General features: G+C 72.0%; 90 protein-coding genes, 1 tRNA gene, 1 pseudogene and 1 riboswitch (1 of these 93 running past the window's edge). Of the genes and pseudogenes, 44 read left to right on the forward strand and 48 right to left on the reverse strand.

Translation table 11 applies throughout. The features are described from left to right. Positions 1 to 394 carry the 5' portion of a MarR family winged helix-turn-helix transcriptional regulator gene (locus tag ACZ63F_RS14965; RefSeq protein WP_469711198.1) on the reverse strand. 56 nt of this gene lie to the left of the window's left edge, so 394 of the gene's 450 nt are visible here — the first part of the coding sequence; its start codon is at positions 392 to 394; its stop codon lies beyond the left edge, outside the window. A 91-nt stretch (positions 395 to 485) separates the two neighbouring features. Between ACZ63F_RS14965 and ACZ63F_RS14970 the strand changes: the two genes are divergently transcribed. Together ACZ63F_RS14970 and ACZ63F_RS14975 are read left to right on the forward strand one after the other, a co-directional pair. Further along, complete coding sequence (locus ACZ63F_RS14970) at positions 486 to 1484, forward strand: NADP-dependent oxidoreductase (protein WP_388596802.1); 999 nt, start codon at positions 486 to 488, stop codon at positions 1482 to 1484. 95 nt (positions 1485 to 1579) lie between these two features. Further along, on the forward strand, positions 1580 to 1999 hold the full coding sequence (locus ACZ63F_RS14975) for an organic hydroperoxide resistance protein (protein ID WP_469711201.1): 420 nt from the start codon (positions 1580 to 1582) through the stop codon (positions 1997 to 1999). Positions 2000 to 2144: 145 nt separating this feature from the next. Here the strand turns inward: ACZ63F_RS14975 and ACZ63F_RS14980 are convergent, their stop codons facing one another. Then, positions 2145 to 3308, reverse strand: coding sequence for a serine hydrolase domain-containing protein (locus ACZ63F_RS14980; protein WP_469711204.1), 1164 nt, complete (start codon positions 3306 to 3308; stop codon positions 2145 to 2147). A 179-nt stretch (positions 3309 to 3487) separates the two neighbouring features. Between ACZ63F_RS14980 and ACZ63F_RS14985 the strand changes: the two genes are divergently transcribed. The 3 genes from ACZ63F_RS14985 (at position 3488) to ACZ63F_RS14995 (ending at position 5374) form a co-directional block, all read left to right on the forward strand. Beyond that, a complete protein-coding gene (locus ACZ63F_RS14985; protein ID WP_469711207.1) occupies positions 3488 to 3631 on the forward strand; it encodes a hypothetical protein in 144 nt (47 codons plus the stop codon). A gap of 93 nt (positions 3632 to 3724) precedes the next feature. Further along, positions 3725 to 4342 (forward strand): hypothetical protein, encoded by a 618-nt coding sequence (locus ACZ63F_RS14990; RefSeq protein WP_469711209.1) that lies wholly within the window; start codon positions 3725 to 3727, stop codon positions 4340 to 4342. Positions 4343 to 4585: 243 nt separating this feature from the next. Then, on the forward strand, positions 4586 to 5374 hold the full coding sequence (locus ACZ63F_RS14995; protein WP_469711211.1) for an EI24 domain-containing protein: 789 nt from the start codon (positions 4586 to 4588) through the stop codon (positions 5372 to 5374). On the opposite strand, the gene ACZ63F_RS15000 is transcribed toward ACZ63F_RS14995, so the two are convergent. From ACZ63F_RS15000 to ACZ63F_RS15010, 3 genes are all read right to left on the reverse strand, one after another. Beyond that, positions 5364 to 6647, reverse strand: a complete 1284-nt coding sequence (locus tag ACZ63F_RS15000) for a pyroglutamyl-peptidase I (protein ID WP_469711213.1) — start codon at positions 6645 to 6647, stop codon at positions 5364 to 5366. The two genes, ACZ63F_RS14995 and ACZ63F_RS15000, sit on opposite strands and share 11 nt — an antisense overlap. A gap of 260 nt (positions 6648 to 6907) precedes the next feature. Further along, positions 6908 to 7882, reverse strand: coding sequence for an aldose epimerase family protein (locus ACZ63F_RS15005; RefSeq protein ID WP_469711215.1), 975 nt, complete (start codon positions 7880 to 7882; stop codon positions 6908 to 6910). Positions 7883 to 7904: 22 nt separating this feature from the next. Then, positions 7905 to 8807, reverse strand: a complete 903-nt coding sequence (locus tag ACZ63F_RS15010) for an SGNH/GDSL hydrolase family protein (RefSeq protein ID WP_469711217.1) — start codon at positions 8805 to 8807, stop codon at positions 7905 to 7907. A 253-nt stretch (positions 8808 to 9060) separates the two neighbouring features. Here ACZ63F_RS15010 and ACZ63F_RS15015 point away from each other — a divergent pair, with 253 nt between their 5' ends. After that, complete coding sequence (locus ACZ63F_RS15015) at positions 9061 to 9555, forward strand: DUF3145 domain-containing protein (RefSeq protein WP_093503479.1); 495 nt, start codon at positions 9061 to 9063, stop codon at positions 9553 to 9555. Positions 9556 to 9754: 199 nt separating this feature from the next. On the opposite strand, the gene fabF is transcribed toward ACZ63F_RS15015, so the two are convergent. From fabF to fasR, 5 genes are all read right to left on the reverse strand, one after another. Further along, the gene (fabF, locus tag ACZ63F_RS15020; protein ID WP_469711221.1) at positions 9755 to 11017 is read right to left on the reverse strand and encodes a beta-ketoacyl-ACP synthase II; all 1263 of its coding nucleotides are present in this window, start codon (positions 11015 to 11017) and stop codon (positions 9755 to 9757) included. Positions 11018 to 11102: 85 nt separating this feature from the next. Further along, positions 11103 to 11351 (reverse strand): acyl carrier protein, encoded by a 249-nt coding sequence (locus ACZ63F_RS15025; RefSeq protein ID WP_046425089.1) that lies wholly within the window; start codon positions 11349 to 11351, stop codon positions 11103 to 11105. Positions 11352 to 11440: 89 nt separating this feature from the next. Then, positions 11441 to 12472, reverse strand: coding sequence for a beta-ketoacyl-ACP synthase 3 (locus tag ACZ63F_RS15030; protein ID WP_469711223.1), 1032 nt, complete (start codon positions 12470 to 12472; stop codon positions 11441 to 11443). A gap of 17 nt (positions 12473 to 12489) precedes the next feature. After that, positions 12490 to 13410: an ACP S-malonyltransferase gene (locus ACZ63F_RS15035; RefSeq protein WP_469711226.1), complete on the reverse strand. Its 921-nt coding sequence runs from the start codon at positions 13408 to 13410 to the stop codon at positions 12490 to 12492. A gap of 89 nt (positions 13411 to 13499) precedes the next feature. Beyond that, positions 13500 to 14705 (reverse strand): fatty acid biosynthesis transcriptional regulator FasR, encoded by a 1206-nt coding sequence (gene fasR, locus ACZ63F_RS15040; protein WP_469711229.1) that lies wholly within the window; start codon positions 14703 to 14705, stop codon positions 13500 to 13502. Between the two features lie 73 nt (positions 14706 to 14778). On the opposite strand from fasR, the gene ACZ63F_RS15045 reads away from it, so the two are divergent. Then, a complete protein-coding gene (locus tag ACZ63F_RS15045; protein WP_469711398.1) occupies positions 14779 to 15450 on the forward strand; it encodes a pirin family protein in 672 nt (223 codons plus the stop codon). Positions 15451 to 15537: 87 nt separating this feature from the next. Here the strand turns inward: ACZ63F_RS15045 and ACZ63F_RS15050 are convergent, their stop codons facing one another. Together ACZ63F_RS15050 and ACZ63F_RS15055 are read right to left on the reverse strand one after the other, a co-directional pair. Beyond that, on the reverse strand, positions 15538 to 16362 hold the full coding sequence (locus tag ACZ63F_RS15050; protein WP_469711232.1) for a serine hydrolase domain-containing protein: 825 nt from the start codon (positions 16360 to 16362) through the stop codon (positions 15538 to 15540). Between the two features lie 18 nt (positions 16363 to 16380). After that, positions 16381 to 16851, reverse strand: a complete 471-nt coding sequence (locus tag ACZ63F_RS15055) for a GNAT family N-acetyltransferase (RefSeq protein ID WP_469711235.1) — start codon at positions 16849 to 16851, stop codon at positions 16381 to 16383. 97 nt (positions 16852 to 16948) lie between these two features. Between ACZ63F_RS15055 and ACZ63F_RS15060 the strand changes: the two genes are divergently transcribed. Beyond that, a complete protein-coding gene (locus tag ACZ63F_RS15060) occupies positions 16949 to 17416 on the forward strand; it encodes a MerR family transcriptional regulator (protein ID WP_469711237.1) in 468 nt (155 codons plus the stop codon). A gap of 82 nt (positions 17417 to 17498) precedes the next feature. Here the strand turns inward: ACZ63F_RS15060 and ACZ63F_RS15065 are convergent, their stop codons facing one another. The 3 genes from ACZ63F_RS15065 to ACZ63F_RS15075 all read right to left on the reverse strand — a co-directional run bounded on the left by ACZ63F_RS15065 (position 17499) and on the right by ACZ63F_RS15075 (position 20365). Then, on the reverse strand, positions 17499 to 18350 hold the full coding sequence (locus ACZ63F_RS15065) for a DUF4429 domain-containing protein (protein WP_469711239.1): 852 nt from the start codon (positions 18348 to 18350) through the stop codon (positions 17499 to 17501). Between the two features lie 67 nt (positions 18351 to 18417). Continuing rightward, complete coding sequence (locus tag ACZ63F_RS15070) at positions 18418 to 19635, reverse strand: alpha/beta hydrolase (protein ID WP_469711241.1); 1218 nt, start codon at positions 19633 to 19635, stop codon at positions 18418 to 18420. 103 nt (positions 19636 to 19738) lie between these two features. Next, positions 19739 to 20365 (reverse strand): TetR family transcriptional regulator, encoded by a 627-nt coding sequence (locus tag ACZ63F_RS15075; RefSeq protein WP_469711244.1) that lies wholly within the window; start codon positions 20363 to 20365, stop codon positions 19739 to 19741. Between the two features lie 66 nt (positions 20366 to 20431). Here ACZ63F_RS15075 and ACZ63F_RS15080 point away from each other — a divergent pair, with 66 nt between their 5' ends. Together ACZ63F_RS15080 and ACZ63F_RS15085 are read left to right on the forward strand one after the other, a co-directional pair. After that, entirely contained in the window at positions 20432 to 22051 is a 1620-nt protein-coding gene (locus ACZ63F_RS15080) for an MFS transporter (protein WP_469711246.1), read from the forward strand. Between the two features lie 250 nt (positions 22052 to 22301). Further along, positions 22302 to 22631: a small hydrophobic protein gene (locus ACZ63F_RS15085; RefSeq protein ID WP_469711248.1), complete on the forward strand. Its 330-nt coding sequence runs from the start codon at positions 22302 to 22304 to the stop codon at positions 22629 to 22631. Between the two features lie 184 nt (positions 22632 to 22815). On the opposite strand, the gene ACZ63F_RS15090 is transcribed toward ACZ63F_RS15085, so the two are convergent. Together ACZ63F_RS15090 and aceE are read right to left on the reverse strand one after the other, a co-directional pair. After that, complete coding sequence (locus tag ACZ63F_RS15090; RefSeq protein WP_469711251.1) at positions 22816 to 23661, reverse strand: potassium channel family protein; 846 nt, start codon at positions 23659 to 23661, stop codon at positions 22816 to 22818. 114 nt (positions 23662 to 23775) lie between these two features. Then, entirely contained in the window at positions 23776 to 26523 is a 2748-nt protein-coding gene (aceE, locus tag ACZ63F_RS15095; protein ID WP_469711254.1) for a pyruvate dehydrogenase (acetyl-transferring), homodimeric type, read from the reverse strand. A 432-nt stretch (positions 26524 to 26955) separates the two neighbouring features. Here aceE and ACZ63F_RS15100 point away from each other — a divergent pair, with 432 nt between their 5' ends. From ACZ63F_RS15100 to ACZ63F_RS15125, 6 genes are all read left to right on the forward strand, one after another. Then, the gene (locus ACZ63F_RS15100) at positions 26956 to 27393 is read left to right on the forward strand and encodes a DUF3052 domain-containing protein (protein WP_207921612.1); all 438 of its coding nucleotides are present in this window, start codon (positions 26956 to 26958) and stop codon (positions 27391 to 27393) included. Positions 27394 to 27510: 117 nt separating this feature from the next. Beyond that, positions 27511 to 27969, forward strand: coding sequence for a peroxiredoxin (locus ACZ63F_RS15105; protein WP_352353310.1), 459 nt, complete (start codon positions 27511 to 27513; stop codon positions 27967 to 27969). 161 nt (positions 27970 to 28130) lie between these two features. After that, the gene (locus ACZ63F_RS15110; RefSeq protein WP_093503512.1) at positions 28131 to 28706 is read left to right on the forward strand and encodes a TerD family protein; all 576 of its coding nucleotides are present in this window, start codon (positions 28131 to 28133) and stop codon (positions 28704 to 28706) included. Between the two features lie 118 nt (positions 28707 to 28824). Beyond that, a complete protein-coding gene (locus tag ACZ63F_RS15115; RefSeq protein WP_093503514.1) occupies positions 28825 to 29400 on the forward strand; it encodes a TerD family protein in 576 nt (191 codons plus the stop codon). Positions 29401 to 29529: 129 nt separating this feature from the next. Further along, positions 29530 to 30675 (forward strand): DUF475 domain-containing protein, encoded by a 1146-nt coding sequence (locus ACZ63F_RS15120; protein WP_469711258.1) that lies wholly within the window; start codon positions 29530 to 29532, stop codon positions 30673 to 30675. Positions 30676 to 30794: 119 nt separating this feature from the next. Next, entirely contained in the window at positions 30795 to 31529 is a 735-nt protein-coding gene (locus ACZ63F_RS15125) for a TerD family protein (protein WP_093503518.1), read from the forward strand. Between the two features lie 119 nt (positions 31530 to 31648). On the opposite strand, the gene ACZ63F_RS15130 is transcribed toward ACZ63F_RS15125, so the two are convergent. After that, positions 31649 to 32434, reverse strand: coding sequence for a TerD family protein (locus ACZ63F_RS15130; protein WP_469711261.1), 786 nt, complete (start codon positions 32432 to 32434; stop codon positions 31649 to 31651). A 176-nt stretch (positions 32435 to 32610) separates the two neighbouring features. Here ACZ63F_RS15130 and ACZ63F_RS15135 point away from each other — a divergent pair, with 176 nt between their 5' ends. Together ACZ63F_RS15135 and ACZ63F_RS15140 are read left to right on the forward strand one after the other, a co-directional pair. Continuing rightward, positions 32611 to 33783 (forward strand): HpcH/HpaI aldolase/citrate lyase family protein, encoded by a 1173-nt coding sequence (locus ACZ63F_RS15135; RefSeq protein WP_351954793.1) that lies wholly within the window; start codon positions 32611 to 32613, stop codon positions 33781 to 33783. 29 nt (positions 33784 to 33812) lie between these two features. Next, positions 33813 to 36380 (forward strand): phosphoribosyltransferase, encoded by a 2568-nt coding sequence (locus ACZ63F_RS15140; RefSeq protein WP_469711264.1) that lies wholly within the window; start codon positions 33813 to 33815, stop codon positions 36378 to 36380. 808 nt (positions 36381 to 37188) lie between these two features. Here ACZ63F_RS15140 and ACZ63F_RS15145 read toward each other — a convergent pair. Then, the gene (locus tag ACZ63F_RS15145) at positions 37189 to 37413 is read right to left on the reverse strand and encodes an FmdB family zinc ribbon protein (protein ID WP_469711266.1); all 225 of its coding nucleotides are present in this window, start codon (positions 37411 to 37413) and stop codon (positions 37189 to 37191) included. A 657-nt stretch (positions 37414 to 38070) separates the two neighbouring features. On the opposite strand from ACZ63F_RS15145, the gene ACZ63F_RS15150 reads away from it, so the two are divergent. The 3 genes from ACZ63F_RS15150 to ACZ63F_RS15160 all read left to right on the forward strand — a co-directional run bounded on the left by ACZ63F_RS15150 (position 38071) and on the right by ACZ63F_RS15160 (position 42835). After that, on the forward strand, positions 38071 to 40164 hold the full coding sequence (locus tag ACZ63F_RS15150) for a transglycosylase domain-containing protein (protein WP_469711400.1): 2094 nt from the start codon (positions 38071 to 38073) through the stop codon (positions 40162 to 40164). A 136-nt stretch (positions 40165 to 40300) separates the two neighbouring features. Next, the gene (locus ACZ63F_RS15155) at positions 40301 to 41515 is read left to right on the forward strand and encodes a polysaccharide deacetylase family protein (protein ID WP_469711402.1); all 1215 of its coding nucleotides are present in this window, start codon (positions 40301 to 40303) and stop codon (positions 41513 to 41515) included. Positions 41516 to 41662: 147 nt separating this feature from the next. Continuing rightward, positions 41663 to 42835 (forward strand): amidase domain-containing protein, encoded by a 1173-nt coding sequence (locus tag ACZ63F_RS15160; RefSeq protein ID WP_469711269.1) that lies wholly within the window; start codon positions 41663 to 41665, stop codon positions 42833 to 42835. Here ACZ63F_RS15160 and ACZ63F_RS15165 read toward each other — a convergent pair. Both ACZ63F_RS15165 and ACZ63F_RS15170 read right to left on the reverse strand, forming a co-directional pair. Next, positions 42823 to 43365 (reverse strand): DUF4383 domain-containing protein, encoded by a 543-nt coding sequence (locus ACZ63F_RS15165; RefSeq protein WP_469711270.1) that lies wholly within the window; start codon positions 43363 to 43365, stop codon positions 42823 to 42825. The two genes, ACZ63F_RS15160 and ACZ63F_RS15165, sit on opposite strands and share 13 nt — an antisense overlap. Positions 43366 to 43479: 114 nt before the next feature. Further along, entirely contained in the window at positions 43480 to 44871 is a 1392-nt protein-coding gene (locus tag ACZ63F_RS15170; RefSeq protein ID WP_469711271.1) for a hypothetical protein, read from the reverse strand. 212 nt (positions 44872 to 45083) lie between these two features. Between ACZ63F_RS15170 and ACZ63F_RS15175 the strand changes: the two genes are divergently transcribed. Continuing rightward, positions 45084 to 45155 (forward strand) — tRNA-Val (locus ACZ63F_RS15175). A 48-nt stretch (positions 45156 to 45203) separates the two neighbouring features. Here the strand turns inward: ACZ63F_RS15175 and ACZ63F_RS15180 are convergent. Further along, a complete protein-coding gene (locus tag ACZ63F_RS15180; protein ID WP_352353292.1) occupies positions 45204 to 45533 on the reverse strand; it encodes a hypothetical protein in 330 nt (109 codons plus the stop codon). 85 nt (positions 45534 to 45618) lie between these two features. Continuing rightward, positions 45619 to 45906, reverse strand: a complete 288-nt coding sequence (locus ACZ63F_RS15185) for a hypothetical protein (protein ID WP_469711274.1) — start codon at positions 45904 to 45906, stop codon at positions 45619 to 45621. 144 nt (positions 45907 to 46050) lie between these two features. Between ACZ63F_RS15185 and ACZ63F_RS15190 the strand changes: the two genes are divergently transcribed. Next, the gene (locus ACZ63F_RS15190; RefSeq protein ID WP_469711276.1) at positions 46051 to 46698 is read left to right on the forward strand and encodes a methyltransferase family protein; all 648 of its coding nucleotides are present in this window, start codon (positions 46051 to 46053) and stop codon (positions 46696 to 46698) included. Positions 46699 to 46716: 18 nt separating this feature from the next. Here the strand turns inward: ACZ63F_RS15190 and ACZ63F_RS15195 are convergent, their stop codons facing one another. After that, the gene (locus ACZ63F_RS15195) at positions 46717 to 46869 is read right to left on the reverse strand and encodes a hypothetical protein (RefSeq protein WP_469711279.1); all 153 of its coding nucleotides are present in this window, start codon (positions 46867 to 46869) and stop codon (positions 46717 to 46719) included. An 81-nt stretch (positions 46870 to 46950) separates the two neighbouring features. Between ACZ63F_RS15195 and ACZ63F_RS15200 the strand changes: the two genes are divergently transcribed. Continuing rightward, positions 46951 to 47526: a phosphoribosylanthranilate isomerase gene (locus tag ACZ63F_RS15200; RefSeq protein WP_469711281.1), complete on the forward strand. Its 576-nt coding sequence runs from the start codon at positions 46951 to 46953 to the stop codon at positions 47524 to 47526. Here ACZ63F_RS15200 and ACZ63F_RS15205 read toward each other — a convergent pair. Beyond that, on the reverse strand, positions 47523 to 48443 hold the full coding sequence (locus ACZ63F_RS15205; RefSeq protein WP_469711282.1) for a ketopantoate reductase family protein: 921 nt from the start codon (positions 48441 to 48443) through the stop codon (positions 47523 to 47525). The genes ACZ63F_RS15200 and ACZ63F_RS15205 overlap by 4 nt on opposite strands. A gap of 90 nt (positions 48444 to 48533) precedes the next feature. Here ACZ63F_RS15205 and ACZ63F_RS15210 point away from each other — a divergent pair, with 90 nt between their 5' ends. Then, entirely contained in the window at positions 48534 to 48767 is a 234-nt protein-coding gene (locus tag ACZ63F_RS15210; RefSeq protein WP_351954779.1) for a DUF2277 domain-containing protein, read from the forward strand. A gap of 33 nt (positions 48768 to 48800) precedes the next feature. On the opposite strand, the gene ACZ63F_RS15215 is transcribed toward ACZ63F_RS15210, so the two are convergent. The 4 genes from ACZ63F_RS15215 to ACZ63F_RS15230 form a co-directional block, all read right to left on the reverse strand. Next, on the reverse strand, positions 48801 to 49406 hold the full coding sequence (locus ACZ63F_RS15215; RefSeq protein WP_469711405.1) for a DedA family protein: 606 nt from the start codon (positions 49404 to 49406) through the stop codon (positions 48801 to 48803). 185 nt (positions 49407 to 49591) lie between these two features. Next, positions 49592 to 51526, reverse strand: coding sequence for an FAD/NAD(P)-binding protein (locus ACZ63F_RS15220; protein WP_469711407.1), 1935 nt, complete (start codon positions 51524 to 51526; stop codon positions 49592 to 49594). A gap of 279 nt (positions 51527 to 51805) precedes the next feature. Beyond that, a complete protein-coding gene (locus ACZ63F_RS15225; protein ID WP_469711286.1) occupies positions 51806 to 53431 on the reverse strand; it encodes an alkaline phosphatase D family protein in 1626 nt (541 codons plus the stop codon). A gap of 151 nt (positions 53432 to 53582) precedes the next feature. Continuing rightward, entirely contained in the window at positions 53583 to 54227 is a 645-nt protein-coding gene (locus ACZ63F_RS15230; RefSeq protein WP_093503550.1) for an HNH endonuclease family protein, read from the reverse strand. Between the two features lie 422 nt (positions 54228 to 54649). On the opposite strand from ACZ63F_RS15230, the gene ACZ63F_RS15235 reads away from it, so the two are divergent. Together ACZ63F_RS15235 and ACZ63F_RS15240 are read left to right on the forward strand one after the other, a co-directional pair. After that, complete coding sequence (locus tag ACZ63F_RS15235; RefSeq protein ID WP_469711288.1) at positions 54650 to 55231, forward strand: TMEM165/GDT1 family protein; 582 nt, start codon at positions 54650 to 54652, stop codon at positions 55229 to 55231. Positions 55232 to 55418: 187 nt separating this feature from the next. Further along, positions 55419 to 56081: an HAD-IA family hydrolase gene (locus ACZ63F_RS15240; RefSeq protein ID WP_469711291.1), complete on the forward strand. Its 663-nt coding sequence runs from the start codon at positions 55419 to 55421 to the stop codon at positions 56079 to 56081. 799 nt (positions 56082 to 56880) lie between these two features. Here the strand turns inward: ACZ63F_RS15240 and ACZ63F_RS15245 are convergent. Then, on the reverse strand, positions 56881 to 57783 hold the full coding sequence (locus ACZ63F_RS15245; RefSeq protein WP_469711292.1) for a peptidoglycan-binding domain-containing protein: 903 nt from the start codon (positions 57781 to 57783) through the stop codon (positions 56881 to 56883). A gap of 160 nt (positions 57784 to 57943) precedes the next feature. Between ACZ63F_RS15245 and ACZ63F_RS15250 the strand changes: the two genes are divergently transcribed. Next, positions 57944 to 59980: an MDR family MFS transporter gene (locus ACZ63F_RS15250; protein ID WP_469711294.1), complete on the forward strand. Its 2037-nt coding sequence runs from the start codon at positions 57944 to 57946 to the stop codon at positions 59978 to 59980. Here ACZ63F_RS15250 and ACZ63F_RS15255 read toward each other — a convergent pair. Further along, positions 59973 to 60470 carry a GNAT family N-acetyltransferase gene (locus ACZ63F_RS15255; protein WP_351954771.1) on the reverse strand — a complete coding sequence of 166 codons (498 nt, stop codon included), beginning with the start codon at positions 60468 to 60470 and terminating at the stop codon, positions 59973 to 59975. The two genes, ACZ63F_RS15250 and ACZ63F_RS15255, sit on opposite strands and share 8 nt — an antisense overlap. 150 nt (positions 60471 to 60620) lie before the next feature. Here ACZ63F_RS15255 and ACZ63F_RS15260 point away from each other — a divergent pair, with 150 nt between their 5' ends. Continuing rightward, positions 60621 to 61268, forward strand: coding sequence for a hypothetical protein (locus ACZ63F_RS15260; RefSeq protein WP_469711298.1), 648 nt, complete (start codon positions 60621 to 60623; stop codon positions 61266 to 61268). Between the two features lie 5 nt (positions 61269 to 61273). Continuing rightward, a complete protein-coding gene (locus ACZ63F_RS15265; protein WP_469711300.1) occupies positions 61274 to 61807 on the forward strand; it encodes a hypothetical protein in 534 nt (177 codons plus the stop codon). Positions 61808 to 61834: 27 nt separating this feature from the next. Here ACZ63F_RS15265 and ACZ63F_RS15270 read toward each other — a convergent pair whose 3' ends face one another. Then, positions 61835 to 62278, reverse strand: coding sequence for a DnaJ family domain-containing protein (locus tag ACZ63F_RS15270; protein WP_469711303.1), 444 nt, complete (start codon positions 62276 to 62278; stop codon positions 61835 to 61837). Between the two features lie 91 nt (positions 62279 to 62369). Here ACZ63F_RS15270 and ACZ63F_RS15275 point away from each other — a divergent pair, with 91 nt between their 5' ends. Beyond that, positions 62370 to 62759: a hypothetical protein gene (locus tag ACZ63F_RS15275; protein ID WP_382732996.1), complete on the forward strand. Its 390-nt coding sequence runs from the start codon at positions 62370 to 62372 to the stop codon at positions 62757 to 62759. A gap of 28 nt (positions 62760 to 62787) precedes the next feature. Here the strand turns inward: ACZ63F_RS15275 and ACZ63F_RS15280 are convergent, their stop codons facing one another. Next, complete coding sequence (locus ACZ63F_RS15280; protein WP_469711305.1) at positions 62788 to 63459, reverse strand: O-methyltransferase; 672 nt, start codon at positions 63457 to 63459, stop codon at positions 62788 to 62790. A 364-nt stretch (positions 63460 to 63823) separates the two neighbouring features. Next, entirely contained in the window at positions 63824 to 65206 is a 1383-nt protein-coding gene (locus ACZ63F_RS15285) for an MFS transporter (RefSeq protein WP_469711307.1), read from the reverse strand. A 373-nt stretch (positions 65207 to 65579) separates the two neighbouring features. Between ACZ63F_RS15285 and ACZ63F_RS15290 the strand changes: the two genes are divergently transcribed. Continuing rightward, positions 65580 to 67631, forward strand: coding sequence for a bifunctional glycosyltransferase 87/phosphatase PAP2 family protein (locus ACZ63F_RS15290; protein ID WP_469711310.1), 2052 nt, complete (start codon positions 65580 to 65582; stop codon positions 67629 to 67631). A 123-nt stretch (positions 67632 to 67754) separates the two neighbouring features. On the opposite strand, the gene ACZ63F_RS15295 is transcribed toward ACZ63F_RS15290, so the two are convergent. Then, positions 67755 to 68924: a steroid 3-ketoacyl-CoA thiolase gene (locus ACZ63F_RS15295; RefSeq protein WP_469711312.1), complete on the reverse strand. Its 1170-nt coding sequence runs from the start codon at positions 68922 to 68924 to the stop codon at positions 67755 to 67757. A gap of 287 nt (positions 68925 to 69211) precedes the next feature. On the opposite strand from ACZ63F_RS15295, the gene ACZ63F_RS15300 reads away from it, so the two are divergent. Then, complete coding sequence (locus ACZ63F_RS15300) at positions 69212 to 70447, forward strand: cytochrome P450 (RefSeq protein WP_469711315.1); 1236 nt, start codon at positions 69212 to 69214, stop codon at positions 70445 to 70447. Positions 70448 to 70723: 276 nt separating this feature from the next. Here ACZ63F_RS15300 and ACZ63F_RS15305 read toward each other — a convergent pair whose 3' ends face one another. The 6 genes from ACZ63F_RS15305 to ACZ63F_RS15330 form a co-directional block, all read right to left on the reverse strand. After that, positions 70724 to 71137, reverse strand: coding sequence for an aggregation-promoting factor C-terminal-like domain-containing protein (locus tag ACZ63F_RS15305; protein ID WP_351954760.1), 414 nt, complete (start codon positions 71135 to 71137; stop codon positions 70724 to 70726). A gap of 337 nt (positions 71138 to 71474) precedes the next feature. Next, the gene (locus tag ACZ63F_RS15310; protein WP_351954759.1) at positions 71475 to 72320 is read right to left on the reverse strand and encodes an ECF transporter S component; all 846 of its coding nucleotides are present in this window, start codon (positions 72318 to 72320) and stop codon (positions 71475 to 71477) included. Continuing rightward, positions 72317 to 73927 carry an ABC transporter ATP-binding protein gene (locus ACZ63F_RS15315; RefSeq protein ID WP_469711318.1) on the reverse strand — a complete coding sequence of 537 codons (1611 nt, stop codon included), beginning with the start codon at positions 73925 to 73927 and terminating at the stop codon, positions 72317 to 72319. The genes ACZ63F_RS15310 and ACZ63F_RS15315 overlap by 4 nt, the downstream gene beginning before the upstream one ends. Beyond that, entirely contained in the window at positions 73924 to 75015 is a 1092-nt protein-coding gene (locus ACZ63F_RS15320) for an energy-coupling factor transporter transmembrane component T (protein WP_469711321.1), read from the reverse strand. Before ACZ63F_RS15320 ends, ACZ63F_RS15315 begins: the two co-directional genes overlap by 4 nt. A gap of 445 nt (positions 75016 to 75460) precedes the next feature. Then, the gene (locus ACZ63F_RS15325; protein ID WP_469711324.1) at positions 75461 to 76111 is read right to left on the reverse strand and encodes an SCO2322 family protein; all 651 of its coding nucleotides are present in this window, start codon (positions 76109 to 76111) and stop codon (positions 75461 to 75463) included. Beyond that, complete coding sequence (locus ACZ63F_RS15330; protein ID WP_469711327.1) at positions 76108 to 77343, reverse strand: prenyltransferase/squalene oxidase repeat-containing protein; 1236 nt, start codon at positions 77341 to 77343, stop codon at positions 76108 to 76110. The genes ACZ63F_RS15325 and ACZ63F_RS15330 overlap by 4 nt, the downstream gene beginning before the upstream one ends. Before the next feature lie 114 nt (positions 77344 to 77457). Continuing rightward, positions 77458 to 77598, reverse strand: a riboswitch (cobalamin riboswitch). A 37-nt stretch (positions 77599 to 77635) separates the two neighbouring features. Here ACZ63F_RS15330 and ACZ63F_RS15335 point away from each other — a divergent pair. Next, positions 77636 to 78286 carry a phosphotransferase family protein gene (locus ACZ63F_RS15335; protein WP_469711329.1) on the forward strand — a complete coding sequence of 217 codons (651 nt, stop codon included), beginning with the start codon at positions 77636 to 77638 and terminating at the stop codon, positions 78284 to 78286. Positions 78287 to 78346: 60 nt separating this feature from the next. On the opposite strand, the gene ACZ63F_RS15340 is transcribed toward ACZ63F_RS15335, so the two are convergent. Beyond that, a complete protein-coding gene (locus ACZ63F_RS15340) occupies positions 78347 to 78727 on the reverse strand; it encodes an antibiotic biosynthesis monooxygenase family protein (protein WP_469711330.1) in 381 nt (126 codons plus the stop codon). A gap of 131 nt (positions 78728 to 78858) precedes the next feature. Beyond that, positions 78859 to 79899 (reverse strand): hypothetical protein, encoded by a 1041-nt coding sequence (locus ACZ63F_RS15345; protein ID WP_469711333.1) that lies wholly within the window; start codon positions 79897 to 79899, stop codon positions 78859 to 78861. A gap of 266 nt (positions 79900 to 80165) precedes the next feature. On the opposite strand from ACZ63F_RS15345, the gene ACZ63F_RS15350 reads away from it, so the two are divergent. Beyond that, a complete protein-coding gene (locus tag ACZ63F_RS15350) occupies positions 80166 to 80747 on the forward strand; it encodes a helix-turn-helix domain-containing protein (protein WP_352353656.1) in 582 nt (193 codons plus the stop codon). 18 nt (positions 80748 to 80765) lie between these two features. On the opposite strand, the gene ACZ63F_RS15355 is transcribed toward ACZ63F_RS15350, so the two are convergent. Then, the gene (locus ACZ63F_RS15355) at positions 80766 to 81242 is read right to left on the reverse strand and encodes a nuclear transport factor 2 family protein (protein ID WP_469711337.1); all 477 of its coding nucleotides are present in this window, start codon (positions 81240 to 81242) and stop codon (positions 80766 to 80768) included. A gap of 40 nt (positions 81243 to 81282) precedes the next feature. Continuing rightward, positions 81283 to 82389: an MBL fold metallo-hydrolase gene (locus tag ACZ63F_RS15360; protein ID WP_469711339.1), complete on the reverse strand. Its 1107-nt coding sequence runs from the start codon at positions 82387 to 82389 to the stop codon at positions 81283 to 81285. Positions 82390 to 82539: 150 nt separating this feature from the next. On the opposite strand from ACZ63F_RS15360, the gene ACZ63F_RS15365 reads away from it, so the two are divergent. The 4 genes from ACZ63F_RS15365 (at position 82540) to ACZ63F_RS15380 (ending at position 87059) form a co-directional block, all read left to right on the forward strand. Next, positions 82540 to 83112, forward strand: a complete 573-nt coding sequence (locus tag ACZ63F_RS15365; protein ID WP_469711341.1) for a GNAT family N-acetyltransferase — start codon at positions 82540 to 82542, stop codon at positions 83110 to 83112. After that, complete coding sequence (locus ACZ63F_RS15370) at positions 83109 to 85286, forward strand: S9 family peptidase (RefSeq protein ID WP_469711344.1); 2178 nt, start codon at positions 83109 to 83111, stop codon at positions 85284 to 85286. Before ACZ63F_RS15365 ends, ACZ63F_RS15370 begins: the two co-directional genes overlap by 4 nt. A gap of 72 nt (positions 85287 to 85358) precedes the next feature. Then, on the forward strand, positions 85359 to 86816 hold the full coding sequence (locus ACZ63F_RS15375) for an aldehyde dehydrogenase (protein WP_469711346.1): 1458 nt from the start codon (positions 85359 to 85361) through the stop codon (positions 86814 to 86816). A gap of 9 nt (positions 86817 to 86825) precedes the next feature. Continuing rightward, the gene (locus ACZ63F_RS15380) at positions 86826 to 87059 is read left to right on the forward strand and encodes a ferredoxin (RefSeq protein ID WP_351954746.1); all 234 of its coding nucleotides are present in this window, start codon (positions 86826 to 86828) and stop codon (positions 87057 to 87059) included. Here ACZ63F_RS15380 and ACZ63F_RS15385 read toward each other — a convergent pair. Both ACZ63F_RS15385 and ACZ63F_RS15390 read right to left on the reverse strand, forming a co-directional pair. Continuing rightward, the gene (locus ACZ63F_RS15385; RefSeq protein WP_469711349.1) at positions 87056 to 87685 is read right to left on the reverse strand and encodes a maltokinase N-terminal cap-like domain-containing protein; all 630 of its coding nucleotides are present in this window, start codon (positions 87683 to 87685) and stop codon (positions 87056 to 87058) included. The two genes, ACZ63F_RS15380 and ACZ63F_RS15385, sit on opposite strands and share 4 nt — an antisense overlap. A 341-nt stretch (positions 87686 to 88026) precedes the next feature. Then, the gene (locus tag ACZ63F_RS15390) at positions 88027 to 88656 is read right to left on the reverse strand and encodes a TetR family transcriptional regulator (protein WP_469711351.1); all 630 of its coding nucleotides are present in this window, start codon (positions 88654 to 88656) and stop codon (positions 88027 to 88029) included. A gap of 220 nt (positions 88657 to 88876) precedes the next feature. On the opposite strand from ACZ63F_RS15390, the gene ACZ63F_RS15395 reads away from it, so the two are divergent. Genes ACZ63F_RS15395 through ACZ63F_RS15405 form a run of 3 tightly spaced genes read left to right on the forward strand, consistent with a single transcriptional unit; the run spans position 88877 to position 92099 of the window. Beyond that, the gene (locus ACZ63F_RS15395) at positions 88877 to 90286 is read left to right on the forward strand and encodes a glycosyltransferase family 4 protein (protein WP_457694024.1); all 1410 of its coding nucleotides are present in this window, start codon (positions 88877 to 88879) and stop codon (positions 90284 to 90286) included. After that, positions 90280 to 91032: a class I SAM-dependent methyltransferase gene (locus ACZ63F_RS15400; RefSeq protein WP_469711354.1), complete on the forward strand. Its 753-nt coding sequence runs from the start codon at positions 90280 to 90282 to the stop codon at positions 91030 to 91032. The genes ACZ63F_RS15395 and ACZ63F_RS15400 overlap by 7 nt, the downstream gene beginning before the upstream one ends. Further along, entirely contained in the window at positions 91029 to 92099 is a 1071-nt protein-coding gene (locus ACZ63F_RS15405; protein WP_469711356.1) for a prenyltransferase/squalene oxidase repeat-containing protein, read from the forward strand. Before ACZ63F_RS15400 ends, ACZ63F_RS15405 begins: the two co-directional genes overlap by 4 nt. A gap of 109 nt (positions 92100 to 92208) precedes the next feature. Here ACZ63F_RS15405 and ACZ63F_RS15410 read toward each other — a convergent pair whose 3' ends face one another. After that, entirely contained in the window at positions 92209 to 92496 is a 288-nt protein-coding gene (locus ACZ63F_RS15410; RefSeq protein ID WP_234543389.1) for a hypothetical protein, read from the reverse strand. 136 nt (positions 92497 to 92632) lie between these two features. On the opposite strand from ACZ63F_RS15410, the gene ACZ63F_RS15415 reads away from it, so the two are divergent. Then, positions 92633 to 93196 carry a hypothetical protein gene (locus ACZ63F_RS15415; protein WP_352353675.1) on the forward strand — a complete coding sequence of 188 codons (564 nt, stop codon included), beginning with the start codon at positions 92633 to 92635 and terminating at the stop codon, positions 93194 to 93196. Between the two features lie 341 nt (positions 93197 to 93537). Continuing rightward, positions 93538 to 94520: pseudogene (locus ACZ63F_RS15420) on the forward strand (transposase); the annotation flags it as partial.

Here is a 94520-nt window from a genome sequence, read left to right on the forward strand (position 1 = left end):
AAAGCCCCGCCAGCGGCTCCCGCGCGAAGCGCAGCCCCTCGCGCAGGTCACGGGCGACCCGGCGCCCCTCGTCCGTCGCCGCGGCCAGCTTCACCCGGCGGTCGGCCGGGTCGGGCCGCCGCTCCACGAGCCCGCGCGCCTCGAGGCGGTCCACGATCCCCGTCACGTTGGACGGTTCGCACTTCAGCTTCTGCGCCAGCTTCCGCATCGGCAGCGGCTCCAGCGAGAGCAGGCTGAGCAGCCGGGCCTGCGCCCCGGTGAGCGTGTGCTCGCCCGCCGCCTCCTCGTAGTCCGCGTAGAAACGGGCCACGACGTCCCCGATGAGCTCGACGACCTCCAGGGTCAGGGCGTCGGGGCGGCGGGTCGGCGCGGGAGTGGACCGTGTGGACGACATGCGGTCCAGGGTACCGCGTTACTTGACATCCTGAAATATTCAGGAGCATGGTTGTTTCAGGTACTGAAGTAATTTAGGAAAGGCGCATGTCATGATCAACCGCGAGTGGCACCTGCTGAGCCGTCCCGTCGGCTGGCCGAAGCCGGAGGACTTCGCCCTGGTCGAGGCGGAGGTCCCGACGCCGGGCGAGGGGCAGGTGCTCGTGCGGAACAAGTACCTCTCGGTCGACCCGTACATGCGCGGCCGGATGAGTGCCGCGAAGTCTTACGTCGCCCCGTTCGAGCTGGGCAAGGTCATGCAGGGCGGCGCGGTCGGCGAGGTCGTCGAGTCGAACGCCGAGGGCATCGCGGCCGGCGACCACGTGCTGCACTTCTTCGGCTGGCGTGAGTACGCGGTCGTGGACGCGAAGAACGCCGTCAAGGTCGACGCCGGCGCCGCCCCCCTGTCGACGTACCTCGGCGTCCTCGGTATGACCGGCCTCACCGCCTACGCGGGCCTGCTGCGCACCGCCTCCTTCAAGGAGGGCGACTCGGTCTTCGTCTCCGGCGCGGCCGGCGCGGTCGGCAGCCAGGTCGGCCAGATCGCCAAGCTCAAGGGCGCCTCACGGGTGATCGGCTCGGCCGGCTCCGACGAGAAGGTGAAGCTGCTGGTCGAGGAGTACGGCTTCGACGCGGCCTTCAACTACAAGAACGGCCCGGTCGCCGAGCAGCTGCGCGCCGCCGCGCCCGACGGCGTGGACGTCTACTTCGACAACGTCGGCGGCGACCACCTGGAGGCGGCCATCGGCCAGCTCAACCGGGACGGACGGATCGCGGTCTGCGGCATGATCTCCGTCTACAACAGCACCGAGCCGGTCCCCGGCCCGAAGAACCTGGCCCGCCTCATCCAGACCCGCGGCCGGATCGAGGGCTTCCTGGTCGGCGACCACTACGACCTGCAGCCGCAGTTCGTCGCCGAGGTCGGCCCGTGGGTGGCCTCCGGGCAGCTGAAGTATCGCGAGACGGTCGTCGAGGGCATCGAGAACAACGTGGAGGCGTTCCTCGGGGTCCTGCGCGGCGACAACACCGGAAAGATGATCGTCAAGCTGTAGGTCTGTCTGTGGTTTCCGGCATGCGGTAACTTCTTTCCGAAACCGTCGTCGATCGTGGGCGCGAGTCGCGGCGGACCGAGGAGAGAAGAAACCGCATGCCCATTCAGCAGTCCGACGTCCTCTACACCGCCGTCGCCACCGCCGAGAACGGCCGCGACGGCCGGGTCGCCACCGACGACGGCCGGCTCGACGTCGTCGTCAACCCGCCCAAGGAACTGGGCGGCAGCGGGGCCGGGACCAACCCGGAGCAGCTGTTCGCCGCCGGGTACAGCGCGTGCTTCCAGGGGGCGCTGGCGGTCGTCGCCCGGCAGGCCGGGGTCGACGTGTCCGGGTCCCGGGTGACCGCCAAGGTGGGGCTCGGGAAGAACGAGGAGGGGTTCGGGATCATCGTCGAGATCTCGGCGGAGATTCCGGGCGTCGCCAAGGAGGTTGCCCATGAGCTCGTGGAGAAGGCGCACGGGGTCTGCCCGTACTCGAAGGCGACGCGCGGGAACATCGCCGTGACGCTGGCCTGACCGTCGTCGTTGCGCTGTGTGCGGAGACCGCACCCTTGGACGTGGGGTGCGGTCTCTCGTCGTGCCGGGTGCGGATTCGATGCCGGGTGCGGGTGCGGGTGCGGGTGCGGGTGCGTTGTGGTTGCTCGCGCAGTTCCTCGCGCCCCTAAAGGGGCGCGTTCAGCGCCGCCTCGTGCACCGCCCGCGCCAGGCGGTCGTTCTCCGGGGCCGCTCCGCCCGGGAACGCGAACCGGCGACGGGTGTAGCCGTAGGCGACCCCGCTGCGCGGGTCCGCGAACGCCTGGGAGCCCGCTGCCCCGCTGTGGCCGATGGTGCCCGCGCCGAGGAACGGGTGCCAGGTGTCCGCCGTCGCCTGGAAGCCCAGGCCGTACGACCTGTGCGTCCGGGTCACCAGGTCGTAGCCGACCGAGTGGAACTGGCCGAACTCCGCCACCGTGTCCTCCTTCAGCAGCGCGGCCTTGCCGTCGACCTCGCTGAGCAGCGCCGCGTACATCCCGGCCAGGCCGCGCGCGGACGCCACCCCGCCGAAGGAGGCGGGGCCCTTGGCGCGGACCAGCCGGTCGTTCGGGAGGGCCGCCAGGTCCGTCGGCTCGGCGGTGTGCTCGTTGAAGGCGATCCCCCCGAGGGTGTGCGGGCCGGACGGGACGGAGTCGAGCAGGGCCTGCTGCTCGGGCGTGGGCCGCATCGGCAGGGTCGTGCGGAAACGCGGCTCGTGCGCGGCCGGCAGACCCAGGAAGAACCCGAGGCCGTACGGCGCCCGGACCCGCTCCTCGTAGACGTCCTGCAGGGTACGGCCGGTCGCGCGCCGTACCACCTCGCCGGTGAGCGCCCCGATGACCAGGGCGTGGTAGCCGAAGGCCGTGCCAGGGCGCCAGAACGGCCGCTGGTCGGCCAGCCGTTCGGCCATCGCGCGGTCGTCGGCCAGCTCCTTCGGGCCGAACCCGGTGTCGGTGCCCACCAGGCCCGCCCGGTGCGCCAGCAGGTCCCGCAGGGTCAGCGTGCCCTTGCCCTCCGCGCCGAACTCCGGCCAGTAGTAGGTGACTTTACGGTCCAGCTCCAGCGTGCCGTCCTGCACCAGCATCGCCACCACCAGGTGCGCCGCCCCCTTGGTGGACGAGAACACGCCGTACAGACAGTCCCCGTCGGCCCCCTCGCCCGCCCACAGGTCGACGACCCGCCTGCCGTGGACGTACGCGCACAACTGACCCTCGTAGTCGGCCGGTCCGCCGGCGACGAAGGCGGCGAACTCCTCGCGCACCGCCTCGAAGCCCTCCGCGACCGTGCCCTGGACGGTGATCTCCTGCGTCATCCGTTCTCCTCAACCGAGCCGCCGGGGCAGCTCCCACTGTGAACAACGCCCTACCCACCTGGGCGACCTACCCCTTCCTGCGATCGGTACGGCGAGATGTACCTGTTCGACTCAACCGGGGCATGCTGAGGGCGGACACACCGCGGACAGACCCCACAGCGGCGGGAGGGCCCCGGCTCATGGCGACGATTCCCTCACTTCCCGGCAGGGCGGACGTGCTGCGCATGGCCCGCAGCACCACCGACATCACCGGCCAGCTCCTGGACACCGCCCAGAACCTCACGAGGATCGCGGTCAACACCCTGGACCCGCGCGAGGGCTAGGCCCCCGAACTCCTGCGCGTCCTGCGCCGGACGACCGCGGAGCTGGCCGAGGCCAGTGCCGCACCGGGGGCGCAGGAGGCCTTCTACCGCGTCGTGGAGACCCTCACGCGGCTCGGCACCAGCGGCGCCCCGCTGGCCGTGCACCCGGTGGCGGAGCCGCTCCTGACGGCCCTCAGGGACAGTCTGCTGCCGCTGCTGGACGCGGTGGAGCCGGCCGTGGAGGAGTTCGCGGCGGCGCTCCGCGAACTGACCGAGGCGCTGCCCCCGCTGCTGCCGGCGGCCGCGGGCGGGGCGGCCGGCGTCCTGCTGGCCCTCACCCCGCTGCTGCGCACCTCGGCCGAGACCCTCCGGGACTCCGCCCCCGAACTCCACCGCATCGCCGACGCCGTCACCTCGGCCGTGGCCCCGCTGCTGCCCCTCCAGATGGCCCTCGCCGAGCGCGTGACCGCGGCGGGCGCGGGCGTGGTCCGGGCCGTGCTGCCGCCGCTGGCCGACCTGACCGAGGCGGCGGCGAAGACGGCCCGGGCGGCGGGCCCGGCCCTCATCGCCGCCGAGGAACTCGCCGTGACCGGGCTCGAACACCTCCAGCCCCTCCTGCTGGCCTCCGCGGCCGGCGCGGGCCGGGTGGCCCGGGCGACGGCGGTACGCGTGTCGGCGGCGGTCAGCCCGGCGGCGGACCGGGGGGTGGTGGTGGCGGTGACCCCCGCGTGAGCGCTCCGCCGGGTCGGCCGACGTCCGCGCCGTCGTTTCGCCTGCAACGCCGTCGGGGCTGGTCGCGCAAGTTCCTCCCCCGGCCTTCGGCCGGGGGTACCCCCAGCGCCCCTTCGGGGGCGCTGTCCGGGATGGGTCGTTGTTTGTCCGGGGCGTTCGTCGTGGCTGGTCGCGCAGTTCCTCGCGCCCCTTCGGGGCGCTGCGCCCACGGGGCGTTGTTCGGGGGCCGGTAAAGTTTTGGCCATGCGTGATCTCGGGGTGGGGTTCGGTTATCTTCTCAAGGGCCAGCGGTGGGTCGGGCGGCACGGACGGCAGTTCGGGTTCGGTCTGCTGCCCGGTCTGATCACCCTGGTTCTCTACGCGGCGGCCCTGGTCGCCCTCGCGATATGGGGAGCGGACTTCGTCGCCTGGGCCACCCCGTTCGCCGACGACTGGTCCAGCCCCTGGCTCGGCCTCTTCCGCGGCTTCCTCACCGCCGTCCTGTTCGCCCTCGGTCTCCTCGGCGCCGTGCTCACCTTCACCGCCGTGACCCTGCTGGTCGGCCAGCCGTTCTACGAGAGCCTCTCCGAGAAGGTCGACGCCGACGTCTCGCCCGACGGCACCGCGCCCGAGTCCGGGCTGCCGTTCTGGCGCGAGCTGTGGATCTCCGCCCGGGACAGCCTGCGCATCCTGGTCCGGGCCGGCCTGTGGGGCGTGCTGCTGTTCGCCCTCGGCTTTTTGCCCTTCGTCGGGCAGACCGTCGTGCCGGTCATCGGCTTCTTCGTGACCGGCTTCTTCCTCACCGAGGAACTCACCGCCGTCGCCCTCCAGCGCCGGGGCGTCGACCTGCGCGCCCGGCTCGCCCTGCTGCGGTCCCGGAAGACCCTGGTGTGGGGCTTCGGCACCCCGCTGGGTCTCGCCTTCCTGGTCCCGTTCGTCGCGGTGTTCCTGATGCCGGGCGCGGTCGCCGGTGCCACCCTCCTCGCCCGCGACCTGCTGGGCGAGGAGACGGCCGAGGAGGACGAGCGGACCGGCGAACCCGTCAGTCCCTGAACGAGGCGTCCGCCGCCACGGTCACGATCGCCCGTACCTGGTCGATGATGTCCACCCGGTTGCGCACGAACTCCGGGTCCGTCACCTGCGTCGTGTTCCCGGCACCGAACTGCAGCACCGGCGTGTGCACATGCCCGCCGGGCAGCGTGCCGTGCAGCCCGAGCCGGTCGCGCAGCAGCGTGGCCCGGTAGGCGATCTCGTTGGACAGGTAGTCCCCGCCGCCCCCGGCCCGCGCGGTGGACCCGGCGGTGGGCCCGTCCGCCCGTACGACGGGATCGGTCGCGCCCGCGGGTATCTCGGTCACCTCGGTGTGGTCGTACACCGGGAACCGGCCCGTGTCCGCCGCCGTGATCGCCGCGTACGGGAGCGTGGTGGTCGTCCACTGCGGCTGCGAGGCCGGGTCGGCGACCGGGACGGTCCCGGTCCGGCTCACGTTCTCGTTGTCCGGGAACCCGCCCCGCCAGGCGCCGTTCGTCCGCTCCACGTCGAACCGCCCGACCCGCCCCTGGCTCACGGTCGTGAACAGGTCCACCTCCGGCAGGTACGGCCGCAGCGTCCGCTCCACGGTCCCGGCCGCGAAGTCGTCCCACCGCACCGGGAACACCGCCGTCTCCACCCGCGCGGGCCCCTCGCCGGTCTCGATCACGGTCCCGTCGAGGGCCAGCGCGCTCGCCCCGGACGGGTTGGAGATCCTGATGTCCCGGTCCAGCGTGAACGGGTCGAACCCGGTGACGAGGATCCGCCGGAGGCCCTTGCCGGGGTACCGGATGTCCGTCTGCCCACGCGAGGTCCGCTCCAGCAGGTCCAGCAGCGCGGCCCGCTGCCGCTCGCCGAGCGCGAACCCCGGCGCCCAGGTGCGCACCTGGCGCGTCATCCCGAGCCGCGCCCAGTACAGCGGCCGGTCGTCGTCGCGGCTAAGGCCCACCCGTCGCCCACCACCACCCTTATGAGGAAGCGCTTCGCGCCTTGCTGATTCGGCGGGCCCGCGGCCCTGCGCGCGGTCCACGGCCCGCCGCCACAGCGCCGCCCCCTGCCGTGCCACGGCCCGCCGGGCCTGCGCGTAGGAGTGCGTGTGCTCCAGCGCACGGGCGAACCCGGGGGCCACGGTGTCGAACCCGGACCTGCGGAGTATCTCCTGCGGCACGGGCTGGTCGAGCCGCTGTTCCTCGACGGTGGGGGAGGGCGTGGTGGTGGCGTGCGCGGCGGTGGGGACGAGCGCTCCGGCCAGCAGCACGATGCCGAGGACGCCGATCCGAACACGTGGGGAAGTCAAAGGGGTTGGCCTTCCGTCGCAGTGGGGTGCGTGGTGCCGGTCGGGCGCAGTATCGCGGGTGGGCCGCGATGTGGTCTACACCATGAGCCCCCGACGAGCCCGCGGGCGTTTGTGAAGGGTTCGTACGAGATCGCTGCGACGCGCCCGATGACCGGCCGACTTCTCACAGCCGCGGCTAAGGTCGGAGCCGGGACGAGTCCCCCTTGAGCAGCCCCGGTCCGGGACCTGACCCCTGGACCGGGGCTTGCGCGCTCCGGAGCTCAGTCCCGGACGCCGAAGCCGTACACCGTCTCCGAGCGGTAGGTCCGGCCCGGGTCCAGCCGGGTGCTCGGGAAGTCGGGGCGGTTGGGGGAGTCCGGGAAGTGCTGGGTCTCCAGGGCGACACCGTCGCCGGGGGCGAAGGGGCCGGTCAGGTGCTCGGCCGTGTAGAGCTGGATGCCCGGCTCGGTGGTGGCCACGGTGAGGGTGCGGCCGGACGCCGGGTCGTACAGCTCGGCGATCTCCACCGGAGTCCGGGTCACCCCCTTGTCGAGGACGAGGTTGTGGTCGTAGCCGGAGCCGACCTTGCGGGCCGTACGGAAGTCGAACCGGGTGCCGGAGACGTCGGCCTGCTCCCCGGTCGGGATCAGGTCCCCGTCCACGGGGGTGTAGCGCGAGGCCGCGATCCGCAGCTCGTGGCCACCCGCGTGCCCGGAGCCGGCCAGGTTGAAGTAGCTGTGGTTGGTGAGGTTCACGACGGTCGGCGCGTCGGTGACCGCCTCGTAGGAGATGTGCAGCGCCCCCGACTCGTCCAGCGTGTACGTCGCGGTGACCGTCAGCCGCCCCGGGAACCCCTCCTCCCCGTGCGGGCTCACCCGGGTCAGCCGCACCCCGTGCTCGACGGCGGTCGCCTCCCACACCCGCTTGTCGAAACCGCGGGCGCCGCCGTGCAGGGAGTTGGGCGCGTTGTTCGGCTCCAGGGCGTAGGTCACGCCGTCCAGCGGGAAGCGGGCGTGCGCGATCCGGTTGGCGTACCGGCCGACCAGGGCACCGAAGTAGGGCCCCGGGTTCTCCAGGTAGCCGTCCAGGCCGGTGAACCCCAGCACCACGTCCGCGGTCCGCCCGTCCCGGTCCGGCACCTCGGCAGACTGCACGATCCCGCCGTACGACAGCACCCGCACCCGGGTCCCCGCGCGCTCCAGTGTCCAGCGGTGCACCTTGGTGCCGTCGGAAAGTGTGCCGAAAAGTTCGCTCATGGGGAAACCCTAAGCCAAGGGTCTAGTCCACCGGATCCTTGGCGGTGATGGCCCGGTAGGCGATCGCGGCCAGCTTCGACTGGCCGTCGGTGCTCGGATGGAACCAGTCCCAGTGACTGAGCTGACCGGTCCCGAACCGGTACGCGTACACCGCCCCGCCGTCGAACCGGCACCGCCGGTCCTTGGCGCAGACCTCCCGCAGCACCTTGTTGTAGTCCTCGACCCGCTGCTGCACCTTGTCCCGGCGCAGGGTCGCCGCGCTGGTCAGGTTGTCCGCGTCGGAGAGCATGGACGGGCAGATGCCCAGCTTCCACACCTGCTTGCCCAGCGGGTTGGTCCGCCCCTCGGACCACAGCCGCTTCAGGTTCGGCACGCTCGCCACGTACACCTGCGTCCTCGGCAGCGTCCTGCGCAGGGTGGCCATCGCGTCCTCGAACTCGCTGCGGAAGTCGGCCACCGAGGTCATCGCCCGCACCGACGTGCGGCACGCGTCGTTCGCCCCCACCATCACCGTCACCAACTGGGGCCTGCGCACCGCCGCGTCGGCCATCTGCCCCGGAAGGTCGGCCATCCGGGCGCCGGTCTCCGCGTAGTTCCAGCTGTGGTCGGCCGCCTGCGCCCGCCCCAGCAGCCGTACCGCGAGGCTGTCCACCTGCTCGCTGGTACCGGTCGCCCAGGACACCTCGGGGCAGTCCGAGAGGACCGTGCAGGCGTCGAAGCCGCGGGTGATGGAGTCGCCGACGGCCGCGATCGAGGCCGGGCTGCGGTCCCACACCTGCACGGCCCGGGAGGCCCGCGTCCTCTCGCTCTTCGTCGCGGCGGAGGAACCGCCCAGCACACCGCACCCGGCCACCCCCAGCACGGCGGTGACGGCGACGGCGCCTGCCAGGGCACGCGAACGCCGACGTCGTCGCTGCTTGCGCATACCCCTTCGGTCCTCTCCGTCCGCCCGATCGTCCCCGTCCATAACAACGCACGGGAGTTCCCGCCCCGCGCCCTGCAACGGACCACCCCCGTACAAGCGTCCCCCTGGGTGAATGGCGGGGGTTTCCTGGCTGTGGGACCGACGGTACGTCACACTCCTTGCGCCACCGCACGGTAGCCTCGCCATCAACGCGGCGGTCGTGTCACTGCCGCCGGCCAGCCAGCAAGATGTCCCGCTCAGCCCGGAGGTTCCGGTGACGACACGTGGAGTTCTGTACGTGCACTCCGCGCCCCGCGCGCTGTGCCCGCACGTCGAGTGGGCCGTCGCCGGGGTGCTCGGCACGCGCGTCAACCTCGACTGGATCCGCCAGCCGGCCGCACCCGGCACCTGGCGCTCCGAGTTCTCCTGGCAGGGCGAGGTCGGCACGGCCTCCAAACTGGCGTCCGCGCTGCGCGGCTGGCACCTGCTCCGCTTCGAGGTCACGGCCGAGCCCTGCGCGAAGGCCGAGGGCGAGCGCTACAGCTGCACCCCCGACCTCGGCATCTTCCACGCGGTCACCGGAATCCACGGCGACATCCTCATCCCCGAGGACCGCCTGCGGGCCGCCCTGACCCGCTCACAGCGCGGTGAGACGGCCCTGGAGGCCGAGATCGCCAAACTCCTCGGCAAGCCCTGGGACGACGAACTGGAGCCGTTCCGCTACGCGGGCGAGGGCGCGCCGGTCCGCTGGCTCCACCAGGTGGTCTGAGCCGCCGTGTCATCTGCGGCGCCGTCGTGGCTGGTCGCGCAGTTCCCCGCGCCCCTAAAAGACCAGGGGCGAGCGCCCCTTTAGGAGCGCGGGGAACTGCGCGACCAGCCCCCACCGGGCGGTCAGCCGACAACGAAACGCACTGTGGCCCGGACTCCGTCCAACGGAGTCCGGGCCACAAGGCTCAGCGCAGCGTCTCTCACACGGTCCTGAACGCCAGTACGACGTTGTGGCCGCCGAAGCCGAAGGAGTCGTTCAGCGCGGCGATCCTGCCCTCGGGCAGCTGCCGCGCCTCGCCCCGCACCACGTCCGCGTTGACCTCGGGGTCGAGGTCGTCGAGGTTGATGGTCGGCGGAGCCGTCCGGTTCACCAGCGCCAGGATCGACGCGACGGTCTCGATACCGCCGGCACCACCCAGCAGGTGACCGGTCATCGACTTGGTCGCGGAGATCGCCATGTGGTCGACGTCGTCGCCGAACACCTTCCGCAGCGCCTTGATCTCGGCCACGTCACCCTGCGGCGTCGACGTCGCGTGCGCGTTGACGTGCACGATCTCGGCCGGCTTCAGATCCGTGTTGTCGAGCAGGTTCTGCAGCGCGTGCGCGATCCCGTTGCCCGACGGCTCCGGCTGCGTGATGTGGTGCGCGTCGGCCGAGATGCCCTGGCCGACCGCCTCCGCGTAGATCCGCGCCCCGCGCGCCTTCGCGTGTTCCTCGGACTCCAGGACGATCACGCCCGCGCCCTCGCCGAGGACGAAGCCGTCACGGCCGGAGTCGTAGGGACGCGACGCACCCTCGGGGTCGTCGTTGTTCTTGGACATCGCCATCATGTTGCCGAACGCGACGATGGGCAGCGGGTGGATCGCCGCCTCGGTGCCGCCGGCCACGACGACGTCCGCACGGCCGGTGCGGATCATCTCGATGGCGTACCCGATGGCCTCGGCGCCGGAGGCGCAGGCCGACACGGGCGTGTGCACACCGGCCCGCGCACCCAGCTCGATACCGACGTTGGCGGCCGGCGAGTTGGGCATCAGCATCGGCACGGTGTGCGGGGAGACACGGCGTACGCCCTTCTCCTTGAGCACGTCGTACTGGTCGAGCAGGGTCGTGACACCGCCGATGCCGGAGGCGATGACGGCGCCGACCCGGTCGGGGTTGGCGGACGCGTCCTCACCGGCCTTGGCGGTGAAACCGGCGTCCTTCCAGGCCTCCTTGGCGGCGATCAGCGCGAACTGCGCGGACCGGTCCAGCTTGCGGGCCTGCGGGCGGGGGATGATCTCGCCCGGTTCGACGGCGATCTGCGCCGCGATACGGACGGGCAGCTCGGCCGCCCAGTCCTGCTCCAGGAGGCTGACGCCGGACTTGCCGGCGACCAGGGCCTCCCAGAACGAAGCTGCGTCGCCACCCAGCGGTGTGGTTGCGCCGATACCGGTGACGACCACGGTGCGATTGGTCGGGCTCACGGGAATTCTTTCTCCAACGGATACGGGATTCGACGGCGCCACCGCCGGGTGGCGGGGCATTGCAGCCGGAGGCTAGTTAACTGCCTCAGGCCTGGTGCTTGAGGATGTAGTCGGTCGCGTCGCCGACGGTCTTGAGGTTCTTGACGTCCTCGTCCGGGATCTTGACGTCGAAGCGCTCCTCGGCGGCGACGACGACCTCGACCATGGACAGCGAGTCGACGTCCAGGTCGTCGGTGAAGGACTTGTCCAGCTGGACGTCCTCAACCGGGATGCCGGCGATCTCGTTCACGATCTCGGCGAGACCTTCGACGATCTCTTCCTGAGTGGCGGCCATGTCAGGCGCTCCTTCTTAGATGTTCCAGACGGTTGCTGCGGTACTGCGGACGGCGACCCGTTCCGGATGCATGATCCGGCACGGAGTGCCTAGGGGAGGGTAACGACAGTGGCGGCGTAGACGAGACCCGCCCCGAACCCGATGACGAGTGCGGTGTCGCCGCTCTTCGCCTCACCGGTCGCCAGGAGCCGCTCCATCGCGAGCGGGATCGAGGCGGCCGAGGTGTTGCCGGTGGTGCGGATGTCACGGGCGACCGTGACGTGCTCCGGCAGCTTGAGAGTCTTCACCATCGAGTCGATGATCCGCACATTGGCCTGGTGCGGGATGAAGACGTCCAGGTCGTCCGCGCTGATCCCGGCCGCGTCCAGCGCCTGCTGAGCGACCTTCGCCATCTCGAACACGGCCCAGCGGAACACCGCCTGGCCCTCCTGCGTGATCGCCGGGAACTTGATGTTGCCCTGGCTGTCGACCGGCAGCCCGGACCTGTCACCGAAGTGGAAACGGTCCCAGGGGATGGTCTGCTTGATGGTCTCCGACTTGTCGCCCTCGGAGCCCCACACCGTCGGGCCGATCGCCGGCTCCTGCGAGGGACCCACCACGACCGCGCCCGCGCCGTCGCCGAACAGGAAGGCGGTGGCCCGGTCCTCCAGGTCGGTGAGGTCGCTGAGCCGCTCCACGCCGATGACTAGCACGTACTCGGCGGAACCCTCCACCACCATGCCCTTGGCGAGCGTGAGGCCGTAGCCGAAGCCCGCGCAGCCCGCCGAGATGTCGAAGGCGGCGGCCTTGTTCGTGCCCAGCCGGTCGGCGATCTCGGTCGCGACGGCCGGGGTCTGGCTGAAGTGCGAGACGGTCGAGACGACCACGGCGCCGATCTGCTCGGCGTCGATGCCCGCGTCCGCGATCGCCTTGCCGGAGGCCTCGATCGACATCGCGGCGACCGTCTCCTCGGGGCCCGCCCAGTGGCGGGTCTCGATGCCGGAGCGCGACCGGATCCACTCGTCGGAGGAGTCGATCGTCTCCAGGATCACCTCGTTGGGCACCACACGGGTCGGGCGGTAGCCGCCGACACCGAGGATGCGCGCGTACGGAGCACCCTTGCTGGGCTTGATCTTCGACATCGCAATGGGCTCCTGATTCAGCTGTGCTCGGCGATGAGCTCGCGGGCCGCGTCGAGGTCGTCGGGGGTCTTCAGGGCCAGCGTCCGCACGCCGGGCAGGGCGCGCTTGGCCAGGCCGGTCAGGGTGCCGCCGGGGCACACCTCCAGGAGGGCGGTGACGCCGAGCTCCTTGAAGGTCTCCATGCACAGGTCCCAGCGGACCGGGTTGGCGACCTGGCCGACCAGGCGCTCCACGATCTCGGCGCCGGACGCGACGGCCCGGCCGTCCTTGTTGGAGACGTAGGTGAACTTCGGGTCCAGCGGCGCGAGTTCCGCGGCCGCCTCGGCCAGCTTCTCGACGGCGGGGCCCATGTGGTGCGTGTGGAAGGCGCCGGCGACCTTGAGGGCGACGACCTTGCGGACGCCCTCGGGCTTGTCCTCGTTCAGCGCGGCGAGCTGCTCCAGGGTGCCGGCCGCGACGATCTGACCCGCACCGTTGATGTTCGCCGGGGTCAGGCCGAGCTTCGCCAGGTGCGCCACGGAGACCTCCGGGTCGCCGCCGAGCAGCGCCGACATGCCGGTCTCGGTGATCGCGGCGGCCTCGGCCATCGCCAGGCCGCGCTTGCGCACGAGGGCCAGCGCGGCGGTCTCGTCCAGGACGCCCGCGAAGGCGGCGGCGGTGATCTCACCGACGCTGTGCCCGGCGACCGCGCCCGGCGCGATGCCGGCGATGTCACCGAGTGCCGCGCCGGAGACGAGTCCGGCGGCGACGAGCAGCGGCTGTGCGATCGCGGTGTCCCGGATCTCGTCCGCGTCGGCGTGCGTGCCGTAGTGCACCAGGTCGAGACCGATGGCGTCCGACCAGGCACGCAGACGGTCCTCGACACCGGGAAGGTCGAGCCAGGGGGTCAGGAAGCCAGGGGTCTGGGCGCCCTGGCCGGGAGCGACGAGTACGAGCACTCTCACACTCTCTCTTGGGGACGGCCACGGCCGCCCGTGGGGACAGGGACGAAGAACACGAGGGGGTTTTGTGGGCCCCCGACAAAATCCTATGACTGGGGATCTCCATCGACCAGACGCCCCAGGATCAGCGCGATCCGCAGTGTGAAGGCGGATCGTACATCGGACGGTGACCATCCGGTGACGTCAGTCACACGTCGGAGCCGGTAGCGCACGGTGTTCGGGTGAACGAAGAGCATCCGGGCCGCACCCTCCAGGCTGCTCGCCTGCTCCAGATATACGCTCAGTGTTTCCAGCAGAGCCGAACCGGCTTCTTCCAGCGGTCTGTAGATCTCCTCCACCAACTGCTCGCGCGCGCTCGGATCGCCCGCGATGGCGCGCTCCGGAAGCAGATCGTCCGCCAGCACCGGCCGCGGCGCGTCCTGCCAGGCGGAACAGGCCTTGAGCCCGGCGGCGGCGGCCTGCGCGGACCGGGTGGCCGCCAGCAGGTCGGGCACCACCGGCCCGGCGACGACCGGCCCCGCGGCGTACGGCCCGATCAGCGACTTGGCCACGGCCAGCGGATTGTCGTTGCCGCCCGCGATGACGACGAGGCGGTCCCCGAGCACCCCGGTCAGCACCTGGAGCTTGGCGTGCCGGGAGGCCCGCCGGATCGCCTCGACGGTCAGCTCGCTGTCCCCGTCCGGCGCGGTCCCGAGCACGACGCACACGTTGTCGGGCGAGTTCCACCCGAGCGCCGCGGCCCTGCTGACGGCCCCCTCGTCGGCCTCCCCGCTCAGCACGGCGTTGACGACCAGCGACTCCAGCCGCGCGTCCCAGGCACCGCGTGCCTCGGCGGCCTGCGCGTACACCTGGGCGGTGGCGAAGGCGATCTCACGGGCGTACACGAGCAGCGCCTCGCGCAGCACGCTCTCGTCGCCGGGTGCCGCGACCTCGTCGATCGCGCTCTCCATGACCTCGATGGTGGTCCGCACCATCTCCACGGTCTGCCGCAGCGTGATCGCCCGGGTCAGCTCCCGCGGCGCGGTCCCGAACACGTCCGTCGAGATCGCCTGCGGGGCGTCCGGGTGCCGGAACCACTCGGTGAAGGCCGCGATGCCCGCCTGGGCGACGAGCCCGATCCAGGAGCGGTTCTCCGGGGGCATGGCCCGGTACCACGGCAGGGTCTCGTCCATCCGCGCGATGGCCTGGGCGGCGAGGCTGCCGGACGACTTCTCCAGCCGCTTGAGGGTCGCGGAGTGCGAATGGACCGGATGAGCCGAGGGGTCGGACTTGCGCGTTACGGGTTCGGGCACGGGGACAAGACTGCCTTATCCGGACGGGAGCCTGCGCCGCCGGGTGCCGACTGCGGTCTACGGTGGTCCCGTGATGGACGTCAGGCGCGCCGCGGAGCGCTACCCGGGAGGCGACCCGGCGACCGGCATCGAGTCCCGGCACGCCTTCTCCTTCGGCCCGCACTACGACCCCGGCAACCTCCGCTTCGGAGCGGTCATCGCCTGCAACGAGGAGCGGCTGGCGCCGGGCGCCGGCTTCGACGAGCATCCGCACAGCCACACCGAGATCGTGACGTGGGTGGTCGAGGGCGAGCTCACGCACCGCGACTCGGCGGGCCACGAGACGGTGGTGCGCCCCGGCGACGTCCAGCGCCTCAGCTCGGCGGGGGGCGTCCGCCACGTGGAGCGCAACGACGGCCCCGGCCCGCTGACCTTCGTCCAGATGTGGCTGGCCCCGGCACGCCCAGGCGGCGACCCCTTCTACGACATCGTCCGCGGCATCGCCGACTCCACCCCGTACGCGGTCCCGGAGGCCGCCGCGATGCTGCACGTCCGCCGGCTGGGGGCGGGGGAGCGGACGGCGGTACCGGACGGGGCGTACGTGTACGTGCACGTGGTGCGGGGGGACGTGCGGGTGGACGGGGCGGAGCTGGGGCCGGGGGACTCCGCCCGGATCACCGACGCGAAGGACGTGGAGGTGTCGGGGATCACGGAGGCAGAGCTGTTGCTGTGGGAAATGGCTGCGGGCCACGTGTCAGCTCCATAGCTGCGGCAGGCGTGCCGCAGGGCGGCACGGGTGGGCGCAGCGGCACCCGGCCGGCCGCCGGTAAGCGTCCCCCCGTCCCGGCCGGCCTCAGCCCCGCAGCTCCGCCAGCACCGCGTCCGTGAAGGCCGGCCACGCCTCGACCGCCCAGGGCCCGAACGCCCTGTCCGTGAGGGCGACACACGCGAGCCCCGCATCGGGGTCGACCCACAGGAATGTGCCCGCCTGCCCGAAGTGGCCGAACGTCCGGGGCGAAGACGAAGTCCCCGTCCAGTGCGGCGACTTGGAGTCGCGGATCTCGAAGCCCAGTCCCCAGTCGTTCGGGTTCTGGTGGCCGTACCCCGGCAGGACGCCCTTCGTCCCGGGGTACTGCACGGTCAGCGTCGCCTCCGCCACCGTCCGCGGATCCAGCAGCCGCGGCGCCTGCAGCTCGGCCGCGAAGCGGAGCAGGTCGGAGACCGAGGACACGCCGTCCTTCGCAGGGGAGCCCTCCAGCGATGTCGCCGTCATGCCCAGCGGCTCCAGCACCGCCTGCCGGGCGTACTCGGCGAACGGCATCTCCGTCGCCTTGGCGACATGCTCCCCGAGCACCTCGAACCCGGCGTTCGAGTACAGCCGCCGCTCCCCGGGCGGCGCCGTGACCCGGTGCTCGTCGAAGGCCAGCCCCGAGGTGTGCGCGAGCAGATGCCGTACCGTCGCCCCCTCCGGCCCCGCCGGCTCGTCGAGCTCGACCGCCCCCTCCTCGTACGCGACGAGCACCGCGTACGCCGCGACCGGCTTGGTGACGGACGCCAGCGGGAAGCGGTGCCCGGCCGGCCCGTGGGTTCCGAGGACCGTCCCGTCGGCGCGTACGACACCCGCCGCGGCGGTGGGGACGGGCCAGTTCTCGATCGACGCGAGGCTGTTCAAGGACATGCCCCGACCCTAAGCGGCTCAGAGCCGCAGCATCATCGTGGGGTCCGGCTTGTGGACGAAGCCGAGCGCGGCGTAGAGCGGCTCGGCCTCCGCGGACGCGGTCAGCATGACCTGACCCGCACCCCGCTCACGGAACCAGGCCAGCAGTTCCTCCATGCACGCGCGCGCGTACCCGCGCCGGCGGGCGTCCGGGTCGGTCGCCACGCTGAAGACGTACCCGGAGCGGCCGTGCGGGTTGCCCGCCTTGCCGATCCGGTAGTCGACGGTCCCGGCCACCAGCGCCGCCAGCGCCCCCGGCCGGTCCGGGTGGTCGACGACGAACGCGGCGAAGTCCCCGTCCGGCTCGCCCAGCCGCTCCGCCAGCGCGGGCCGCGCCTCGGCGTGCCATCCCGTGGAGCTGTCCCCGCCGGGCAGCGCGTCGATCATGACCTGGCGCAGGCGCAGCACTTCCGCGGCGTCCTCGGCCGTGGCACGGCGTACGAGACTCATGCCCCGCACGCTAGTCACCGCGGGGGCCGCCCGTCGCGGGTATTTATTACCGGGTTCCGCTTGCTTCGAGTCCACTCGAAGGTCATAGCGTGGGCGCATGACGGTGATGCACACTACGACCGCGGCCCCCACCCAGCAGCCCGACCGCGCGCCCGCCGACATCTGTTCCGCCCCGCCCCGGCGGCACCCGCGACCCGAGGGCCAGGACCGCTACACGATCAGCGAGGTCGTCGCCTTCACCGGCCTGACCGCCCACACCCTGCGCTGGTACGAGCGGATCGGCCTGATGTCCAGCATCGACCGCTCCCACACCGGCCAGCGCCGGTACAGCAACCGCGACCTGGACTGGCTCGACTTCGTGACCAAGCTCCGCCTGACCGGCATGCCGGTGGCCGACATGGTCCGCTACGCGGAACTGGTGAGGGAGGGCGAGACGACCTACCCCGAGCGCCGCGAGCTCCTGGAGCAGACGAGAAGAGACGTCCTGGCCCGCATCGCCGAACTGCACGACACCTTGTCGGTCCTGGACCGGAAGATCAGTTTCTACGAGACGGGCGGCCACTGAAAACGCCCCTCGCCATGGCGCCCCGTAAGGGGCGCGAGGAACTGCGCGACCAGCCCCCACGCACTCGCACCCGAAAGAATCGCTAGAGCTCCGCCAGCAACTCCGCCTTCTTCGCGGCGAACTCCTCATCGGTCACCAGCCCCGCCTGATGCAGCTCCCCCAGGTGACGGATCCGCTCCGCGATGTCCGCGGGGTCCCGCCGCCCCGCCGGCACCGGCACCGCGGCGGCCCCCTTGGCCCGCAGGGCCTCCAGCACCGCCGCCGCGAACGGCAACGACTCGTGCACCGGCCCGTATCCCAGCCCGAACACCACGGTCGCCGGATCCTGGTCGGGCGGAACCGTCGGCTTCGCCCCCGCGAGGTCCCGCCGCAGCAGCCGCAGGTGTCCCTCGAAGACCTCGGGCGAGCGCCACTCCACGTCCCCGAGGTCGGCGACGGCGAAGCTCTGGTCGCCGGCCTTCCACTTCGCCGTGGACGCACCCGTCCACGACCACCGGAAGTGCACGGCACTGCCGTCGAAGCTCGCCTTCCCGTCGTAGGCCTTGAACTGCCGGGGCCCCTCGGGCGCGGCGACCAGAAACCTTTCGGCCGGTCCGGAGGCGGTGAGCAGCGGCCGCAGCTCGTCGGCGTAGTACTCGGCGAGGGTCGCCCGCTCCGCCGGGACCACCAGGCGGTAGGGGTCGCTGCCGTCCTTCAGCTGCCCGGCCGCCGCCTCGAGGAGGGGATCGGCGCCGGGGCGCGGCTCGGCCTTCAGTACGACGGTGCCCCGCTTCCCGGGCGTGAGGGTCACGCCGGCCAGCGCGGCCAGCGGTACCCGGCGTTCGCCCAGGCTCTGGAAGAGCTTGGGTGTTCGAATCCCCCGTTCGTAGCGGATGAGCATGGAGTCGGACTCGAACTCCCAGGCGGCATGAAATCCGGCCAGTACGTCACCCATGCGGCTCATCGTATGCGGCACGTGCTTCCCCGTCCCATCCCCGCGCATACCGCACTTCCTGCTGTCTCTACGCGCGTCCGGCCATCGACGTGCCGGACAAACCCGCCCGGCACCCGTCATCGTCGTGGGCGCAGGTCACCGCGCCGTATGCGCCGACCCCGACGTCCGCGAGGTTGCGCAGGCTGTCCGTGCCCGGCTCGAAGTAGCCGGCGTGTCCCTTCGCGTCGTGCGCCGACAGCACCCGGGCGCCGAACGCGGAGGAGACGGGGTCGGCGCCGTGGCCGAGTCCGCCGAGCTCCAGATAGGGGACGTCCTGGATCCAGTCGGTCGCGTCCCGCATCGCCCACACCCGGGCCGAGGTGCCCAGGTGGGAGGCGTTCTCGACGCGCATCCCGGGGCTCGCGGCCACCGCTATGTCGGCCACCCGGTCCGGCATGGTGTGCGCGGCGACCCCGCAGACCACCGAGCCGTAGCTGTGACAGAACATCGACACCGGTGCGTCCCCGGGCAGCGCGCGCAGCAGCGCGTTGAGGCGTACGGCGCCCTGCTCGGCGGCCATCCCGGTGGCGGCGTCCACGCCGAGGCCGTCGGGTGCGGTGTAGTCGGCCCAGGCGATCACTGCCGTACGGGTCGACGGGCTCGCCGTGCGCTCCGCCCCGTACAGCGCCTTGGCCATGCCGACCGGGGCGGTGTACTGCCGGTTCGTCTTCTGGAAGGTGAGCAGGTCGGTGTCGACGCCGGGGACGACGACGGAGATCCGCTCGGCCTTCGTGAGGTCGCCGAACACCTCGGCGACCCGGCCGCCGCCGTCCGGGTCGAAGGCGAGGATCTGCCGGCCGTTCGCCATCAACGCCTCGTAGCGGTGCATGCGACGGCCGGCGTCCTGTTGGCCGGCCGTGCTGAGCCGTGGGTCGTGCATGCGTTTCTTCTCAACGGCGCGCTGCTGGCCGAGGGCGATGTCGTTGGCGTGGTAGCGCAGTTCGACCGGGGCGCCGTTCATGTTGCCCACGGCGAGCGGGTACCGGTGCACGAGCCGGTCGCGCTCCTGCGCGGTGAGCGAGGTGAAGAACCGGGTGAGGAGCGCGGGCGACGCCTCCGGGTCCGGCAGGTGCAGGCCGTGGACGCTGCCGCGCTCCCACTTGGCGAGGGAGGTCTGCAGGGCGGTGGTCTCGCGGTGCGTGCGCAGGGCGGTCCAGCCGGTGGTCGCGAGCATCACGAACACGACGGCCAGGGCAAGCAGTGCGCGCCAGACGTTGAGGGGCGGGGAGGTGTCGAAGGAAGTCACTGGGAGGACACACTAGGAGAACGAAGGGGTCTCGCGTTAACTGAGTGACGGTTATCACGTTTTGGCAAACGTGAGGCCTGTCTCAGGCGAGTGTGACGGGGCGTCAGCCCTCTCGCCAGTTCCCGGTGAGCGCCGGTCCCACCTGATCGAGGTACGAGGCGGTGAGTTCGCGGATCGCCGTGATGCTGAAGTCGGCGCCGACCGACCAGTGCCGCTCGGTGACCCTGATGACCGCGCCGAACACGGCGACCACGAGCCGGGGCCGGGGATCGGTGTCCGGGTCGACGCCCTCCCGCCCGGCGACGATCCGCGCGATCTCCTCCTCCGTCTCCGCCTGGCGCCGCAGATGGGCGGCGAACAGGGTCGGGGTCGCCTCGATCATCTTGTACGTGCGCAGGAACAGCTCGACCGGCACGTACCGCTCGATGGCCTCCTCGATGGTGTCCCAGCTGTCCATGACCGACCGGCGCAGCGCCTCCAGCGGGGGCTCCTCGGGCGGGCGGCGGCGCACCGCCTCGGCGTAGTGCTCCTCGGTCAGCCGCGGCACGAAGAAGGCCACGTCCTCCTTGCTCGCGAAGTAACGGAAGAAGGTCCGCTGCGAGACGTCGACGGCCGCCGCGATCTCGTCCACGGTGGTGTGCTCGTAGCCCTGGGTCACGAACAGTTCCAGTGCGGACCGCAGCAGCATGTCCCGGGTGCGCTGTTTCTTGCGTTCGCGCAGGGTTTCCATGTCTGACAGTTACTGACTAGTGAATTTGTTTGTCAACTGTCAGTGGCTGTCACTAGCCTCGAACGCATGACTAGTCAGACCACGATCGACACGGCGGGGTCGGGGGACAAGGCACCAGCAGCCCTGCCGGAACAGCCGCCGGCCTCCGGCCTGCGCGGCCACCCCTGGTTCACCCTGATCACCGTCGCCGTCGGGGTCATGATGGTCGCCCTCGACGGCACCATCGTGGCCATCGCCAACCCCGCGATCCAGAAGGACCTCGGCGCCACCTTCGCCCAGGTCCAGTGGATCACCAACGGCTACTTCCTGGCCCTCGCGGTCTCCCTGATCACCGCGGGCAAGCTCGGCGACCGCTTCGGCCACCGGCAGACGTTCCTGATCGGCGTCGTCGGCTTCGCCGCGGCCTCCGGGGCCATCGGCCTCTCCGACAGCATCGGCCTCGTCGTCACCTTCCGCGTCTTCCAGGGCCTGTTCGGCGCGCTGCTGATGCCGGCCGCGCTCGGCCTGCTGCGGGCCACCTTCCCCGCCGAGAAGCTCAACATGGCGATCGGCATCTGGGGCATGGTCATCGGCGCCTCCACCGCCGGCGGCCCGATCCTCGGCGGCGTGCTGGTCCAGCACGTCAGCTGGCAGTCGGTGTTCTTCATCAACGTGCCGGTCGGCGCCACCGCCCTGATCCTCGGCGTGGTCATGCTGCTCGACCACCGCGCGGAGAACGCGCCGCGCTCCTTCGACCTGCCCGGCATCGCCCTGCTCTCCGGCGCCATGTTCTGCCTGGTCTGGGCACTCATCAAGGCGCCGAGCTGGGGCTGGGGCGACGGCAGGACGTGGACGTTCATCGCGGTGTCGGTGCTGGGCTTCGCCCTCTTCTCCTTCTGGGAGACGCGGGTCAAGGAGCCGCTGATCCCGCTCGGCCTGTTCCGCTCGGTCCCGCTCTCGGCGGGCGTCGTGCTCATGGTCCTGATGGCCATCGCCTTCATGGGCGGCCTGTTCTTCGTGACCTTCTACCTGCAGAACGTGCACGGGATGGACCCGGTCGACGCCGGCCTCCACCTCCTCCCGCTCACCGGCATGATGATCGTCGGCTCCCCGCTGGCCGGCGCCGCGATCACCAAGCTCGGCCCGCGCATCCCGCTGGCCGGCGGCATGGCGGCCACCGCGATCGCCATGTACGGCATGTCCACGCTGAAGGCGGACACCGGCAGCGCGCTCATGTCCCTCTGGTTCGCGCTGCTCGGCCTCGGCCTCGCGCCGGTCATGGTCGGCGCCACCGAGGTCATCGTGGGCAACGCGCCGATGGAGCTGTCCGGCGTGGCAGGCGGTCTCCAGCAGGCCGCGATGCAGATCGGCGGCAGCCTCGGCACGGCCGTGCTCGGCGCCGTGATGGCCTCCAAGGTCGACAGCGACCTGCCGGGCAACTGGGCCGGCGCGGGCCTGCCGAAGCTGACCGACGCGCAGTTGGCGCAGGCCTCGGAAGCCGTCCAGGTCGGTGTCGCGCCGGTCGCCAAGGGCACGCCCGCGGAGATCGCCGCGAAGATCTCCGGCGTCGCCCATGACACGTTCATCTCCGGCATGAGCCTCGCCTCGCTCGTCGCGGCCGGGGTGGCGGCGGTCGCGATCCTGGTCGCGCTGTTCACCAAGCGCGGCGAGAACGCGGGCGCCGAGGCGGGCGTGGGCCACATCTAGCGCAACGCGCCGGGCCGATATGTCCGGTTTCTGGGAGCGAAGTTCGCCTATCAGGGTGACTCCGCTAAAGATTCCTCGCTCTTGGCACGCGCCGCAGGTCACAGTGGGTCAAGTCCTCCGCAGGGCATGGGGGGACGGGCTGGCCGCGGCGCGCTGCTGGAGGGGGGCAGCGCGCGGGCAGGTCTGCGGGCGCGGAACAGGGGTACCCGGTCATCAACCCGAACAGGTCACAAAGGCCGAGGAGTTGATGATGGCAGGCTTCGGGCAACGAACCCGCGGGTACCCCCGTTCACGTGGCGCCGCAGGCCCACGATGGGGGTCCCCCCGCTCGAGCGCAGCCGAGAGTGGGGGAGGGCTGGACCGCGACACGCTGGGCATCGTCGGCACGATCTGTGCCGTCGCCGGCTTCTTCACGCTGGGCATCGTGCTGGGGCCTGTGGCGCTGGTGTGCGGCTGGTTGTCGATGGGCCGGGCATGGAACCCGAAGAGTTCCATACCGGCGCTGGTGGCAGTGGTACTGGGCGCGATCGACACGCTGCTGGCGCTGCTGTGGCTGGCCGGCGCCGGCGTATCGCTCTAGCGCGCGGGCCGGTGGGGGCTGGCCGCGCAGTTCCTCCCCCAGCCTTAGGCCGGGGGTACCGTCAGCGCCCCTTACGGGGCGCTGCACTCGCGCCGGCCTCCCAGCCTGCGGGCAGCCGCGCCGGCCTCCCAGCCTGCGGGCAGCCGCGCCGGCCTCCCAGCCTGCGGGCAGCCGCGTCAGCTTCTTAGCTGCGGGCAGTCGTGCCTCCCCCAGAGCCCGAAAGGCCTGGGGGGACCCCCAGGCGGCTCGGGTGGGCGCAGCGGCAACCGGCCAGCGCCGGTGAGCGGCGCCCGTCCCCAGCCCCCACCCCCTCGCTCAGGGCGGCGACCTCCGCCCTGAGCGCCCGCACTTCCTCGGTCAGCATCCCGATCGCCTCCGTCTGCCGCCGCTCCTCCACGTCGTCCTGCTCGAACCGCGCGATGAACCAGGTCGCGATGTTCGCCGTCACCACACCGAGCAGGGCGATCCCGGAGAGCATGAGGCCCACCGCGATCATCCGGCCCAGCCCGGTCGTCGGCGCGTGGTCGCCGTACCCCACCGTCGTCATCGTCGTGAACGACCACCACAGGGCGTCACCCAGCGTCCGGATGTTCCCGTTCGGCGAGTCGCGTTCCACCGACAGGACGGCCAGCGAGCCGAACATGAGCAGGCCGATCACCGCGCCCACGACGTACGTCGTCAGCCGGATCTGGGAGGCCATCCGGGCCCGCCGCCCCACCAGCATCAGCGTCGCCACCAGCCGCAGCAGCCGCAGCGGCTGGAGCAGCGGCAGCACCACCGCGCAGAGGTCTATCCAGTGCGTCCGCACGAACTCCTTGCGGCGGGGCACGAGGGCGAGCCGTATCAGGTAGTCCACGGCGAAGCAGCCCCACACCACCCATTCCGCCACCGTGCACACGGCGGTGAGGGCATGCCCGGCGGAACCGTCCACGATCGGCAGCGCGTAGGCGACGGCGAAGGCCACCGCGAGCGCCAGCAACGGCCGTTGGGTCGCCTGCTCCCAACGGGCCTGTGCCGACTGTCGTTCCATGGAGGCATCGTAGGCATCATCCGCGCCCCGAAGGGGCGCGAGGAACTGCGCGACCGGCCCCCACCGGACCCGCAGCTCCCCACAGTCCGCAACGGCCGAGGCCGAGCGCAGCGGCTACGCGTCGCCGCCCGCCGCCCCCGGGTGCGCCGCCGTCACGTCCAGCAGCTGGTACCGGTCGATGGCCTGCTTGAGCACCGAGCGGTCGAGCTTCCCCTCGCGGGCCAGTTCGGTCAGCACCGCGACCACGATCGACTGCGCGTCGATGTGGAAGAACCGGCGCGCCGCGCCCCGCGTGTCGGCGAAGCCGAACCCGTCGGCGCCCAGCGACTGGTAGGTGCCCGGCACCCAGCGCGCGATCTGGTCCGGAACCGACCGCATCCAGTCGGAAACGGCCACGAACGGACCCTCGGCGCCGCTCAGCTTCTGCGTCACCCACGGCACCCGCTGCTCCTCCTCCGGGTGCAGCAGGTTGTGCTCCTCGCAGGCCACGGCCTCGCGCCGCAGCTCGTTCCAGGAGGTGGCGGACCAGACGTCCGCCTTCACGTTCCAGTCCTCGGCGAGGATCTTCTGGGCCTCGATCGCCCACGGGACCGCCACGCCCGACGCCATGATCTGCGCCGGGACCGTGCCCGCCGTGCCCGCGCTGATCCGGTGGACGCCCTTGAGGATGCCCTCGACGTCGACGTCGGCCGGCTCGGCCGGGTGCTGGATGGGCTCGTTGTAGACGGTCAGGTAGTAGAAGACGTCCTCGCCGTGCGGGTGCTCCGCGTCGCCGCCGTACATGCGGCGCAGGCCGTCCTTGACGATGTGCGCGATCTCGTACGCGTACGCCGGGTCGTAGGCCACGCACCCCGGGTTGGTCGAGGCCAGCAGCTGGGAGTGGCCGTCGGCGTGCTGGAGGCCCTCACCGGTCAGGGTCGTACGGCCGGCGGTCGCGCCCAGGACGAAACCCCGCGCAAGCTGGTCGGCCATCTGCCAGAACTGGTCGCCGGTGCGCTGGAAACCGAACATCGAGTAGAAGACGTAGACCGGGATGAGCGGCTCGCCGTGCGTGGCGTAGGCGGAACCGGCCGCGATCAGCGAGGCCGTGCAGCCCGCCTCCGAGATGCCGTCGTGCAGCATCTGGCCGGTCGGGGACTCCTTGTACGCGAGCAGCAGGTCGCGGTCCACCGCCTCGTACTGCTGGCCGAGCGGGTTGTAGATCTTCGCGCTCGGGAAGAAGGAGTCCATGCCGAAGGTGCGGTACTCGTCCGGCGCGATCAGCACGAAGCGGCGGCCGAGCTCCTTGTCCCGCATGAGGTCCTTGAGCAGTCGTACGAACGCCATCGTCGTGGCGATCGACTGCTGGCCGGTGCCCTTCTTCACGGTCGCGTACGTCTTGTCGTCCGGGAGCGCGAGCGGCTTGGAGCGTACGACGCGGGTCGGCACGTAGCCGCCGAGGCCCTTGCGCCGGTCGTGCATGTACTGGATCTCCTCCGAGTTCCGGCCCGGGTGGTAGTACGGCGGCAGGCCGGACTCCAGCTCCCGGTCGGAGATCGGCAGGTGCAGGCGGTCCCGGAAGCCCTTGAGGTCGGCGACCGTCAGCTTCTTCATCTGGTGCGTGGCGTTGCGGCCCTCGAAGTTCGGGCCCAGCGTCCAGCCCTTGATCGTCTTGGCCAGGATGACCGTGGGCTGGCCCTTGTGCTCCGTGGCCGCCTTGAACGCCGCGTAGATCTTGCGGTGGTCGTGGCCGCCGCGGCCCAGGTGCAGGATCTGGTCGTCGGTCATGTGCTCGACCATGGCGCGCAGCCGCTGGTCGTCGCCGAAGAAGTGGTCGCGGATGTACGCGCCGGACTCGGTGGCGTAGGTCTGGAACTGACCGTCGGGGGTCGTGTTCATCTTGTTGACCAGGACGCCGTCGCGGTCCTGGGCGAGCAGCGGGTCCCAGGTGCGGTCCCAGACCAGCTTGATCACGTTCCAGCCGGCGCCCCGGAAGACCGACTCCAGCTCCTGGATGATCTTGCCGTTGCCGCGCACCGGGCCGTCGAGCCGCTGCAGGTTGCAGTTGACGACGAAGGTCAGGTTGTCCAGACCCTCGCGGGCGGCGATGGAGAGCTGGCCGAGCGACTCCGGCTCGTCCATCTCGCCGTCGCCGAGGAACGCCCAGACGTGCGACTTGGAGGTGTCGGCGATCCCGCGCGCGTGCATGTAGCGGTTCATCCGCGCCTGGTAGATCGCGCCGATCGGGCCGAGGCCCATCGACACCGTCGGAAACTCCCAGAAGTCCGGCATCGAGCGCGGGTGCGGGTAGCTGGAGAGGCCGTCCGGGTACTTCGACTTCTCCTGGCGGAAGCCGTCCAGCTGGGCCTCGCTGAGCCGGTCGAGCAGGAACGCGCGCGCGTAGATGCCGGGGGAGGCGTGCCCCTGGAAGAAGACCTGGTCGCCGCCGAGGCCGTCGTCCTTGCCGCGGAAGAAGTGGTTGAAGCCGACGTCGTAGAGGGAGGCCGAGGAGGCGAAGGTGGCGATGTGGCCGCCGACGCCGATGCCCGGACGCTGGGCGCGGGAGACCATCACCGCGGCGTTCCAGCGGGTCGCGTTCAGGACCTTGCGCTCGATCTCCTCGTTGCCCGGGAAGAACGGCTCGGCCCGGGTCGGGATCGTGTTGACGTAGTCCGTGCTGCGCATCTCGGGCACCGCGACGCGCCGCTCGCGGGCGCGCTCGATCAGGCGGAGCATCAGATAACGGGCCCGCTCCCGGCCGCGCTCGTCCACCGCGGCGTCGAGCGAGTCGAGCCACTCCTGGGTTTCCTCGGGATCGAAGTCAGGAACCTGACTCGGAAGGCCGCCAATGATGATCGGGTTGCGATCGGATCCGGAAGCCACGCTGTTCCTTACCTGTCAGAGGGCCACTGATTCCCTGTTTTTTTTCGGTTTTCACTGTTCCCTGCGCTTGGCCTGCACCGCTGTCCATCGTCCACCCGGGGGCAGCGCACGTCATCTCTACCGCGAGGTAACTCGGGACCGGCCAAAACGCAACGATACGCCCGGGGTGTGACGCGCTTGGCAAACTCGTTCGACCGCCGTATGTGAGGATGATTCCGAAAGGCACATAGCGGGCAAAAGGGAGTGGTGTGTGTCACGCCTGTCCGCGATACGGTGCCGGGAGTTGCGGCGACACGGCCGGGATCGTCACCGTTTCGGCGGTCTGGACGGCCGGGTACTTGCGCGATCCGTCCCGCCCGTGTGGACTACGGCCAATGCTTCGCGCACGCGCGTGGCTGAGTTCATCACCAAGACATGATCAGGAGGCAACCCGTGAGCGCGACCGCGGACCACGCGGAGGAGCGGACCACCCCTGCCGTCAGGCTGGGGTTCCAGCCAGACCAGGTGGTCCAGGAGATCGGCTACGACGACGACGTCGACCAGGAGCTCCGCGAGTCCATCGAAGAGACCATCGGCAACGAGCTGATGGACGAGGACTACGACGACGTGGCAGACGCCGTGGTGCTCTGGTTCCGTGAGGATGACGGCGACCTGACGGACGCGCTGGTCGATGCCCTCGGCTTCCTCGAGGAAGGTGGCTCGATCCTGCTGCTGACGCCGAAGACCGGCCGCGACGGCTACGTCGAGCCGAGCGACATCGGCGAGGCGGTCACGACCGCCGGCCTCTCGCAGACCAAGAGCGTCAGCGTCGGCAAGGACTGGAACGGAAGCCGGCTGAACACGCCGAAGGCTGCCGCCAAGAAGCGCTGAGCCCCGCCGGTGGACGGACCGGGCGCCGGTCCGTCCACCGGCCTGCCGTGATCGCCGCGCGGGTGCCGCCGCATAGGGTGTCCACACCCGAACAGCCCCTGACGATGGGATGCAGCGATGGCGATCCAGGTCGGCGACAAGGCGCCCGACTTCGAGCTCAAGGACAACCACGGCCGGGCCGTGAAGCTGTCCGACTTCCGCGGTGAGAAGAACGTGGTGCTGCTCTTCTACCCGTTCGCCTTCACGGGCGTGTGCACCGGTGAGCTGTGCGAGCTGCGCGACAACCTGCCGAAGTTCGAGGACCGCGACACCCAGCTGCTCGCGGTCTCCAACGACTCCATCCACACCCTGCGCGTCTTCGCCGAGCAGGAGGGCCTGGAGTACCCGCTGCTGAGCGACTTCTGGCCGCACGGCGAGACCTCGCGCGCCTACGGCGTCTTCGACGAGGGCAAGGGCTGCGCCGTCCGCGGCACCTTCGTCATCGACAAGGAGGGCGTCGTGCGCTGGACCGTGGTCAACGGTCTGCCGGACGCCCGCGACCTGAACGCGTACGTGACGGCGCTCGACGCGCTGTGACCCCCCTGCCGGGCCCCCTAGGGGTCCGCATGGCCGACACCCCGTGATTCTTCGGGGTCCAGGGCCTGCGTGCGGCGGGAACCCGTCACTAGGATCGAATCGTTGATCCGGTATCCGAAGCACGACGGGGCTCCCCGCCCCAGACACACATGGGAGGACTCGTGGGAGTCAGCCTCAGCAAGGGCGGCAACGTATCGCTGACGAAGGAGGCCCCCGGCCTGACCGCGGTCCTCGTCGGTCTGGGCTGGGACGTCCGGACCACCACCGGCACCGACTTCGACCTGGACGCCAGCGCACTCCTGCTGAACTCGGCGGGCAAGGTCGCCAGCGACCAGAACTTCGTCTTCTTCAACAACCTCAAGAGCCCCGACGGCTCGGTCGAGCACACCGGTGACAACCTCACCGGTGAGGGCGAGGGCGACGACGAGGTGATCAAGGTCAACCTGGCCACGGTCCCCGCCGACGTCGACAAGATCGTCTTCCCGGTGTCGATCTACGACGCCGACAACCGCCAGCAGTCGTTCGGGCAGGTCCGCAACGCGTTCATCCGCGTGGTCAACCAGGCCGGCGGCGCCGAGATCGCCCGCTACGACCTGTCCGAGGACGCCTCGACGGAGACCGCGATGGTCTTCGGTGAGCTGTACCGCAACGGCGCCGAGTGGAAGTTCCGCGCCATCGGCCAGGGCTACGCCTCCGGCCTGCGCGGTATCGCCCAGGACTTCGGCGTCAACGTCTGAGTCAGGTGAACGCCCCCGGGGCGTTCGAAAGTCCGCTCTGTCCGGCGCCGCACCGTTTACGGTCGGCGCCGGACGCGCAGGACAACCGGAGAAACACCGCTAGGGGAGGACCAGCATCATGGGCGTCACGCTCGCCAAGGGGGGCAATGTCTCCCTCTCGAAGGCCGCACCGAACCTCACCAACGTCATGATCGGACTCGGCTGGGACGCCCGCTCCACCACCGGCGCCCCCTTCGACCTGGACGCCAGCGCGCTGCTGTGCCAGGGCGGGCGGGTCCTCGGCGACGAGTGGTTCGTCTTCTACAACCAGCTCAAGAGCCCGGAGGGCTCCGTGGAGCACACCGGCGACAACCTCACCGGTGAGGGCGAGGGGGACGACGAATCGATTCTGGTCGACCTGCCGAAGGTGCCCGCCACCTGCGACAAGATCGTCTTCCCGGTCTCGATCCACATGGCGGACGAACGCGGCCAGACCTTCGGCCAGGTCTCCAACGCCTTCATCCGGGTCGTCAACCAGGCCGACGGCCAGGAGCTCGCCCGCTACGACCTGTCCGAGGACGCCTCCACCGAGACCGCCATGATCTTCGGCGAGCTCTACCGCTACCAGGGCGAATGGAAGTTCCGCGCCGTCGGCCAGGGCTACGCCTCGGGCCTGCGCGGCATCGCGCTCGACTTCGGTGTGAACGTCTCATAGCACCGATCGGTCCGGATGTAGGGCCCGCCCCACCCGCAGGACACCGGCGCCCTCTACACTTCGTGGTCAACAGTAGGTAAAGCCGAGTACGGCGCGAGCGAGACCCGTACACACAAGATTGGGTAGCCAGTGCTTCTGAAAACCTTCGGCTGGTCGTTCGCGATCACCGCGCTCGGCCTGGTCGCCGCGGTCTTCTACGGGGGGTGGGAGGCCTTCGGCATCGTGGCGATCCTCGCCGTCCTGGAGATCTCCCTGTCGTTCGACAACGCGGTCGTCAACGCCGGAATCCTGAAGAAGATGAACGCCTTCTGGCAGAAGATCTTCCTCACGGTCGGCGTCCTCATCGCCGTCTTCGGCATGCGGCTGGTCTTCCCGGTCGTCATCGTCGCGATCACCGCCAAGATGGGCCCCATCGAGGCCGTCGACCTCGCGCTCAACAACAAGGACCGCTACCAGGAGCTGGTCACCGACGCCCACCCGGCGATCGCCGCCTTCGGTGGCATGTTCCTGCTGATGATCTTCCTGGACTTCATCTTCGAGGACCGGGACATCCAGTGGCTGCGCTGGATCGAGCGCCCGCTCGCCAAGCTCGGCAAGGTCGACATGCTGTCGGTCTGCATCGCCCTGATCGTCCTGCTGATCACCTCCTTCACCTTCGCCACCCACGCCCACCAGCACGGCGGCGGCCACGCGGACAAGGCGCAGACGGTCCTGATCGCCGGCATCGCCGGCCTGATCACGTACATGATCGTCGGTGGCCTCTCCGGGTTCTTCGAGGACCGCCTCGAAGCCGAGGAGGAGCGCGAGCACGAGGAGGAGGAAGCGGCCGAGCGCACCGGCAAGAAGAAGTCGGCGGTCCTGCTGGCCGGCCAGGCCGCGTTCTTCATGTTCCTCTACCTGGAGGTCCTGGACGCGTCGTTCTCCTTCGACGGCGTGATCGGCGCGTTCGCCATCACCAACGACATCGTCCTCATGGCCCTCGGCCTCGGCATCGGCGCGATGTACGTCCGCTCGCTCACCGTCTACCTGGTCCGCCAGGGCACCCTGGACGACTACGTCTACCTGGAGCACGGCGCCCACTACGCCATCGGCGCGCTGGCCGTGATCCTCATGGTCACCATCCAGCACGAGATCAACGAGGTCATCACCGGTCTCGTCGGCGTCGTCCTGATCGGCTGGTCGTTCTGGTCCTCCGTACGGCGCAACCAGCGGCTCGCGGCGGCCGAGGGAAACGCGGGGTCGGACGACAAGGCTGAGGTCCCCTCCGGGGTCTGAACCGGCTCACCGGGCCGGAAACGGAGGGTGTGACGCCCTCCTCGACGAGGAACGCTCTGATGGGGGCGGCCGAGCGGTCGGCCGCCCCCAGGCGTTTTCAGGAGCTACTGGGGGCGGGAATGGGTTTCTTCGACGGGCTGCTGGGCGGGAAGGCGGCCGAGTTCGACTCGGGCAGCGCCGCGTCCAACTCCATCGAGCTCACCAGGCGGCACCAGCAGGTGTCCCTCACCAAGCAGGGCGCGGCCACCGGCAACCTGCGGATCAACCTGAGCTGGCGGATGCGGACGTCCGACTTCGACGGCGAACAGCGCACGAGCCTGCTGCGGCACCCCTTCAAGGCGCTCAGGCCGCCGGAGGTGACCGGGCACGGGCAGAGCATGGTCAACGTCGACCTCGACCTCGGGGCGCTGTACGAGCTCGCCGACGGGACGAAGGGGGTCGTCCAGCCGCTCGGCGGCCTGCTCGGGGACGTGAACGCACCGCCGTACGTCAAGCTCAGCGGCGACGACCGGTTCGGTTCGGCGTCCGGCGAGACGATGTACGTCAACCTCGACCACCGGGACGACATCAAGCGGCTGCTGGTGTTCGTGTACATCTACGACCAGACGCCGGCGTTCGACCGCACCCACGCGATCGTCACGCTGTACCCGAGCAACGGGCCGCGGATCGAGATAGGCCTCGACGAACGGCATCCGCAGGCGCGGTCGTGTGCGGTGGTGATGATCGAGAACGTGAAGGGGGAGCTGGTCGTCCGGCGTGAGGTGAAGTTCGTGTACGGGTTCCAGGGGGAGCTGGACCGGCTGTACGGGTGGGGGTTGCAGTGGGGGCGGGGGTACAAGACGGCGGAGCGGTAGGTCGCCTACGGGGGTGGGGGCCCTGTGAGTGCGCGAGTGCGGGTGGTTCGTGGTTGCTCGCGCAGTTCCTCCCCCAGCCTTCGGCCGGGGGTACCCCCAGCGCCCCTGGGCAGGGACGGTCACCGCCCGATGAACTGTGGCCCCTGTGGAGGCAGCCGGAAGTCCGTGTTCGGGACCGTTGCCACCGGGACGGGGGCCGGTGGGGGGTAGCCGTAGCCCGACTGGGGCTGTGGCTGGGGGTAGGCGGGCTGCGGGTAGGCGTAGGTGGCCGGCTGGGGATAGCCGTAGGCGGGCTGGGCGGGTACCGACGTCGGCTGCTCGGGCGGGAGCGGGAGGGACGCCGAGGGCTCCTCCGCCGGCTCGGACTCGTCCACCGAGATGCCGAAGTCCGTGGCCAGGCCCTTGAGGCCGTTGCTGTACCCCTCGCCGAGCGCGCGGAACTTCCAGCCCTCACCCCTGCGGTACAGCTCGCCGCAGATCAGGGCCGTCTCGGCGCCGGTCTCCGGCTTGATGTCGAAGTGGGCCAGCGGTTCGGCGTCGGGCGCCGCGGCGTCGTACAGCAGGATGCGCAGGGCGGGTACGTGTTCGAAGGGGACGCCGTCGGCCGACGCGACCAGGAGGATTCGGCCGACATTGGGCTCGACACCGGAGAGATCTGTCTGGATCGTGTCGGTGAGACCTTCGGCCACCCGCTTCTTGCCGAGCCGCCAGACCTGCCCGGAGGGGTGCCGGGGCTGGTTGTAGAAGACGAAGTCCTCGTCGGAGCGCACGCGTCCGTCGGGGCCGAGGAGCAGCGCCGAGGCGTCGACGTCCGGAACTCCCTGCCCGGGCGTCCAGCGCAGCACGGCCCGGACCGTGGTGGCCTCCACGGGGGCGTTCGACCCCTTCAGCATCGCGTGCGTCATGCGGTCATCCTGCCCTCTCGGTCCTGGTCACGACAACGCGGGGGGCATCGCGACCGACACAGGCGGGTTACCTGAAGTTCATGCCCGGCGGGAACCCCCGACATGGCTTTGTACGTACTATTACCGGCCACCCTTTACCAATTTCACAGGCTCGGCTCACGCCACGGGGGAGTTCTATGCGTCATTTCGGGCACATCGCACCTGAGGTGCGGCAGCGCCTCTTCCACCAGGAGCCGTGCGAGTTCACCGCCGACTCCTCGGCCCGGCTGCTCTCCGCGGCCCTGGGCGCCACGCTGTACAGCCCGGCCACCCGGCCGCGGCTCGCCGACGACGTCGTCAAACAGGCGGGACTCGGCGTGGTCTCGATGGTGCTGTGCCTGGAGGACTCCATCGGCGACGAGGACGTGGCCGCCGGCGAGGAGAACCTCGTCCGGCAGTTCGCCGACCTGGCCGAGCGGCAGCGGGCCGGCGCGGAGCTCCCGCTGCTCTTCATCCGGGTGCGCGAGCCCGAGCAGATCTCCGACCTGGTACGACGGCTCGGCGCGAGCGTCTCGCTGCTGTCCGGATTCGTGTTCCCGAAGTTCACCGAGGAGCGCGGCATCCCCTTCCTGCAGGCCCTGGACGGCGCCACGCTGAGCAGCGGCCGCCGGCTCTTCGGCATGCCGGTCCTGGAGACGCCCGAGCTGATGTACCGGGAGACGCGCGTGGACGCCCTGGAGGGCATCGCCCGCGCCGTCGACAAGTACCGCGACAAGGTGCTGGCGCTGCGCCTCGGGGTGACCGACTTCTGCTCGTCCTACGGGCTGCGCCGGGCCCCCGACATGACCGCCTACGACGTGCAGATCATCGCCTCCGTCATCGCCGACGTGGTGAACATGCTGGGCCGGGCCGACGGCACCGGGTTCACGGTGACCGGGCCGGTGTGGGAGTACTTCCGGGTCCCCGAGCGCATGTTCAAGCCGATGCTGCGGACCAGCCCCTTCCTGGAGGAGCAGGCCGTGGAGCTGCGCAACCGGCTCATCGAGCACGCCATGGACGGCCTGCTCAGGGAGATCTCCCTGGACCAGGCCAACGGACTGCTCGGCAAGACCTGCATCCACCCGTCCCACGTCATCCCCGTGCACGCACTGTCCGTCGTCAGTCACGAGGAGTTCTCCGACGCCCAGGACATCCTGCGGCCGGAACGCGGCGGCGGGGGTGTACTTCGCTCGGCCTACACGAACAAGATGAACGAGGTGAAGCCGCACCGCGCCTGGGCCGAGCGGACCATGCTCCGCGCCGAGGTGTTCGGCGTGGCCAACGAGGACGTCGGCTTCGTGGAGCTGCTCGCCGCCGGGATACCGGGTTGACGGGCGTTACGGGACGACACGGGGAACCCATGAACATCGCAGCGAACAACGGGGTCTGGTCCGGCAGCTGGGTCGCCGAGCGGCTCGGCGTCGAACTCGTGGGCGACGACGGCCTGACGGCCCTCCTCGGCCTCGCCCTGCGCCGCAACCCCCGACGGGCCCACCTCCTCGTCTCCAACGTGCTCGGCAAGCACGTACCGCAGTCGCCGTCCGTGGTCTACGGGCATGGCTTCGCCCTCGGCCGACGGGTACGTGACCTGCTCGGTGAGCGGGAGGCCGGCCAGGCCGTCGTCCTGGGGTACGCCGAGACGGCCACCGGCCTCGGTCACTCGGTGGCGGACGGGATCGGACTCGCCCCGTACCTGCACTCCACGCGCCGGCCGGTCCCCGGGGTCACGCCCGCGGGGGGCTTCGAGGAGTCCCACTCGCACGCGACCTCGCACCTGCTGCTCCCCGAGGACCCCGCCCTGCTGTCCGGCGAGGGCCCCCTGGTCCTGGTCGACGACGAGTTCTCCACCGGCAACACGGTCCTGAACACGATCCGCGACCTGCACGCCCGTTATCCGCGGAAACGTTACGTCGTGGTGGCGTTGGTCGATATGCGGTCGCAGGCCGATGCGGGGCGGCTGACGTCGTTCGCCGAGGAGATCGGCGCCAGGGTGGACCTGGTGGCGGCGGCTTCGGGGACGGTGACGCTGCCCGCGGGCGTCCTGGAAAAGGGGCAGGAGCTGGTGGCGCGGTACGAGGAGAGCGCCGCGGCAGGTGATCCGCCGGGTGCGCCGGGGCTGAGCGCGCAGTTCCCCGCGCCCCTGACGGGGCGCTCTGCAGCGCGCCCTGAAGGGGCGCGGGGAACTGCGCGAACGGCCCCCACCGGCCCGCAGCCGACCGACAACCGAACCACCCCCCACCTCACCCGCATCGACCTGCGCTGGCCGCACGGCCTCCCCGACGGCGGACGGCACGGCTTCACCCCGGCCCACCGCAGACGCCTGGAGGCGGCCCTCCCCCTCATGGCCGCGCGCGTCGCCGAAGCCCTGCCCCCCGGCGCCCGCCGCGTGCTCACGCTCGGTTTCGAAGAGCTGATGTACACCCCCCTCAGGATCGCCCGCGAGCTGGAGGCCCTGGTCGCCGCCGAGGTGCGGTACTCCACCACCACCCGCTCGCCCGTCCTGGCCGTCGACGACCCCGGCTACGCCATCCGCAGCCGCCTCGTCTTCCCGGCCCACGACAACCCCGCCGACGGCCCCGGCGAGCGCTACGCGTACAACGTCGCCGGTGCCGGCTTCGACGCCGTCGTCCTGTTCGTCGACTCGGCCGGCGACACCCCCGAACTGCACGCCCCCGGCGGCCTCCTCGACCGGCTCGGCGCGCATGCCCCGCACGTCCTGCTCGCGGCTGTACCGTCGTACGTTCCCGCGCTACCCGAAGAGAGCCCCGCCATGCTGCCCGAGCCCCTCCGCGGCCCCGCCTTCTCCTCGTACCCGCCGGAGGACGTCGGCTGGCTGCTCCAGGACCTCTCGGACGTCACGCTGGAGGCGCCGACCGAGGAGCGCGAGGAGGCGATCCAGAGCGGCGGCGCGCACTACGCCGAGTCGCTGCCGGTGGAGTACCAGCCGAGCGAGCAGTACCAGGCCCTCTTCCACGCGGCCCTGGAGACCTCGGCGGCGCGCATCGCGCAGGCGGTCGGAGTGGTCACCGAGACCGTGATGGCCGAGCGGTCCCCGCGCCCGGTGCTGGTGTCGCTGGCGCGGGCCGGGACCCCGGTGGGCGTGCTGATGCGCCGCTGGGCGCAGTTCCGGTACGGCCTCGACCTGCCGCACTACGCGGTGTCGATCGTGCGCGGCCGCGGCATCGACGCCAACGCGCTGCGCTGGCTGGCCGCGCACCACGACCCGCGGGACGTCGTCTTCGTGGACGGCTGGACGGGCAAGGGTGCGATCACCCGGGAACTCGCCGACGCGGTGGCGGAGTTCGAGGCGCGGACGGGCGTCTCCGGTTTCGATCCGGAGATCGCGGTGCTCGCCGACCCGGGCTCGTGCGTGCGGACGTACGGGACCCGCGAGGACTTCCTGATCCCCTCCGCGTGCCTCAACTCGACCGTCTCCGGGCTGATCTCGCGGACCGTGCTGCGCGCCGACCTGGTGGGTCCTGACGACTTCCACGGCGCGAAGTACTACCGCGAACTGGCCGGCGCCGACGTGTCGGTGGCCTTCCTGGACGCCGTCGCGGCCCGGTTCGCCGAGGTGACCGAAGCCGTGGACGCGGCCGTGAAGGAGCTGGGCGTCGCCGACCGCACGCCGACCTGGGAGGGCTGGGCGGCGGTGGAGCGGATCAGCGAGGAGTACGGCATCCACGACGTGAACCTGGTCAAGCCGGGCGTCGGCGAGACCACCCGGGTGCTGCTGCGCCGGGTGCCCTGGAAGATCCTGGCGCGGGCCGGGGCGGGCGCCGACCTCGACCATGTGCGGCTGCTCGCGGAGCAGAGAGGGGTACCGGTGGAGGAGGTCGGCGAACTGCCGTACACCTGTGTCGGGTTGATCCATCCCAAGTACACGCGCGGCGCGACCGGCGCCGACGGCCGGGCGGTGAACGTCTGATGGCGGTGCTCGTCGCGAGCGACCTCGACCGTACGCTCATCTACTCGGCGGGCGCCCTGGCGCTGACCATGCCGGACGCGCGGGCGCCCCGGCTGCTCTGCGTCGAGGTGCACGAGAGCAGGCCGCTGTCGTACCTGACGGAGACGGCCGCGCAGCTGCTGACCGAGCTGGGGGACGAAGCGGTCTTCGTGCCGACGACCACCCGGACCCGCAAGCAGTACGAGCGGATCAACCTGCCGGGGCCCGCGCCGCGGTACGCCATCTGTGCCAACGGCGGGCACCTGCTGGTCGACGGGGTGTCCGACGCGGACTGGCACGGGCGGGTGCTGGCGCGGCTGGCCGACGAGTGCGCGCCCCTCGACGAGGTGCGGGCGTACCTGGCGGAGCACGCCGACCCGGTGTGGCTGCGCAAGCAGCGGGTCGCCGAGGACCTGTTCGCCTACCTGGTCGTGGAGCGGGAGCTGCTGCCCGGGGAGTGGGTGAAGAGCCTCGCGGTGTGGGCGGAGAACCGCGGCTGGACGGTGTCGTTGCAGGGGCGGAAGATCTACGCCGTGCCGAAGCCGCTGACGAAGAGCGCGGCCGTGCGGGAGGTCGCGCGCCGGACCGGGGCCGAACTGACGGTGGCGGCGGGGGACTCGCTGCTCGACGCCGACCTGCTGCTGGCCGCGGACCGCGGCTGGCGGCCGGGGCACGGGGAGCTGGCCGACGCCGGGTGGACCGGGTCGGCCGTCGCCGCGCTGCCGGAGCGAGGGGTACTCGCCGGTGAGCGCATCCTGCGCGAATTCCTGAAGACGGCCCGGCAGGGGAGTCAGCCGCAGCAGCCGCCGCCGCAGCAGCCGCCACCGGAGGCGGCGGGGGCGCCGGAGCCGGCGGCGGACGCGGCGGCCGTTCCCCCTACCGCCACCGTCGACAGGAGCTTTACCGTGTCCTGATGCCCCTCCGGGCATGCTGCCGGAGCCGATGACTCGGCCATGGGGCGGGACAGTTCGAATGTGTCGCCGCAGGTGCGGCAGCGGTACTCGTAGCGGGGCATGAGGAACAGGCTAGCGGCAGTGATGCGGGAGTGATGGGCATCACTGCACCTCAGAATTTCATGAGTGTTCCTTTCTGTCCGATACTTGTGCGGAGATATTGAAAAGATCGCTGATAATTTGAGCTGGCCGCGAGGAGCCAAAAGACCGGGGGAAGAGGGGGGCTCGTAGCGCCGCGCCCGCCGCGGCCCTGCCACCCGTCGTGTCTACCTGCGCGCGCAAGACCGAGTGCGAGGGGAGACGCAGTCGTGACGGACGCAACGGAGCGGACGGGCGACCAGGAGGAGGGCCGCGACCAGGCCGGATCCCGGGATCGAAAGCCGTTCGAGCCGGATGCGACGCTGCATCTGAAGGTCGACGGCCTGCGCGCGGAGCATGCTCTGTGGCAGAAGGGCGACGACGCTCAGCGTGCGCGGGAGGTCGCACGGCAGAAGGCGGAAGCCCTGTGGAACGAGCTGCACGCGCTGCGGGCCGGGGACGCCGAAGCCGCGAAGGCGGGGGCGGGCCCGCCCCGCGACGAGGGCGACGACCCGGCGCCCCGCGAGGCGCAGCGCGAGAAGGCGGATCCGCCGAGACATGACGCGACCCTGCATCTGAAGGTGGACGCGCTGCGCGCGAAGGTGCGCGGCTTGCGGAACGACGAGACGATGCAGATCCGCATGCCGGAGCAGCGGCCTCAGGAGCCGCCGGTGCCGCGAGTCAGCCGCGCCGAGCGACGGCGCAGCGCGCGGCCCTCCGGCCGGGAGCGCGTCGTCGGCGTCTGGGGCAGGATCGGGGCTCTCGTGGGGCCCCGGCTCGCGCCCCTGGCGCCGTACGCGCGCAAGCTGCGGCCGCTGTACCCGCGGCCCGGCCGGACCGGCTGGCGTCGCTGGGTGCCGTCCTGGCGGCAGTGGCTGGGGGCCTGGCTGGGGGGCATCGGGCTGACCGGGCTGTTCCTCGTGGTGGCCTACGCCGCCACGGACATACCCTCCAACCTCAACTCGTACGCCACGCAGCAGGACAATGTGTACTTCTGGTCCGACGGGACGCCGATGGCACGGACCGGCTGGGTGCAGCGGCAGGACATGCCGCTCAAGGACATACCCGTGGACGTGCGCTGGGCGGTGCTCGCGGCGGAGAACGAGAGCTTCTACACCGACCCCGGCATCTCGGTGAAGGGCATCACCCGGGCCCTGTGGCGGACCGTCGGCGAGGGGGACACCGAGGGCGGTTCCACCATCACCCAGCAGTACGTGAAGAACGTCTACCTGACGCAGAACCAGACCGTCAGCCGCAAGTTCACCGAGGCGATGATCTCCCTGAAGCTCGGCAACAGGATGAGCAAGGACCAGATCCTGGAGGGCTACCTCAACACCAGCTGGTTCGGCCGGGGCACGTACGGCATCCAGCGCGCCTCCCAGGCCTACTACGGCAAGGACGTCAGCCAGCTGAACGTCAGCCAGGCCGCCGTGCTCGCCTCGTTGCTCAAGGGCGCCGGGCTCTACGACCCGACGCTCAGCAAGGCCAACCACAAGCGGGCGGTGGAACGCTGGTCCTGGATCCTGGACCGGATGGTCAAGATCGGCAAGCTGTCGCCGGCCGAGCGCGCCAAGTACACGACGTTTCCCGAGCCGATCGCGACCAACAAGATGTATGACACCGGTAGTCAGAGCGACTACCTGGTGGAACTGGCCCAGCAGTACGCCAAGAAGGCCGCCCACATCTCGGACAAACAGTTCGACCTCGGCGGATACCAGATCTACACCACCTTCGACCGGAAGAAGGAGGACACCCTCACCAAGGCCGTCACCAAGGCCCGCAAGGACGCCAAGGCGAGCGACCCCAAGAACGCCGCGGCCGCCCACTACGGAGCCGCCTCGGTCGCGACCGACGGACGGATCGTCGCCGTGTACGGCGGACCCGACCACCGGACCCAGGGCTACAACGAGTCCAACGCCACCACCGTCCCGGCCGGCTCCGCCTTCCTGCCCTTCGTCTACGCGGCCGGGCTGCAGAACGGCGTCCACAAGGAACGCGGTCAGACCGCCACCGACGTCCTGCCGGGGACGCTCTACGACGGCGACGACAAGGTTCCGGTCACCACACCCGACGGACCGTACTGGGACCGCAGCGGCAAGAAGGTCTACGCCAAGAACGACGACGACAGGTCGTACGGGCAGATCAGCCTCGCCGACGCCCTCGCGCGGTCGGTGAACACCCCGTTCATGCAACTCGGCATGGACACCGGACTCGACAGGGTCCGCGCCACCGCGGTGGCCTCCGGGCTGCTCTCCGAGAGCCTGGGCCCCCAGGTGCCCGCGCTGTCCGTCGGCAGCTCCACACCCAGCGCGATACGGATGGCGAACGGTTACGCCACGTTCGCGGCCGGCGGAGACCACACCGAGCCGTACTCGGTCTCCAAGATCACCCGCAACGGCCAGCGGGTCCTCCTGGACACCCCCCGGCCGACCCGCGCGGTCCGCGACGACGTGGCCGAGGACGTCGAACAGGCACTCACCGAATCGTTCCGCCTGGCCCACCCGACCCCCGCCCTCACCCACGCGGCGGCCGGAAAGGCCGGCAGCACCTACGCCAGTGGCAAGGACACCGCCGCCTGGTACACCGGCACGCTCTCGAACGTGACGACGTCGGTCGTCGTATACCGCATCGACCTGAACAAGTCCCTGGAGCCGCTGCCGCTCAAGGGAATCGCCGGAACCGGCACCGACAACGTCCCGTACACGGTCTGGGCACAGGCCATGGGCCTCGACTGACCCCCGAGGCCACGAAGCTCCCCACGCCACCAACCCGCAGAATGAGCCGCGCATGAAGCCCCGCACGAAGCCGACCACCGGCGGCCACCGCCACAAGGCGCCCGCCCGTGACCGCCGCCCAGCCCGCCCGGAGGTCATGACCCTGGCCGCCTTCCTGGTCGTGGCCTCCCTCGTCGCGGGCTACCTGGTGCTCACCAGACAGGACGACACCGCGCCCACCGCCGCCGGGACGACGAAGGCCTCCCCGTCGGCGTCGGCCTCACCGAAGTGGGACGGCAAGACCAAGATCCTCGGCGACGGCTCGACCTCGTACACCGGTCCGCAGAAGGACCAGTTGAAGCCCGAGAAGCTCAAGCCGGGGCAGAAGCCGCCCCAGTTCGTCGTCTTCTCCTGGGACGGCGCGCTGGAGGGCTCCGACCACCTCTTCTCGCACTACCGGGAGATGGCCAAGGAGTACAACGCCCACATGACCTTCTTCCTCACCGGCATCTACCTGCTGCCCAAGAGCAAGAAGACCCTCTACACCGGCCCCATGCACCAGCCCGGCGACGCCGCCATCGACTACGCGACCGACGAGCACATCCGCACCACCCTGGAACAGCTCCGCGAGGCCTACGACGACGGCAACGAGATCGGCACCCACTTCAACGGCCACTTCTGCGAGAAGAAGGGCGGCGGCGACTGGAGTGTCGAACAGTGGAAGAGCGAGATCGACCAGTTCTACACGTTCGTGGAGAACTGGAAGACCAACACCGGCTTCAAGGACATCCCCGCCCTGCCCTTCGACTTCAAGCAGGAGGTCGTCGGCGGCCGCGCCCCCTGCCTGGAGGGCCAGCCCAACCTGCTGAAAGCCCTGCAGAAGTACGGCTACAACTGGAAGTACGACGCCAGCTCACCCGGCGACTTCCAGATCTGGCCCTCCAAGAAGGACGGCCTCTGGAACTTCCCGCTGGAGATGCTGCCCTACCCCGGCGGTGACTACCAGGGCCTCTCCATGGACTTCAACTTCCTCTACAACCAGTCCAACGGCGAGACCGACGGCGACCCCTCCAAGTACGCCCAATGGGAGCAGCAGACCGTCGATTCCTACATGGACGGCTTCAACCGCGTCTACTACGGCAGCCGCGCCCCGCTGTTCATCGGCAACCACTTCGAGGACTGGAACGGCGGCATCTACATGAAGGCCATCGACCAGATCATCCCGAAGATATGCACCAAGAAGGGCGTCAAGTGCGTCTCCTTCAAGGAACTCTCGGACTGGATGGACGCGCAGGACCCGGCCACCCTCGCCCGGCTGCGCACCCTCGACCCCGCCCAGGCGCCGTCCGACTGGTCCGACATCGTCAAGTGAGCGGCGTACCAGTGTGCCGGCGCGACCTTCAATTCGGCGCGGCGGCAAGCGGATTCCAATCCTGCAACCCCCTTCACAGCAGTCACACACGCCGTGCGAAGATGCCGTTCGCCCGGTAGAGGTGTACCGGCGTAGAGGGGATCATCATTGAAATCCAGAAAACTGAGCCGTAAGCGCAGCCGTGCGGCCATAGTCACGGCGGCGGCCGCCTCGGTCGTCGCCGGCGTCGCCCTCGTGCCCAACTGGAGCGCGGGCGCGGCGGTCGTCGACGACCCGACCGTGAACGCCGCGACCAAGGCGACCTTCCAGAAGCTGGCCGACGCCGTCTTCACCGACCGCACCCAGGCCCTCGTCCAGGGCGCCTCCCAGAAGAAGCAGACGTCCCGCTTCTCCGGTGACGTCCGGCTCTCCGGCATCCAGTCGCGCGACGAGAACACGGCGCTGAGCCGGCTCCGCGACCGCCAGAGCACCATCGCGAAGGCCGGCGAGACCTACAGCGCCGGCAGCACCCAGGTCACGCTCGACGCCACCCGCGTCACCGGCCGCACCGCCAAGGCCGACGTCACCGAGACGACCACGCTGACCTACGCGAAGGCCGCCGCGGGCACGCCGAAGACCACCGGCTTCCAGGCCCACCACGAGCTGACCTTCAAGGCGGACCGGCAGGGCACCTGGCAGCTGACCACCATCAAGGACACCGACGACGGCGGCCTCGCCGTCAACACGCTGTCCAAGCCCTCGGTCAAGGCGCCCGCCACCGGCGACGACGGCAACACCACGCCGGACGCCCCGCGCGCGGCCACCACGCGCAACCCCACGCCCGTGCCGAAGACCCTCACCGGCGGCACGTACGACTACAAGGCGATGGCCGCGTACGCCGAGAAGTACGTGTACAAGTACAACCCGGACTACCCGGACTACAACAACGAGACGGCCGGCGGCGACTGCACCAACTTCGTCAGCCAGTCGCTCAAGGCCGGCGGCTGGAAGCACGTCCCGGGCTACGTGTACGACTACACGAAGTGGTTCGGCACCGCCGACATCCAGTCGGACTCGTTCGTCGGCGTCAACGAGTGGTCCTGGTTCGCCCAGAACTCCAAGCGGACCACCCCGCTCGCCAACGTCTTCCAGGCGCAGGTCGGCGACGTGATCCAGATGGACTTCGACCGGAACGGATCGAAGGACCACACGATGATCGTCACCTACGTCGCCAACGGCATCCCGTACGTGACGTACCACTCCAACAACACCTACCGCAGGTCGCTGGCGAGCCTCGTCGCGTCGTACCCGAACGCGTACTACTACGCCTACCGCACCTGATCACCGGCAGCGTCACCGGCAGCGCCGTCGGCAGCCGTGAGGGCCCGCTGCTCCGCCTCGGGGTGGCGGGCCCGCCAGTACGGGTTGTCGTGCGGCAGGTTCGTACTGACCCTGCCGTACATCCCGAACACCATCAGCACGAGACCCACCACGAAACTGAACAGCACGTTCTGGATCTTGAAGGCCAGGAAGTCGGAATCCGTGTCCAGCAGGCCCAGGAACAGGAAGCCGTTCAGGATGAACAGCACCCCGAGGACCATGTTCAGCGTGGACGCGACATTCCCACCGAGCACCATCCCGACGAACAGCAGCAGCCCGACACAGATCGACAGCACGCTCAGCGCGCCGTTCGTGTTCAGGCCGATCGCGGTGTTCCCGCCCGTGTCGAAGAAACCGATGTTGTCGGTCAGCCCGAGGATCCCGAAGGCCACCAGGAACAGGCCCATCAGCCCCGCCCCGATCCGGTAGACCTGGTTCAGGCGGTGATCGACGGGCAGCGCCTCGTCGAAAATGATGCGCGGCCGCGACATCCCCGAATGCCCCCGGTGTCCCGACGGCGCCGTGTGTGAGGCCATCTCCGCCTCCCCATCTGGATTGCGGGTCGCCTCCCAATATCCGCCCGCGCCGACCGGACGGCAAACGGCTCACGGATGACCGGTGCCCCGGTCCTCCCGGATCTGCGCCACCGTCCGCGCCACCGACTGCCGCACCGCCTCCGTCTCCGTCAGGAAGTGCCAGTAGTCGGGATGCCGCCCCTCCAGCGTCCCCACCGCCCCCTCCAGCCGCGCCACCGCGTCGTCCAGCGGCCGCGCGTGCCGCGGATCCGGGCTGGACCGCCCGGCCATCGCCAGCCGCTGCGCGTCCCGGATCGCGAACCTCGTCCGCTCGATCTCCGCCTGCGGATCCTTCTGCACCGCGTTGAGCCGGCTCAGCCGGTCACCGGCGGCGGAAACCGCCTCGTCGGTCGCGTTCAGCAGCGCCCGCACCGTCGACAGCAGCGACGTGGCGTCCGCCCACCGCTGCGCGTCCCGCGCGGCCTGGGCCTCCCGCAGCTTCGCCTCGGCCTGCCGCACGTTCTCCCCGGCCTGCTGCGGCACCTGCTGCAGATCCTGCCAGCAGGCCGCCGAGAACCGCCGCCGCAGCTCGCTGAGGACCGGGTCCACCTGCCCGGCCCGGGTGGTCAGCGCCTGCGCCCGCGTCCGCAGGCTCACCAGCCGGTGATCGATCTCCGCGGCCTGCTCCGGCAGCCGCTCGGCCTCGACCCGGATCGCCTCGGCCTCCCGCTGCACCCGCCCGGCCCGCTCCAGCGTCGCCTGCACCCCGTGCTGCCCCGCGCCCTGGTTCAGCCTGGTCAGCTCCGGCGACAGGGCGGCCAGCCGGGCCGCCAGCTCATCGGCCCTGAGCGGGGTCCTCCGCACCGCGTCCAGCGCGTTGCTGGCCGCCAGCAGCGCCTGCCGGGCCCGCTCCACGGCCGGCGCCAGCCGCGCCAGCTGCGTCTCGGCCTTGCCGAGCAACGGCCCGAGCGACTCCCCGAACCGGTCCAGCTCCCCCTTGACCCGCACCAGCTCGTCCTTGGCCCCGGAGATCTCCCCGCGCGCCCGCGCCGCCGCGGCGGCATCCAGGTCGTCCCGGTCCAGGTCATGGGCGTCGATGGCCTGGATGTACCGGTTGCTCACCTCGTCGATCCGCCGGCCCAGCGCCTCGAAGTCCGAGACGGCACGACGCGCGGCGGGCGAGTCGTCGACGGCGGAGATGGTCTCTATCGAGATCCGCAGGTCCCGCTGGGCGGTGTCCAGCTCGTAGAACGCGGTCGCCGCGGCGTCCTTGGCCGCCTGCGCCTCCGCCCGCTGACTCTCCGCGCGCCCGCCGAACCACCGCCGCGTCCCGCCACCGGCGAACGCCCCGGGCACCACCAGCACCGCCAGCAACGGCAGGCTCACGAGCCCCAGGACATCCCGGAACGGCGTACGCCGGACCCGTACGGGAGGCGGGTACGACTGCTCGGATACCGCCGAAGTCGCCGATGTCCCCGTCACTTCTCCCTCTCCCGTACCACGCTGCGCCCTCTGTACTGGCGGTCGCTCCAATTCTCCCACTCGTGAAAGACGAACACACGGGCCGGTCAGTTCGCGGTCGGGGCGATCGGTCGGGGGCGGTTCCGGCATCCGGCGGTGCGGACGTGGGCGGTCGGCTCCGATACGGGTTTGCGGGACACCGGCCCCGGCAATGTAGGCTGTCGACTCGTCTCGGGTGCGTAGCTCAGTGGTAGAGCGCCTGCCTTACAAGCAGGATGTCGGCGGTTCGAAACCGTCCGCGCCCACGTGAACGAGAGGACCCCGGCCGGTGCGGCCGGGGTCCTCTGCTGTTCTCAGCCCTCCTTGTGCGCGTGCTTGAGCCGGCTTCGGGCGTCCACGCGGTCCGGTGCCGTGACCTCCGCCCAGAAGCGGTGGCCGCTGACGAACACCGCGAGTTCGTGCTCGCGGCGGCGCAGCTTCTCCACCTCGGCCTGTTCGTCCTCGGTCCAGCCCGGGGAGGCGGGGCGCTCCACCTTGCGCCAGCCGCCGCCGTCACTGAATCCGTCCAGCGGCTCGACCGACCAGGGGAGCCGCTTCAGCAGGGCCGACAGCTCGGCCCGGACCTGATGCAGCTCCTCCTGACCGGCGAGGAGGTCACTCGGAAAGTCATAGGTCGCAGCCACGCGGCAATGCTACGCCTGTTCGATTTTAGGTGGCGAGTTGGTTCGTGGGGTTCATGTGTTCGACGCACGGTGCCGGCGGAGTGCGTCACGGGCCGCCCGGGAAGGTGATCACCGCCAGCAGGCAGCCCCCGGTGACCAGCGCCTGTACGACCGCCGTGACCCACATCCGCACGGTCCACGCCGCCGCCGCGATGATCCCGGCACACAGGGCGAGGCCTCCCAGGCCCGCGGGCAGCACCCACACCGCCGCGTGCGTGCAGAGGAAAAACAGGACCTGGGTCCCGAGCAGCGCGACCACCTCGAACACCACCATCGCCACTGCCGCGACCGCGTCCCCGGCCCACTTCGCGTACCGTCTGATTCCGCCGCCCACCGCGGCAGCGTCTCCCGGAGCCGCGGGCTCCGCCGGTCCGGCCCTCATACCGATACAGGACCGGGACCCGGCCGGTGGGTGGAGGCCCTCTCCATCGACCCGTGGGTGGTGGTGATCGACCGGGTGCCGGAGGAGTCTTGAGGCATGGGATCACTGCACTCGGGACTTGTCGCCCTCACCGGTGTCTGCGTCCTGGTCTTCGTCGTGGCCTGGATCGCGGGAGCCGTCTACTTCGGCACGAAGAGCCAGGCCGGCGTGCGCGGTTGGGTGCGCGGGCTGCGCCGCACGTTGCCCCGCAGGGTGCTGCTGGTCGTCGGCGCCTGGCTGTTCTCCTGGCTGGTCGGGCACACCGCCGGGTTCTGGCACCGCCTGCAGTACTGGCAGCCCGAACTCGCCCTCCTGGGCGCCCTGCTCGCCGTCAGCGGCACGGCGCTGCTGCTGTGGGCCCGCTGGGTGCTGGGCACGATGTGGGCGAGCGTCCCGACGGTCCAGGAGCACCACGAACTGCGCACCGACGGGCCCTACCGGCTGGTGCGCCACCCCATATACACCGGCATGCTCGGACTGGTCACCGGCGCCATGCTGGCCTGCGGCTTCGGTGTCTGGACAGCCGTCCTGGCGGTCGCCGTCCCGTGGCTGCTGAGCCGGGTGCGGACCGAGGACGCGCTCATGGCCGGCCGGTTCGGGGCGGTCTACGACGCCTACCGTGCCCGCGTCCCGGCCCTCATACCGTGGACTGGGCCGGCACGGGTCCGTCCTCGCCACGGGGACGCGAGCAGCAGCCCGGGGTGAGAGCGGCGGGAGACCCCGCTACGGGCGGTGCGGCACGAGGCGGACGGTCAGGTAGGACTCGCCCGGGCCCGGGGCGCGGTTCCAGGGGCGGGTGCGGACGGTGTGCAGGCGCCCCTGGGTGAGTGCGAACCGGGGCAGGCGGACGCCGAACTCGGCCCTGGCAGCCGCCACTGACAACGGGCCGGCCCGCGGGCTGAGAAGCTGGGGGCAGGATCGTGTTCCCGCCGGGCGGGAGAACGGAGCGAGGACAGGATGAGCGGGCAGCGGCGGCCGGCGTTCGTGAAGGTGTGCGGGCTCACCCGGGAGGAGCAGATCGACTGGGCCGTCGAGCTGGGGTACGACGCCGTCGGGATCGTCGTGACGCCGAAGAGCAAGCGGTACTGCCCGCCCGAACGGGCCGTGGCGCTCGCCGGCCACGCCCGGGGACGGATCCCCGTCTTCGCCGTGGCCCTGACCCTCGCCGAGACGGCCGCCGTCGCCGAGCACGTCGACGTCATCCAGATCTACGAGCCGGCCGACATCCCGAACCTCGCCCTCGCCTCCGGCACCCCGCCCGAGAAGCCGGAGGCGCTGCGGTACTTCTTCTACGACGCCAGCGCGGGCAGCGGCGTGTTCGAGGACATCCCCCGCTGGGTCGCCGAGGTGCCGGGCAAGGTGGTGATCGCCGGGGGCCTCGACGAGCACAACGTGGCCGGTGTCGTCGCGGAGTTCGGGCCCCACGGCGTGGACGTCTCCAGCAGCGTCGAGACCGCGCCGGGGATCAAGAGCCGCGAGAAGATGGCAGCCTTCGTCGCTGCCGCCCGCACCCCCGGGCGGAACAGCCGCTAGCGGCCGGCCTCCCGCAACTCCCTGACGATGCGGGCGGTCACCGGCACGGGTACGCCGTGCCGGTCCGCCGCGCGCAGCAACGCGCCGCCGATCGCGTCGAGTTCGAGTGGCCGGCCGGCCTCCGCGTCGCGCTGCATCGAGGACTTGGCGGCGGGCGGGAAGGCGTCGTACCTGGCCAGGGCCTGGGCCGGGTCGGCGGGGGCGCCGCAGGCGCGGCTGACGGCCGCCGTCTCCGCCACGAGGGACGCCAGTTCCTCGCGGTGCCGGGTGCGGGCCTCGCCGAGGGGGAGGGCGTAGCGGGTGGTGAGGAGGGCGAACGGGGCGAGGAACGCCATCTTCGCCCACAGGACGGTGGTCTCGTCGTCCAGGACGCGCGTGGCGGGGCCGGCGGCGGTGAGCGCTTCGGCCAGGGCCTCCAGGCGGGGGCCGGCGACCTTGGCGCCGGTCAGGTCGATCTCCGCGAAGGGGCTGGTGTGTTCGATCACGCCCGGGGCGGTGCGGGTCGACTCGACGCGGATGACGGAGGGGGCCACGCGGTCGGGGGCGTAGCGGGCGCGCAGCAGCGCGGGGTGTTCCACGCCGTTCAGGAACGGGACGAGGAGGGCGTCGCCGAGGGCCGCGGGCGGGATCCGGGTGAGGGCCGCGTCCAGGGCGGTGGCCTTGACGGTGACCAGGCAGGCGTCGACGGGTTCGCGCAGGGCCGTGTCGGCGTCGACGGGGGCCGTGAAGTCGCCGAACAGGGTGCTGCGGACCTGGATTCCGGTGGCGCGCAGGGTGCGTGCGGTCTCCTCGCCGGCGAGGCAGACGACGCGATGGCCGGAGCGGGAGAGCAGGGCGGCCAGCAGGCCGCCGACGCCGCCGGGGCCGAGGACGGCGACCGTGAGGTGGGGGGCCGGTGCGTTCGGGGTGTTCGGCATGGCGTTGTCCTTTCGTCGGTCGGCCCCGGAGCGGTGGCCGCCTCTCGAAGATCCTCGCAGGAGGGAGGGGGTCTGCGGGAGACTGGGGACATGTGCCGGAGTATCAAGACCCTGCGTCCGCCCCAGCTGGCCGAGGAGGCCACGGAGGAGGAGATCCGTGCTGCCGCGTTGCAGTACGTGCGGAAGGTGTCCGGGTTCCGGGCGCCGGCCGCGCACAATCGGGAGGTGTTCGAGCGGGCCGTGGATGCGGTGGCGGAGGCGACTGCCGCGTTGTTGGGGGGACTGGAGGTGCGGGGGCAGGGGGCCGTGGGTGGTGGGGGCTGAGGGATACGGCTGCCCGCGGCTCGGGGGTGCGTCCTACGCCGGGCGGCGTCTTCGCATCAGGTAGCCCGCGCCCGCGCCCGCGCCGAACAGGGCTGTTACCGACACTGCCGTGGCCATCCAGGTCGCGCCCAGCCACTGGGCGCCGAGCCAGCCGAGGGCGACGCTGTAGATCGCCCAGGTGAGGCCTGCCAGGGCGGACCAGGGGAGGAAGTCGCGGACGCTGCGCTGGGTGGCGCCGGCGCCGAGGGAGACGATCGAGCGGCCGGCGGGGGCGAAACGGGCGAGGACGACCAGCGCTCCGCCGCCCCGGGACAGGGCCTCGCCGAGACGTTCCTGCGCGTTTGTCAGCCGTCGGGAGCGGGCGATCGCGCGGTCCAGGCGGGCTCCGCCGCGCCGGGCGAGCCGGTAGGCGAACAGGTCACCCAGGACCGACGCGGTGGCCGCGCAGAGAGTGAGCGCCAGGATGTCGGGGAGGGCGTGCGGCGGGACCTGTCCGGCCGACGCGCCGGTGCCCGCCGCCGCGGCCGTGGCCGCGGTGATGACGAGCACTCCGCTCGGCAGGACCGGGAGGAACACGTCGAGCAGCACGGAGAGGGCGACCATGGCGTATATCCATGGCCCGGCCTCCAGCGACCCCATGCTTTCCCACACGACGGTTCCCCCGCGATTGTCCTGTTGCGCCCCCCCGACGACAGCCATACAGCGTACGCCGGGGGTGTGACAGGAGTGTCACGGGGGGCTCGTATGTTCGGCAAAGGGTTGTCGGGGAACGGTCATGCGGGTGCCATGCGGTGTCATGCCATGCGGTGTAATGTCATGCGGTGTCATACGGCGACCGGGGTGTGCCGTCCGGCCGGCGCCGTGTGCGCCGGGTGCGTCTCGGTCCGAGGTCGCCCCTCGGCCGTCGCCGTCCGCAGCACCGCCCGTGCTATCGCGTCCGCGTCCGACAGGGTCACCGAGTCCACGCCCGGCCTGGCTCCCGCCGCGGTCACCCAGTGCACCCCCTCGGTGGGCACCCCGAAGGCGAACCGCCGTGCGTGCGGGCGGCCGTGACGGTCGAGGAGGCGGTACGGGCGTGGTGTGACGTCGACGCCGCCGGTCTCGTGGCCGTCCACCACGTGCGGGCGGCACGCGCCCTCGCGGAGCAGGGCGGCCAGCAGTTCGTCGGCGGTGCGGCGCAGGTCCGGCTCCGGGAGGCGGGCCTCGACGACGGTGGTCACCCGGACCTCCGAGCCGGGGACATCGGGGGAGCGGGCCACCCACGCGCCCCCGCCGTCCCCGGCGGCGGCGCCGTCCCGGCCGTCCGTGCCGTCCACGTGGTGCACCTCCACCCGCGGGCCGAGCACCTCCACCACGCCCGCCGCCAGCAGCGCGGCCAGTTCCTCGATACGGCGGCGGGGCGGGCCGATGGACAGGAACGCGTTGAGCGGGGTGTACCAGCCGTCCAGGTGGGCCCGCCGGGAGGCACCGGCCAGGCCGCCGTGGTCGACGATCAGCCGTATCTCGTTGCGCAGGTCACGCAGGACGTCCAGGGCGGCCTTGAGCGGGCCGCGTACGTTGCCGAGGGCGGCCTGTGCCGCGTCCTCGCGCAGATAGCCCAGGAGCCAGGCCCGCCACTGCGCTGGATCGGCGAACGTCCGGTCCCCGTACGGGCGCTGGAGGCGCTCCCAGGACCAGCGTTCCGGCTCCGGCACGGCGTGGGCGTCGAGTACGGCCGTTTCCGCGCGCCTGCCCTCGGCCGCGAGGAAGCGCGCGGTGAACCCGGGGTCACCGGTCAGGACGGAGTAGTAGACCGTCTCCACCTCCTTCGCGACCAGCGGCCAGATCTCCGCGAGGAAGTCGGGCGCCGCGCCGGAGTCCGCGCGGTCGCGGAAGCCCGCGATCACCTCGGGGGTGAGCAGGAGCGGGGTGTGGCGGCCGTACGGGCCCTTCGCGTTGTCGCCGCGTGCCTGGTACGGGACACCGCGCCGGGAGCCCGCGTACAGGCGGGGTTCGCGGCCGGAGGGGGCGTAGCGCAGGGTGCCGTCGGGGGTGCGGGTGAAACGGCCGCCCCGGCCGGTGGTCAGCAGGGCCAGGTGGTCGAAGAAGTTGAGGCCGAGGCCGCGCAGCAGCACCGGTTCGCCGGGCGCGAGCGGGGTGAGGTCGACGTCGGCCGGGTTGGCGGGCGGGATGTGCCGGAGGCCGTGCCGGGCGGCGTGGGCGGAGAACCGGCGTTCCGCGGCGGACGCCGTCACCGGGAGGTGGCCCTGGGCCAGCACGACCGCCGCCAGGCCGGGCAGGGTGCGGCCGTCGTGGAGGGTGAGCGTCTGATGGCGGCCTTCGGGGTCGTCGTCGAGCCGTACGGCACGGGCGCGGTGGGTCTCGACGCGGACGGCCGCCGGTGCCCGGGAGACCGTCCGGGCGAACACCCACTCCAGGTAGCGGCCGTAGTGGGCGCGGGTCGGGTAGTCGTCGGGGCCCAGCTCGCCGCCGTCCGTGGCGGCGGCCCAGGCGTGCAGGCTGGGGCCGGGCCGGACGGGGCCCGCGCAGTCCACGCTGGCGTCGGTGAACAGGGTGACCTGGCTCGCCACGGTGTTCATCAGCAGTTCCGCCGGCTGCGTCGTACGCCAGACCCGGCCGGGACCCGGTGGGTCGGGGTCGATCACGTGGACCGTGAGACACCGTCCCGGGGGCAGCAGTTCGGGGGCGGAGGCGCAGAGGCGTTCCAGGACGCTGGTGCCGCGCGGGCCGGCGCCGACCAGGGCGACGGAGACCGGCACGGCCTCCTGGACGCGCTCCTGGACGCGCTCTGGGACGGGCCCTTGGACGGCCTCTCGGGGGAATTCCTGGCGGGATGCCTGGTGGAATTCCTGGCGGGACTGCTGGGGGGACTCCTGGGGGGAGGAGGACAAAGAGGTGACTCCCGGGCGAGTGGGGGGGCGCAGGGCAGTGACGCCGCCCGCGCGGGAACGGGAAGCGGACGGTCCGCCTCATCATGCCGTCGCGGTCGGCGAATGCCAACGTGAGCCCCACGCAACACAGTTGTCACCCGGCTGTGCTCACCGTGTGGTGAGGACGGACTCCGTCACGGTCTCCAGGGTGCCGTCCCGCCGGGCCCGTTCCAGCCGCAGCCGGGCCGAACGGCCGTCCAGCGTCAGCGTCATGAGCTGGTTGCCGAACCACGGCCCGCCCCTCTTCCGCCACGTGACCGGCGGCCGTGCGCACCGCCCGTGCCGGGTCAGCCGCCGCCCGAGGAACCGGGCCAGGGCGCTCCAGCCGAACCGGAAGCCGGCCCGGATCGTCGGCGGCACGGAGTTGTGGACGGGGGAGCAGGTGAGTTGCAGCACCCGGGAGCCGGGCGCGCTTCCGGCGGGCCACGCGGGCTCGGCGACGTAGGCGTGGTGGACGTCCCCGGAGAGCACGCAGATGGAGGCGGGTGCCGCGGGCCCGGAGCCGGTCCGGGCGAACAGGTCCGCCAGCTCGGCGAAGGACGTGGGGAAGGCCGCCCAGTGCTCCAGGTCGGCCGCGCGGCGCAGCCGTTCCCCGAACCGGGCCCAGCGGGCGCCCCGTTCGCCCCGGCACAGGGCCGCGTCCCAGGTCTCCAGGTCGTGTATCAGGTGCGGCAGCAGCCAGGGCAGCGAGGTGCCGACCAGGAGATGGTCGTACGACGCGCGGTTGTCCAGGGCCTGTTCGCGCAGCCACCCGGCCTCGCCGGGGTCGAGCATGGCGCGGCTCTGCTCGGCCAGGACCCGCGCCGCCCGGGTGTCCACCATCAGCAGCCGGACCCGCCCGAAGTCACGACGGTAACTCCACCGTACGGAGGCCGGATCGGCGTCGGCCCCGGCGGCGAAGGCGCGCAACTCGGCCGTGCCGTCGGGCGCGTCGCACACGGCGGCGTACAGCGGGTCGGCGGCCAGCGCGGCCGGGGAGAGGTTGCCCAGGTGCTGGTGGACCCAGTACGACATCAGTCCGCTCAGCAGCCGCTCCTGCCACCAGGGCGTGGCGCGCACGTCGGCCAGCCAGGTCGCGGAGGTGTTCCAGTCGTCGATGACGTCGTGGTCGTCGAAGATCATGCAACTGGGCACGGTGGAGAGCAGCCAGCGCACCTCCGGGTCGAGCCAGGACTCGTAGTAGAGGCGGGTGTACTCCTCGTAGTCCGCGACCTCGGCGCCGGGCGGGTCCGCGAGGTCGCGGCGGGCGGCCAGCCAGTGCCGGGTGGCCGCCGAGGTCTCGTCGGCGTACACCTGGTCGCCCAGCAGCAGGAGCACGTCGGGCCGCTCGCCGCCGGCGGCGATGCGCACGGCGAGGCTGTCGAGGGCGTCCGGGCCGACCGGGTCCCGGCCGTCGGCGGGCGGCGCGGCCCAGCGACAGGAGCCGAAGACGACGTGCAGGGGCGCGCCCGCGGCCGGGGTGCGGATCACCGGGGGCGGGAAAGGGGAGCCGGTCGGCGGCCACACGCGGGTGCCGTCGAGGAGGACGTCGTACGACGGCGCGGTTCCCGGGGTCAGGCCGGTGACCGGGACGAGGGCGTAGTGGTGGCCGGCCACCTGGAAGGTGTGCGCGGTGCCGCCGGCGCCGTCCGAGCAGCGCACCTCGGCGGTGCACGGACGGCTCGCCTCGACCCAGACGGTCGCCGACGAGCCGTCGGTGTACCTCAGCAGCGGTCCCAGGCGCAGTCCGGCCACGATCGCCCCGCCCTCTTCCTCGGTCGGTTCGCCTCTGTCGCCCCGTACGGTACGGAACGACGAGGTCGGCGGGGAGGCCCCGACGCGGAAAGGGGGCAGGGAAGGGGGGGGCGGAGCGCGGGGAAGCGGGACGCCGCTGCGGCCGGCCGGTTCAGCAGGCGGAGAGGTAGCTGGTGAGCGCGCTCTTCTCGGCGGAGTCCACGGAGAGGTTGTAGTAGTACTTCACCTGGACCCAGGCGCGGACGTAGGTGCAGCGGTACGAGGTGAGGGACGGCATCCAGGTGGCCGGGTCCTGGTCGCCCTTGGACTGGTTCACGTTGTCCGTGACGGCGAGGAGCTGCGGGCGGGTGACGTCGTTGGCGAAGGCCTCGCGCTGGGCGGTGGTCCACTTGCTCGCGCCCGAGTCCCAGGCCTCGGCGAGGGGCACCAGGTGGTCGATGTCGACGTCGGAGGCGGAGGTCCAGGTGGCGCCGTCGTAGGGGGAGTACCAGGAGCCGCTGGTGGCGGTGCAGGCGGAGTTGGTGACGACGTTCGTGCCGTCGCGCTTGAGGATCCACTCGCGGGTGTTGCAGGTGCCGCTGATGGTGTCCCAGGTCGGGAAGAGGTCACGCGCGTAGCCGGTGCGGTTCTCGGTGGCCACGGTGAGGGAGGCGAGGTAGGTGCGGGCGGTGGACGCGCTGACCGGGGTGGGCAGGGCGGCGGAGGCGCTCGGGGAGTTGAACAGGGCGGCGGAGGCTATGAGTCCGGTGAAGGCCGCCAGTATGCTGAGCCGTCGACGCGCGTAGAACTTCGGCATGCGGAACTCCCTTGTGGGGTGGGGGTGTTGGGGCGCGGGCGAGGGAATGCTCGCGCCGCCGTGTTGCCGGTGGGTGAGCGTTCGGTAAGAAACTAATGACGTGCGCATGACACGACAAGATGTGCGACGTGACTCACAGGCGGGGCGTGCGGCCTTGGGATCGGTGGCGGGGTCACGTAGTCTTGACGGCGTTGAAGGGGAGTAGCTCTTCGCCGGACCGTCGACATACTGCTCAGCCCGTCTGAGCCGGCGCCCGGAGGCGGACCTCGGCCATCTCGGTCACGAGGCCGCCAGCGAGACCTTCGGCAAGCAGTGCACACCTGTGCCGTACGGCACAGGTGCCCGTGTGCGCTGGCCTGCCGAGGTGATCGTCTGCGAAGCGCGGTGCTCTCGGTGGGGTGGCCCCGACCGATTGAGGACCCTTGATCAGCATCACCGTGACGGCGCTCGTCTTCGGCGTCATCTTCCTCGCCGAACTGCCCGACAAGACCGCGCTCGCCGGTCTCGTCCTGGGCGCGCGCTACCGGGCGTCGTACGTCTTCGCCGGGGTCGCCGCGGCCTTCCTCCTGCACGTGGTGCTCGCCGTCGCGGCCGGCAGCGTCCTGACCCTGCTCCCGCAGCAGATCGTGCACGCGCTGACCGGCGTGCTCTTCCTCGGCGGCGCGGCCGTGCTGCTGCTGAAGAAGGACGAGGAGGACGAGGAGATCCGCAAGCCGGCCGACCAGTCCTTCTGGAAGGTCGCCGGGACCGGGTTCATGCTCATCCTGGTCGCCGAGTTCGGCGACCTCACGCAGATCATGACGGCGAACCTCGCGGCCCGCTACGACGCCCCGCTCTCCGTCGGTCTCGGCGCCGTGCTCGGCCTGTGGGCGGTCGCCGGACTCGGCATCGTCGGCGGCAGGGCGCTCATGAAGAAGGTGCCGCTGCGGCTGATCACGCAGATCGCGGCGGTGCTGATGCTGGCGCTGGGCGTGTGGAGCCTATGGGAGGCGCTCGCGGGCTGAGCGGGGCCCGCCGTGCCCCGGCCGGGTTGAAGAGTCGGTGAACGGTCGGCGAAGGCGGTGGCGGGATCGGCGTTCTGTTTTGTACCGTGGGGGAACAAAGTGGCTCCCGCCCGTTTTCCCTGACCGGCGGGCGGGGCCGCCTTGTTCTTCCCGGCCCGCTTTCGGCCCGTGTACTAGGAGCTGCCCGATGACGGCCACCGTCCTCACCGCCCGCGCCCTCCTGCTCGACATGGACGGCACCCTCGTCAACTCCGACGCCGTCGTCGAGCGCATCTGGCGGCGCTGGTCCGAGCGGCACGGGCTGGACGGCGACGAGGTCATGAAGGTGGTGCACGGGCGCCAGGGGCATGCGTCCATGGCCGTGCTGCTGCCGGACCGGCCGATGAAGCAGAACCTCGCGGACAACGCGCGCATGCTGGCGGAGGAGACGGCCGACGTGGAGGGCGTGGTGGAGGTCCCGGGCGCCGCGGCCTTCCTCGCCTCTCTCCAGGGGCTGCCGCACGCGCTGGTGACCTCGGCGGACGTGGCGCTGTCCACGGTGCGGATGGCTGCTGCCGGGCTGCCGCTGCCGGCGGTGCGGGTGACCGCGGAGTCGGTGGGCGCCAGCAAGCCGGACCCCGAGGGCTTTCTGAAGGGGGCGGCGGAGCTGGGCGTGGCTCCGGCGGACTGCCTGGTGTTCGAGGACTCGGGCGCGGGGATCGCGGCGGGGCGCGCGGCCGGGATGCGGGTCGTCGGCGTCGGCGCGCGGGCCGGGGTGCACGAGCCGGACGCGGTCGTGCGGGACCTCACGCAGGTGCGCGTCGAGGCGACGGCGGACGGGTCGATCCGGGTGCACGTCGGCGAAGCCTGAGGCCGGGACAGGGCCGCTCACCGGCGCTGCCCGGGTGCCGCCGCGCCCACCCGTGCCGCCCCAGCGACACGACTGCCCGCAGCTGAGCAGCTGACCCGACTACGCGCGGCTGGGCGGCTGACGCGATTACGGGCGGCTGGGTGGCTGAGGCGACTGCGCGCGGCTGGGTGGCTGAGGCGACTGTGCGCGGCTGGGTGGCTGACGCGATTGTGCGCCGCTGGGTGGCTGACGCGATTGCGCGCGGCTGGGCGGCTGAGGCGACTGTGGGCGGCTGGGTGGCTGACGCGATTGTGCGCCGCTGGGTGGCTGTCACGGCTGCGTGCGGCTGGGTGGCTGAGGCGACTGCGCGCGGCTGGGTGGCTGACGCGATTGTGCGCCGCTGGATGGCTGTCACGGCTGCGGGCGGCTGGGTGGCTGACGCGATTGCGCGCGGCTGGGTGGCTGTCACGGCTGGGCGGCTGACACGACTGCGGGTGGGTGCCTGGGTGGCTGACGTAATTGCGCGCGGCTGAGTACCTGACGCGACTGCGGGTGGCTGGCACGATTGCGCGCGGCTGAGTAGCCCCGTAAGGGGCGCGGGGAACTGCGCGACAAGCCCCCACTCACCCGCACCCACCCACCACCGAAACCCACCCCGCGACCGTCCCGCCGGCACCGCTCACCGCCCTGCGTGGCAACGCACCCCGCAGCCGTCCCGGCCGGCACTGTTCACCGGCCCGCGCGGCGTCGCGCCCTCAGCCGTCCCGGCCGGTGCCGTTCAGCGAGTCGCGCGGCAACGTACCCCCCGTCGGCCCACCCCCTACGGCTGCGTCGTCTCCGACTCCAGTGCCGTCCGGGTAGCCGTCCCGTACACCCCCGACTGGTCGGTCAGGATGCCCCGCGCCAGCTGGTACGTGCGTACCGCGTCCTCGGTGGTGCGGTCGTAGTGGCCGTCGGGCCTGCCGGTGTAGAGGTTCAGCTGGGCCAGCCGCTGCTGGAGCTCGGTCACCTCCGCCCCGGTGTCGCCGGGGCGGAGGACCGGAGCCGTGGTGGGCTGCGCGGAGGCCGCCGCGCCCGCCGTCGTCGCCGACGCGCTCGGGGCCGCGGAGCGGGCGGGCGTGGGGGAGGCCGGCGTACCGGACGGCGTCGGGGACGGGGAGTGCGACGGGCTCGGGCTCGCCGGCCCGGACGGTGTGGCCGACGGCGAGGGCGAGGGTGAGGTGCCCGGCGCCGCGGCTGAGGGCGACGCCGTGCTCGGGGTCACGTCCGGGACGCTCTGCCGTACGTCCGCCGGTGCCGCCCCGTCCCTCGACGGCGTCACGCGGGCGAACAGCCCGCTCGCGAACCCGGCCACCGCGAGGATCGCGGCCACCGCCCCGGCGACCGCCAGGAGCAAGCCCCACCGGGGACTCCGGCGCGGCTGCCCGGCCGGTGCCGCCTCGGCCACGTCGGCGGCCACCGCCCGCAACGGCACGGTCGGCTCCGCCGCCACCGGCAGCGGCGCGGTCTCGGCACCGGCACTGGCACCGGCACCGGCATCGGCCGCCGCGTCCGCCTCGATGGCCACGTACGGCCGTATCCGCAGCGGGTCGAAGTCCTCCGCCGCCGCCTGTTCGGCCGTACGCGCGTCGCGCAACGCGTCGGCGGTGCGCTGGTTGCAGTCGCAGGCGGGGGAGCCGTCCGGCCCCTTCGGCGTCCCGCACTCCGGGCACTGGTGGCTCACGGCGTCGTCCCTCCCCTCACGAACTCCACAGATTATGCAGAGCGCCCACACGTACGTTCTCCGGAACCCCTCGTCTCACCGGCACCGAAAAGGACTCGACAGGCCATACCGGGTGACACCGTCCACGATGGAAGATGGCCGAAAGCCCCGGGAGGTCTCCATGGCGCTGGAAACGACGCACGCCCAGGCGAAGGACGCGGAGCGCATACCCGGCAACGTGCTGGTCCCGATCGGCGCCCTGCTGCTCGGGCTGCTGCTGGCCGCGCTGGACCAGACGATCGTGTCGACGGCGCTGCCGACCATCGTCAGCGACCTCGGGGGCCTCGAACACCTGTCGTGGGTGGTCACCGCCTACCTGCTGGCCTCCACCGCCGCCACCCCGCTGTGGGGCAAGCTCGGCGACCAGTACGGGCGCAAGCGGCTCTTCCAGCTCGCGATCGTGATCTTCCTCGTCGGGTCGGCGCTGTGCGGGATGGCTCAGAACATGGGCGAGCTGATCGGCTTCCGCGCCCTGCAGGGGCTGGGCGGCGGCGGGCTGATGGTGCTGTCGATGGCGATCGTGGGGGACATCGTGCCACCGCGCGAACGGGGGCGGTACCAGGGGCTGTTCGGTGCCGTGTTCGGTACCACCAGTGTGCTCGGGCCGCTGCTCGGCGGGGTGCTCACCGAGCAGCTGAGCTGGCGCTGGGTGTTCTACGTCAACCTGCCCGTCGGCGTCGTCGCGCTCGCGGTGATCGCCGCCGCGCTGCACATCCCGCGCCGAAGGGCCCACCACGTCATCGACTACCTCGGCACCCTCCTGATCGCCGCCGTCGCCACCTGCCTGGTGCTGGTGGCCTCGCTGGGCGGGACGACGTGGGCGTGGGGGTCGGCGCAGACCATCGGGCTCGTGGTCGTCGGGGTGGCACTCGCCGTCGCCTTCGTCGCCGTCGAGCGGCGGGCCGCCGAACCCGTGCTCCCGCTGAACCTCTTCGGCATCCGTACCTTCACCCTCGCCGCCGTGATCAGCTTCGTCGTCGGGTTCGCGATGTTCGGCGCGATGACCTACCTGCCGACCTTCCTCCAGGTCGTGCAGGGCATCTCGCCGACCCTGTCGGGCGTGCACATGCTGCCGATGGTGATCGGGCTGCTGCTGTCGTCCACGCTCTCCGGGCAGATCGTCAGCCGTACCGGGCACTGGAAGGTGTTCCCGGTCGCCGGCACCGGCGTGACCACCATCGGGCTGCTGCTCCTGCACCGGCTCGACGAACACAGCTCGACGGCCGAGATGAGCGCCTACTTCTTCGTCTTCGGCCTGGGCCTCGGCCTGGTCATGCAGGTGCTGGTGCTCATCGTCCAGAACTCCGTCTCGTACGAGGACCTCGGCGTCGCCACCTCCGGCGCCACCTTCTTCCGCTCCATCGGGGCCTCCTTCGGCGTCGCCGTCTTCGGCTCCGTCTTCGCGGGCCGGCTGGCCGACAAGCTCGCCGACGCCTTCCGTGGCGTCCGTCTCCCGCCCGGCGCCACCCCGGACGCCCTCAAGGCCGACCCGCGCGGCATCGCCACCCTGCCGCCCGCGCTGCGTCCGGCCGCCCTGCACGCGTACGCGTCCTCGATCACCGACGTCTTCCTGTACGCCGCCCCGGTCGCCCTCCTCGGCTTCGCCCTCGCCTGGTTCCTCAAGGAGGACCCGCTGCGCGGCTCGGTCACCGCGCCGGACGCCTCCGAGACCATCCCGCCCAACCCGGTCCACCGGTCGTCGTACGACGAGTGCTCCCGGGCGCTCTCCCTGCTCGCCACCCGTGAGGGGCGCCGGGAGGTCTACCGGAAGATCAACGCGCGGGCCGGGTACGCCGACCTGCTGCCCGCCACCGGCTGGCTGCTGCTGCGGATCCGGAAGTACGGCTCCGTGGAGCCGGGGCGGCTGGCCGAGCGCGGCCCCGTCCCGATGAACGTCGTCCTGGCGGGCGCCCGTCAGCTGGAGGAGCGGCACCTCGCCGACCGCCTGGGCCTCGACCTGACCCTCACCGAGCAGGGCCGCGAGGTCGCCGACCGGCTCGCCGGGGCCCGCGAGGAGTCCCTGGCCGACCTCCTCGGCGACTGGTGGAGCCCGGACCGGCCCACCGACCTGGACCGCCTGGTGCGGGAACTGACCGACGAACTGTGCGGCACCGAACGTGAGCAGCCGCAGAACCGCGCGGCCGGGCAGGTCAGCTGACGAGCTCCTTGCGGAACCAGTGCTCGGCGTAGACGTCGTCGTTGTGCCGCGCGGTCTCCGTGTAGCCGAGCCGCGCGTACAGGGCGCGGGCCTCCACCAGGTCGGTGCGGGTGTCCAGGACGATTCGCGCGGCCCCGAGCGCACGGGCCGTGTCCTCGGCCGCCGCGACGAGGAGCGCGGCCCCGCCCCGGCCGCGCAGTCCCTCGTGCACGAAGACCCGGGTGAGTTCGGCGGTGGCCGGCTCCAGGAGCCGTACGCCCGCGCTGCCGGCCGGCTCCCCGCCGTATCGCGCGATCAGCAGCCCGCCGGTGGGCGGGGCCAGTTCGGAGCCCGGCCGGGCGGCGATCTCCCGTTCCAGCTCGGCCGGGTCGGTGCGGCGGCCCTCGTGGTGCAGGTACCAGCGGTCGCTGACCTCCGTGTAGTACGCCCGCCACAGGGCGCGGGCGGCGACGGAGTCCGGGCGTTCCGGGGTGATCGTCCAGGAGGTCATGGGCCGTAGTGTCCGGCGGACCGGGGTGGTCCGCGCAACCGGATATCGGCGGTCGGGTCCTGGCCCGTCCCGCCGGGCTGTTTGCCGGGCGGTGTGCGGGTCACCCGGTGGAGGAGACGGCCCGTCGGGCCGAGACACCGGAAGGCAACCATGTCCACAGGCTTGATCATCGCGATCGTGATCGTGGCCGCCGTGGTCGTCGTCGCGGCCCTGCTGGCCGTGCGCGCCAGGGGCAGTGGCCCGCAGGGTCTGAAGCGGCGCTTCGGGCCCGAGTACGAGCGGACGGTGGCCCAGCACGGCGGCGACACCAAGGCGGCCGAGCAGGAGCTCGCCGAGCGGGTGCAGCGCCACGGCGGACTGCACGAGCGCGAGCTGGAACCGGCGGAGCGGGAGCGCTACGCGGCCCGCTGGACCACCGCACAGGAGCACTTCGTCGACTCGCCCCGGGAGTCCGTGGCCGAGATCGACCGGCTGCTCGCCGAACTGGCCGCCGACCGCGGCTTCCCGGCCGGCGCCGACTACGAGGAGCAGGTGGCCGCGCTCTCCGTGCACCACGCCGAACACGTCGACGGCTACCGTCGCGTCCACCGTGTCCTCCAGGCGCCCGTGGGCGGGTCGCCGCAGAGCCAGGCCGGGACCGAGGAGATGCGGACGGCCATGATCGAGGCCCGCTCCCTCTTCGACGACCTGGTCACCCCCTCGTCCCACGAGCACGGCCGGCACCGCGCCGGTGTCGGTGCCGACACCGGCGGACACCTGCCCTGGTCCGCCCACCAGAGCCGCCCGAAGGAGAGTTGACCGACATGACCGACGCCAGCACCGGATCATCGGGCCGCCGCCCCGTCGGCGGTGACGTGTATCCCGGCGGTACCGCGATGCCCCCGGGACGTGAGGAGGGGACGACCGACTGGGGCGACGCCGCCGTCAGCGGTGTCACCCCGGGACAGGAGGAACCCGAACGCAGGGCGGCCAGGGACGACCGGGACGACGCCGGGCCGGCGGTGCTGGTGGCCGGTGACGGCCCGGGGCACGAGACGGACGCGGGCCGCGGCGGCGAGCAGCTGATGCCCCGCGAGGAGTGCGGCCAGCTGGAGCGCAGGCTCCAGCACGCGGTCACCGGTTTCGTGGACGAGCCGCGGACGGCCGTCGAGGAGGCCGACCGGGCCGTCGAGGAGATCAGCGCCCGCTTCACCGACGCCGTCGACCGGCGCCGCCGCACCCTGCGCGGCAGCTGGCAGTCCGCCGACGCGAACCGCCCCGGCAGCGCCGACACCGAGCAGCTCCGGCTGGCCCTGCGCGAGTACCGCGAACTGGCGGACCGGCTGCTGCACATGTGAGTCACCCGAGCCGCCCGCGCCCCCGCGTCACCCGTGCGGGTCCGGCTCCGGGTCCCGTTCCGCCCCGGCCGCCGTCCGGCGCTCCCGCCACTCGCGTACGACGTCCTCGACGTCGTACGGCTTCTTGCCCAGCGGGGGCCCGGGCGGCGGCTTGAACATCATGTCGCGGATCTTGACGTTGACTTCCGTGATGATCTTGCGGACGATCCGCTCCGAAGGTGCCGCGTAGGCGGCCGCCAGCGCGTCCTCGGCCTCCTTGCGCAGGGCGAGCGTCGGGGGCAGCACGGCCAGGCCCTCCCGGGCCATCTTCCGCTTGATCCACCACAGTTCGTCGTACGACGTCTCCAAGGCGGCGGGCAGCGGCTCGCCCGCGCCCGGCAGCCGGTCGAACTCACCGCGCCGCTGGGCGTCTTGGATCTGTTTGTCGACCCAGGACTCGAACGGCACCCCGGGTGGCTTTCGCTCGGTCATGACTCCATTGTGCCGGACGCGGCCCGGCCGGGCGTTTTATCATGCGCCGGAGATCCACGCAGGATTCAGGAACCGCGCAGGGGGAACGCACGTGCTCGAACTCACCATGGCCTCCGTGTCCGGAGAAGCGGGCGAGACGGCCGGAATGCTCATGGCCGACGCGCCCAGCGACCCCGGTGCCGTGCTGCGGGTGGGCCGCGACGCCGCCACCTGCCGGCTGACGACGCCCGACGACTGGCTGTTCGTCTCCCGGGTGCACCTGGAGTTCCTGTGCGGGCCCGAGGGCGGCTGGCAGGTCACCTGGCTGCGCGGCTCCCAGGCCGAACCCTCCTCCGAGGTGCTGCTGACCGTCGGCGAGTACGCCCAGGCCATCGCTTACGGCGGCACGGTCGCGCTGCCCCGGGGCGGCTCCGGCGAGATCGTCATCCGGGACCGCACCGCCCCGCGCAGCGTCAACGTGGGGTTCTACCAGGAGGGTTGAGCGGCGGTTCGCGGGCGGCCCGGTCGGCTCAGTCGAGGACCCGCGCCAGCGCGAAGCCGTCGTAGCCCTTGCTGCCGACCGTCTGGATCGCCGTGCCGGTCAGCCTCGGGTGCGCCGCGATCAGCTCGATCGCGGCGCGGGTGCCGACCACGTCCGGCTCGTCGCTCTCGGCGTCGACGACCCGGCCGCCGCGCACCACGTTGTCGACGACGATCAGGCTGCCGGTGCGGGTGAGCCGGAGCGCCCACTCCACGTAGTGCGGGTTGTTCGCCTTGTCGGCGTCGATGAAGACCAGGTCGAAGGGGGCGGGGTTCTCGTCGGCGAGCTTGGGCAGCGACTCCAGGGCGGGCCCGACCCGCACCTCGACCACCTTCTCCAGGCCCGCGCGGGCGATGTTGCGGACCGCGATCTCGGCGTGGTGGGCGCTGTACTCCAGCGAGATCAGCCTGCCGTCGGCGGGCAGGGCACGGGCCAGCCAGATGGTGCTGTAGCCGCCGAGGGTGCCGATCTCCAGGATGTTCCGGGCGTCCTGGATCTGGGCCAGGAGCTGGAGCAGTTTGCCCTGGTTGGCGGTGACGTTGACGTGCGGAAGCTCGTTCGCCTCGCTCTCCCGCAGGGCCGCCTGCAACGACTCGTCGTCCGGTGACAGGTGGCTGGTGAAGTAGAAGTCGACGTCGTCCCAGAGCTGAGAGCCGCTCATGCGTCCGTAGCCTTTCGCCTATGCAGATCGCCGTCCAGTGCAGCTACCTGGATAGCACTACTGGGGCGGCGACGGGGCGGCGCCAGCGGCGGGCGGCGGGAGTGTCGTACGGCCGTCAGGGAGGCGGCCATGAGGCGGCCGTGAGGCGGCTGTCAGCAGTGCGGCGGCGGGCCGCCGTCTGTCTACCGACGGTACGGGCCGACGAGGCGGGTTGTTCGAAGGGTGCAGGTGAGTGGGGGGTGTGCGCAGTTCCCCGCGCCCCTGGGGGGTGGGGAACTGCGCTTGATCCGTCGGGTGCGGGGCGGTGGGGTGCCTGTCGCGCAGTTCCCCGCGCCCCTTCGGGGCGCTTTCTTCGGGGGCGCTGCTAGCGGGGGGCTTCCACGGAGGGTGCCGAGCCCGGGAGGGGCTTGCCTGCTGTTTCTGTCATGCGCCAGGCGGCGAAGCCGCCCACCACCGCCGCGGCCATCATGTAGTACGCGGGCATCATCAGGTTTCCCGTCGCTCCGATCAGGGCCGTCACCGCGAGTGGGGTCGTGCCGCCGAAGAGGGAGACCGAGATGTTGAAGCCGATGGACAGGGAGCCGTAGCGGACCCGGGTGGGGAACAGGGCCGGCAGGGCGGCCGGCATCGCTGCCGTGAAGCAGACCAGGAGGAGGCCGAGGGCGCCCATGCCGAGGCCGACCGCGAGCAGGCTGCCCTGGCGGATCAGGAGGAGGGCGGGGACGGAGAGGAACAGGAAGCCCGCACAGCCCGCCGCGATCACCGGGCGGCGGCCGACACGGTCGGTGAGGGCGCCGGCGAACGGCTGGACGACCATCATCAGCGCCATCACGCCGAGGACGACCAGCAGGCCGTGCGTCTCGTCGTACTTCAGCTCACTGGTGAGGTAGCTGGGCATGTACGACAGGAGCATGTAGTCGGTGACGTTGAAGACCAGGACCAGGGCCATGCACAGGAGCAGGGCGGGCCACTGGCCGGTGATCATCTCGCGGAGCGGTACCTTCGGCCGGGCCGACTCCGCCTTCTCGACCTCCGCCGCGAACGCCGGGGTCTCCTCCAGGCGCATCCGCAGGTAGAGGCCGATGATGCCCATCGGGCCCGCGATCAGGAAGGGGATGCGCCAGCCCCAGGAGGTCAGGTCGTCCGCGGACAGCAGGGCCGTCATCAGGGTCACCAGGCCGGCGCCGCCGATGTAGCCCGCCAGCGTGCCGAACTCCAGCCAGCTGCCGAAGAAGCCGCGCTTCTTGTCCGGCGCGTACTCGGCGATGAACGTGGACGCGCCCGCGTACTCGCCGCCGGTGGAGAAGCCCTGGACCAGGCGGGCGGCGAGGAGCAGCAGCGGGGCGCCGACGCCGATCGACGCGTAGGACGGGATCAGGCCGATCGCGAAGGTACCGGCCGCCATCATGATCATGGTGACGGCGAGGACCTTCTGGCGGCCCACGCGGTCGCCGAGCGGGCCGAAGACCATGCCGCCGAGCGGGCGGACCAGGAAGGCGGCGGCGAAGGCGCCGAACGTGGACAGCAACTGGGCGGTCGGGTTGCCGGACGGGAAGAAGACCTTGCCCAGCGTCACCGCGATGTAGCTGTAGACGCCGAAGTCGAACCACTCCATGGCGTTGCCGAGCGCGGCCGCCTTCACGGCGCGCTTCACCAGCGCGGGGTCGGTGACGGTCGGCGCGGGGGCGGTGGCCGTACGGGGGCCGGGAACCTGCGCGGACGGGGTGACTGCTGTGGCGGTCGCCAAAACGGGGCTCGCCTACCTTTCGTGGGGGACAGGGGCGCGGCCCGTACGGCGGTGGACGGGACGAAAAGCGACGATAGGAGCACTTGGGGGCGTTACGTCGCGTACGCACTTACGTGCACAGTGCAGCTAAACGTGCTGTACGCAGGGACATCTGCCCGCTCGCGCGGCCGTATGCAGGCCGGGCACTGTGATCCTTCTCGCGCTCCGGGGGTGCAACCACGCCGCCCGTGCCCTGTCGACTTCGTCGTCTTCCGGTCAAAAGGCGGTCGGATGTCAGGTGAAGAGGGGGTTGCCTGCGTCTGTGCACAGAGGTGGTGGGAGCCTCGTAGGGTTCTCAGACGACGTGCGGGACGCGGCGGGAGGCCGGCGAGGCGTGGCGAACGTGGAGCACAGCGGGCGAGCGGGAGAGGCGTTCGGAGGGGCGGAAGCCGGAGCGCGGTTCAGAATGGCCCGGCTCGGCCTGTGGGCGGTGGCCGCGATCCTCGTCGTACGGCAGCTGGCCGTCGTCCTCGGCACCCCGAGCGGGGAACGGCTGACAGACCTGGAGACCTGGGTCGGCCCCGAGGGCGTGCTGCACGTCAAGGGTTCCCTGTACGACTCCACGCAGTTCACCGGCACCCCCTTCGGCGGGCTGGTGCTCAAGCCGCTCACCAGAGCCGCCGAACAGGCTCTCGGCTGGGGCTGGACCTTCGGCACCCTGCTCCTCGTGGTCGCCCTCGGCCTGGTCGCCGCCCGCGCGCTGCCCCAGCCGGTCGGCCGCCGCACCTCGCTGCTGGCCGCACCGGTCGCGATCAGCCTGCTGATGCTCTCGCTGCCCGTCCGCAACACGCTCTGGCTCGGCCAGACCAGCATCATCCCGGTCCTGCTGGTGCTCCTCGGCTGCTTCACCGCCCGCGGGCAGCGCGACAGCGGAGTGTGCATCGGGCTGGCCGCCGCCCTCCAGCCGGCCCTGCTGCTCTTCGCCCCGCTGCTGTGGTTCACCGGCCGCCGCCGGGCCGCCGTCGCCACCGGCGCGACCTTCGCCGTCTGCACGGCGCTGGCCTGGGCGGCGCTGCCGCACGACTCGTACACCTACTGGGTCCACCACATCGCCGGCGCCGGCCTCGGCGGTCAGGCCGACGCGCTCGCCAACCAGTCGCTGCACGGTGCCCTGCTGCGGTTCGGGCTGACCGGCCCGCTGGAGATCATGCTGTTCCTGGCGCTCGGCGCGGCCGTGGCCGTCGTCGCGCTGCGCCGCGCGGTGCGCTACGCCAGGGACGGGCAGCTGCTGCTCGCGGTCGCGATCACGGGCTGCGCGGTGATCGCGGTGTCGCCGACGGCCTGGCAGCACCAGCTGCTGTGGGTGCTGCTCGCGGTGGCCGGCCGGGCCGGGCGGCGCACCGCCGACCGGCCCGTGTGGCCGGTCGTGGTCGTCCTCGTGATGACGCTGCCCGCCAAGGCGCTGCTGCCGAACCAGGCGCTCTTCGTGCCCGTGCGCGACAACACGGTCCTGCTCGCCGCCCTGGCCGCGGCCACGGTCGTCCCCTTCCTTTCCCGCACCGCCCCGGAGTTCGCCCGCCCGGTCCCGACGGACTACGCCGAGCCGGTCCCGGCCCGCTTCCGGCGGATCCCGCCGGCCCCCTCGCTGCGCCGGGTGCTGTCCCGCCCCAACCTCTTCCTCGAACTGGTCGCGATGCGGCTGGTCTACTTCGTCTACCAGCAGATACGGCTCGCCGCCGCGGGCGACGGGAAGGGCACCTCCGGGCGGGCCCGCGCCGAGCGCCACGGGCACCAGATCCACGACGTCGAGCGGTTCCTGCACGTCGACATCGAGCACTGGGCCAACCACACGGTGTACGGCATCGGCTGGCTGCGGAGCTTCCTCGGCTTCTACTACGAGTCCTTCCACTTCGTGGTCCCGCTGACCGTCCTCGCCGTCCTCTACGTCCGCCGGCCGGTCGACTACCGGTGGGCCCGTACCGCCCTCGGCTTCGCCACCGCGTTCGCCCTGATCGGCTTCTGGCTCTACCCGCTGGCCCCGCCCCGCCTGATGCCGGGCCTCGGCATCATCGACACCGTGCACGGCCCGCAAGACTTCGCCAAGCCGGACTACGGCACCCTCACCCAGCTGACCAACCAGTACGCGGCGATGCCCTCGCTGCACTTCGGCTGGGCGCTGTGGTGCGGGATCGTCATCGCCGTCGTCGCCCCGACGTGGTGGCTCAAGGCCTTCGGCCTGGTCCACCCGCTCCTCACGGTCACGGCGATCATCGGCACCGGCAACCACTGGGTGCTGGACGCGGTGGGCGGGGCGGCGGTGGTCGGGGCGGGCTTCGGGGTGGGGTATCTGCTGCAGGGGCCTCGGGCGAGGGCCCTGCGGGCGGCGGGGGCCGACAGGGAGGACTGGGAGCCCCGGGAGCCGGTGACGGCAGCGGCTCCCGGGTGAACGCCCAGGTGTAAGGGGTGCGATGCGTCGTCGTTCGGCTGCGGCGCCGTGGGGGCTGGTCGCGCAGTTCCCCGCGCCCCTTTGAGGTGCTGGCCCTCGGGGCGTTGACGTGCGGGGCGTTTCTCAGAGCCGCTGGATGATCGTCCCGGTCGCCAGGGCGCCCCCTGCGCACATGGTGATGAGGGCGAACTCCTTGTCCGTGCGCTCCAGTTCGTGCAGGGCGGTGGTGATGAGGCGGGCGCCGGTGGCGCCCACGGGGTGGCCGAGGGCGATCGCGCCGCCGTTGACGTTGACCTTGTCCAGGTCCTGCTCGAAGACGCGGGCCCAGCTGAGCACCACCGACGCGAACGCCTCGTTGATCTCGACGAGGTCGATGTCCCTGAGGCTCATGCCGGCCTTGCCGAGCACCGCGCGGGTCGCGTCGACGGGGCCGTCGAGGTGGAAGTGCGGGTCGGCGCCGACCAGGGCCTGGGCGACGATCCTCGCCCGCGGGCGGAGCTTGAGGGCGCGGGCCATCCGCTTCGACGCCCACATGACCGCGGCGGCGCCGTCCGAGATCTGGGAGGAGTTGCCCGCCGTGTGCACGGCCGTCGGCATCACCGGCTTCAGGCCCGCCAGCGCCTCCGCCGAGGTGTCCCGCAGCCCCTCGTCCTTGTCGACGAGGCGCCACATGCCCTGCCCGGCGTGCTGCTCCTCCTCCGTCGTCGGCACCTGGACGGCGAAGGTCTCGCGCTTGAAGCGTTCCTCGGCCCAGGCGTGCGCCGCCCGCTCCTGCGAGAGCAGGCCGAGCGCGTCGACGTCCTCCCTGGTCAGACCCCGGCGGCGGGCGATGCGCTCGGCGGCCTCGAACTGGTTGGGCAGGTCCACGTTCCACTCGTCGGGGAACGGCTTGCCCGGCCCGTGCTTGGAGCCCGAGCCGAGCGGCACCCGGGACATCGCCTCGACCCCGCAGCTGATCCCGACGTCGATGACCCCGGCGGCGATCATGTTGGCGGTCAGGTGCGAGGCCTGCTGCGAGGAGCCGCACTGGCAGTCGACCGTGGTGGCCGCGGTCTCGTACGGCAGCCCCATGGTCAGCCAGGCGGTACGCGCGGGGTTCATGGACTGCTCGCCGGCGTGGGTCACCGTGCCGCCGACGATCTGCTCGACGGCGTCGGCGGGGATGCCGGTGCGGCCGAGGAGTTCACGGTAGGTCTCGCCCAGGAGGTAGGCGGGATGCAGGTTGGCGAGCGCGCCGCCGCGCTTGCCGATGGGGGTGCGTACGGCTTCGACGATCACGGGTTCCGCGGCCATGGGGGCTCGGTCCTCTCCTCGGTCACCCGCGCGGCGCAGGGGCGTCCCGGCCCGGCCCGCCACGCAGAACTAGAACGCGTACTAGTTCTGCGTGCAGTTTGCTGACAGGTCGTCCACAACCGCAAGAGGGGTGCATGCAATTGGGGTGACCGTGCCCCTTGCGACTTGTAGAACCCGTTATTACCTTCACGGCAACCGGCGTTTCTGATGGCCCGTCAGAACGACTGTCGGAAGGACCGCCGGAACGCCGACACGTCCAGGTCCGTACACGGTGGGAGTGAGTCGCCATGCCCTGTCCCGCGCTGCCCGACGGGTTCGACCTCACCGACCCCGATCTGCTCCATCACCGGGTGCCGCTGCCGGAGTTCGCGGCGCTGCGCCAGGCCGAACCGGTCCGCTGGATCGAACAGCCGCACGGCCTCGCCGGGTTCGCGGACGACGGCTACTGGGCCGTCACCCGGCACGCGGACGTCAAGTACGTCTCCACGCACCCCGAGCTGTTCTCCTCCTGGCTCAACACGGCGATCATCCGCTTCGGCGAGCACATGCAGCGGGACGCGATCGACGCCCAGCGGCTGATCCTGCTGAACATGGACCCGCCCGAGCACACCCGGGTCCGCCAGATCATCCAGCGCGGCTTCACACCCCGCTCCATCCGGGCCCTGGAGGAGCGGCTGCGCACCCGCGCCGGGGCGATCGTCGAGGCGGCCCGCGCCCGCACCGGCCCCTTCGACTTCGTCACCGAGGTCGCCTGTGAGCTCCCCCTGCAGGCGATCGCGGAACTGATCGGCATCCCGCAGGACGACCGGGCCAAGATCTTCGACTGGTCCAACAAGATGATCTCGTACGACGACCCGGAGTACGCGATCACCGAGGAGGTGGGCGCCGAGTCCGCCACCGAGCTGATCGCCTACGCGATGAACATGGCGGCCGACCGCAAGCAGTGCCCGGCCAAGGACATCGTGAGCACCCTGGTGGCGGCCGAGGACGAGGGCAACCTCGGCTCCGACGAGTTCGGCTTCTTCGTGCTGATGCTCGCGGTGGCCGGCAACGAGACCACCCGCAACGCCATCACCCACGGCATGCACGCGTTCCTGACCCACCCCGAGGCCTGGGACCTCTACAAGCGCGAGCGCCCGGCGACCGCGGCCGAGGAGATCGTCCGCTGGGCCACCCCGGTCAACTCCTTCCAGCGCACCGCGACCCAGGACACGGAGCTGGGCGGCAAGCTGATCCGCAAGGGCGACCGGGTCGGCGTCTTCTACGCCTCCGCCAACCACGACCCCGAGGTCTTCACCGACCCCGGCACCTTCGACATCACCCGCGACCCCAACCCCCACCTCGGCTTCGGCGGCGGCGGCCCCCACTACTGCCTCGGCAAGTCCCTGGCCGTCCTGGAGATCGACCTGATCTTCAACGCGATCGCCGACGCGCTGCCGGACCTGCGTCTCGTCGGCGACCCGGACCGGCTCCGCTCGGCATGGATCAACGGTGTGAAACACCTCCAGGTCACCACGTCGTAGACCGCCTTTCCCACCCCTCGGACCCGGGCCGACGGCTCCCGGCGCCGCCGGCCCGTCCCGAGGGAGGCAGGAGCACCCCCTCCCTACGCCCCCGTTCCTGCCTCCCCCGAGACGCCGGTCACCGCCCGCTCCGGCGGTGCGCCGGGACATACGACGGCACCCTCGCCCAGGGGAAGGGGCGAGGGTGCCGGGGTTCAGGGGCGCGCGGCGCCGGGGATCAGCGGCGGGTGCGCGGCTCGGCCGCGATCGACCGCGGGTGCGCGCGGGCCGGCCGGCTCAGTACCAGCCGTTGGCCTGCCAGAAGCTCCAGGCGGCGGTCGGGCTGCCGTAGCGGGAGTTCATGTAGTCCAGACCCCACTTGATCTGGGTGGCGGGGTTGGTCTTCCAGTCGGAGCCGGCAGACGCCATCTTCGAGCCGGGCAGGGCCTGGACCAGGCCGTAGGCGCCGGAGGACGAGTTGGTGGCGGAGGGGTTCCAGCCGCTCTCGTGCGAGACGATCTTGCTGAAGGCGTTGAACTGCGCGGCGTCCGGAATCATCTTGTGCGCGATCGCCTGGGCGGAGGAGGCCGACGTGGTGGCGGCCTGGGCGGGCGCCGCGGTCAGGGCCAGGCCGGCGGCGGCAGCGGCCACGGCGGCGGTGGTGAGGGCCTTCTTCGGGGAAGCGATGCGGCGGATGAAGGACACGGACACGGAGAACCTCGTTCGTCGGGGACAGGGGGTCGCCGTGTGCTCCGGAACCGCCCGTGGGGGCCGTCCGTGTGCGTCGGCGCCGCGGCCCGCTGTGGGCTCGTGGCGCCTGGCGACGTCGTCCAGAGAAGCAGCCCGGAAAGCCGTCCGCAATCACCCCTTTTACTAGTGGTGGTCGCATAGGCGGGGTTGGTCCGTTGTGTGGCGTGGCTCTCAAACCGCAGGTCAAGCGGGTGGCAAAACCGGCATAGCGGAAAAATCTGACTACTGTTCCGGATCGTAGGTGACGTGCGTCATGTGGGGCGCTTCACCGGTCCCGTCACCGGGCGCGCACGGCCCCTCACGTCCCGGGGCCGTCGAATGTGACCGCGGTCTCGAACGCGGCCCGCCGGGTGGCCCGGCGCAGCGCCCGCAGCAGCGCCGGACCGAGCAGGAGGGTCAGGGCGACCGTGCACAGGGCCCGGCCCAGGTTCCAGCCCATGGCGGTGGCCAGGCTGTAGGCGAGGAAACGGGCCAGGTTGGCGGCGGGCCCGGCGTGCGGGTCGAAGGAGAGGTTCGAGGCGTTGCCGGCCAGCAGCGGCCAGCCCGCCAGGTCGACGACCAGGCCGTAGCCGAACGCGGCCAGGAAGCCGTACCCGGCCAGCAGCGCCAGCTCGCCGCGGCCGCGCAGCCGCCCCGCGCCCGGCAGCAGCCCGGCCCCCATCGTGAACCAGCCCATCGCCAGCATCTGGAACGGCAGCCACGGCCCGACCCCGCCGGTGAGCAGCGCCGACGCGAACATGGTGAGCGAGCCGAGTGTGAACCCGAAGCCCGGCCCGAGCACCCGCCCGCTCAGCACCATCAGGAAGAACATCGGCTCGATCCCGGCGGTCCCGGCGCCGACCGGCCGCAGCGCCGCCCCGGTCGCGGCCAGCACGCCCAGCATCGCCACCGCCTTCGGACCCAGCCCCGACTCGGCGATCGTCGCCGCCAGCACGGCGACCAGCAGCACCAGCAGGCCCGCGAAGAGCCAGGGCGCGTCCTGGGCGTGCGAGGCGATCCTGGAGGAGGGCGGGGCGAGGAACGGCCAGCCGACGGCGACCACCCCGACCGCGCTGACGAGGAGGAGGGCGGCCAGGGAGCGCGGGCCGAGCCGCACGGGGTCGGCTGCGCGGGACCTCGCCCCGGCAGGGGCCGTGCCGGTCACGCCAGGGCCTCGCGGACCTGGGCCACGGTGAGCCACCGCTCGGGCGCGAGGATCTTCGTCACCTGCGGCGCGAAGGACGGCGAGGAGACGACGATGTCGTCGGTGGGCCCGTCCGCGATGACCTCGCCCTCCGCGAGCAGCACCACCCGGTGCGCCAGCTCCGCGGCCAGCTCCACGTCGTGCGTGGCCAGCACGATCGCGTGCCCGTCGGCGGCCAGCCCGCGCAACACGCCCACCAGCCGGGCCTTCGCCGCGTAGTCCAGGCCCCGGGTCGGCTCGTCGAGCAGGAGCAGCGGCGGCCGGGCGGTGAGGACCACGGCCAGCGCGAGGGCGAGCCGCTGCCCCTCGGAGAGGTCACGGGGGTGCGTGCCGTCCGCGACCCCCGGCAGCAGCTCGGACACCAGCCCGCGGCAGGTCCCCGCGGCCGCCCCCGCGTCCCGGTCGGCGGCCGCGCACTCGGCACCGACCGTGTCGGCGTACAGCAGGTCCCGGGGTTCCTGCGGGACCAGTCCGACCAGGCGTACGAGGTCGCGCGGGCGCGTGCGGTGCGGGACCGCGCCGCCGACCCGGACCGTGCCGGAGCCCGGTTCGACGAGCCCGACCAGGGCGCCCAGCAGCGTGGACTTCCCGGCGCCGTTGCGCCCCATGAGGGCGACGGTCTCCCCGGCGGCGACGGTGAGACCGACGCCCCGCAGCGCGTCGACCCGGCCCCGGCGGACGCCGAGGGAGCGCACCTCGGCGAGGGGAGCCGCGGGGCCGGTGGCGGGCCGCTGCTCCGGGACCCGCACGGCGAGCCGCTCCCGCAGCCCGGTCGCCGTCGCCCGGCGCCGGGCGTCCCGCACCGTCATCGGCAGCGGCGACCACCCGGCCAGCCGCCCCAGCTCCACCACCGGCGGGCACACCGGCGACACGGCCATCACCTCGGCGGGCGTCCCGCACACCGGCGCGGCCCCGTCCCCCGGGAGCAGCACGACCCGGTCGGCGTACTGCACGACCCGCTCCAGCCGGTGCTCGGCCAGCAGCACCGTCGTGCCCAGGTCGTGCACCAGCCGCTGGAGCACGGCCAGCACCTCCTCGGCGGCGGCCGGATCGAGCGCGGAGGTCGGCTCGTCGAGCACCAGGACCGCGGGATGCGGGGTGAGCACCGACCCGATCGCGACCCGCTGCCGCTGCCCGCCGGAGAGCGTGGCGATCGCCCGGTCCCGCAGCTCGGCGAGCCCCAGCAGATCCAGCGTCTCCTCCACCCGCCGCCGCATCACCGCCGGAGCGATCCCCAACGACTCCATCCCGTAGGCCAGTTCGTCCTCCACCGTGTCGGTCACGAAGTGGGCGAGCGGATCCTGCCCCACCGTGCCCACCACATCGGCGAGTTCACGCGGACGGTGGCTGCGGGTGTCCCGGCCGGCCACCGTCACCCGGCCGCGCAGGGTGCCGCCGGTGAAGTGCGGCACGAGCCCGCTCACCGAGTTCAGCACCGTCGACTTCCCGGTCCCGGACGGGCCCACCAGCAGGACGAGTTCACCCTCGGGTACCTCGAAGTCGACGCCCTGGACGGCGGGCCCGGCCGCGCCCTCGTACGTCACGGAGACGTTCTCGAAGCGGATCACGACGGCTCCTTCGGCACGGCGAGGGCGGGCAGCAGACCGAGCAGCACGGCGGCCGCGGGCCACAGCGGAAGCGTGGGGGCGACCAGCGGTACGACACCGGGCTGCAGGGCGGCCGGGTCGCGGACGGACGCCAGGGTGAGCAGGGCGGCGACGGCGGCGCCCGCACCGGACACCAGCCAGGCCCGCGCGTCCCACGGGTCCGGCCGGTACCGGGTGCGCGGCGAACGCCGGCCGCCGAGCCGCAGCCCCGCCAGCGCGGCGGCCACCCCGCCCAGCAGCAGGGGCAGCCCGTAGCCGCCGCCCTCGGTGGTGAGCAGCCCGTACAGCCCCGCGCAGACGCCGAGCAGGCCGCCGAGGGTGAGCGCGGCCGTCGTACGGCGGACCCGGGCCGGGACGTCGGCGCTGCGGCCGTACCCGCGCGCGTCCATCGCGGCGGCCAGGGCGACCGACCGCTCCAACGCGCCCTCCAGGACCGGGAGGGCGACCTGGAGCAGGCCGCGGAGGCCGGAGTCGGGCCGGCCGCGCAGCCGCCGGGCGGCCCGCAGCCGCTGCACGTCGGCGACCAGGTGCGGTGCGAAGGTGAGCGCGACGACGACGGCCACGCCCAGCTCGTACAGGGCGCCGGGCAGGGACTTGAGCAGCCGGGCCGGGTTGGCGAGCGCGTTCGCGGCACCGACGCAGATGAGGAGGGTGGCGATCCGGAGCCCGTCGTAGAGCGCGAAGACGAGCGCCTCGGCCGTGACCTTCCCGCCGAGGCGGATGCCCTGGGCCCAGTGCGGGAGCGGGATGTCGGGGAGGGTGACGAGGGTGTGCGCGCCGGGGACGGGCGAGCCGAGGAGGACGGTGAACGCGAGCCGCACGACCAGCACGGCGAGACCGAGCCTGGCGAACGCGCCGTAGGAGCGGGACCAGGGCGCGGTCCGGCTGCGGCAGGCGGCCACGACGTACCCGGTGACGGCGATGAGCAGCCCGAGCACCAGCGGGTTGGTCGTCCGCGACGCGGCGACCCCGAGCGAGAGGGACCAGAGCCACCAGGCGCCGGGGTGCAGGGCGCGGGCGCGTGCGAGCCGGCGCGGTGGCGGGGCCACGCGCCCGCGCTCGCGGGGTGCCCCCTGCGCCCACCCTCCCCCACCCGCGGCTTCGCTCGAGCGAGGGAACCCCCATCGCCCCAGGGCCGCGGGGACCTTCGCGAGCAACCCCCACCGTCCCGCGGCGACGCGACTACCTGCGGCAGGGGCGTGCCCCGTCAGGGGCGCGGGGAACTGCGCGAGCAACCCCCACCGTCCCGCGGCGACGCGACTGCCCGCGGCGGGGGCGTGCCCCGTCAGGGGCGCGGGGAACCGCGCGAGCAACCTCCACCGTCCCGCGGTGACGCGACTGCCTGCGTCGGGGGCGTGCCCCGTCAGGGGCGCGGGGAACTGCGCGAGCGACCCCCACCGGCCTGCGGTGACGCGACTGCCTGCGTCGGGGGCGTGCCCCGTCAGGGGCGCGGGGAACTGCGCGAGCAACCTCCACCGTCCCGCGCTGTGGCGCTCACGCATTCTTCCGCCGCCGTGCCTGCCAGAGGGCACCCGCGGCCACCACGACGACCACCCCCACGCCGGCCGCCAGGCCGATCGACGGTCCGCCGTCCGACGTGCCCCCGGCCGCCCCCGCCCCTGCCCCCGCCGTCACCTTCTCGCCGCACCCCCGCGCCGGATACCCCCCGATCGCACACAACAACGCGTTCGCGTCGTACCGCAGCGGCTTCGCCACCGTCGCCAGGGCGTCCGCCGTCGTCGCGTCCTCGGGGACCACCGCGCAGGCGGTGCGCCGCGCGGGCGGCTTCTCTCCGGCGGGCGCGTCCGCCGCCGTGCCGAAGTCGACGACCAGGGCCACTCGCTTCCGGCCCCCGACGGCGGGCGTGTCCGCGCAGATCGCGCCGAAGCCGGCCGTGCCGCGCGGCTGCGACGCGTCCGAGGAGTCCTCGCTCACCGCGAAGCGGAAGCCCTCGACCGAACCGTCGCCGGGCCGCGCGGTCGAGGGGCCCTGCGTGGCGTACGTCCAGCGCGCGCCGTCCCGCTCCCAGAAGGACCAGTAGCGGTAGCCCGTGGCCGCCGCCGGCCCCGCGGCCGTCGCGCACAGCGTCAGCACGGCCAGGAGCAGCAGCCCCGCCCGGCGGACCGCGTACCCGGTCACGGTCACAGCTGCTGCTGCTTCCGGCGGCCGCTGAACAGGAAGCCGATGCCGATACCTGCGACGAGCCCGGTACCGACGATCCACCACACGCTGTTTCCCGACTTCTTCTCCGCGTTCTTCGCCGCGTTCTTCTCCTCGGCGTGCTTCGCGGCAGCGGCTTGCGGGGCCGGTCCCGTCGCGTTCAGCGCCGTCACCAGGTTCGTGCCGCCGAAGTCCCGCGGGTCCGCACCCATCGCGTGTGCGGCGAGGATCAGTTCGGCGTAGGCCGCGGGCCCGCTCTGCTCCGCCCACGGCACGGCGTGCGCCTCCAGCCAGGCGTACGGCTTCTTCGCCTGCCCGGTCCAGCCCTGCGCGGCCAGGGCGACGACCGCGTCGGCGGTGTTGCCGTAGTCCGGCTGGGGCTTGGCACCGGCGAGCGCGGAGACGAGATGGCCGCTCTTCGACATGGCGTCCGCCAGGTACGCGGCGCCGTTGCGGGCCACCTCCTCCCGCGTCCGCGTCGTGCCGGAGCCGGCGCACGCGGGACCCTCCGCCCGGGCCTTGCCGGCCGTCGTCACGAACCCCTTGCCGAGGGCCCCGAGCACCCCGGCCGCGGTCGCGTCCGCGTTGGCGGCCAGCTTCCCCTGCTGGTCCGGCTGGTAGGCGAGGGCACCGCCGCCGTCCTGGCCGCAAGGGAGGGACCACTTGGCGAGGAGGTCGTACGGCGACCTGTCCGCGCTCGCGCCGGCCGCCGCGAGCGCGCCCACGACCACGCCGGTGGAGTTGGTGTCACTGGGCGAGCCGGGGGTGTAGCCCCAGCCGCCGTCCTTGTTCTGCACCGACTTCAGCCAGCTCACCGCCTTGGCCGCGGCGGCGTCGCGCCCGCCGACCGCCTTCAGCGCCTGTACGGCGGCGGCCGTGCTGTTCGTGTCGACCGCCACCTTGGCGTCGCAGGCCGCCGTCGGCTCCGCGCGGAAGGCGGCGAACGCGCCGTTCGCGCACTGCTGCCCGGCCAGCCAGTCCACCGCCTTCGCGGCCGGGGTCACCCCCACCGCACGCTGGGCCAGCAGGGCGAGGGACTGGCGCCAGACGCCGTCGAACTTGGGGTCCGAACCGCCGTACAGCCCCGACGGGAGCACCGCCGGCGCGGACGGCGACGGGGACGTGGTGCCGGCGGCCAGCGCGGTCGTCGCGGGCATGGCGGCACCGATGACGGCGGTGGCGGCCAGCGCCCCGGCGGTGCGGCGGAGGACGGTCATGGTCGGCGGGTGCCTCTCCCTGCGGGGAGCCGGGCAGCGGGGGAGACCCCGGCGGCTCGGCTCCGTAAACCTCGACGGTGCCGTGCGACGACGGGCGCCGGCGCACATGAGCCGATCAACGTCCCGGGCGCGGCGGTCCGGCTTGCCACGGCAGGTGGCTCACGGTTGCGGGTCAGCGCCGGAATTGCACCGGCTTCCCCCCGTACGGGTGATGACGACCCGGCTACTTTACCGGCCGCCCCGGGGAAGCCGAGAGGGGGCTGTGCGGGGACCGTTTCGTTAGGGTCGGGCCATGACGGGGAGACTGCTCGGGGCGGGGCGTTCGGCCGACGTGTACGAGATCGACGAGGCGTGGGTGTTGCGCCGGGACCGCGACGGCTGGGGGGACGCGGCCGCCGAGGGCGCGGTGATGGCGTACGTACGGGAGCAGGGGTACCCGGCGCCCCGGGTGCGGCCGACCGGGTCCCGTACCGAACTGGTCATGGAGCGGCTGTCCGGGCCGACCCTGCTGACGGCACTGCTGGCGGGGGAGACGGGCCCGGCGGAGGGCGGTGCGCTGCTCGCGTCGCTGCTGCGGCGGCTGCACGCCGTGCCCGGCCGGGACCCGGCCGACCCCGGCGCCCGGGTCCTCCACCTCGACCTCCATCCGGACAACGTGATGCTGACCCCCGACGGCCCCCGGGTCATCGACTGGACCAACGCCGAGGACGGGCCACCCGGGCTCGACTGGGGCATGTCCGCGGTGATCCTCGCCCAAGCGGCCCTCGGTACACACCCGTTGGCCCGCGACCTGCTAACGGCCCTGCTCGCCGAGCCCGGCGAACTGACCGAGGACGGCCTGACGGAGGCCCTGCGCCGGCGCGCGGCCAATCCGACGATGAGCCGAGCGGAAGTCGAAGTGCTGGACGCGGCGGGCCAGTTGATACGTTCGATCGCCTTCTAGCGTTCTCGCCTCCTGGCGTTCTGGGCTCCTGGCGTTCTCGTCTCCTGGCGTTCTCGCTCTCTAGCGTTCTGGCGCCGTCTCCGCGGACCGCCCCCGCGTGAAACCGTGGCTACGCTCCACCTTCGCCACGTGCAGGGTGTAGCTCTCGTACCACTCGGCCCGCCCGCGCCGCTGCGCCGCGCGGTGCTCGGCGTCGGTCCGCCACCGGGTGAGCGCGTCGGCGTCACGGAAGTACCCGACGGTGATGCCCAGCCCGCCGGGGGTCTGCGCGTGGTCCATCCCCAGGTACCCGGGGATGTCCTTCACGAGGTCCTCCATGCGTGCGTTGGTCTCGCTGTAGCCACTCTGGTCCTGGGTCCGGATCGTGGTGAAGACGGCCATGTAGTACGGGGGTTCATAGGCCTGGACGGGCACGACGGTCGCTTCGGGGTGATCGCTCATGGCCGCACCGTAGAGCGGAACATGCCCGGTGATCCAGCGCCCAGGCAAGGGCGCCGGGGGAGGAACCGCGCGGCCAGCCACGACGGTGCCGCAGCGACCGACGACACCTCGCGGCACTTCCGGCGGAGCGTTCAAGCCGCGTCCGCAAGCGGCGCGATGCCCACCGACAGATGGCGGCCCATGCGGCGCAGCGCGTCGTCGCAGGCGTCCGGGGTCTCGCCCACCGCCACCCACAGGGCCAGCCGGTCGGCGGTGGTGGCATGCGGGCCCGCGGTGACGTGGTTGCCGGTGTGCTGGGTGAGGAGCATGCGGTCGGCGCCGGGCTCGTGGGCGGCGTCGGGGGAGAGGTCCAGGTGGTCGAGGCGGCCGGTGGCGGCCGGGTACGCGAACTGGATCGCGGCCGCCCGCTGCCGGGTGGGCGTCGTGTCGGGCACCTCGCCGGTGGCGAGGGCGGCCGCGGCCTGGGCGAGGTCGACGCCGGTGGCCCGTCTGACGAGGAGCGGGATCAGGTCGCCCGGGAGGTGCGGGGCGACGTCGGTGACCCGGGGGCCGCGATCGGTGAGGGTGAGGCCGATGTGCAGGACACCCCGGTCGAGACCGAGGGCGTGCACGGTGCGGTCGACGGCGAGGCGCAGGAAACGGTTGTGCAGCAGGCCGTCGTGGGCGTGCACGGTGTGCCGGAGCGGCTGCCGGGCGGGCGCCGGACCCAGGGTCGTACGGGTGATGGCGGCGATGCGGATCTCGCCGTCGAGGACGACCGTCTCGGCCGAGACGCGGGGCGTGCCGGGGTCGTCGGGGCCGCCGGTGGGAACGGTGTGGGCGGACAGCAGCGCGTGCAGGGCGGGCGGGTCGGTACAGGCCTCGGCCGCGGCGAGGGAGGGGCCGGGCAGCCCCAACTGCCCGGCGATCCTCGCGGCGGCGACCGCGTACTCGCCCGAGAAGGTCAGCACGCCGCGGACTCTGTGCCGGGCCGCGAACCGAACCACCGCCGACGCCGTCGCGCCGCCTTTGCCGGGGTCCGCCGCGAGTCGTCCGGCCAGGCACGGCTGTGCCCAGGCGGGCGGCGCGGCGTCCACCAGCAGCACCGGGCGGGCCGCGGCGACACGCGCCAGCACGAACTCGTCGTACGCGCAACGGCGTCCGGCGCCGAGGAGCAGGACGGGCTGCGGCATCGGTTCGCCTCACCTTCCGGGGAGGAGGCGGGGCGGCTGGTCGCCCCGGATGCCGCTCCCCCATAGGCGGCACCCGGGGCGGGTCGGTTCGACCGTGGCCTGGTGACGTGATCCTTTCCTGTCGGGCCGTCATATGTCAACAATTACTGCCTACTTGCGCAGTGGTACTTGTCATGTCTGGTGGGCGGGACCGGTGATTCGATAGCCTCGCGTCTGCCCGGCCCGCTAGGTCGGCCGGCCGATCACGCGTGTGCAGGGGGACCTTGGTGAGTGACGCCCATGCCCCGCTGACCGGCGTACTGGAGCGGCTCGGGGAGCTGACCGGACGTCCCGGACGGCTGTGCGAGGTCCTGGACGTGGCCGATCTGTCGTACCGCACCGGCATTCCGGTCGGGGTGGTCGCCGAACTCCTCGCGGGCGGGCCCGCGCCCGAGGCGGGGCTCGCCGAACGGGTCCGGCAGCGGCTGGACTTCATCCGCGAGCACCGGCGCCGGCCGGACGGCAAGCGGTACTCGCTGGGTGAGCTCGCGGCGATCGCCGGCACCAGCAGGCAGTGGCTGAGCGAGTGGCGCAAGAGCGGGCTGCCGAGCCTCGAACACACCGACCGGCTGCGGCGGTTCTTCGGCCTCCCGCCCGGCTTCTTCACCGCCGACGAGCCCGAGGCGCTGTACGAGGCCCTCCAGCCGGTGCTGCAGGGCCTGCAGGCCCAGGCCGACCCGCTCTCCCGCCTCCGCGAGAGCGGCCTCGTCCGCCTCGCGGCCCGGGCCCCCCACATGAACCCCCGCCAACTCGCCACCCTCGCCGACCTCGCGGAGATGCTCATCACGGCCGAGAGCGCGGTCAACTGAGTTTCCCGCAAGGGTGCTTCAACCACCCGCCAGGGGAGTCGGCCCACCGAACGGCAGCACCAGGGACCGGGACGCGAGCAGCCATCGCCCGTCGACGCGCCGGAACCCGTCTTCGTAGTGACCGACCTGGACGGGCGGCCCGGCCGGAACCGGTCCGCCGCCGGATCCCCGCTCGCGTCCCGTGGGGTGACCGTCGACCCGGTACGTCTGGAAGTACGACGTCGCGGTCGCCGTGTCCGGTCCCGTCACCGTGACGAGGATGTTGGACATCACACGCCGGGAGAGGCGGCCCGGCGGCCGGGAGCCGAAGTAGGCGGCGAGCGCCGTCCGTCCCTCGGCCCGCCGCCCGTCCCCGGGCGGCGGCCACTCCCACCACCCGTCCTCGGTGAACAACTCGGCGACGGAGGCCGGTTCACCCAGGTCGAGGCGGCGGACGAAGTCGACGACGAGACGCTCGCAGGCACGTTCGGCGAGGAGTCGCTGCAAGGAGTCCATGAGGCTGTCTAGCAGCCGGAGTTGGTGTCTGCCGAACTTTTTATACCGCCACGTACGTGACCGGCTCGCTCCCAGGTACCGCCTCCGCGCGGCCCTGTTTCACCAGGCGGCGCAGGTGGGCCTCGGCCTCCGAGACGGCGATGTTCCTCGATCCGTAGGGGATCTGGTCCCACGGGCGGTTCCACTCCATCCGTACCGCCAGTTGCCACGGTGTGAGCGGCTGCCGGAGGAGGGAGAGCAGGCCGGCGAGGCGGTCCTCGTGGTGGGCGAGCAGTTGGTGGACCCGCCCCGGTGCGTCGGTGAAGGTGTGCTGGTGGGCCGGGAGGACCTCGGCGGGGGCGAGGCGGCCGATGCGCTCCAGGGAGTCGAGGTAGTCGCCGAGCGGATCGGTGACGTCCCCCACGCTCGGCTTCGCTCGCGCGGGGGGACCCCCACCGTCGTCGGGGTCCTCGTAGAGGCCGATGTGCGGGGTGATCTCCGGGAGGAGGTGGTCGCCGGAGAACAGGCGTCCATGGCCCGGCAGTTGCGAAGGATGCTCCTCCTCCAAGTGCAGGCAGACGTGGCCGGGCGTGTGCCCCGGCGTCCAGACGGCACGCAGCCGGCGGCCCGGGAGGTCGAGGAGTTCGCCGGGGAGGATCTCGCGGTCGGGAAGGGCGGGGGCGAGACCGGGCGGGGCGCTCCGGCGGCGGGGTCCCTGGCGCAACGGCGCCACGTGCTCGTCCGGCGCCCCGGCTGCCGTCAGCTTCGCCGCCATGTACGTGAACCACCGCTCCGGCCGGGTCTCCCGCGTCCGCCGCACGATCGCCGCGTCGGCCGCGTGCATCGCGATCCAGGCCCCGGACGCCTCGCGCACCCGCCCCGACAGGCCGTGGTGGTCGGGATGGTGATGCGTGATGACGACCCCGTGCACCTCGCCGACGCCCGTACCGCACGCCTCGAGGCCCGCCACCAGCACGTCCCACGACCCGGGATCGTCCCAGCCGGTGTCGACCAGCACCGGCCCCCGGTCGGTGTCCATCACGTACACCAGGGTGTGGCCGAGCGGATTGTCCGGTATGGGCACCGCGACCGACCGCACGCCCCCGCCGAGATCCCGCACGGCCACTTCCGGCCCTGCCTGCGCCGACTCGCCCAGACTGTCCGCCATCAGCCTTCCTCCGCCCCCGTCCGGTCCCGCCGGCCCCACGGCCGCTTCCCACTATAACCAGAGCTGATGATCCGTCAGATGGTCGGCGTGGGGCCGGTGCGACCGCATATTGGATTGCCGCCGGCCGGACCGGCCGGATAGGAAGCGGGCATGCTCAGAGGTGACACGGTCGGGCTCAGGGCCCGGTACGAAGAGGACATCCCGGTGCTGCGGGCCGAGCTCTACGACGACGTCGTCTACTCCACGCAGGCCGGCAGCGGGCCGTGGCGGCCGGTGTCGCCCGGCTCGACGGACTCGCGGCTCACGGTGGACCACGACGACGACGAGAGCGTCAGGTTCTCCGTGGTGGAACTGGCGCGCGGCACCCTGGTCGGCAGCGCAACGCTGTGGGGCATCGACGCCCACAACCGCTTCGCGCACATCGGGCTGGGCCTGCTGCCCGCCGCCCGCGGCAAGGGCTACGGCACCGACGTGGTCGCGGTCCTGTGCCACTACGGCTTCGTCGTGCGCAGCCTGCACCGCCTGCAGATCGAGACCCTGTCCGACAACGCCGCGATGCTGCGCGCCGCCGAGCGCAACGGCTTCGTCCGCGAGGGCGTGCTGCGCTCCTCGGCCTGGGTGATGGGCGGGTTCCTGGACGAGGTGCTGCTCGGGCTCCTCGCCGCGGAGTGGCGGCCGGCCGCGGGGACCCACGCCCGGAGCGACGGACGGACGGACGCATGAGGCCCGCTGCCGACGGCACAGCGGCGGACACGGCGGTTTCCCCGCTCCTGCGCCAGGTCGCCCGCACCCGCCGCTTCACCCTCGGCGCACCCGCCCGTCCCTCCGTGGCGCCCGACGGCGCCCGTGTCCTGTTCCTGCGGAGCCGGGCCGGTGACGATCCGGCCGGGTGCCTGTGGACGCTCGACCCGGCGACCGGCACCGAGCGGCTGCTGGCCGACCCCGCCGCACTGCTCGGCGACGCGGCCGACGAGGTGCCGCAGGAGGAGCGCATCCGGCGCGAGCGCGCCAGGCAGCAGTCCGCCGGGATCACCGACTACGCCACCGACGCGGCCGCCCGGACGGCCGCGTTCGCGCTCTCCGGACAGCTGTGGGTGGTGGACACGGGCTCCGGCGCCGTACGGCGGCTGCCCGCCCGGCAGCCGGTGGTGGACCCGCGCCCGTCCCCGGACGGCCGGTACGTCGCCTACGTCAGCGGCGGGGCGCTCCGGGTGATCGGCGCGGACGGCGGCGGCGACCGGGCAGTGGCCGCGCCCGAGCCGGCGGAAGGCCCGGACGTCTTCTTCGGCCTGCCGGAACACGTGGCGAGCGAGTCGATGAACCGTCACCGGGCGTACTGGTGGGCGCCGGACGGGGAGCGGCTGCTGACCACCCGGGTGGACAACCGCGGGGTCGCGCTCTGGCACCTCGCCGACCCGGCCGACCCCGCCAGGCCGCCGCGCACGATCCGCTACCCGCGGGTCGGTACCGCCAACGCCGACGTCACCCTGTGGATCGCCGACCTGGCGGGCAACCGTACCGAGGTCCGCTGGGACCGGGCCGGCTTCGAGTACCTGCCCGCGGCCGGCTGGGACGGGCACGGTCCGTTCGCCGTCGTGCTCAGCCGCGACCAGCGCTCCCTCCAGGTGCTGGCCGTCGATCCGGCGGACGGTTCGACCGGCCTCCTGGCCGAGCGGCACGACGAGCGCTGGGTGGAGCTGCTGGTGCCGGGAGTGCCCGCGCGCACGGGCAGCGGCCGGCTCGTCGACTACCTCGACCGGGACGAGACGCGGCACCTGACCGTCGACGGCACCCCGGTCACGCCGGACGGCCTGCAGCTGCACGAGGTGCTCGCGGTGGACGGCGAGACGGTGTTCTTCACGGCGGCCGCGGAACCCACCGAGCGCCATGTGTGGAGATACCGGCCGGGCCAGGGCGTGCGCCGGTTGACCGAGCGGCCGGGCGTGCACTCCGGCGCCTTCGGCGGCGGCACGTTCGTCCGCGTCACGCGCACGCCCGAACTGCCGGGCTCGCACACCACCGTGCACCGGTTGACCGCGGACGGCGGCCCGGAGCCGGACGGCCCCGCTCCCGTCGAGATCCGCTCGCACGCCCAGCGCCCCCTGCTGCGCCTGCGGGTCGAGTCCGCCGTCGTCGGACGGCGCGACCTGCGCACGCACCTCTTCCTGCCCTCCTGGCACCGGGCCGGCGACGCCCCGCTGCCGGTGCTGGTCGACCCCTACGGCGGCCCCGCCATGCAGAAGGTGCTGGCCGAACAGGCCTCGCACGCCTTCGTCTCCCAGTGGTTCGCCGAACAAGGCTTCGCGGTGCTGGTGGCGGACGGCGCAGGCACGCCCGGACGCGGGCCGCGCTGGGAGAAGGAGATCTTCGGCGACCTGCTCGGCCCGACCCTGGACGACCAGGTCACCGCCCTGCACGCGACGGCCGAGCGCCACCCGGAGCTGGACCTCGGCCGGGTGGGCATCCGCGGCTGGTCGTTCGGCGGGATCCTGGCCGCCGCCGCGGTGCTGCGCAGGCCCGACGTCTTCCACGCCGCGGTGTCCGGCGCCCCGCTCACCGACCAGCGGCTCTACGACGCCTGCTGGAAGGAGCGCTTCCTCGGCCTGCCCGACCGGTACCCGGAGCACTACGAGTCGTCCTCGCTGCTCGCCGACGCCCCGAAGCTCAGCCGCCCGCTGCTGCTGGTGCACGGACTGGCCGACGACAACGTCTTCGTGGCCGGCACCCTGCGGCTGTCCGCCGCCCTGCTGGCCGCCGGGAAGCCGCACGAGGTGCTGCCGCTGAGCGGCATGACCCACGCCGCACCGGCCGACGACACGTTCGCCCGGCTGCTGGGCCACCAACTGGACTTCCTCCGCCGCCACCTGGCCGGCCACCCCGGCACGACGCCCGGCTAGCACGCCCCTGGCTTACTTCAACTAGAACTGGTATCAGTTCTGAAACATCGTCAGGAAGGGTGGCGGGGCGCCATGACCGAGTTCCTGGAACACGGACAGCTGTTCATCGGCGGGGAGTTGACCGACCCTCTGGGCAAGGACGTCATCGAGGTGGTCTCGCCGCACACCGAGGAGGTCTTCGGGCGGGTGCCGCACGCCTCGCGCGCGGACGTGGACCGGGCGGTGGCGGTGGCACGGCGGGCGTTCGACGAGGGGCCCTGGCCGCGGATGACGCTGGAGCAGCGGATCGAGGTCGTCACCCGGATCAAGGACGCGATCGCCGTGCGGCACGAGGAGATCGCCCGGGTGATCTCCTCCGAGAACGGTTCGCCGTACTCCTGGAGCGTCCTCGCGCAGGCGCTCGGCGCGATGATGGTGTGGGACGCGGCGATCAGGGTCGCGCGCGACTTCACGTACGAGGAGACGCGCGACGGGGTGCTCGGACGGATCCTGGTGCGGCGGGAGCCGGCCGGGGTGGTGGCGGCCGTGGTGCCGTGGAACGTGCCCCAGTTCGTGGCCGCCGCCAAGCTCGCCCCCGCCCTGCTCACCGGCTGCACGGTGGTGCTCAAGCCGTCCCCGGAGTCGCCGCTGGACGCCTACATCCTCGGCGAGATCACGAAGGAGGCCGGGCTGCCCGAGGGCGTGCTGTCGATCCTCCCCGCGGACCGCGAGGTCAGCGAGTACCTGGTCTCCCACCCGGGCGTCGACAAGGTCTCCTTCACCGGCTCGGTCGCGGCCGGCCGGCGCGTGATGGAGGTCGCCGCGAAGAACCTCACCCGGGTCACCCTGGAACTCGGCGGCAAGTCGGCGGCCGTCGTCCTCCCGGACGCGGACGCGGCCGCCGCCGTCGCGGGCATCGTCCCGGCGGCCTGGATGAACAACGGCCAGGCCTGCGTCGCCCAGACCCGCATCCTCGTCCCGCGCTCGCGCTACGACGAGTTCGCCGACGCCTTCGCGGCCGCGGCGAGCGCCCTGAAGGTCGGCGACCCGCTGGACCCGGCCACCCAGGTGGGCCCGCTGGTCGCGCGCCGCCAGCAGCAGCGGAACCTGGACTACATCCGCATCGGGCAGGAGGAGGGCGCGAAGATCCTCACGGGCGGCGGCCGTCCCGCCGGCCTGGAGAAGGGCTGGTACGTCGAGCCCACCCTCTTCGGCGACGTCGACAACTCCATGCGGATCGCCCGCGAGGAGATCTTCGGCCCGGTGATCTGCCTGCTCCCGTACGGCGACGAGACCGAAGCCCTGAAGATCGCGAACGACTCGGAGTACGGGCTGAGCGGCAGCGTCTGGACGGCGGACGTGGCGCACGGCATCGAGGTCGCGCGGCAGGTCCGCACCGGGACCTACTCCGTGAACACCTTCAGCCTGGACATGCTCGGCCCCTTCGGCGGCTACAAGAACTCCGGCCTGGGACGGGAGTTCGGTCCCGAGGGGTACGGCGAGTTCCTCGAACACAAGATGATCCACCTGCCGGCCGGCTGGGAGGGGTGAGGGGCCGCCATGGGTGACCGCTGGCACGTCGAGGTCGACCGTTCGATCTGCATCGGCTCGGCCCAGTGCGTCCACCGCGCCACCGGCTCCTTCCGCCTCGACTCCGCCATGCAGTCCCACCCCGTGGACCCGGAGACGGACGCCAGCGGAAGGGTCCTCGACGCGGCGGAGAACTGCCCGGTGGAAGCGATCACGATCACTCTGCTGGGCAGCGGGGAGCCGGTGTTCCCGCCGGAGGACTAACGCCTTTCCAGGGTCGCGAACAGCGCGCGGGCGCGGGTGCCGTCCGGCTGTTCCCAGGCGCCGGTGACGTGCCCGAGCGCGCCGTCGGGTGCCGTCGGGCCGGCGGTCAGCACACGCCGCAGCCGCAGCACCAGGCCGTCGCCGCCCGGTACGGCGAACTCGGTGCTCCGGTCGGTGTCGGCGGGGGCATCCAGGCCGGGCACCGGACCCGCGCCGGCGTAGGACCGGGCGACCTCGCGGTCGGGGGTGTCGGTGATGCTCTGCGCCTGGGCCTCGGCGCGGCCCTCGAGCAGGGCGAGCAGTGCGGCGGTGAGGACCGGGTCGTGGCAGCCGTCGTAGACCCAGCGGGTGCCGAGCACCCCGTGCTCCATGGTGCCGACGAGCGCGTGGTCGGCGCCGGGCAGCGGGGCGCCGCGGTAGGTGAGCGGTACGAGATACGCCGCCGAGCCGTCCGTGACGACCATGAACTCGATCCCGACCTCGCCCGCCGGGTCGTCCAGCCGGAAGCCGCCGGCCTTCGTCAACGCCGGTGCGGCGGGGCCGCGGTACCAGGGGCGGGTGGGGAGCCAGCCGGCGAGGAGTTCGACCTTGGTGGGCGTGAGGGTGGTGTGGTGGATGAGTGCCATGGGGAGGATTCTGCGTTCGGGCGGCGGCGCCCCGCCAGGCGGTTTCCGGCTTCCGGCAGTCGCCCATACCAGGAAAAGTCCAAAAAATCCATCTTTGGGGGTTCTCTTCTGCTTCAGGCGTTCTATCCTGGAAACAGCCTACGAGGCGAGTGAGGGAGTCCGACCGGAGTAGCCGACTCAGGCGTGACGCAGATGCAGAAGCATCCGCCGGTGCCGACGTCGACGGTCGGGCTGAGAGGCCGAAAGGCAGCAGTTGAGCCGGACGGCGACCCCCAGCACCTGATCCGGACCATGCCGGCGAAGGGAACCCGTCTCGTAGGTCTTCGCATGCCCCGCGGCGCCTAGGGCTTCCCCGTCGGCTCCGTCAGGTCGATCAGGCGGCACACAGTCTCGATGTCGATCTTCACCTGGGCGATGGAGGCGCGGCCCGAGAGCCAGGTGATCAGCGCGGAGTGCCAGGTGTGCTCGATCACCCGGACGGCGGACAGCTGGGCCGGGGTGGGGTCGGTCAGGCCCATCGCGTCCAGGATGATCGCCGTCGTCTGCCGGGAGACCTGGTCCACCTCGGGGGAGACGCTGCGGTCGGCGAAGGTGAGGGCGCGGACCATCGCGTCGGCCAGGTGCGGCTCCCGCTGCAGGGCGCGGAAGGCCCGCATCAGGGTCTCGGCGACCCGCTCCGACGCGGTCTCGCCCGCCGGCGGCTTCTTGCGCAGCGTGCCGTGCATGTGCTCCAGCTGGTCCTGCATGGTCGCGACCAGCAGATGCACCTTGGACGGAAAGTAGCGGTAGAGCGTGCCCAGGGCCACCTGGGAGGACTCGGCCACCTCCCGCATCTGCACCGCGTCGAAACCGCCCCGGCTGGCCAGCTGGGCGCTCGCGTGCAGGATCCGGCGGCGCCGGGCCTCCTGCCGCTCGGTGAGCGGCGGAGTGGCCGATCTGGCGCCGATGTCCACCTTGGCTTCCGCAGGCATGGGTCCCGTCCGTGACAGTCGGTGAGGGCAGTGCTCAGGGCGAGTGATCAGACAGCATGGCAGGGGTTCCCGCCGTGGCGCGAATCACCCGATGCACTGCTCACTCCGCCCCTACCTGCCGGTAGATTCAGAAGCTCTTGAACGATCAAGTCTGAAACTTGTTCTAGATTAGCGTCCCGGCGTAATCTCGCGGGAAAGTGCAGGGAGAAGGGGGCCCGGAGTGACCGCTGAGGCCAGTCGGGCGGGTGCCGACGAGGAACCCGCCGCCGACGGCGAGCGACCGCTCGACATCGCGCTCCTCACCTATAAAGGGAACCCGTTCTGCGGCGGCCAGGGTGTCTACGTACGGCACCTGTCGCGCGAGCTGGCCCGGCTCGGGCACCGGGTCGAGGTGATCGGGTCGCAGCCGTACCCCGTCCTGGACGAGGGGTACCCCCGGCTCACCCTCACCGAGCTCCCCAGTCTCGACCTGTACCGCTCCCCGGACCCCTTCCGGACCCCGAAGCGGGACGAGTACCGGGACTGGGTCGACGCCCTCGAAGTGGCGACCATGTGGACCGGCGGCTTCCCCGAACCGCTGACCTTCTCGCTGCGCGCCCGCCGCCATCTGCGCGCCCGCGCCGGGGAGTTCGACGTCGTCCACGACAACCAGACCCTCGGATACGGCCTGCTGGGCGACATCGGCGCCCCCCTGGTCACCACCATCCACCACCCCATCACCGTCGACCGGCAGTTGGAGCTGGACGCCGCCGAGGGCTGGAAACGGCGGTACTCCGTACGGCGCTGGTACGCGTTCACCCGGATGCAGAAGCGGGTCGCCCGCAGGCTGCCCTCCGTGCTCACCGTCTCCGGCACCTCCCGCCAGGAGATCGTCGACCACCTCGGCGTCCGCGAGGACCGCGTCCACGTCGTCCACATCGGCGCCGACACCGACCTCTTCGCGCCGAATCCGGCCGTCCCCCAGGTGCCCGGCCGGATCGTCACCACCTCCAGCGCGGACGTGCCCCTCAAGGGGCTGGTGTACCTCGTCGAGGCCCTCGCCAAGGTACGCACCGAGCACCCGGCCGCCCACCTCGTCGTGGTCGGCAAACGGCCCTCCGAGGGGCCCGTCGCGCAGGCGATGGAACGTTACGGCCTCGCCGGTGCCGTCGAGTTCGTGAAGGGCATCTCCGACGCCGAACTCGTCGACCTGGTCCGGTCCGCCGAGGTCGCCTGCGTGCCCTCGCTCTACGAGGGCTTCTCACTGCCCGCCGCCGAGGCCATGGCGACCGGCACCCCGCTGGTCGCCACGACCGGCGGCGCGATCCCCGAGGTCGCCGGGCGCGACGGGGAGACCTGCCTGGCCGTACCGCCGGGCGACGCGGGCGCGCTGGCGGCCGCGCTGAACCGGCTGCTCGGCGACCCGGAGCTCCGGCTGCGGCTGGGCGCGGCCGGCCGCGAGCGCGTGCTGCGGCACTACACCTGGGCGCGTGCCGCGGAGGGCACGGTGGCCCGCTACCGCGAGGCGATCGCCCGCACCGCGGCCGTCCCCGGCGCCGCCTCCGTCCCGCCCGCCGCGCCCCGCAGTCCCGGCCGCGACGCGGCCTCAGCTGGTGTTCGTCACGAGAGTGAAAGCAGGGCCACGTGCTGACCGTCGACTTCTCCCGGTTCCCGCTCGCGCCGGGCGACCGCGTCCTGGACCTCGGCTGCGGGGCCGGCCGGCACGCCTTCGAGTGCTACCGGCGCGGCGCGCAGGTGGTGGCCCTGGACCAGAACGGCGAGGAGATCCGCGAGGTCGCCAAGTGGTTCGCGGCGATGAAGGAGGCCGGCGAGGCCCCGGCCGGCGCGACCGCCACCGCCATGGAGGGCGACGCCCTCGCGCTGCCCTTCCCCGACGAGTCCTTCGACGTCGTCATCATCTCCGAGGTGATGGAGCACATCCCCGACGACAAGGGCGTGCTCGCCGAGATGGTGCGGGTGCTCAAGCCCGGCGGCCGGATCGCCGTCACCGTCCCCCGCTACGGCCCCGAGAAGGTCTGCTGGGCGCTCTCCGACGCCTACCACGAGGTCGAGGGCGGCCACATCCGCATCTACAAGGCGGACGAACTGGTCGGGAAGATCAGGGAAGCCGGGCTGCGGCCCTACGGCAGCCACCACGCGCACGCGCTGCACTCCCCGTACTGGTGGCTGAAGTGCGCGTTCGGCGTCGACAACGACAAGGCGCTGCCGGTGCGGGCGTACCACAAGCTGCTGGTCTGGGACATCATGAAGAAGCCGCTGGCCACGCGGGTCGCCGAACAGGCGCTGAACCCGGTCATGGGCAAGAGCTTCGTCGTCTACGCCACCAAGCCGCACCTGCCCGCGATGTCCGACGAGGCCGGGGCGGCCGCCAAGTGACCACCCCCCGGACAGAACACCTCGTCCTGCCCGGGGTCCTCACCGCCGAGCAGGCCGCCGCGACCGTCCGAGGCATCCTCGCCGTGCAGCGGGAGGACGGCGCGATCCCGTGGTTCCGGGGCCACCACCTCGACCCCTGGGACCACACCGAGGCCGCGATGGCGCTGGACGCGGCCGGGGAGCACGCGGCGGCCGAGCGGGCGTACCGCTGGCTGGCCCGGCACCAGAACGAGGACGGCTCCTGGTACGCCGCCTACGCCGACGGCGCGCACGACGACGTCACCGACCGCGCCCGCGAGTCCAACTTCGTCGCGTACATCGCCGTCGGCGTCTGGCACCACTACCTCTCCACCGGGGACGACACGTTCCTGGACCGGATGTGGCCCGCCGTCCACGCGGCCGTCGAGTGGGTGCTGCGGCTGCAGCAGCCGGGCGGCGAGATCGGCTGGCGCCGAGAGGACGACGGCACGCCCACCGACGAGGCGCTGCTGACCGGGAGTTCGTCCATCCACCACGCGCTGCGCTGCGCGCTCGCCATCGCCGAGCAGCGGGAGGAGCCGCAGCCCGACTGGGAGTTGGCGGTGGGCGCGCTGCGGCACGCGATACGGCGGCACCCGGAGCGGTTCCTGGACAAGGACCGGTACTCGATGGACTGGTACTACCCGGTCCTCGGCGGGGCGTTGACGGGTGCGGAGGCGGGCGCGCGGATCGAGAAGGACTGGGAACGGTTCGTCGTGCCCGGGTTCGGGGTGCGGTGCGTCGTACCCAACCCGTGGGTGACGGGTGGTGAGTCGGCCGAGCTGGCGCTGGCGCTGTGGGCGGTGGGGGAGTCCGACCGGGCGCTGGAGATCCTCCAGTCCATCCAGCATCTGCGGGACGCCGAGTCGGGGCTGTACTGGACCGGGTACGTCTTCGAGGACGACGCGGTGTGGCCGCGTGAGCTGACGACGTGGACGGCGGGGTCGTTGCTGCTCGCCGTGGCCGCGCTCGGAGGGCACGACGCCACCTGCGCCGTCTTCGGGGGCGGGGAGCTTCCCTCTGGGCTCGAGGTGGACTGCTGCGCCTAGCGGGGCGGGGGGAGCTGTGCTACGGCGGGTGCGGCGCCGTCGTGGTTGCTCGCGCAGTTCCTCCCCCAGCCTTCGGCCGGGGGTACCCCCAGCGCCCCTGCCAGGGCGTTCAGTGCCGGTGCATGCGATTCGCTATCGCGTGGCCCACGAACAGGTAGACCACCGCGGCCAGGCCGTAGCCGGCCACCACCCGCGCCCATGCCTTGTCGAAGGTGAACAGGTCATGTGACCAGCCGGCGAGCCAGCTGGCCGCGTCGTGGACGAACTGGACCAGGCTGTTCGCCCGGTTCGCGTCCAACAGGTACATCAGGATCCACAGGCCCAGGATGAGAGCCATGATGTCGGCGACGATCGCGACGACCCTACCGGCCTGATTGGCACCGCGTTCAGAGGACATACCCTGCGCCTTGCCGCCGAAGGGTCCTTGAAACCTGTACAGCGTTCCCCCGAGTGGCGAGGTGCCGCCGTCTGGGTGACGCTGCCGGAGGAAGCAACCCGCTCGGGGAGGACACCGAGACACACGGGAGGACCCCGTGCCCGTACCGATACGGCGCCTCGTCGTCACGCTCACCCTCTGCTGTGCCCTGGTCGCCGGTGTCACGGCCTGCGCCGGCGGCGTCCAGAGCAAGTCCGTCGACCGCGGGGTAGCGGCGGCCCCGGTGGCCGACACACCCAGTCCGAGCACGTCCGCGCAGAAGCAGAAGTTCGCCAAAACCCGGTTCGTCGCCAACGCGGGTCTCGCCGCGGGCGCGACCTACCAGTGGATCGTGAAACCGTGGAAGGCCGGAAAGTTCAAGAAGGGCGCCCACGGCCGCACCTACACCCTGGTCAAGGCGGGCCTGGCCGGCACCTTCGCCTACAACCGGCTCAAGGCCGCCCAGCGCAACGCCCAGGGTGACCCGCTGCTCTCCAAGGCCCTCGCTCCGCTCACCGCCGCGATCGACGGGCTGAAGGACCTGCCGTCCAAGCTCCGCAGGGGCGACACGGACGCGGCGAGTTCGTTCCAGGACGTCATCAACAACGTGAAGGACGCGGGCAAGAGCGCCGGCGCCCCGGTCACCAACCAGGTGCCCAAGGCGTCCCAGCTCACCCACTGACGGTCGCGGTCTCCGCCGGGCGGCTAGGGCCTGTCTGACAATTCCCGCCTGCCTCGCGACGCCATGCACGCACTCTCGCCGCACCGGGCCCTGACCCAAGTACGTCCAGTACGTGGGCCAGGGCCCGGCACACCGAGAGCACGCACCTGACGCCGCGAGGCCGCCCTCCGGGCGACGACGGGAATTGTCAGACAGGCCCTAGCTTGATCTTTAACGGCCGACGTCGAATGGTGCCTCGAACTTGATCACTCGGTTCGGTAACCGCCGTACACCAAAGCGGCCTTCGCCTGAACATGTGCTCCGACCAAGGAACACACATGTCCAGCACGAAGGCCGTGAGGATGAGTCTGCTGCATCGCGATGCCCGGCAAGAGGCATTGGCGGAACTGTCATGCTTCCGGGGCGAGTTCTACTCCTGTCTCACCGCTCGTTCGGATGCGTTGTTCGAGCTGGCCGATGCCGTTCTGTGCGGCGATGGACCGGTGAGGTCGCTGGCTGAACTGTCGCTGGTCGGCGAACACCGTCGTGGTCATGGCGGGCTCTATGCAGCTCTCGCCCGTGGCAGGGTCGATACCGGCCGGCTGCGGAGGGCCCTGGCCGCGGTACCACTGCCACGGGCTGCCGACGGCCGGCTGGTCCTGGCCATCGACATCACCTGCTGGCTACGCCCCGATGCCCACACCTCACCACAGCGGATTCTGTGTCACACCTACGGCCGGGGCAAAGACCAGCACATCCCTGTCCCTGGCTGGCCGTACTCGATCATCTGCGCGCTCGAACCGGGCCGCAGTTCCTGGACCGCGCCTTTGGACGCGCTTCGCCTGGCCCCCGGGGACGACAGCGCCGCCGTCACTGCCCGGCAGCTGCGTGACCTGCTCCACCGGCTGATCACCGCCGGGCAGTGGCAGGAGGGCGACCCCGACGTCCTGGTCATCGCGGACGCCGGATACGACGCACCCCGTCTCGCCTTCCTCCTCAAAGACCTGCCGGTCCAGGTCCTCGCCCGGATGCGCTCCGACCGGGTCCTGCGCCGGGCTGTTCCACCCCGCCCGCCACACACGATGGGCCGCGCCCACCCCGGCACGGCGGCGAATTCGTCTTCGGGCAGCCCGACACCTGGGGCGTCCCGGACACCGAAACTGTCACCGACACACGTCTTTACGGCACCGCCAGAGCCTGCTCCTGGGACCGGCTGCACCCCAGGCTCACCCACCGCTCGTCCTGGGCCACCGACGACGGCACCCTCCCGGTCATCGAAGGGACGGTGATCCGCCTGGACATCGACCACCTGCCCAGCGGCGCAACACCAAAGCCGGTCTGGCTG

This window comes from Streptomyces sp. NPDC104761 (genome assembly GCF_055583445.1).

Coding starts and splice junctions, on each gene's coding strand:
- ACZ63F_RS15135 (WP_351954793.1), top strand. CDS start 32,611: ATGCGTCATTTCGGGCACATCGCACCTGAGGTGCGGCAGCGCCTCTTC.
- ACZ63F_RS15260 (WP_469711298.1), top strand. CDS start 60,621: ATGTCCACAGGCTTGATCATCGCGATCGTGATCGTGGCCGCCGTGGTC.
- ACZ63F_RS15130 (WP_469711261.1), bottom strand. CDS start 32,434: ATGACGCACGCGATGCTGAAGGGGTCGAACGCCCCCGTGGAGGCCACC.
- ACZ63F_RS15085 (WP_469711248.1), top strand. CDS start 22,302: ATGGCAGGCTTCGGGCAACGAACCCGCGGGTACCCCCGTTCACGTGGC.
- ACZ63F_RS15140 (WP_469711264.1), top strand. CDS start 33,813: ATGAACATCGCAGCGAACAACGGGGTCTGGTCCGGCAGCTGGGTCGCC.
- ACZ63F_RS15050 (WP_469711232.1), bottom strand. CDS start 16,362: ATGTCCTTGAACAGCCTCGCGTCGATCGAGAACTGGCCCGTCCCCACC.
- ACZ63F_RS15115 (WP_093503514.1), top strand. CDS start 28,825: ATGGGCGTCACGCTCGCCAAGGGGGGCAATGTCTCCCTCTCGAAGGCC.
- ACZ63F_RS15390 (WP_469711351.1), bottom strand. CDS start 88,656: ATGCCTGCGGAAGCCAAGGTGGACATCGGCGCCAGATCGGCCACTCCG.
- ACZ63F_RS15010 (WP_469711217.1), bottom strand. CDS start 8,807: ATGCGCAAGCAGCGACGACGTCGGCGTTCGCGTGCCCTGGCAGGCGCC.
- ACZ63F_RS15025 (WP_046425089.1), bottom strand. CDS start 11,351: ATGGCCGCCACTCAGGAAGAGATCGTCGAAGGTCTCGCCGAGATCGTG.
- ACZ63F_RS15365 (WP_469711341.1), top strand. CDS start 82,540: ATGCTCAGAGGTGACACGGTCGGGCTCAGGGCCCGGTACGAAGAGGAC.
- ACZ63F_RS15065 (WP_469711239.1), bottom strand. CDS start 18,350: ATGGGTGACGTACTGGCCGGATTTCATGCCGCCTGGGAGTTCGAGTCC.
- ACZ63F_RS15280 (WP_469711305.1), bottom strand. CDS start 63,459: ATGAGCGGCTCTCAGCTCTGGGACGACGTCGACTTCTACTTCACCAGC.
- ACZ63F_RS15045 (WP_469711398.1), top strand. CDS start 14,779: ATGGACGTCAGGCGCGCCGCGGAGCGCTACCCGGGAGGCGACCCGGCG.
- ACZ63F_RS14980 (WP_469711204.1), bottom strand. CDS start 3,308: ATGACGCAGGAGATCACCGTCCAGGGCACGGTCGCGGAGGGCTTCGAG.
- ACZ63F_RS15240 (WP_469711291.1), top strand. CDS start 55,419: ATGACGGCCACCGTCCTCACCGCCCGCGCCCTCCTGCTCGACATGGAC.
- ACZ63F_RS14975 (WP_469711201.1), top strand. CDS start 1,580: ATGCCCATTCAGCAGTCCGACGTCCTCTACACCGCCGTCGCCACCGCC.
- ACZ63F_RS15230 (WP_093503550.1), bottom strand. CDS start 54,227: ATGCCGAAGTTCTACGCGCGTCGACGGCTCAGCATACTGGCGGCCTTC.
- ACZ63F_RS15055 (WP_469711235.1), bottom strand. CDS start 16,851: ATGAGTCTCGTACGCCGTGCCACGGCCGAGGACGCCGCGGAAGTGCTG.
- ACZ63F_RS15165 (WP_469711270.1), bottom strand. CDS start 43,365: ATGTCGCGGCCGCGCATCATTTTCGACGAGGCGCTGCCCGTCGATCAC.
- ACZ63F_RS15270 (WP_469711303.1), bottom strand. CDS start 62,278: ATGACCGAGCGAAAGCCACCCGGGGTGCCGTTCGAGTCCTGGGTCGAC.
- ACZ63F_RS15360 (WP_469711339.1), bottom strand. CDS start 82,389: ATGGCGGACAGTCTGGGCGAGTCGGCGCAGGCAGGGCCGGAAGTGGCC.
- ACZ63F_RS15080 (WP_469711246.1), top strand. CDS start 20,432: ATGACTAGTCAGACCACGATCGACACGGCGGGGTCGGGGGACAAGGCA.
- ACZ63F_RS15255 (WP_351954771.1), bottom strand. CDS start 60,470: ATGACCTCCTGGACGATCACCCCGGAACGCCCGGACTCCGTCGCCGCC.
- ACZ63F_RS15335 (WP_469711329.1), top strand. CDS start 77,636: ATGACGGGGAGACTGCTCGGGGCGGGGCGTTCGGCCGACGTGTACGAG.
- ACZ63F_RS15300 (WP_469711315.1), top strand. CDS start 69,212: ATGCCCTGTCCCGCGCTGCCCGACGGGTTCGACCTCACCGACCCCGAT.
- ACZ63F_RS14985 (WP_469711207.1), top strand. CDS start 3,488: ATGGCGACGATTCCCTCACTTCCCGGCAGGGCGGACGTGCTGCGCATG.
- ACZ63F_RS14995 (WP_469711211.1), top strand. CDS start 4,586: ATGCGTGATCTCGGGGTGGGGTTCGGTTATCTTCTCAAGGGCCAGCGG.
- ACZ63F_RS15375 (WP_469711346.1), top strand. CDS start 85,359: ATGACCGAGTTCCTGGAACACGGACAGCTGTTCATCGGCGGGGAGTTG.
- ACZ63F_RS15370 (WP_469711344.1), top strand. CDS start 83,109: ATGAGGCCCGCTGCCGACGGCACAGCGGCGGACACGGCGGTTTCCCCG.
- ACZ63F_RS15150 (WP_469711400.1), top strand. CDS start 38,071: ATGCCGGAGCAGCGGCCTCAGGAGCCGCCGGTGCCGCGAGTCAGCCGC.
- ACZ63F_RS15060 (WP_469711237.1), top strand. CDS start 16,949: ATGACGGTGATGCACACTACGACCGCGGCCCCCACCCAGCAGCCCGAC.
- ACZ63F_RS15005 (WP_469711215.1), bottom strand. CDS start 7,882: ATGAGCGAACTTTTCGGCACACTTTCCGACGGCACCAAGGTGCACCGC.
- ACZ63F_RS15190 (WP_469711276.1), top strand. CDS start 46,051: ATGGGATCACTGCACTCGGGACTTGTCGCCCTCACCGGTGTCTGCGTC.
- ACZ63F_RS15105 (WP_352353310.1), top strand. CDS start 27,511: ATGGCGATCCAGGTCGGCGACAAGGCGCCCGACTTCGAGCTCAAGGAC.
- ACZ63F_RS15340 (WP_469711330.1), bottom strand. CDS start 78,727: ATGAGCGATCACCCCGAAGCGACCGTCGTGCCCGTCCAGGCCTATGAA.
- ACZ63F_RS15210 (WP_351954779.1), top strand. CDS start 48,534: ATGTGCCGGAGTATCAAGACCCTGCGTCCGCCCCAGCTGGCCGAGGAG.
- ACZ63F_RS15385 (WP_469711349.1), bottom strand. CDS start 87,685: ATGGCACTCATCCACCACACCACCCTCACGCCCACCAAGGTCGAACTC.
- ACZ63F_RS15155 (WP_469711402.1), top strand. CDS start 40,301: ATGACCCTGGCCGCCTTCCTGGTCGTGGCCTCCCTCGTCGCGGGCTAC.
- ACZ63F_RS15265 (WP_469711300.1), top strand. CDS start 61,274: ATGACCGACGCCAGCACCGGATCATCGGGCCGCCGCCCCGTCGGCGGT.
- ACZ63F_RS15410 (WP_234543389.1), bottom strand. CDS start 92,496: ATGTCCTCTGAACGCGGTGCCAATCAGGCCGGTAGGGTCGTCGCGATC.
- ACZ63F_RS15090 (WP_469711251.1), bottom strand. CDS start 23,661: ATGGAACGACAGTCGGCACAGGCCCGTTGGGAGCAGGCGACCCAACGG.
- ACZ63F_RS15030 (WP_469711223.1), bottom strand. CDS start 12,472: ATGTCGAAGATCAAGCCCAGCAAGGGTGCTCCGTACGCGCGCATCCTC.
- ACZ63F_RS15345 (WP_469711333.1), bottom strand. CDS start 79,899: ATGCCGCAGCCCGTCCTGCTCCTCGGCGCCGGACGCCGTTGCGCGTAC.
- ACZ63F_RS15200 (WP_469711281.1), top strand. CDS start 46,951: ATGAGCGGGCAGCGGCGGCCGGCGTTCGTGAAGGTGTGCGGGCTCACC.
- ACZ63F_RS14970 (WP_388596802.1), top strand. CDS start 486: ATGATCAACCGCGAGTGGCACCTGCTGAGCCGTCCCGTCGGCTGGCCG.
- ACZ63F_RS15215 (WP_469711405.1), bottom strand. CDS start 49,406: ATGGGGTCGCTGGAGGCCGGGCCATGGATATACGCCATGGTCGCCCTC.
- ACZ63F_RS15330 (WP_469711327.1), bottom strand. CDS start 77,343: ATGACCGTCCTCCGCCGCACCGCCGGGGCGCTGGCCGCCACCGCCGTC.
- ACZ63F_RS15380 (WP_351954746.1), top strand. CDS start 86,826: ATGGGTGACCGCTGGCACGTCGAGGTCGACCGTTCGATCTGCATCGGC.
- ACZ63F_RS15295 (WP_469711312.1), bottom strand. CDS start 68,924: ATGGCCGCGGAACCCGTGATCGTCGAAGCCGTACGCACCCCCATCGGC.
- ACZ63F_RS15205 (WP_469711282.1), bottom strand. CDS start 48,443: ATGCCGAACACCCCGAACGCACCGGCCCCCCACCTCACGGTCGCCGTC.
- ACZ63F_RS15075 (WP_469711244.1), bottom strand. CDS start 20,365: ATGGAAACCCTGCGCGAACGCAAGAAACAGCGCACCCGGGACATGCTG.
- ACZ63F_RS15145 (WP_469711266.1), bottom strand. CDS start 37,413: ATGCCCCGCTACGAGTACCGCTGCCGCACCTGCGGCGACACATTCGAA.
- ACZ63F_RS15125 (WP_093503518.1), top strand. CDS start 30,795: ATGGGTTTCTTCGACGGGCTGCTGGGCGGGAAGGCGGCCGAGTTCGAC.
- ACZ63F_RS15250 (WP_469711294.1), top strand. CDS start 57,944: ATGGCGCTGGAAACGACGCACGCCCAGGCGAAGGACGCGGAGCGCATA.
- ACZ63F_RS15355 (WP_469711337.1), bottom strand. CDS start 81,242: ATGGACTCCTTGCAGCGACTCCTCGCCGAACGTGCCTGCGAGCGTCTC.